We start from the raw sequence: 115,343 nt of genomic DNA on the forward strand, positions 1-115,343 counted from the left end.
GATCCTTCGTCGAACCTGCTCGAAGGCACGTTCGGCAACACGTCGTACAGCAGCGGCGTCACCTATGCCAACGACGAGACCGAATTCGGCTACGGCGCGCTCAACCTGACCTACAAGGCCAGCGACCGGCTGACATTCACCGCCCAGGCCAGCGCCAACAACAGCAGCGCGCTGTCGTACCAGAGCACGCTGTCCGGCCAGATCTTCGGCATCACGTCCACGATCGGCTACGGTGACGATCACGTCTACCCGTCGCTGTCGTCGCCGACCAGCTACACGGACCCGAACAATTTCCAGGGTTTCCAGATCGGCACCGGCTGGACCAAGGAAACGGACAAGGGCCGCCAGGCACGCGCGGCGGCCGAGTGGACCTACGACCTGCCGGCCGGCTGGACCGGCAAGATGAAGACCGGCTTCTCGTTCGTGGAAACCACGAAGGGCATCGACAAGCGCAACGGCACCTCGCTGGCCACCACGCGGCTGAACCAGCTGGGCAACGCCGGCCTGCGCGCCGGCATGACGTCGAACCTGCCGATCGGGAACCTGGACATGGGCGGCGGCTGGCCGGGCGCCTGGGGCACGTTCGACCGGGGCTACACGTATTCCACGTTCAACCCGCTGCAATACAACCCGAACTCCACGTTCACGCCGGCGCAAAGCTTCACGGCGCAGGAAAAGGTCAGCTCGGCCTTCGTGCAGTCCGACTTCAAGGGTGAGGTATTCGGCAGGGAGCTGCGCTTCAACGCCGGCGTGCGCTACTCGGAGACGAAGACCTACATCGACAACTTCAAGCAGACCGGCGCCAACAACGCCTACGCGCCGAACGAGGAAGAGGGCAAGTACAGCAACGTGATGCCGGCCGTGAGCGCCGCCTTCGACGTGACCGACACGCTGATGTGGCGCGCTTCGTGGGGCAAGACGATCTCGCGCGCATCGCTGGGCATCATCGCCGCGCAGACCGTGATCCCGAACCAGTTCGACAACACGGCCACCGCCGGCAACCCGAACCTGAAGCCGCAGCAGTCGAAGAACCTCGATACGAGCCTTGAGTGGTACTTCAAGCCGGGCAGCCTGCTGTCCGCCGGTTACTTCCGCAAGGTGCTGACGGATGCCACGGTATCGTCCACGCAGATCGTCACCTTCGGTTCGCTCGGCCTGCCCGACACCGCGCTGGGCGCCATCTTCCAGGATGCCAGCGGCCGCGTGGACCCGAACCTGGCGATGACGCTGCGCACCTATTCGAACGCCGGCGAGCAGGTGCTCAAGGGCTACGAGCTGGCCTACCAGCAGGCGTTCGACTTCCTGCCCGATCCGTTCAAGGGCTTCGGCGCGCTGGCCAGCTTCACGCACATCGATCCGTTCAACAGCCAGCGCTGGATCACCAACGCCGGCAAGGAAATCGAGGTCAACTCGGTGCCGAAGTTCGCCTACAGCACCACGGGCTACTACGAGCGGGGCCCGCTGGCCGTGCGCCTGTCGTGGAACTACAAGGGCCGCTCGCTGCACGGCGACAATCCGCGCAACAACGGCGACGACCTGATCCGCTGGCGCGCCGCGCGCGGCTACCTGGACGGCAACATCAGCTACAAGATCAGCGACAAGCTGGAACTGCGGCTCGATGCGCTGAACCTGTCGAACACGCTGACCTACGATTACTTCGAGGATGCGAACGGCGTGTACGGCAGCGGCAAGAAGACCCGCATGGACTACGCCAAGTACGACGGCCGCACGATCAAGATCGGCATCCGCGGTTCGCTGTGATGCGCGGAACCATCCGGGGCACGGCACTGGCGGTTGCCTTCGCCCTGGCCGGCTGCGCGCAGCCCGGCCCCGGCATCCCCGGCGGGGCTGTCCGCCTCGTCGACGTGGCGCCGGGCTGGGCGGACAATTCCGTCAACACCGTGGTCTTCCGGCGCCATGCGCTGGTCAGCGACGGCAGCACCCAGTTCATCGCGTTCTACGATGCCGACGGCCGCGTGGTGCTGGGCAAGCGGCAGCTTGGTGCCACGCGCTGGGAGCTGTCGCCCACGCAGTACAAGGGCAACGTGCGCGATGCCCACAACAGCATCAGCATCGGCCTGGATGCCACCGGCGTGCTGCACGTGGCGTTCGACCATCACAACGGCCCGCTGCGCTATGCGCGCGGCACGGCGCCGCATGCGTTGACGCTGGGCGCCGAGGAGCCGATGACGGGGCGCGACGAACGCTCCGTCACGTACCCGGAGTTCCACCCGCTGGCCGGCGGCGGCATGCTGTTCCTGTACCGCGACGGCGGTTCCGGCCGGGGCAACCTGGTGGTAAACAGCTACAGCGCCCCCGCCGGGAAATGGACGCGGCTGCAGGACAACCTGATTTCCGGCGAAGGGCGGCGCAGCGCCTACTGGCAGGCCGCCGTCGACGGGCAGGGCACCATCCACGTGTCGTGGACGTGGCGCGAATCGCCGGACGTGGCCAGCAACCACGATATCGCCTATGCGCGCTCGCGCGATGGCGGTGCCACGTGGCAAGACAGCACCGGCCGCAGGCTGGCGCTGCCGATCACCGAGGCCGGCGCCGAAGTGGCGGCGCGCGTGCCGCAGAACAGCGAGCTGATCAACCAGACGTCGATGACCGTGGACGGCGCGGGCCGGCCCTATATCGCCACGTACTGGCGCAAGGCCGGCGAAACGGTGCCGCAGTACCGCATCGTCCACCTGGGCATTGGCGGCTGGCGCACGCTCGACCTGCCGTTCCGGCGCACGGCGTTCTCGCTGTCCGGCGTGGGCACGAAGGCGATCCCCGTGTCGCGGCCGCAGCTGGTCGTCGACGACGGGGGTGCCAATGCGTTGCTGCTGTTCCGCGATGCGGAGCGGGGCAGCCGGGTGTCGGCCGCGCAGGTCGACCTGCAACGCGGCAGCTGGACATTGCGCGACCTCACCGAGGCGCCGGTGGGCGCGTGGGAACCGAACCTGGACCCGGAGCGCTGGCGGCGGACCGGGGAACTGAACCTGTTCGTGCAGGATGTGCGGCAGGCCGATGGCGAAGGACTGGCACGGGGCGCACCCACGATGGTGCGCGTGCTGGAGTTCAAACCGTAAGGAATGGAAACGATGAATCATCACTCAGTGAAGCACCGGTACCGGATGACGGGCGTGCTGCTGGTCGCGGCATTCGTGCTGGCTGGCTGCGCGGCGCAGAAGGAAGCCGCGCGCGGGGAAGCGCAGCAGGGCAGGGCGGACGTGGTCGCCGCCATCGACAAGGTGAACGGCTACTGGCAAAAGACCACGCCGGCGCAGGAGTGGCCGTTCTGGAACGTGGCCGCCTACCATACGGGCAACCTGGAAGCTTACAAGATCACGAAGAACCCGGCCTACCTGCGCTACACGCAGGACTGGGCGGAGTACAACAAGTGGACGGGCGCCAAGTCGACCGACAGGACGAAGTGGAAGTACACGTACGGCGAGACCGACGAGCACGTGCTGTTCGGCGACTGGCAGACCTGCTTCCAGGTGTATGCGGACCTGTACAAACTGCAGCCCGACCCGGTGAAGATCGCCCGCGCCCGCGAGGTGATGGAATACCAGATGAGCACCCCGAACGACGATTACTGGTGGTGGTCCGACGGGCTGTACATGGGCATGCCGGTGATGACGCGGCTGTACTCGATCACCGGCAACAGGCAGTACCTGGCCAAGATGCACGAGTACTTCGCGCATTCCCGCAAGATCATGTACGACGAGGAGGCCAGGCTGTTCTTCCGCGATGCGCGCTACGTCTACCCGAAGCACAAGAGCGTCAACGGCAGCAAGGATTTCTGGTCGCGTGGCGTGGGCTGGGTGTTCGCGGCGCTGCCGCGCGTGCTGGACGACCTGCCGAAGGACGATCCGCACCGCGCCGAGTACGAGCAGGTGTTCCGCGACATGGCGGCATCGCTGAAGAAGGCGCAGCAGGCGGAAGGCTACTGGACCCGCAGCCTGCTCGACCCGGCGCATGCGCCGGGCCCGGAAACGAGCGGCACCGCGTTCTTCACCTACGGCTACCTGTGGGGCATCAACAACGGGCTGCTGGACAAGGCCGAGTACCTGCCGACCGCGCGCAAGGGCTGGGAGTTCCTGACGAAGACCGCGGTGCAGCCGGACGGCCGCCTGGGCTACGTGCAGCCGATCGGGGACCGCGCGATCCCGGGGCAGGTGGTGGACAGGAACTCGACCGCGCATTTCGGCGTCGGGGCCTTCCTGCTGGCCGGTGCGGAAATGGTACGTCTGATGGACAAGGGAGAATAAATGGAACGTCGCAACTTCATGCGCGGCCTGGCCGCCGCACCGGGTGCCGCCCTGCTGGCTGGAAGCACCGATGCACTGGCCGCCGATGCCACATCGTCGGGCTCGCCCGCCGATGCCCGTGCCTTCCAGCTCGGCCTGATGCAACGGATGGCCGAGCCGGTGCTGGCCAACATGGCGAAGGGGCAGCTGAAGAAGACCTTCCAGCTGGAGGTCAGCCCCACGTGGGACGGGCGCGACAAGGGCGTGACGTACCTGGAATGCTTCGGGCGGCTGATCGCCGGCGTGGCGCCATGGCTGGAGCTGCCGGACGACGGCACGCCGGAAGGCAAGTCCCGCAAGCGGCTGCGCGAGCTGGCCGTGCAGAGCTACGTGCACTCGGTCGATCCGAAGAGCCCGGACTACCTGCTGTGGAAGGGGCCGGGGCAGACGCTCGTCGACTCGGCTTACTTTACCAATGCGCTGATGCGCGCGCCGAAGGCACTGTGGGAACCGCTCGACGCGACGACGAAGCGCCGCATCGTCGCCGAGATCAAGAGCCTGCGCCGCATCGAGCCGCCGTACATCAACTGGCTGCTGTTCGCCGCGATGAACGAGGCATTTTTACTGTCGATCGGCGAGGAACACGACCCGATGCGGATGAACGTGGCGATCCGCAAGATCAACGAGTGGTATATCGGCGACGGCTGGATCAAGGACGGCGAAGCGTTCCACTTCGATTACTACTCGTCGTACGTGATGTACCCGATGCTGGTGGAGATCCTCGAAGTGCTGGCCAGGCACAAGGGACCGTTCTGGAACGGCAAGCCGGACGAGCTGCTGGCGCAGGCGTACCAGCGCATGCAGCGCTATGGCGAACACCTGGAGCGCTTCATCTCGCCGCAGGGCACGTGGCCGCCCGTGGGGCGCTCGCTCACGTACCGCACCGCCGTGTTCCAGCCGCTGGCGCTGCTGGCGTGGCGAAAGAAGCTGCCGAAGTCGCTGCCGGAAGGGCAGGTGCGCGCCGCGCTCGATGCCGCCCATCGCGCGATCTGGACGACGCCTTCGAACTTCACGTCCGACGGCTACCTGACGATCGGCTTCATGGGGCACCAGCCGGAATTGGGCGACTGGTATTCGAACAACGGCAGCATGTACATCGCATCCGCCGGCTTCCTGTCGCTCGGGCTGCCCGCCACGGACAGCTACTGGACGGCGCCGGCGCAGGACTGGACGCAGAAGAGGGCGTATTCGGGGGCGAAGTTCGCGAAGGACTATCCGGTGAATTACTGAGCCGCCGTGGGGCGTGTGGAAGCGCCCCATGGTGCCATTGGGTTTTCCCCGCGATGGCTATTTTTGGCCCAGGTTGCCTCTGGAGGGTTGCTTTTAGCTACTTTTACGGTCCAGCGCGCGCCAGCTTGCGAACCGGATTTTGCCTGCTCGAAGAACTCAATAAACGCGGTTGGCACGAGAACAGCCACTGTCTGCCGGGTTAGCGCTCATTAAAATTTCCTGATGTGGGATTTGGTGAGAATCATGCATTATTTGCAATGCTATCATCGCAATTCCCTGCATTCCACAATCTTATGGAGCCTTGATGAAACACGTTCTTCCAGCTATCGCAGCGGCAGCCTTCCTGCTTTCCTCGTCTGCCGTGCAAGCTGCCGATGTCTGGCAGTTCGACCATCTGGCCTTCACGCTCACCGACCGCTTCTATACGGCAGATCATGTGCCTTCCAGCGTGTCGCTCGTGTCGCAGTCCGAGAGCGCGACCGTGGTCTCGCTGACCGGCCTGGCGACGGCGTCGGGATCGTATCCCGCGCTCGACAACTACGCGACAGGCGCATGGGGAACCGGCATCTCGCGTCAGAATTTCGATGGCGAACGGTATCGCGTCGGCGTCGACGACGGCTATCGGGTGACCGGGGTTACCGTGCAGGTGACCTTCGCGGGCGACCTGCGTCCGGGCGCCGGAGGGGGATCTGCATACAATGAGCTGCGCGTCATTACCGCGCTGGGAGAGCCCGGCGAAAGCGCCGTGTACAGGCAGACTGCCACCAACCTGGACGGCAAGCTGACGAAAGTGCTGGAGATCGACAGCCTGGCGCTCGCTGGAGACTTCGGCTTCCAGGTGGACACGTTCATCGAGACGTATGCCGGCGCCACGAGGAACGGGTGGGGCTCACTGGTGGCGGAATCGTATGCCAACATACAGGCAGAGAACATCCAGTTCACCTTCCACACTTCGCCCGTGCCGGAACCGGAAACCTGCCTGATGCTGGGTGCCGGCTTGGCATTGCTTGGCGGCCTGGCGAGGCGTCGGCAGCGGGAAAGCCGCGAGGGCTAACAAGGGTTTGACCGGGATGAAACGGCGCTGAGGCGCCGTTTTTGCTTCTGCCACCATGTCTCGGTCGGAACGAACTTTTAGAGAAACTCCGACTTATTCGCTAGGGAAGCGCTGATTTATTGCTGGTGGATGAGATTAGTCTTGAAAAACGTGTCCAGCAAGACGCAGATGGCCTGTCATACCGGGGTATGGCAGGCCATTTGCGACGCAGCCGGGCGCTTTCTCTCATGGCCAAGATCGCCGTCATGAATGAATCGGCGGTTCCCTAGGAAGGCGCTGAATTTCTTCGAACGGTTATCACGTGCCCCGATTTGTCGATAATGAATTTGTCGACATCCGAGATTCTGTATCCGAACGCATCGCCTTCTTCGCATTTCAACAGTCGACCCGTAATTGTCGCCGGGTCAAGATAATGGTATTTGCTTCCTGCCGAAGGCGGCACGTTTTCCGTGACTACATCGAGGATTTCGGGGATGTCGATCCTGACCGCGCCTGAACGCTCGTCACGGGCGTCGATGGTGTCGACAAGATAGCCATCCTCCCCGACCAGAACAAAAATCCCTTGCAGCTCCACCTCTTTCCCAAGCAGTCGAGCCACATCCAGCAAGAGTTCGCTTACATTCATTTTCTTCTTCGAAACAGGATCACTGCGGCAGCTTTGCGTCGATCAATGCGCGCACCTTGCCGACGAGCGCGCCGATCTCGAACGGCTTGGTCATGACCGCCATTCCCTGGTCGAGCCGGCCGTTGCCGACGGCTGCCGTGTCGGCATACCCCGTGATGAACAGCACCTTGAGGCCGCCGCGCGATACTCTTGCGGCATCGGCCACCTGGCGGCCATTCAGCCCGCCGGGCAGGCCCACGTCCGTGACCAGCAGGTCCACGCATGTGTCCGAATTCAAGATCCGCAAGCCGGCCGGGCCGTCCTGTGCCGTCAGCACCCGATAGCCGGCATCACGCAGGACCTCTCCGACAATGTCGCGCAGTGCGGTTTCATCCTCGATCAGGAGCACGGTTTCACCGTGGCCCGACGGGATGGACGGCGCCTCGACATACTCCTCGGCATGCGCCGCCCCGGCATACCGCGGCAGGTACAGGCACATGGTCGTGCCGGCCCCCTCCCCGGAGTGCACGCGCACCTGGCCACCGGACTGCCGCACGAAACCGTAGACCATCGACAACCCGAGGCCGGTGCCTTCGCCCAGGGGCTTGGTGGTATAGAACGGATCGAAGATGCGCGCGATGACTTCCGGGGGCATGCCGGCGCCGGTGTCGGACACGGACAGCGCGATGTACTGTCCGGGCCGCAACTCCTGCTGCCTGGCGGTGCGCTCGTCGATCACCTTGTTGGCTGTTGCCAGCATCAGTTTGCCGCCCGTGGGCATCATCGCATCGCGCGCATTGATGCACAGGTTCAGCAGGGCATTCTCGAGCTGGGACGGATCGACCTTTGTCAGCCACAGATCCTGTGCATTGCTCACCTCCAGGTCGACAACGGGTCCGATCGAGTGCCGGATCAGCTCCTCCATTCCGGCAATGAGCTGGTTCACATCGGTGGGCTTGGGATCGAGCGTTTGCCGGCGCGAGAAAGCCAGCAGCCGCTGCGTGAGCGACGCGGCGCGGCGCACGGACGATTCGCCGATGTCGATGTAACGGTCCAGCCCGCTGTACTGCCCGCGTTGCAGTTTGAGCTTGAGCACCTGCAGGCTGCTGCTGATGGCGGCCAGCAGGTTATTGAAGTCGTGCGCCAGGCCGCCGGTAAGCTGGCCCACCGCTTCCATCTTCTGTGCCTGGCGCAAGGCTTGCTGCGCCTGTTCGAGTTCGGCCTCGCGCGCCTTGTTCAGGCTGAGGTCGCGCCCGACGGTGACGAAGTGCTCGCCATCGAGTTCGGGCGTGACAGTCCACTCGATGTGCTTCCAGCCGCCGTCCCGGCTGGCGATGCGGTTCTCGAAACGGGCCGGCTGGTGCGTCCCGGCCATCTGCGCGATCACCCCCAGAGTAGCGGACACGTCCTCCGGATGCATGAAGCTTGAATAAGGACGTGCAAGCAGCTCGGACTCGGTCCAGCCCAGAACCTGCGTCCATGCAGGACTGACGGCCGACATCCTCCCGTCATAGGTTGCCAGGGCGAGCATGTCCTGGGACAGGCTCCAGAGCCGGTCGCGCTCGGCGGTCCGGGTAGCCAGCTCGGCTTCGCGCTTCTTTTCGGCCGTGATATCGCGGCCGGTGGCATAGGTCAGGTCGCCGTCAGGCGCCGCGACCCAGGAGATCCAGCGGATCGAACCGTCCTTGTGCCGGTAGCGGTTTTCGACCGTCGGCAGGCGGCCCGCCGCCGCGCGCTCGTAAGCGTCGACCGTCGTGGCGTGGTCGGCCTGGATCACGAATTCATTGACATGCCGGCCGATCAGCTCGTCGGGAGCGTAGCCGAGCAAGGCCGTCCAGGCCGGGTTGACCCGCCTGAAGTAGCCCTTGAAGTCGATGATGAGCATGAGGTCGGGCGAGGTATCCCACATGCGGTCGCGCTCGGCCGTGCGCTGGACAACCTGGCTCTCCAGCGTCTCGTTCAGCTCCGAAAGCTTTCGCTCTGCCCTTTTGCGGCTGGAAACGTCCTGAAAGACGATCGCCACCTGGCGCCTGGCGGGTGGCTCGATGCGGGAGCACGCCACTTCCAGGTGCCGGTCGGTCGCTTCGAGCTCGCGCTCGAAGCGGACCAGTTCGCCGGTTTCGAGCACGTTCCGGAAGATGGCCACCCAGGCGTCCGCCTCGCTCTCCGTCAGTTCTCCACGGGCTGTCTTGCCGACGATGTCGGGGATGCCGGCATGGCGGATGTAGGCGGGGTTCGCTTCGAGGTGCACATAGTCGGAAAGCGGCCCACGCGGTCCGTCGATGAACTGGATGACGCAGAAGCCCTCGTCGATGTTCTCGAACAGGGTGCGATAGCGCGCCTCTTCTTCGCGCAGCGTCGCCTCGGCCTCGTGTTCCGCCGCAAGCGCCGCGATGCGCGTCAGCACACCGCCGACGGCACTGGACGCATGCTGGAGATGGCGGACATCCCCGTGCGTGAATCGTCTGGCCGTCCTGCCGACGCACAACGCGCCGTGGACCACGGTCTTCGAACCCAGCGGCAGGGCGGCCAGGAAGATGTCGCTGTCCCCATCGTGCGCCGCTGTCGGCGAACCGCGCGTCATTGCGTCTTCCAGCGCGGTCCTGTGTCCCGCCAGGAGGACGTCATCCCCGATGTGCGCCGCGGCCCCCGCCTTGCGGTCCTGCGACCACAGCGTCAAGCCCTGGCTGCAGGGCAGCAAGACTGTACAGGTGTCGTAATCGCATATCCAGTGCAGGCGGGCGAAGACCAGCCTTGCCAGATCCGCCACGTTCTGCAGGCTCACGCACTCGGAGATGAACTCCAGCAGCAATCCCTGACGCGTCAGCTCCTCCTTCAGGTCCATGTCAGATCTGGAAGAACATGTCGTCGGGCGTCACGCCGGTCGCATCCGCAACGATGTTCAGGTATACCGCCAGGCCGATCACCGAAATCAGCTCCATGATGTCTTCGTCGTTCAGGCCATGGCCGTGCAGCGACGCATAGTCCTCCTGCGTCATGCCTTGTGGATTGCGGGCGCACTTCACGCCGAAAAGGATGATGTCGCGCACCTTTTCCGGCGCCAGGTCCTCGACATGCTCGACCAGTGCCTGCAGCGTGGCCGTGTCGATGCCGAGGCTCCTGCAGCACGCCAGATGCGCGGCTTCGCAGTACATGCAGTTGCGGTCGTGCGAGATTGCCGCGACGAGCATTTCCTTAAGGGCACGCGGCAGGTTTCCGCTGAGCATCGCACCCTGCAACAGGCCCCAGGTTCCTTTCGCCGCCGCCAGCGAGTGCCCGTGCATCTTCATGAAGTTGGGGGTCATGGGGAAACCCATGCCACGCTGGAATTCTCCGAAAACCGCCTCCGATTCCTTGGAAAACGCCTGGGGTATTTTTAATGTCGAGAAGGGCATCGTTATCTGGCCATGTGATTGCGATGGATTCTAACAGTTGCCCGGCAGCGAGTGAAAACGCCAGGCAACCGGGCCGGCCGGCTACCCGTCCGCGGATGCATCATGAAAGCCGGATCCCCTTGATGCGGTGACGTTTCGTCGGTCATCGTCGTTCGCAGTTTGATTGAAGGTCGGGCCGCGCACCGCGGCCGATCGGGCACGCCACGGATGCCGCATGTTAAACTCCCCCGACGATCAACTCCGCTTTTCCGCAGTTCTCGCCATGGCAATCAACTCCACGTTCAAAATCACCCCTTCGACCAACCCGCTGTCCGCCGCCGAGCGTGAGCAGAAGCTGCAGGCCATCCAGTTCGGCCGCGTGTTCACCGACCACATGGCGGTCGTCAAGTACAGCAACGGCACCTGGCACGATCCGGAAGTGAAGCCATATGGCCCGCTGTCGCTCGATCCGTCCGCGTCCGTGCTGCACTACGGCCAGGCGATCTTCGAAGGCTTCAAGGCCTACCGCCAGCCGGATGGTTCGGTCAGCCTGTTCCGCCCGGAGCAGAACGGCGAGCGCTTCAACCGCAGCGCCGCGCGCCTGGCGATGCCGGCCATCCCGAAGGAAATCTTCATCGGCGCCGCCGAGGCGCTGGTCGCGGTCGACCAGGCATGGGTGCCGTCCGGCTCCGGCGAGAGCCTGTACCTGCGGCCGTTCATGATCGCCACCGATCCTTACCTGGGCGTGCGGCCGTCGAACGAATACCTGTTCCTGCTGATCGCATCGCCGGCCGGCGAGTACTTCCCGCAGGGCCTGAAGCCGGTCAGCGTGTGGGCCAGCAAGGAATACGTGCGCGCCGCGCCGGGCGGCACGGGCGAGGCGAAGTGCGCCGGCAATTACGCGGCCAGCCTGCTGGCCCAGGCCGAAGCCACCCAGCACGGCTGCGACCAGGTGATCTGGCTCGATGCGATCGAGCGCGAATACATCGAGGAAATGGGCGGCATGAACCTGTTCTTCGTGTACCGCGAGAACGGCGAACCGGTCATCGTCACGCCGGGCCTCACCGGCACGCTGCTGCCCGGCATCACCCGTTCGACGCTGCTGCAACTGGCGGGCGATCTGGGCTACAAGGCCGAGGAACGCCGCCTGGCGCTCACCAACGTGCTGCAGGATATCGCCTCCGGCGCGATCTCCGAGGTGTTCGCCTGCGGCACCGCCGCCGTCATCACGCCGGTGGGCCTGATCAAGGGCCGCGGCTTCGAGCAGGGCATCAACAACAATGAAAACGGCCCGGTCGCGCTGGCCCTGCGCGATGCGCTGCTGGGTATCCAGCGCGGTACCGCGGCCGATACGCATGGCTGGCTGCACCAGGTGGCGCTGGGCTAATTTTTAGCCGGCAAACCGGTGTCGGACACCTTTTCCGGAAAATTCACCCGGAAAAGGTGTCCGATACCGGTATTCACACCAGTGTTCCTGCGCCGGCCCTGCAATGTTCCTTTATGCGCTTTGCGCATGTCCTTGCGACGATCCCTTCGTTCCCAATCGCACTCCCGCTGCCTATATTGATCATCCACGCGAAGCGGTAACCGCGTATCCACGATCCACAGCCGGAGTTGCCTGTCATGTCTTCTGAACTGCTCGAAGTTGCCCTGCCCGATGCACTGGAACAAGCCCGCGAGGAAGCGGTCGCCAATGGCTTGCCGTTTGCGGGCGGCGTGAGCCCGCCGGTGGCGTGGTCGCTCGTCAAAAGCGGCAAGGCGGTGCTGGTGGATGTGCGCAGCCACGAGGAACGGGTATTCGTCGGCTATGTGCCGGGCAGCGTGCACGTGCCGTGGGCTACCGGCACGTCGCTGATCCGCAACCCGCGCTTCGTGCGCGAGCTGGAAGCCAAGCTGGGTGGCAAGGACAAGGGCGCCGTGCTGCTGTGCCGCAGCGGCAACCGATCCGCCCAGGCGGCGGAAGCGGCCGCGAAGGCGGGACTGACGCTGGTCTTCAATGTGACGGAAGGCTTCGAAGGCGAACTGGATGGCAATTCGCAGCGCGGCCGCCTGAACGGCTGGCGCAGCCACGGCCTGCCGTGGGTCCAGGACTGAGGTGCGGCATCCGGATATCGGCGAGCGGAACGCCGCGCCGGGGCCGGCAGGGGACACCCAGCTTGCGCTGGTGCGCAGCTTCGGCAGGGGCATCCGCGAATTGCGTGAAGCGCGCAGCTGGTCCCAGGAACAACTGGCCGACCTGGCGATCCTGAACCGTTCCTATGTCGGCGAGATCGAGCGCGGCGAGGTCACGGCATCGCTGGCGACGATCGCCGAGCTGGCGCGCGCCTTCAAGGTCGCGCCTTCGGCATTGGTGCAACATGGCGAAAATACATTAATAACTTTTCAACATCCTGGAACGGTTTGGTGGCGATAGGCGGTTGAATGCTGCGCTGCAATAAGAGAGACTGGGCTCACCGTGCGCCCGTCGCTGGCGTTCTACAACACGTTCGACGAGATCGATTGCCTGGTGAAGGTGGTGCGCAGCCTGGCCGGCCGGGGGCGGGCGGTGTGATCGGCGGAGCCGGCGGCATGCCGGGCCGCCGGCTCAGCCGACGCAATGGCTCACGATGTGGTAAAAAGTCATACTTGTCACAAAGGAGCCATCATGCCCGGATTCAGTATCAACCTCGAAGAAAAAACCCTGTCGAACGACAACTTCCGCGAAGTGCTGTTCACCACGCCGCAAAGCCAGCTCGTGGTGATGACGCTGCAGGCCGGCGAAGAGATCGGCGCCGAGAAGCACGACGACACCGACCAGTTCATCCGCGTGGAAGCGGGGCAGGGCAAGGCCATCCTCGACGGCGAGGAACATGCGCTGGAAGACGGCGTGGGCGTCGTGATCCCGGCCGGCACGCATCACAACGTGATCAATACCGGCAGCGAACCGCTGAAGCTGTACACGCTGTACACCCCGCCCGAGCACCCGGACGGCACGATCCACAAGGACAAGGCGGAAGCCGACGCCTACGAGGCCGAGCACGGCCACCACTGAGGCCACCTGGTGCGCATTGGAGTGCTGAAACCGCAGCAGGCTTCTGCTGCGGTTTCACCAGCCGGCGGCTGAGCGCCCGCCGTTCATCGCCCGATGCCGGGCTTCGCGCCCTGGCATGAAAGCTGCTCCACAACAGGGGTCCCTTGTTGTGGAGTTTTTATGTCCCTGTATGAAACCGCCGTATGGATCGAGGAATCGGCCATCGGCACGGCGCTGCGCGAGTCGCAGTATGCCTTTCCCCTCGTCGAGGCCGCGCACCTGCTCGGCCTTGCCCTGTCGTTCGGTCTCGTGCTACTGACCGACCTGCGCCTCACCGGCCTGCTGCTGCGCGGCGTGCCGTTGGCGGACCTGCTCCACCAGTTGAGGCCGTGGATCTTTTCCGGCTTCGCGCTCACGTTCGCCACCGGCGGCCTGCTGTTCTGGGCCGAGGCGGCCGCGCTGTACGACAACATCCCGTTCTGGTTCAAGGTCGCCTGCATGGCGATCGCCTGCGCTAACGCGCTGTTCTTCGAGCTGCGCCTGGGCCGCCATGCGGAGCGCTGGGCCGGCGGCCCCGTGCTGCCCGCCGCCGCCAGCCGCGCGGGCTGGATCTCGCTGGTCTTCTGGACCCTGGCCACCATCTTCGGCCGCTCGATTCCCTATTACTGACACGAGCCGACATGACATTCATCGAATTCCTCGGTGCCCTGCAGGGCACCTGGCCCGTCGAGCAGCTGCGCGGCGCCAACCACCTCGTCATCGAGATCACCGAGGTGGTCCACGTGCTGGGGCTCGTCGGGCTGCTGACGGCCGTGCTGCTCCTTAGCCTGCGGCTGCTGGGCGTGGTGCTGCCCGCGCTGCCGTCCGCCACCGTCGCGCGGGCCGCGTCGCCGCTGCTGTGGGGCGGGCTGGCCGCCGCGATGGTGACGGGAACGCTGCTGTTCCTGTCCGGCCCCGTGCGTTACTACGCCAACGCGGCGTTCGGCCCGAAGATGGTGCTGCTGGCGCTGGCCCTGGTCGCCCAGGCGGTGCTGTATCGGCGCGTGGTGCGGGCGCCGGAACCGGGGCCCGCCGTCGCCCGCTCCGGCGCCGCGCTGCTGCTGGCGCTGTGGTTCGGCGTGGGCCTGTGCGGCCGCGCCATCGGCTACATCTGACGGAGGCACGCATGCGACCATTTCACTTTACCGCCGCCGTGCTGGTGCTGGCGGCTTTCAGCGCCGCCGCGTTCGCACCTGCCGCCAAGCCCGTCGCCTCGATCCAGGAACTGATGGCCGGCGTGATCGACCCGGCGGCCGACGCCGTGTGGGAATCGCTCAGCAGCGAAACCGGTCCGAACGGTATCGAGGAACACTTTCCGCGCACGGCGGCCGAATGGGCCGCATTGCGCAAGGGCGCGCTGGACATCGTCGGGGCGGCGAAGCTGCTGCAGGTCGACGGCCGCCCCGTCAGCCACGGCCAGCCGCTCGAGGATGCCGACGTGCCCGGCATCTCCACCGCCCCGCAGATCCGGCAAGCCATCGACGCCGACCGCGCCGCGTTCAATGCCCGCGCCAGGGAACTGCACGCGGCCGGCCGGCAAGTCCTCGCCGCCATCGATGCCCGCTCCCCGCAGCGCCTGCTCGCCGCCGGCGAAAAGCTCGACGCCGCCTGCGAGCGCTGCCACGCCGCCTACTGGTACCCCAACGCCGCGCAGCCGGCGTGGCCGGCACCGTTGACGAAGGCGCCATAAGGGGCGCGGCGTGCCGTGCATCCCGTGCCTTGCATCCCGTGCCGTGCATCCCGGTCCCGCAGGCCAGGGGGTCACGTCGCCAGCCCGCGCGCGGAGAGATGCGCCTGGAGATGGTCCAGGAACGCCCGCACCTTTGGCGTCAGGCCCTGGTGATCGGTCACGCAGGCAAAGAACTGCAGGGGTTCCGGCACGGCACGGGCGTCCGGGCATGCGCCTTCCTCGAACAGGGCGACCAGCTCGCCCTTGTCGAGCAGGGGCTGGGCGACGAAGCTGGCCAGCCGCGTGATGCCGCCGCCGTTGACCGCCATCCGCGCGAGGATGTCGATGTCGTCGCTGATGAACGCGGCATTGACCGGCGCGTCGAAGCGTACCCCGTCGCGGATGAAACCCCATGGCAGGAAGCGTCCATCGGTCGGGTACCGCAGGACCAGGCAGGCGTGGCGCATCAGGTCTTCCGGCGAGGCCGGCCGGCCGGCGGCCTCCAGGTAGGCGGGCGACGCGCAGAGGACGAACGGTACCGAGGCGATCGGCCGCGCGACCAGCCGTTCCTCGAGCTGGGGCGGGATGCGGATGCTGACATGGATGCCTTCCTGCAGGTGGTTGACGCGGCGATCCGTGCTGACCAGCTCGATGGTCAGGGCGCTGTACCGGGCGCGGAATGACGGCAGCATGGCGGCCAGCACATGGCGGCCGAACGCGGCGGTCGTCGCGATGCGCAGGTGATCCTGCAGGTCCGCCTCCTTGCTCACCGCCTGCCTTGCCAGGTCCAGCTCGCGCGGAATGTGGCGCACCTTGTCGTAATACGCCGTGCCCGCCTCGGTCAGCGCCATGTGCCGCGTGGTGCGCGACAGCAGCCGCGTTTCCAGGTGCGCTTCGAGGCGGGCGATATTCTGGCTCACCGCGGCGGCGCTGACGCCCAGTGCGCGGGCCGCGGCGGCAATGCTGCCGCATTCCACCACCCGCACGAAGCTGGTGATCGCTCCAATGATGTTCACATACCCTCCCTCGCCCGATTCGTAAATTTTACTTTATAAAGAACCAAGGCCGTGGGCCTGTCTTTGCCGCCGGCGGGGTGATAGCCTGTGCTGCTTCGAATCGACGATGGAGAACGACGATGCAATATCAACACAGTCGGCGGGGCGCCCTGCGCTTGCCGAAAAGCCTGGGCCCATATGTGTTCGCCCTGTACATGGCAACCATCATGTCATTCCTGATGTGCCTGATCATTACCTGGACCGAGTTCGGGTTCGGCGGAGATTACTTCGGAAAAGTGATGAATGCGTATCGGGTGGCGATGCCGGCCGCCTTCCTGTGCATACTCGTCGTACGGCCGCTGGTGGGACGCCTGGTGACGTGGAGCGTCCGCGTGGAAGGATAGCTGGCCTGGAGTGGCACGGGAGGCGGAGCCCCCCGTGGGGTCAGAGCTTGTAGCTGACGCCGGCGTAGACGAACCGGCCGGAGGCGCCGTTCGGGGCGATGAACGAGAAGGGGTTGATGCCGGACGAGCGGTTGGCGGTGATGTACTTGTCCGGATACCTGTTGAACACGTTCTGCACGACGAGGTCGAGCTTCCACCGTTCGCTCAGCCTGTAGCCGATGCTCGTGTCGAGATAGGTCTCCGGCGAGAACACCTGGTCCGTGTTGCCGTTGGCGGCGACGGAGCCGGCCACGTCGCCCACGTTATAGCGGTACTTGCCGAAGCGGGTGACGGTGCCGTCCACGTTCCAGTCGCCGATCGCGTAGCGGGCGCCGACGAGCAGCTTGTTCTTCGGCGTGCCCCATTCGGCATCGCGCACCTTGGCGTTGCCGACGGCAAGCACCTGGGCGCCGCCGATCGTGACGAAGCGCTGCACATCCGACACCCGCGTGCGCAGGAAGCTGGCCGAAGCGTGCAGGTCGAGCAGGCCGCCGCCGGCCCGCAGCTGGCTCTTGCCGATGATGTCCAGCCCGTCGGTGCGCGAGTTCCAGCCGTTCAGGTAATACGATGCCTGGGTGAATCCGTTCAATCCCGCCCGGTTGAAGGCCGCCGTCACCGTGGCGCCCTGCAGCGTGTCGGTGGCGATGATCACGTCGTCCACCTTCAGCCGGTAGGCGTCGATGGTCAGCGATGCATTGCCGTCGCTGCGCAGCACTGCGCCGAACGAGTACGTTCGCGATTTTTCCGGGTCGAGCGGGCGCGCGCCGAACGGGGCCGCCACCGGATCGGCGGGGCGGAACTGGCGCGTCTGCCCCGGCGTCAGCGCGCCGCTGCCGCTGTTGGACCAGTTGCTGGTGGTGCCCGTGCTCTGGAACCCCAGCGCGGCCAGGCTCGGCGCGTGGAAGCCCGAGCTCACGGTGCCGCGCACGGCGAACGATGGCGTGGCGTCGAACCGGCTGGTGAGCCGGAAGTTGCCGGTGCCGCCGAAGTCCGAGTAATGCTCGTAGCGCGCGGTCGCGCCAACCTGCCAGCGGCGCGTGAGCTGCGCATCGATGCCCGCATGGGCGCCCGCCACGTTGCGTTCGATCTCGCCCGCGTCCTCCGGCTTGATGCCGGACGTGGACGAACCGCTGCCAGGAATGCGCGTCGTATCGGCGGCATAACGCGTGCCCGGATACAGCGAGCCCACGATCTGGCCGGCCAGCGGGCCGCCCGAGTAGCCGGCCGGGTCGCCCAGGTCGCCCGTGCGCCAGCGCTCGTGCCGCCCCGTCAGGCCGGCCGACAACGCGAGCGAGTCGGTCCACGCCGTGGCCAGCTGGCGCACGTAGTCGGCGGTCAGGCTGGTGGTATCGCTCTTCCACGAACCGAGGTAGAAGTGCGTCTTCGTGGCCGCGCCGTACGCGGGATTGCCCGTGTTGTAGGTGTCGCGCGCCGTCTCGTTGTAGCCCAGGCTCACGGCGACATCGAGCTTGCCGAACGAATCGGTTTCGTAGCGCAGGCCGGCGGCCGCGGCGCCATCGCGGGCCCGGTAATCCATCCACGGCTGGTAGCCGTCCGGGTAGATGGCCAGGATGTCGTTCTCGCCGAGCCGGGTGCCGTCCGTCACCGTGGCATTGTTCGTGACGGCTTTCACGACACGTTCCGGGTTGACATGGTTCGAGCTGGATTTGTACGATCCGTTGATCCAGCCATACGCCACCAGGCCGGCCGACAGCGGCACCTCGCCGTTCGCCAGCGCGCTCCAGTTGCTGCGCTCGGCCTGGCCCCAGGTACCGTATTTCCTGTCGAAGCTGTCGTTGCGCGGGTCGCCGTTCGGGAACAGCTGGCGCCAGTCCGCTTCCGAACGGTCCACCTGCGTGTTCTTCAGCCGGTCCAGCGACAGCGTCACGAAGCCATCCCGGCCCAGCCTGAAGCCCTTCCAGGCATTGACGGCCGTCGTGTGCCCGCCGCCGTCGCTGTAGCCGCCACCATGGACGGCAGCCTCGCCGCCGGTGGCGTTCTCGCGCAGCACGATGTTGACGACGCCGGCGATGGCGTCCGAGCCATACTGCGCGGCCGCGCCGTCGCGCAGAACCTCGATGCGGCTGACGGCGGACAATGGAATGGTATTGAGGTCGACGACGGTGGCGGCGGGCCACGGATCGGTGCCGGACAACTGCGCCGCCGTGTGCCGCCGCTTGCCGTTGACGAGTACCAGCGTGTAGGCGGGGCTGACGCCGCGCAGCGACGCCGAGCGCACGCCCTGGCCCTTGACGGCGTTCTGCCCCTGCGGGAAGTTGAACGACGGGTGCAGCTGCGCCAGTGCCTGGTTCAGCGACACGGCGCCGGTTTCCTTCAGCTGCTGTGGCGTGATGACGTCGACCGGCGCCGAGCTCGACAGCACGGTGGCGTCATGCCGCGCCGAGCCCAGCACGACGACGCTGTCGATCTGGCCTTCCGGCGCGATGGGCGCCGGTCCGGCGTTCGGTCCCTGCTGTGCCTGCGCCGTGCCGAATGCGCCCGCCAGCAGGGCGGCCAGCACCGTGAGGCGTGGGTAAGAAGATGTTGACATGATGATGTTTACTTCGTGTTGGTGATGATGATGGTGCCGGCGCAAAGTCGCCTTCCGCTACCGCAGGCGTGCCTGCACCTGCGCCAGGCCGATCTGGGCGCAGGCCTCGTCGTTCTCGCTGCCGCGCGCGCCGCCCACGCCGATGGCGCCGACAAGCTCCTCGCCGGCCAGGATCGGCAGGCCGCCGGCGCGGCTGTTCCAGCCGCTGTTCGCCTTCACCTGCGCATCGAACGCCCCGTCTTCCGATGCCCGCCTGCCCACGGCGCTGGTGGGCAGCCTGAAGGCGAGCGAGGTACGCGCCTTGGCGGTGCTTGAATTGACGCCCCGTTCATGGGCGCCGTCGGCCGCCAGCAGCGCCTTGAGCACGCCGGCCGAGTCGACGACGCTGACGCTGACGTTGAAGCCCTTCGCGCGGCAGGCATCGATGGCCGCCTGCGCTGCCTCGTGGGCCAGTGCGAGCGCGGGGCCGCGGGCCGGCGGCGGCGGTGGGGTGTTGGCCGGCGCGGCGGGGGGCGCGCTGGCTGGTGTCGCCGTCGTCTGCGCCAGCGCCGGCGACAGCAGGAACGCCGGCGCCAGGGCGAGCAGGGTCAACAGGGTTCGCATGAAAGTATCCTCATTTCTTCGCGGGCGTGACGGCCACGTGGCCGAACCCGATGTTGTTCTCGGTGCAGATGCGCTCGTCGCGCTCGATCACGCGCCGGCCCTTGTCGTCGTGGTTCAGCGCCACCTCGTAGTGCCAGCCGTCGATCGCGTCGCCCTCGGTGCGGCGCTTGTTCGGGATGGTGGCGGTCCACTTGCGCGTGTACACCGTGGGATCGTCGAAGGTGGCCACGTAGTTGTAGGCCTTGCCGTCGTTGGCGAATATGTAGCGCTCGGTGATGTGCGCGTTTTCGCTGGCGAATTCTCCGGTGCGGCCGAACAGCGCCTTGCCGTTGCTGTTGGTCACGTCCACCACCAGCGTGTTGCCTTCCCAGCGGCCGCGCGAATCGGCGTTCCACAGCTTGATGTTCGCGGGAAGATGGGGCTTGTTGTCGAGGTGGATGATGCGGGTACCCGAATTGAACAGGAACAGCACGTAGCCCGGATACTGGCGGATCTCGTAGCCGTGCCAGATGAACGACTTGGGCACGCCGGCCGGCGCGCAGCGCGCCAGCGGCTCGATGTAGCGCGGTTCGGTCGGATTGTGGAAGTTCTTCAGGAAGTCTTCCTGCGCGGCCTTCGCCCATGGCTGGAACGGCACCTGGCCGTCGGCTGGATCGGTCACGCGGCTGGGCGCGCGCCCGTCGCGCGGCGGCAGCGCGCGGCGCGGCGGGTTCGGGTCGCCGGGAATGCCGCCCTGCGGGTCGGTCCAGTTGTTGTGGTTGGCCACCGTGTTGGACCAGTGGCCTTCCACGTCCGGCTGGCCGTCCGGCAGGCGCTTGCCGGTCCACTTGCCGGATTTTATCTCTGCATACGCGGGCTCGAACGCGATGCGCTCGGTGGTCTGCAGTGGCTTGTCGTGCGGCTTGTCCTTCGGTTCCGCGGCATCCGCGCGGGGCAGCACGGCGAAGGCCAGCGCCGCGGCGGCGGCGGCAGGCCAGGCGGCCGCCAGGGCGGCTTTCACTTTCCGGTTCATGGTTGTCCTCCTGCCGGCTGCGCGGTCGTCGACCCGCCCGCCGGCGCGGCCCCGGCGGGCGGCTTCGGCGGGTAGTGCTCGTCGTAGTCCAGCGTGAAGCGGTAGTCCTCGATCAGCTGGAAGTTCTTTTCGCGGTGGCGGTGCAGCAGCACGGCGATCGTCCACGGCCGGCTGAAGACCTGCGGGTCCTCCAGCGTGGCGCGGTATTCGATCGTGTTCGGGTCGACGTATTTCCAGCGCTCGACCACGTGCAGTTCCTCGCTGTGGAAGTTGCCGGCGCGGTCCAGCCACGTCTCGTCGTTGAAGTCCTTCACATCCACCACCAGCGTGTCGCCGTCCCAGCGGCCGCGCGAGTCGCCCAGCCAGAACTGGTTGCGGTCGCCGCCCGGGTGCGGCGTGCCGTCGGTATGGATGGTGCGCACCGAGTGGCCGAACTGGTGGACGATCGTGATGTCGCGCCGGCGCTGGAATACCTGGAACGGCTCCGGGTAATACACGCCGCGCGGCACGCCCAGCGTCCAGCCTTTCAGGCGCGGATCGTCCTTCTCGCGGTTGGCGAAGTTCTTCTGCTTTTGCACGAGGGCGGCCGGCAGGTAGGGGATTTGCCCGCCTTCGACGATGCCCGGGCCCGGCGGCGCATCCTTGCGGGCGGCGTGCGGTTCGAGGTCGTGGTCGGCGGCGCCGTGGGCTTCCCAGATGCCGGAGAAGTCGGGCTTGCCGTTGGCGGCGCGGGGAATCGATCCGACCGGCGCGGCGAGCGCCTGGCCGGCGATGGCCAGCGCGCAGGCCAGCACTGTCCATTTCGGCAGGAGGGATTTCGGCAGGAGAGTCTTGATCAACGCATGCTCCTACTGGCGGGCCGTTTCGGCGGTGGCGGCCGTGGGCGCGTCCTGCGCGCCGCCGGTCTGGATGGTGCGGCCGTCGGCCAGCGTGACGAACACGCTGTAGCCGAACGGCTGGCCGTTCTTCGAGCGGTAGCCGCGCACATGCACCTCGTCGCCCACTTTCAGGTCCGACTTCTTCAGGCCCTTGTTGCTCAGCGAGTTCGGCGCGCCGAACTCCACGCCCCAGTTGGTCACCGTGCCGTCCGGTCCCGTCACGTCGAAATACAGCCAGCTGTGCGGGTTCACCCACCTGGCCTTGGTGATCTTGCCTTTCAGGTCGATCGGCTGCTTGGCGTCGAATTCGGCGGCGAAGGCGTGGTGCGCCCGGGCGGCGGGCGGGGAAACCAGCAGGCAGGCTGCCGCGGCGGCGGCCAGCAGCAGCAGTGGCAGGCGGCCCGGCCCGGTGGCGTTATCGTGGTTCATCTCGTTCTCCATGGTTGGTGCGGTGTTGCGGACAGGAGACCCGTTTGCAAGCGGCGTGCCAACGATGAGTCAAACGTCAAGCCGTTGAAAGCAAAGGAAAAAATGCAAGCGGGGAGAAGAACGGGGGAAAGGCGGGGCGGGCGGGGTGCTGCAGCGGCAGCAGGCGGCTGCTGCCGGCGCAGCAGCCTTGGGAACGTCAAGCGTTGACGGTTTCGCCGTCGCTGCTGATGAAGCCGAAGCGTTTCAGCTGGGTGCGCACCACATTGCGCGTGATGCCGAGCGCGCGCGCGGTCTGCACCTGGTTCTGGTCGCACCACGCATACGCGGTGCGCACCAGGCACGCCTCGACCTTTTCGTACAGTTCCAGCTCGCCGCCGTGCATCATGTCCTCGAACAGCGCTTCGAGCCGCTCCAGCGGTGCCCGGGCTGCGCGGCCCTCGTCCGCATGCTGGCGCTTCACGGCGCCGGCCAGGTTCAGGTCCGCGGCGCGGATATGCGGCCCGGCGCTGACGATCAGCGCATAGTGGATCACGTTCTCCAGCTCGCGGATATTGCCCGGCCACGCATAGGCCAGCAAGGCCGCGCACGTGTCCGGCGCCAGGCTCGGGTTCTCGATGCCCATGCCGTGCGCATAGCGCTGCAGGAAGTGCCGCGCCAGCGGCAGGATATCGCCCGGGCGCTGGTGCAGCGGCGGCAGCGTGATCGGCGCCACGCTGAGGCGGTAATACAGGTCGGTGCGGAAGTGGTCCGCCGCGACGGCCTTCTGCAGGTCCACGTTGGTGGCCGCCACGAGGCGCACATCGAGGGCGACCGGCTTGCGCGCGCCCAGGCGTGTCACCTGGCGTTCCTGCAGCACGCGCAACAGCTTTACCTGCAGCGCCTTCGGCAAATCGCCGATCTCGTCGAGGAACAGCGTGCCGCCGTTGGCCGCCTCGAACCAGCCGGCGCGGGCATGGGTGGCGCCCGTGAAGGCGCCGCTTTCATGGCCGAACAGCTCCGCGTCGATCAGCGTTTCGGAAAACGCGCCGCAGTTGACGGCGATGAACGGGCCGCGGCGGCCGCTTTGCGCATGGATGTGGCGCGCCACGAGTTCCTTGCCGGTGCCCGTTTCGCCGATGATCAGCGCGGTGGCATCGCTGCGCGCCACGCGCTCGATATGCGCGAGCAGCGTGGCCGACAGCGGATCGTGGAACAGCAGTGCCTTGGCGCGGATGGACAGCGCGGCGCCCGCGCTGTCCGGCAGGGTCAGGAGTGTGCTCATTGTTGCCTCTCTCTTTCGGGACAATCGAGCCTACTGAAACCTCCCCCTTTTGCGAACGACGGATTTCCGGAATGCTTATGCCATATTTAACAGTTCGGGCAGCGTGCCTTATGGCATAAGGGCATAAGGCCCGTGAGCGTTCCTTCGAGGCTGTAACGATTCTGCAACATTGTCACAGTCTGGCCCGGAACACGAGCGCCAGCGTGCGCCCGTAACCCGGCTGCCTCGTCACCGCCCCGGAGCTGCTGAACGTGCCGGCGCCGGTGGCGTAGTCCTTGTCCAGCAGGTTGCGGGCCGAGACGGCGAGCTCGTAGCGGTTGTCCGCGGTGCCGATCGCGATGCCGCCGTCGACCAGCGAATACGCGCCTTGCCACGTTTGCGGCGACAGGCTGGCGGCCAGGTCCGTGCCCGACCGGAACGAGTCCGTCAGCCACGCATGCGCCTGGAAGCGGCCCAGCGGCAGCGTGTAGTCCACGCCCGCGTTGACGATGGTCTTCGGCGCGCCGTGCAGCTGGCGGCCGGCGTAGTTGACCAGCGTGGTGGACGACGTGTCCGGCGCGGTGGTGGAAAAATCGAGGTAGATCGCCTTGTTGTACGACGCATTCAGGTTCAGCCGCAGGTTGCGGCTGTGCGCGTAGTTCAGTTCGAGCTCCACGCCGCGGGCACGCACGCCGGCGATGTTGCCGAGGTAGGTGCGGGTGCCGCCGGGCTGCGTTTCGTCGGGCACCGTCAGGTTCGACTGGTAGTCGCGCACCTTGATCTGGTACAGGTTCGCGTTCAGCTGCACCGAGCGTTCGGCCAGCAGCGCCTTGATGCCCAGCTCGTAGTCGCGCGCCTTTTCCGGCCGCACGTTCTGCGGGGCGCCCAGCAGCGCGCCGCTGCTGGTGACGAATTCCACGGCGCCCGATTTCTCGCCCTGCGCGGCCGACGCGTACAGCAGCACGTCCGGCGTGAGCCGCCAGCTCGGGCTGACCAGCCACGATACCGAGTTGGCGTCGATCGTGTCGCCATCCTTCCAGTCATAGACCGAGCCGGCGCCGCCGATCGCGTTCAGGTACAGCGCCTTGGCCGCATTCCACGCCGCCAGGTCCGCCGGTTTCGCGAGATCGAGGCCGTACCGGCCGGCCTTGCCGGTGTCGTTGCCGTTGATATCGGTCAGCGCGGCGCCCGCGCGATCGAGCTCGCGGCGGTTGCGGCCGGTCTTGTGTTCCTGCGTGTCCCGCAGGCCGAGCGTCAGCGTGCCGCGTTCGCTGAAGTGCCAGTTGCCCTGGCCGAACGCGGCCACGGACGACGTCTTCGGCTCCAGCACATACGAGCGGTAGACGCCGTCCTGCGCCGCGCGCAGCAGGCCGCGGTACTGCGGGGCGGACAAGGCCGCGTACTGCGCGGCGCTGGCGTTGAACGCGGCGGCATCGGCGCCGTAGTACGAGGGGTCGTCGCTGTAGACGGTGGCGCGCAGGCCGTACAGGCCGGCCTGCCAGTCGATCGCGCCGCCCACGTCGGACGACAGCCGCAGCTCCTGCGAGTACTGGTTGTTCTTCAGCTGCTGGCCGCCGTTGCCGATGTCGAAGCGCGTGACGCCGCCGTTCTTGATGTCGAAGCGCTGGTTGCGGTATGCGCTGATCGAGGTCAGCGTGTAGCCGTCGAAGCGCACGTTGATCTCGGCGGAGAGGCCGCCCTGGCGCGTGCGCTGCGGCCGGGCCTGGGAATCCTCGATCTCGTTGTTGCCGAACACGGGCCGGTACGGCGTGCCGTCCGGGCTGTCGAAATAGCTGCGCGCCAGTCGGCTGGCGAACGTCAGCGTGCGCGCCGGGCCGTCGGCGAAGCTGGCCGGGCCGTTGTTCACCAGCAGCGACTTGTTGCCGTTCTCGGACGACTGGATCTGGTCGAGGATGATGCGGGCATCGAGGCCGGGCCGCGGCTTGACGAGGAACTGCAGGCGCCCGCCGCCGCGGTTCGTTTCATTCCACGTTTCCGGGCCGCTTTGCCACGCGTTCTTCAGCATGCCGTCGCGCTTGTTGTAGAAGAACGAGGCGCGGTAGGCCAGCACGCCGTCGACGATGGGGCCGGTGGCGGAGAACTTGCCTTCCAGCGTGTTGTAGTCGCCGATCCGCGCTTCGTACGTATAGGCCGGCGTGAAGCTCGGCGCCTTCGTGACGATGTTGATCACGCCCAGCGTGGTGTTCTTGCCCAGCAGCGTGCCTTGCGGGCCGCGGATCACCTCGATGCGGTCCACGTCCACCCAGTCGGTCCAGTTCTGGCCCACGTAGGAACTCGTGACACCGTCCACGATGACGCCGACCGAGGGTTCCATCGTGTCGTTCGCGCTGTTATTGCCGATGCCGCGCAGCGAGATGCTGGTCTGGCGCGGGTTGCTGCCGAACAGGCCCAGGTTTGGCACTTTCTGCGTGAGGCCGGCAATGCCGACGATGTCGTCGCGCTCGAGCGTCCTGCCGCCGACGACGGAGATCGGCACCGGCACATCCTGCGCGAGTTCCTCGCGGTTGCGGGCGGTGACATGCACCTGTTCGAGCGGCACGCCGCCGGCCGCCACCGCAATGGCCGATTGCGGGTCGGCGTGGGCGTTCAAGGCGGCGAGGAAGGGGAGTAAGGCGGTCGGCAGATGGCGTGCTGGCTTGTGCATTGTGATGGCGGGTTGGTGGCTGATGCATCGTCCATCTGCAAGCGCCATGCCATCCCGTCGCAGAGGGCGGCGCCGTGCATGCCGCGCTGCGGATGCAGCAGCCGGCCGTTCGTACTGCTGCGGGCGCAGCAGTTGCAGGGGTTCGCCATCGCGCTGTGCCCCTGCAGGCAATGGCATGCAAGTTGCCTGAAGGGGAGGGCCGGCATGAACCGGCCAACCATACGAAAAGGAACCACGATGAAGACTATGCAGATGCTGGCGGCGCTGTCGCTGCTCGCCGCCATGCCCGCGTTCGCCCAGCAGGCCCCCGCGGCCGCCGAGCAGGCATGGAAATACCAGGCCAAGCGCCTGGCCCGTGCCGATGTCGACGCGCTGCTGGCGCAGCCGGACAAGGTGACCGTGCTGGACGTGCGGCGCCCGGACGAGCTGACGGCGAAGGGCGGCTTCCCCGTCTACCTGAACATCCAGGCGAAGGAAGTGGAGAAGAACCTGGCGTACATCCCGCGCGACCGCGTGATCGTCACCGTGTCGAACCACGCCGGCCGCGCCGGCGCGGTCGCCGACCTGCTCGCCGCGCGCGGCTTCCATGTCGCCCGCGCCACCGGCGCGGAAGACTACGCTGCGCAGGGCGGCACCATCACGCGCTGGCAGGCGCCGGCCAAGCCGTAAGCCGGCCAGCATTCCGTCCGGCAAAGCCCGGGACAGACCCCTGTTTCCAAGAAATTTCCTGGAAACAGGGGTCTGTCCCGGATTTTTATGATGTGCAACTAAAATTACAATTTTGGAAATTGATATGCGCTACCAAATGGTTGCGCATATCATATTGGCCTGACCAGTTTATTTCATGCCTGTCATAGGGGGAATTGACGGGTTCGGTAGCGTTGTTGCGCAAATGGTAGCGCTTAACAAGTGATGTTAAAAAATGTTGACTTTGTATCGTGCCAATCCTAAACTCGATTGCGCTGTGCTACTAAAAGGCAACAGAAGCACGGCAGTGCTGATAAAAACAGGAGACAACCATGAATCATCGAACGACCGCCGGCCGGCGCGTCGCGCTGGGCCTGACCATCATGGCGAGCATGATCGCCCAGGCTTACGCCCAGGACACCACCGCACCGAATACCGCTACCGAAGCTGCCAATGCCGCGGCGAATCCCGCGGTCACCGCACCCGCCGCACCTGCCGACACCGCGGCCGCGCCCGAACCCGCCATGGCGACCGTGAAGGTCACCGGCTACCGGAACAGCCTGCTGTCTTCCGCCCGCGACAAGAAAGAATCCGTGGGTTTCCAGGATTCGATCAACGCCGAGGATTTCGGTAAATTCCCGGACAAGAACCTGGCCGAGTCGCTGAGCCGCGTACCCGGCGTGCAGGTGTCGCGCGACGTGACGGGCGAGGGCATGACGATCCAGATTCGCGGCCTCGGTTCCTCGTTCACGAAGATCCTGCTGAACAACGCGCCGATCGCCGTGGCTTCCTCCGGCCCGATCGACGGCGCCAACACGAACCGCGAAGTCGACCTCGACCTGCTGCCGACGGACCTGTTCACCAAGCTCACCGTGAGCAAGAGCGCGGCCGCCAGCCAGATCGAAGGCGGTGCCGCCGGCGTGGTGAACCTGCGCAGCGCGCGGCCGTTCGACAAGGAGGGCAAGCAGCTCTCGATGGGGCTCACGGGCACCAAGCAGCAGATCGCCGACAAGGCCGGCTTCCGCGGCAACGTGCTCGCCTCCAATACGTGGGACGGCAAGTTCGGTATCCTCGGCGGCATTTCCTTCTCGCGCCAGCAGGCCCGCACCACCGGCTTCGAGACCGTGGGCTGGACCAACCCGAACCTGACGGCGGCGCAAAGCAACTCGCCGGGCCGCAACGCCACCGGTGGCGGCAACTGGACGATTCCAGCCACCGTGCCGGTCAACGCCGGCAACGGCCTGGTGCCGGGTACGGCGATCAACCAGGCATTCCTGCTGGCGAACAATCCCGGCCTGACGATCGACCAGATCGACAACGCGATCGTGCCGCGCCTGGGCCGCACGATGGAATACTACGGCACCAAGGAAAAGATCTCGGCCGTGTTTGCCGCCGAGTACCGCCCGACCGATGCGCTGCACTTCTACCTGGACACCATGTACAGCAAGAAGGACGACGACATGCAGCGCAATGCCTACACGTGGGCGGTGCGCAACAACGCGTCGATCCCGCTGAACATGACGGTGGACCGCAGCGACTGCGCCAACGGCTGCGTGGTCACGTCGGGCACGTTCGCCAATGCGCTGAACTTCATCGAGTTCGGCCCGCGCCGCGACAAGGTCGACCTGCTGGGCATCAACCCGGGCGTGGAATGGAAGATCACGCCGAAGCTCACGTTCGATGCGGCCGGCAACTGGAACCGCAGCCGCTTCACGCACGAAGCGCCGACCGTGATGCCGATCACGGCGCCGAACAGCGGCAACACGATCACCTACCAGAACAACGGCGGCGTGCCGTCGATCGTCTCGAACCTGGACCTGAACGATCCGGCCAACTACCAGTGGGTGGGCGGGCGCGTCAACATCCAGAACGAGCTGCGTGAAACGGAAACGAAGGGCTTCCACACCAACATGGCGTGGGGCGACAAGAAGCTGACGATCCGCTCCGGCTTCGCGTGGGACGACATCAACCGCACGATCCGCGCGCAGGACAACTCGGCCGCCTGGCAGGCCGCAGCCTGCGGCAACAACCCGAGCGTGTTCCTGCAGGGTCCGAACGGCGCGCCGCCATGCAACGGCGCCAGCACGCCGGGCGCCAGCGCCGCCGCCCTGTATCCGGGCTACGGCACCGGCTACACCGCCGGCCAGAACGCACCGCTCACGTACGGCGGCTCGCTGATCCCGAACGCAGCGCTGCAGACCTACCTGGTGCCGGGCCCGTACGGCCGCCTGGCGCTGGACTGGGACCGCTTCCGCAACGACTCGAACTACGACTACTACAACAGCACGGCGCCGGACTCGGGCGCCTCGTCGACCGGCGCCAGCGCCGGCTACATCCGCGAGAAGTCGAAGGCGGTCTACGTGGAAGCGAACGGCGAACTGCAGCCGGCCGGCTTCAACCTGCGCTGGAACGCCGGTATCCGCTATGTGCGCACCGAGCAGCAGGTGGGCGCGCTGACCTCGCTCTCCGATCCGCGCAACGCCAACCTGCCGCTGAACGGCAGCAAGTACCCGAACATCAGCGAGTGGGTGTACCAGAACACGGAATACAGCAACACGCTGCCGTCGGCCACGATGGCGCTGGACCTGCGCAAGGACGTGGTGCTGCGCCTCGCCGCCTCGCGCAGCATGACCCGCGTGAACCCGAACGACCTGCGCCCGGGCATCAACTTCTCGTCGGTCTCGGCGGACGTGGGCACGATCGGCAATCCGGGCCTGAACCCATACCTGTCGGACAACATCGACGTGGGCGTGGACTGGTACACGGGCCGCGAAGGCTACCTGTCGGTGACGGGATTCCAGAAGCGCATCAACGGTTTCACCGTGAACGAGAACATCACGCTGCCGTTCTCCAGCCTGGCCCAGTACGGCGTCAACTACGGCACGCTGATCCCGGCGCAGCAGCTGGCGATCGACTCGCGTGGCGGTCCGAACAATGCCACCGTGGTGATGACCCGTCCAAGCAATGCCGACGGCATCCTGCGCATCCGCGGCCTGGAAATCGGCTGGGTGCAGCCGCTCGACAAGCTGCTGCCTTGGCGCGGTTTCGGCTTCAACGAAACGCTCACGCTGATCAACCAGAAGGCCAGCGGCGAAGGCTCTTCCGGTTTCATCGCCCTGGGCGTGCCGAAGAAGACCAACAACTTCGGCGTCTACTACGAGAACCACGGCTACATGGTGCGCTTCATGCACACGTATTCGCAGGGCAGCCAGGTCGCCAACGCCAACCAGAGCGGCATCACGGCGGCGGCGCTGTACGGCAACGACTACAAGCAGCTGGATTTCTCGTCGAGCTTCGAGCTGGACCAGATCTTCGACCGCGACGGCCTGCCGATGCTGACCTTCGACATCGTGAACCTGAACAAGGCCAAGCGCAGCGGCTACTTCCAGTACGGGAACGCCACGATGTCGCAGTACGACCCGGGCCGCACGTTCGCCCTCGGCCTGCGCATGAAGTTCTGATGGCCGGATGAGCGCCTCCGGCAAGGGGGCGTTGCATGGATCGTCATTCGCCGGCCCGTTCCCTTACCGGGAGCGGGCCGGCGCTTGTTTGCGGCGCTGTCCGCGTAAAGTTGGGGAACTCCCGCTCTCAGCCGTTGTCTGACTTCCTGTTGAGATACTTCATGTATATCAGGGAGGCGATCATGGAAATGGCGAGTTTCCACGTAGTGTTCAAGGCGCTGGCACAACTTCAGCTTTCCTCGGAAGAGATCGCCTGTCTGCAGGGCTTTCTTGCCACCGCCGTCGATCCGAAGCAATGCCTGGCCCTGATCGAGGCGGCAGCGGGGAAGCGGGCATGTCCGCATTGCGGCGGCAGTCGCTGTCACCGGTGCGGCGAGGCCAATGGCCTGCAGCGCTATCGCTGCGTTGGCTGCCGGCACAGTTTCAATGCGCTGACCGGAACGCCGCTGGCCCGCTTGCGCCTGCGCGACAAGTGGTTGCCATATTTGCAATGCCTGATCGAGTCGAAAACAGTGCGGGCCGCGGCCGAGCGGGTAGCGGTGGCGAAATCGACCAGCTTCCGGTGGCGCCATCGCTTCATCGCTGCAGTGCGCCAGGAACGTCGACCGCGATTGTCCGGCATCGTCGAGGCCGATGAGACATACCTGCTTGAATCGCAGAAGGGATCGCGCCACCTCGATCGCCCGGCCCGCAAGCGCGGCGGCAAGGCCACGCGCCGTGGCATCAGCCGGGAGCTCGATTGCCTCCTCGTTGCCCGCGATCGCAACCGGCAAACCTGTGATTTCGTGACCGGGCGCGGGCCGGTCACTGCCCGGCAACTGGCATTGCACCTGCTGCCAGTGCTGGCGCATGACGTGCTTCTCGTGAGCGACTCGGCCAGGGCGTATCAGCTCTTTGCAAAGCAGGCCGGCATCACCCACGAAACGGTAAATATCCAGGCCGGCATCCGTGCCCGCGGCGCACTGCACATCCAGGGAGTCAACGGATGGCACAGCCGCTTCAAGACATGGCTGCGGCGCTTCAACGGCGTGGCCAGCCGCTATTTGGCCAACTACACAGGGTGGCAGCGCGTGCTCGATGCGGCTGCACTGACGGCCCCGGCGCACTGGCTGCGCGTCGCCGTCGCACCTGGATAGCAATGGTGCTGTCCGGGCCTGACATCAATCAGCAGACATAGTTCCGTACTCGAAGGAAATGCTCAGCTAACGCAAACAGCGCCTTGTTTGCGACTATCCTTTGCGCCCATCCCCGGCGGCAACCGCCGGGTCACGGACGGTCAAATCCCGACAGCCACCGGCGCGCTGGCGACGCGCCCGCTGCCGTTCGACACCTCGACGGTATAGCGCCCCGGCTCGCGCACGAGCAGCGCGGGGCCATCGCCGGCAACTGGCTTGCCATCCCGATACCAGCGGTAGGCCGGCTCCGGCACGCCGGCGGCGCGCACGGTCAGCGTCGTCCCGCCATCGGCCGCCGCGGCACGCGGCTGGGCCAGGATGACCGGCGCCAGTGCCGGCCGCCATCCGCCCAGCACGAAGGCCGGATCGCGGTACTGCGCGATCAGGGCCGCGTCGCGCGCTGCGTCGAGCTGCCGCGAGCGCGGATGCCGCGCGCCGGTATCGACGGGCTTGCCGTCCGCCGCGCGCGAGTTGAATTCCCAGAATTTCACGTGCGTTGCGCCGTCGCCGATATCCGTCCAGCCGGCCGGCAGGATGCCGTCCAGCGTGGAATCGATCAGCACGGCCTCGGCGTACGGATAATTCTTCCCCTTGTTGTCCGGCAGCCGCGCGATCTCGGCGGGCCCGCCAAGGGCGGTGAACCGGCATCCGACGAACACGTTGCCGTGGTTTTCCCGCGGGTTGCGGATCCACATGAACGCGCCTTTCGAGGCGATGTCGCAATCGCGGAAGAAGGCCGGGCCGCGCCCGAGGATCGTGTCGCCGTCGCCCACCAGCCGGAAGTGGCTGTAGTAGGCGCTGCCGTTGGTCTGCAGCGCATCGCCGGAACCGCGCACCGTCACGTGCGAGACGATGTTGCGCGAGCCGTTCAGCAGCAGGCCCTCTGCCTGGCCTTTCGCGGTGGTCTCGATTGTCAGGTTGACGAGCGCGAGATCGTGCACGTTGTCCGCCATGAAGGCGGCGCGGCGCGACGGGAACGTGCCCGGCAGCTCGTTGGTGGCCACGTTCAGCGGATGGGGGTTGAACACCTCGTTGTTGGCATAGTGGATGCGCACCTTGTCGCGGTCCTCGCCCACGATGGACAGGTCGCGCTTGTTGCGGAAATAGACGATTTCCTCGTAGTCGCCGTTCTTCACGAAGACCGTCGTGCGCCGGGCTGGCCGGTCCGGAACGTGGTCGAGCGCGCCCTGCACGGTCGAAAAGTCGCCATCGCCGTTCGCGCCGACGGTGACCAGCGCCGCATCCTTCGCCGGGCCGTGCGGCTTCGTCGTGAAGCGCCATTGCCGGCCCTGGACGCCGTCGAAGCCGTCGCCGGACAGCACGCCGGGATCGACCTGCACGTAATACGTCTTGCCGTAGTCGAGCAGGTCGTGGTGCGGGGTGACCAGCGCCGTGTTGCCGCGCACGATCACCGGATGAAAATGAAAGCCCTCGGTGAAGCCGCCGATGATCGTCAGCTGGTAGTCGCCGGGCGCGGCCACCGGCGCCGGGTCCACGCCGGCCGTCGGCGTGCCGGGCCTGGTGTCGGCATTGGTGCGGCGCGGGCCGCCGTAGGGATAAGGGTGGACCAGGTAGGGCGCGCGCGGCGCCGTGCGCCGCGTCGTCGGGCCGGCGGGGATCGACAGGTCGAGCGTGTCCACCAGCCTGTCGTCGGCGGCGTCGTAGATGCGGATCCGGCCGCGCGTGCCCACGGTGGGCGAGGTGTCGAACACGAGCCGTAGCGGCGTATCCGGGTTGACGCCGGTGGCGCCGGCGCGCGGCAGCAGCTCGACGGCAAGGGCGGGGAGGGAGGCAAGGGCCGCGGCGGCGGCAAGCACGGAAGCGAGAGGGATGGCCAGCGCCACGGCGGCCGGCGAACGGGTGGATGTCATGGGTCTCCTCGAAGGTTGATCCGATTGTAGAGCGGGATGGCCGCCTGTTGCGCTCAAGCTTCCGATCATCCGTCGTATACTGGGATTCCGATAACTCAAGCCAGCGTATCCATGATCATCAGCCCGGAAATCGCCTTCTGGAACGACGCCATCCAACAACCGACGGAGCGGCGCCACGGCCCCGCGCCGGATCACCTGGTCGAAGCACTGCGCTCGGAACACGCCGGCATCCGGGCCGCCGCGGTTGCGCCTGACGTTGCGGCCGACATTGCGCCCGAAATTGCACCCGCATTCGATGCCGACCTGGGCACGGCGCTGCGCGACCTGCCGCCGGCCGTGCTGGCGCGGCTGCACACCAGCTGGCTGGGCGCCTGGCTGGTCGAAGGATTGGGGCGGGAAGCGCTGACGGACCTGGTGGTGACGGCCGACGGCGAGTTTCTCGGCACCGCGACCCTGCTCGATGCGGGCATGCTGGCAGGCGTTACCGCGAACAGCTGGGCCAGCGCGCGGGCCGGCGCGGCTTCGGCGGTGGCGGTGCGCGTCGAGGAAGACGCCGCCGACACGCGCGTTAACGCGTTGCGGCTGCTGTTGCTGCACGAAGCAGGCAAGGCGCTGGCCGCCGGCCGCCGCTTCATTCCCGACTGGTGGACGGACGACGCGCAGGGCGACTACTCGTTCCTGCCGCTGTCGTGGCAGGTGGATGGCGATGGTGTCGTCGTGCCGGCGAACGACGCGGTGCGGCGCGCCGGCCACGATGCCGCCGCTGCGTACGCGGCGCTGGAAAGTACGGCCCACCTCACGCCGCACGGCGCGCGCAGCCCGCTCGACGATTTCGCCGAAGCATTCGCGCTGTATGCGCACATCGTGCTGTCCGGCCGGCCGTGGAGTGCCCGCGTGACCGGCGGCGACACCGTGCATGCCTATGCGCCGCGCTGGGATGAGCCGCGCCTGGCCGGCAAGCTGGCGCTGCTCAAGCGCTTCGTGCCGGACGTGGTGCACGAAGCCGATCCGCTGGTGGCGGCGGCCGCGTTGCCGTTCGCGCCGCTGGTCGGCACGGCGCCGCTGATGCGCCGCGCCTTCGACAAGCAGGACATGGCGCCGGTGGCCCAGGCGCTGCTCGCCCGCGCCGAAGCCGACCAGCTCGATGCGAACGCCTACCTCGACTTCGCGATCACGCTGCAGCTGACGGGCGACCGCGACGTGGCGATGGACGTGCAGGCCGAGGGCGTGCGCATCCGGCCCCGCTACACGTTGCCGGCGCGGCGCGGCGAAATGCTGCGCCTGCTCGTGATCATGGGGCTGGGCGACCTGATGGCGAACACGCCGATCGAGTTCCTGCTGGAAGATTCGGACGTGACGCTCGAAATGCTGTACGTAACGGCGGAGGCGCCGTGGCCGGAAGTGGTGCCCGAACACGATGTGATGATGGTCTGCATGGGCGAAAACGACGCCAACCAGCCGTTGCTGGCCCGGCTCTCCGAATGGATCGCCGGCTGGCCGCGGCCCGTGGTCAATGCGCCGGAGCGGATCGCCGTGCTGTCGCGCGACGGTGTCTGCAATGCGCTGGCGGGCATCGACGGCGTGGAAATGCCGCAGACCGTGCGGCTGGCGCGCGAACGGGTCGCCGCGCTGGCGGCCGCGCCGGAGATCCTGCGCTCGCTGCTGCCCGATGGCGTGTTCCCGCTGATCGTACGCCCGCTGGGATCGCACGCCGGCCACGACCTGGACAAGATCGATACCCCGGCGGACCTGGCGGCCTACCTGGAACGGGTGCCGGCCGGGCAGTTCTACCTGTCGCGCTTCGTCGACTACCGCGGCGCCAACGGCCTGTTCGGCAAGTACCGCGTGGTGCTGGTCGATGGCCGGCCGTTCCTGGCGCACTTCGCCAGTTCCGAGCACTGGATGGTGCATTACCTGAACGCCGGCATGGGGGAGAGCGAGGCGAAACGCGCGCTGGAAGCGGAAGCGATGGCGCGGTTCGACGACGGGTTCGCGCTCCGGCACCGCGAGGCGCTCGCCGAGATCGACCGCCGCATCGGGCTGCCCTACGTGGGCATGGATTGCGCCGAAACGCCGGACGGCCGCCTGCTGGTGTTCGAGGTCGACAACGCGATGATCGTGCATGCGATGGATGACGAAGCGACGTACCCCTACAAGAAGCCGGCCATGCGGAAGATTTTCACGGCGTTCCGCCAGATGCTCGAAAACGCGCGCAGCCAGCGCTAGCCGACTAGCTGGTGTCGGACACCGGCCTTATGGTGTCGGACACCGGTTTTCGCATGCGTCGGCCTGGCCATCTGGTGCCGGACACCGACTCGTCAGATTGCCAGCCTGCGCGCCGCCAGCATCTCCAGCCCCGCCAGCAGCGCATCGATGTCGCGCCGCTCGCTGCGGTGGTTGACGATCGCCACACGGATCGCCACCTTGCCTTTCAGCGTGGTCAGCGACGGCGCGGCGATGCCCGCTTCCTGCAGGTCGGCCACCAGCGCGGCGTTGAAGTCGTCGACGTCCTGGTCCGATACCCGGCCGGCGACCTTGTGGCGGAAGCACACGATGTTCAGCGCCACGGGGGCCAGCAGCTCGAAGGCGGGGCGCCTGCCCACCTCGCCGGCCAGGTAGCGCGCCAGCGCGCAGGTGCCGGCGATCGCTTCGCCCATGCGGTCTGCGCCATAGGCCTGCAGCGTAAACCATGTCTTCAACGCGCGGAACGAACGCGACAGGTCGGGGCCGAAATCGCACGGCCACGGCGAGCCGCCGGCCATGCCGCGCGGCTCGCGCTTCAGGTAGCGCGGCGCGGCGGCGAACGTCTGGCGATGCAGTTCGCCGTCGCGCACCAGCACGAAGCCGGCGTCGTACGGCACCTGCGCCCACTTGTGGAAATCGAACGCGATCGAGTCGGCCCGGTCGATACCGTCGAGCAGCGGCGCCAGGTCCGGCGACAGCATCGCCATCGCGCCGAACGCGCCGTCGACATGGAACCACAGGCCGTTGGCGTGGGCCACGTCCGCCACGCGCCGCAACGGGTCGATGGCGGCGGTGTCCACGGTGCCGGCGGTGGCGGCCACGAAGAACGGCCGCAGGCCGGCCTGCAGATCCGCGGCGATGGCCTGTTCCAGCGCCGTGGTGTCCATCCGGTACTGGTCGTCGAGCGGAATCAGGCGCAGCGCAGAACGGCCAATGCCGGTCAGGTCCAGCGCCTGCGCGATGCAGTCGTGCGCCGCGGCGGACGTGTAGGCAACCAGTCCGGCCCCCATCCGCGCCAGCCCGGCGTCGCGTACCTCCAGGCCCAGCGTGCGGCGGCGCGCCACCAGCACGGCGATCATGTTGGCCATCGACGTGCCGGTGACAAACAGGCCGCTGGCGCCCGCCGGGAAACGGAACAGCTCCGCCATCCAGCGCGCCACCTGGCGCTCGACTTCGACGGGAATCTGGTCGCGCCCGCCCACGTTCGCGTTCAGGCCCGCCGCCAGCATCTCGGCCAGCATGCCGACCGGCGTGCCGGCGCCGTGCACCCAGCCGAAAAAGGCCGGGTGCGCGTTGCCCACGGCATAGGGCAGCACGTCGTTCATGAAAGCCCGGTGCAGGTCCGCGATGTCGCTGCCTTCGCGCGGCAGCGGTGCCTGGAATTTTGCCCGCACGTCGGCCGGCGCCTGCTGCCACACGGGGCGCTCGCGCAGCTGTTCGAGGTAGTCGAACATGTCGTCGAGCATGCGATGGCCCTGTTCGCGCAGCGCGCTCCAGTCGGCGGGATCGAGGGTGGTGGAGGTTGGCTCGGCCATGGCGGTTCCTTGTCGCGAATGGCGGCACTATACTGCACGGACGCGCCCGGCGGGCGCGCCGCATGCGCCTACCTGGAAACGATGAGTTTCAGGCCCAGCGCGATGAACACGGTGCCGGCCGCGCGGTCGAGCACCACGCCGGCACGCGGTTTCCGGCTCAGCCACTGGCCGATTGCGCCGGCAAAATAGCCGAGCAGGCCGAACAGCAGGGCTGCCTGCAGCGTGAAGGTGACGCCCAGCGCGGCCAGTTGCCAGCCCACGGCGCCATGCGACGCGACCACGAACTGCGGCAGGAACGACAGGAAGAACAGCACCACCTTCGGATTGATCGCGCTGGCGAGACAGCCTTTCCAGAACAGGCGGGCAGGGGATTCCAGCGACGATTCGGTGGTGGCCAGGCTGACCGCGCCGGCGTGACGCCACGCGCCCCAGCCCAGTTTCACCAGGTACAGGCCGCCGGCCACCTTGAGCACCGTGAACGCGGTGGACGAGGCCGCGATCAGCGCGCTGACCCCGACCACCGCCAGCAGGGTATGGCTCAGGCAGCCGAACGCGCATCCCAGCCCGAATGCGACGCCCCGCCTGCGCCCCTTCGCCATGCCCATGCCGAGCACCATCAGGTTGTCGGGGCCCGGCGACATCGTCAGCACGACGGCCGCCAGCAGGAAAGGGAAGAATTGTTCGGGTGTCAGCATCGGCAACTCGCGTCTGGGGAAACGCGAGTATATGCCATGGCCGGCGCCGCAGATGCCGGCCCGATGGCAGAGCGGGTCATGGGGTCTCTCCCGATTGCCTCACCGCCGCCGGCAAGCCCGGGCCGGCGTCACGACGGCAGCCTCAGGGCGCGGCCGAGAACGACTCATGCGATGGGAACTTCGCCATCATCCACTCGGTGCGCAGCTGCAGCGTGGCGACGATGTCGGCCGGCAGCGTGGCGATGATTTCGGGATCGTCGCTCGGCGTGTCGGCCAGCAGGCTGGCCAGGTGGATCACGCCGGCCAGCTGGCAGAACGGCTTGGCGGCCATCGGTTCGGACGAGCATTCCAGCGCGCGCACGATGCGGGGCGGGAAATTCCAGCGGCGGCCCAGCTCGGCCGTGATCTGGCCTTCGGAAAAGCCGAGCAGGCGCTGCTCGCGTTCCCAGCGGCCGCCCGGCAGATGCGGCTGCTCTTCGATTTCCGCGAACTGGGCGGGGGCCACCTGGTAGATCAGCAGCTCGCCCAGCCGCAGCATCATGCCGGCCAGCCAGGCTTCGCCGCCGTCGGCGCCCAGGCCCGTTGCCAGCCATTTCGAATAGCCGGCGCAGGCCATGCTGCTTTTCCAGAATTCCCCGGAGTCCAGGCCCGGCAATTCCGGGAACGATTCGGCGAAGCAGGTGGCCAGCGCCAGCGTGCGGATGTGCGACATGCCGGCCAGGGCCACGGCATCGTCCAGCGAGCTCACGCCGCGGGAGAAACCGAAGCGGGCGCTGTTCGCCAGGCGCATCAGCTTGGCCGTGAGCGCCGGATCGCGGGCGATGATGGCGGCGATGCTTTTCGACGAGGCATCCTCGTTGTCGAGCGTGGCGATCAGGGCGTGCGCCACTTCGGGGATGGTCGGCAGTTTTACGTCGGCGAAGAACTGGGTCAGGCTGGGCATGGATGTCTCTCGGGTGGCACGGCGCTGTATCGCCGCTGGTCGTGCCAGTGTAATCGCGGAGTTCGACGGAATCGTCAAAAAATTGCTTAAGATCAACGCTCAGTGTTGCGGAAACGCAAGCGCAGTTCAGTCGTAGTGTGCGCCGGTGGAAGGCGGGGACCATGCCGGCACCGGCGGCAACGGTGCCTCGGCCACCATCACGCAATCGCGGCCCGCGGCCTTCGCCGCATACAGGACGCCATCGGCACGCTTGATCACCGCGCCGATGTCTTCGTTTTCTCCCCGCGCGGCAATGCCGAACGACGCGGTCACATTCAGCCCCGCCGGCCAGGCGCACTGGCGCAACGCGGCGCGCAGCTTTTCGGCGAGCTGCCGGCCCTGCTCGGCGCCGGTGGCCGGGCACACGATCAGGAATTCCTCGCCGCCCCAGCGCACCAGCCTGTCGTTGGCGCGGATCCCGCCATGGATCGCGGCGGCAAAGTCGCGCAGCACCGCGTCGCCCACATCGTGCCCGTGCCGGTCGTTGATGCGCTTGAAGTGGTCGATATCGGCGAACAGCACCGCCATCGGCCGTGCCAGCAGCGCCGGGCTGTTCATCAGCGCGGCGCGCAGTCCCTGCCGGTTCAGCGCGCCTGTCAGGGGATCGGTGTTCGCCTGCTCGGCGAGTTCGCGCGTTTCGAGCTGCAGGGCCGCGTTGATCTCGCCGAGCAGCGCCAGGCGCCGGCTGCTGTGATCGAGTTCGCGGTGCAGCCGCAACGAGGCCAGCAGCGGCCAGCTGACCGCGCACACGATCCAGGCCGCCATCAGGCCCATGTACAGCTCGCCACTGGTGATCCATTTGCCATGCAACCGCAGCGAGCGCAGTTCGATCACATGATCGCCTCCGGCACTGGCGGCGCCCGTGAGCAGCTCGATGCGGGTGACGTTATCGATCCGCATGTCGGTCGCCTCGAGCGGCACTTTCATGTAATCGATCCACCACGTCGCCGTATGCAACACGTTCAGGGGAACGCGGATCGCCCCGTCGTGCGGCACTTCGAACTCCAGCTCGTTGATCTTCTGCGACATGGGATTGTCCAGGGTCGATGTGCCGGGTTCGAAATTGAGCACCATCAGGCGCAGCGCATGCCGCCCCGGTCCGCGGTAGGCCACGTCGAACGTGACGGCGTCGAATTCCGACAGGTCGATACCCGCCTGCGTGTCGGAAATGACGAACTGGTACTTGCACGCCGGCCAGTCGATCGTGCGCGCCAGCCGGCAGCGCATGGTCAGCGCCCGCCCGTCGTGCGCGAGCGCGACGCGGCTGGTGCCGCCCATCCAGCGGTCGTCCATCGCGCTGCGGCGCACATCGGCGCGCGTGGTCAGGTCGATCACGCGTTCCATTCCGAAATGATGCCAGAGCAGCAAGCCGATGGTGATCGCCGCCAGGGCGGCGATCACACGGTGCATCAGGCGGTAGGCGCGGGAAGGGTCCAAGCGTGAAGGGTCCAGGATGAAATAATGTTCGGAGCAAACCCCGTGACGATACGCTTTTAGTTTCCTTGTGGCAATTTGAATTGTCTGATGTGTTGTGCGCGGCTTACGGTTGGGAACAACATCCCGCCCGCGGCGGGCATCCGGCCGCACGGCATTGACTGCCCGACAAGTCCCATGCAATATTGCATTTTCTTTGTGTCAAGAAAGTCATCGCATGCGTCATCTCTTCTCCGCACTGACCCTCGCCCTGGCCGCATCCGGCGTCTGCGCCCAGGCAGCGACCGATACCCTGGCGGAGCGCATCTCGGCCGATTCGCTGCGCGGCCACCTGTCGTTCCTCGCTTCCGACCTGCTTGAAGGCCGCGGCACGCCATCGCGCGGGCTCGACCTGGCGGGCGAGTACATCGCCGCGCAATTCCGCCGGGCGGGCCTGGAGGCGGCAGGGGATGACGGCTACTTCCAGACGGCCAGCTGGCAGCAGGCCCGGCGCGACGACAACGATTTCGTGCTCATGGTGCAGGCGGCCGGCAAGACGCTCGCCGTGCCGCTGGCTGCCGCCACCGCCAACTTCGTGCAGCCGGTGGCGCTGGGCGCCACGGCGGTCGTCCGGCTGGGCTGGAAGGAAGCGCTCGAGGCGGGCACCGAGGTCGACGGCAAGGTGCTGGTGGTGCCGGCCGCGCCGGTGCCCGGCGCCGCCGAGGTGTTGCGCAACGGCTTGCAGTCGCGGCCGGCGCTGGTGGTGCTGCTCGATACGAAGGGCCAGCACCGCAACCGCGGCGAGGGCTGGCTGATCGATCCGGAACAGGCCGTGCCGGCCGGGGCGACGCCGGTCATCGTGCTGCACGATGCCGCCGCCGCGGCCGCGCTCGAAGGGGCGGGCGCCACGGTGGCCGCCACGGTCGGCGTGCCGCACCTGCGCCCGGTCAGGCTGCGCAACGTCATCGGCGTGCTGCGCGGCACGGATCCGGCGTTGAAGAACACCTATGTGATGCTGACGGCGCATTACGACCACCTGGGCATCCGCGACGGCGTGATCCACAACGGCGCCAACGACGACGGCAGCGGCACCGTATCGGTGATCGAGATCGCCGCCGCGCTGGCGGCGCAGAAAGAGCGCCCGAAGCGCAGCATCGTGTTCATGACGGTGTTCGGCGAGGAACTGGGCCTGCTCGGTTCGCGTTATTACGGCCGCCATCCGGTCTTCCCGCTGAAGGACACCGTGGCGAACCTGAACCTGGAACAGATCGGCCGCACCGACGACAGCGAGGGCGCCCAGGTCGGCACCGCCACGCTGACCGGCTTCGATTATTCGACGGTGACCGATGCGCTGAAGAAGGCGGGGGAGCGCACCGGCGTGCGGCTGTGGAAGCACGCCGTCAACAGCGACCGCTATTTCGCCTTCAGCGACAACCAGGCGCTGGCCGACGTGGGCGTGCCGGCCCACACGCTGGCGGTGGCCTTCGGCTTCCCGGACTACCACGGCAAGGACGACGACTGGGCCAAGCTCGACTACGACAACATGGCGCGCATCAACCGGATGGTGGCGCTGGCGGTGCAGGGCATCGCCAACGATCCGGCGCGGCCGCGGTGGACCACGGCGCCGAAGGCCGCGCCGTATGCGGAAGCGGCCAGGAAGTTGATGGGGCAGTAAAGGCCGGCGGCGCCGAAGCATCTGGTGTCGGACACCAGAAGCACACCGGATGCTTCACGCCACGCCGGCGATCCTAGAACAACGCGCGCTGCCGGCTCGTGAGCCCCACGAAACTGTCGCCCAGGAACGGCAGGATCGCATCGGCGACCGGCTGCAGCTGCCGGTCCAGGTAGTGCGCATAGTCGATCGGCGAGCGCCGCGTTTCCAGCGGCTCGGGGCCCTGCGTCGTCATCAGGTAGCGGATCCAGCCGCGGTTCTGGTATTGCAGCGGGCGGCCCCGGGCGGCGTTGAATTCGTCGGCGATGCGGGCGGCGCGCACATGCGGGGGCACGTTGCGATCGTAGTCGTCGAGCGCGCGGCGCAACCGCTTGCGGTAGACCAGCAGCTCGTCCAGCTCGCCGCGCAGCATGCGCTCGGCGTAGTCGCGCACGTAGTCGCGGTAGGGCTCGCCGCGGAAGATCAGGCCATATAACGCCTGCTGGAATTGCTGGGCCAGCGGAGTCCAGTCGGTGCGCACCGTTTCCAGGCCCTTGAAGACGATGTCCTCGCTGCCGTCGGCGCGCCGCACCAGGCCGGCGTAGCGTTTCTTGCTGCCTTCGTCCGAGTTGCGCACCGTCGGCATCAGGAATCGGCGGTAATGCGTTTCGTACTGCAGCTCCAGGGCGCTCTCCAGCCCGAACCGCTGCCGGAGGTGGACGCTCCACCACGCGTTGACGCGGGCCACGAGCGCTCGGCCGATATCGTCGGCCTCCCGGGCGCCGCAGGCCCTGCCCAGCCACACGAAGGTCGAATCCGTGTCGCCGTAGATCACCTGGTAGCCCTGTTCCTCGATCAGTTCGCGCGTGCGGTGCATGATCTCGTGCCCGCGCATCGTGATCGAGGTGGCCAGCCGCGGGTCGAAGAAGCGGCAGCCCCAGGCGCCCAGCACGCCGTAGAACGAATTCAGGATGATCTTCAGGGCCTGCGACAGCGGCGCGTTGCCGTCCCGCTTGGCCGCTTCGCGCCCTTGCGAAACGCGGGTGACGATCGCCGGCAGGCAATGCGTCGTGCGGGAAAACCGCGCGCCCACGAATCCCGGCACGGTATCCGCCTCGGGCTCGCGCAGCCCTTCGATCAGCCCCACCGGGTCGATCAGGAACGTGCGGATGATCGATGGGTACAGGCTCTTGTAGTCGAGCACCAGCACCGAGTCGTACAGCCCGGAGCGCGAATCCATCACGAAGCCGCCCGGGCTGTCGCCGTTGGGCACGTCGCCCAGGTTCGGCGCCACGAAGCCGGCACGGTGCATCAGCGGCATGTACAGGTGCTCGAAGGCGGCCACCGAGCCGCCGCTGCGGTCGGCCGCCAGGCCGGTCACGCTGGCGCGTTCCAGCAGGAAGTCGAGGATGCCGGTCCTGGCGAAGATGCGGGTGACGAGTTCGCAATCCTTCAGGTTGTAGCGTGCCAGCGCCGGCTTGTCCTCGGCGAACAGGCGGTTGATCTCGTCCATCCGGTCGTAGGGATTGTCGATCGCCTTGCCTTCGCCCAGCAGGGTCTGGGCAACGTGCTCCAGGCTGAACGACGTGAAGCTCCACGTGGCCGAGCGCAGCGCCTCGATGCCGTCGATGATCAGCCGGCCCGGCGCCGCGGCGAAGAAGTGCTGCCCGTTGCTGTGCTCGCGCCATTCCATCCGCGTGCCGCCGCGCCCCAGCAGCAGCGGCACGCCGTAGTGCTCCGCGTGCCTGTGCAGCATGCGCAGGTCGAACTGCACCACGTTCCAGCCGATGATCGCATCGGGATCGTGGCGCGCCATCCATTCGTTCAGGCGCACCAGCAGCGAGGCCCGGTCGGCGCACCACGCGAGCTCGAAATCGAGGCCGGCGGCGTCGCCATTCGGCGGCCCCAGCATGTAGACGTTGCGCGCGCCGCAGCCTTCGATCGCGATCGAATACAGTTCGCCGTGCGCAGTGGTCTCGATGTCGAGCGACGCCAGCCGCAGCCGCGGACGGTAGCCATCCTGCGGCTTGATGCGCGCGTTGCGGATGACGCCGCCCCCCGCCTGTACTTCGTCTACCGCTTCTTCTTCATCCCCTTCGAAGCAGACCGGTGCCGTGATGAACCGCTCCATCAGGTAGCGCTCGGGCGGGCGCACGTCGGCTTCATAGACATCGATGCCGTGCTCGCGCAGCCGTTTTTCCAGCTTCAGCAGCTGCCGGTAGTGGCGGCAATACAGGCCCACGACGGGACGGTGCCGGAAATCGCGCAGCGAGAGCGGACGCAGTTCGCAGCCGCGCTCGGAGCGCAGCACGGCTTGCGCGGTTTCCTGGCATTCGGCGGGGATGAAGGCGACGGGTGTCTGCGGCGGCAGCCGCACGCAGCGCGGGCCGTCGTCCGTCGCCACCCAGAATTCGACCTCGACGCCGGCATCGGTATCGCGCCAGTGGCGGGTCAGCAGGAAGCCCGGCTGCATGGTTCCATCTCCTGTCGGCCGCCGTTACGGCATCACGGCGTGGCGCGCCACACCACCCGGTTGCGGCCGGCCTGCTTGGCACGGTACAGGTGCGCATCGGCGGCGGCGAACAGCGCCGTGGCATCCTCGCCGGGCAGCAGCGTGGCGCCGCCGACGCTGACGGTCAGCACCGGCGCCACCGGCGAACCCACGTGCGGGATCTCCAGGCGGTTCAGCGCGTTGCGCAGCCGCTCCACCACGGCGCGGGCATGCGCGGCGTCGGTGTCCGGCATCAGCAGCACGATTTCCTCGCCGCCGTAGCGTGCCGCGAGGTCGCCGGGGCGCCGTACCGCGGCGGCCGCGGCACGCGCCACGGCGCGCAGCGCGCGGTCGCCGGCCGGGTGGCCGTAGTGATCGTTGTATTGCTTGAAGGCGTCGATGTCGAGCAGCGCGATCGACAGCGCGGTCTCGTGGCGCAGCGCCCGCTGGCACTCCAGCTCGAACACTTCATCGAAGCGGCGGCGATTGGCCAGTTCGGTCAGGCCGTCCACGTGCGCCAGGTGCTCCAGCATGCGGCGCTGGCGCACCATCTGCAGGTGCAGCGCCACGCGTGCCATCACCACGGTGGCGTTGAACGGCTTCAGGATGTAGTCCGAGGCACCCATCTTCAGGCCCTGCGCCTCGTCCTCGGGCTGGCCCAGGCCGGAAACGAAGATCACCGCGATATCCGCCGTGCGCGGGTCGTCGCGCAGGCGGCGCAGCACTTCGAAGCCGTCCATGTCGGGCATCATCACGTCCAGCAGGATCAGATCCGGCACGTGCCGCACGGCGCGGTCGAGCGCCTGCGTGCCGTCCTTGGCGAGCAGCACCGTGTATTCGGGTTTCAGCAGCTCGGCGAGAACTTCGCGGTTGATCGCGTCGTCGTCGGCCACCAGGACTTTTTGCAGGGCATTCATGCAGGATCTTCGAGGGTCGTATCCAGCGCGCGCGCGAGGCGGGCCAGGGGTTGCATTGCCGCATGATACTCGATCTCGGCGACCGCCCTCCCGATCTCGCCCAGCAGCGCCGCATGCGCCGCAACGCCCGGCAGCGCCTGCAGTTCGCGCAACAGGTCTTCGGCGCGGGCATCGTCGGCGCGCAGGCAGGCGGCCAGCTGTTGCAGCAGCGCGCGCATGTCCGTGCCGGCCGCAGGCGAGGCCTGCGCCGCCGCCAGCGGCGCCAGGCCGGCCAGCAGCGTATCGAGGGTGCCGACCAGTTGCGGAACCAGTACCGCGAGCTGCTCATCCCGTCCGGCGCGCAGTTCCCGTTCGACGGCGCCGGCCTGCCGCGCCAGCTCGGTGGCGCCGATGTATACCGCGCTCGATTTCAGGTTATGCGCCAGCATGCCGATCGGCGCATGGCTGCCCGCCGCCAGCGCGTCGCGCAGCGCGGCCGGGGCGGGCGCATACTCCCGCATGAAGCCCTGCAGGCGCTTGTCGAGCCGGCTGCGGCGGCCTTCCACGCCGGCCAGCGCAGCATGCCAGTCGACCCCCGGCAGCGCCGGCAGCGCGGCCGGCATCGGTCCTCCTTCCGGCGCATCGGCCGGCCGATACGATTCGAACGCCGGCGACGGCAGGCGGCCGGCCAGGCGCTCCGGCGCGATCCAGCGCAGCAGCGCGGCAAACAGCAGGTCCGGATCGATCGGCTTGGCGATGTGATCGTTCATGCCGGCCGCCAGGCTCTTCTCGCGGTCGCCGGCCAGCGCATGCGCCGTCATCGCGATGATCGGCAGTGCGGCATGGGCGGGCAGGGCGCGGATGCGGCGCGTGGCGGTCAGCCCGTCCATTTCGTGCATCTGGATATCCATCAGCACCGCGTCGTAGTCGCCACGCTGCACCATCCGTACCGCCTCGATGCCGTTCACCGCCACGTCCACGTGCATGCGGGCGGCCGCCATGTAGTCCAGCGCCACTTCGCGGTTGTTGGCATTGTCGTCCACCAGCAGCACGCGGGCGCCGTCCAGGCGCGCCAGGTCGAGGGTGCGGGGCGGCGCCGCGCCGCCCGGCATGGCCGTCATATCCGGCCGCAGCACCTGCAGCAGGCTGTGATACAGAAGCGCCGGGCCGACCGGCTTGGTCAGGAAGCCCGAGAGAGGCAGCTGGCCGGCCTGCTGCAGCACGGTGTCGCGGGTGCAGACGGTGAGCATCAGGATCGCCGGCGGCGCGGCGAAGCGCTTGTCGTCGCGGATCCGGTGGATCGTCTGCACGCCGTCCAGGTCCGGCATCAGGTAATCCATCAGCACCACCTGGTAGGGCTCGCCGTCGCCTTCCGCCGCGTGCAGCATCGTCAGGCACTGCTCGCCGGAGCCGGCCGTGTCGGCGGCGATGCCGAACCCGCCCAGCATTTCCACGATGGCCTCGCGTGCCGTGGCGCTGTCGTCCACCACCAGCACGCGCGCCTCGTGCAGCAGCGAGGCCGGCACCGGCAGCGCCGCCGCCGGGTCGCCGATGCCCACGTCGACCGTGAACGTGAACGTGCTGCCGGCGCCCGGCCGGCTGCGCACGGTGATCTGCCCGCCCATCAGCTGCACCAGCTGCTGCGAGATGGTCAGGCCCAGGCCGGTGCCGCCGTAGCGGCGCGTCATCGACGCATCGCCCTGGCTGAACGCCCGGAACAGGCCGGCCTGCTGCTGCTCGTTCATGCCGATGCCGGTATCGCTGACGGTGAAGCGCAGCGTCACGTCGTTGCCGCTGCGGGCGGCCACGTCGACGGCCACCACGATTTCGCCGCGTTCGGTGAACTTGACGGCGTTGCCGGTGAGGTTCAGCAGCACCTGGCCGAGCCGCAACGGGTCGCCGGTGAGCACCGCGGGCACGGCGCGGCCCACGCGGAACACGAGCTCCACCTTGCGCGCATCCGATTTCAGCCCGGTCATGCTCGACAGGTGATCGAGCAGCGCGTTGATATCGAACGGCACGTTCTCGATCGTCATCTTGCCGGCCTCGATCTTGGAGAAATCGAGGATGTCGTTGATGATGGCGAGCAGGTGTTCGCCGGCGCCGAGGATCTTGGTCAGGTAGTTGCGCAGCCGCGCATCGGGCCCGGCCATCAGCGCCAGCCGGCTCATGCCGAGGATCGCGTTCATCGGCGTGCGGATTTCATGGCTCATGTTGGCCATGAATTCGGACTTCAGCCGCGCGGCCGCCTCGGCGCGCAGCATCGCCGTCTGCAGGCCCTGCGTGCGCAGGCCGAGAATGCGCATGTACAGCAGCATGTCCACGGTGCTGGCCAGCTGCAGCGCGTGCATGGTCCAGAAGGTGGCCTCCACCCGGCCGCCGAAGACCTGGCCGAGCACCATCGCGCCGGTGAACGAGACCACCCAGCCGATCATGAAATACCAGCCCACCGGGTCGCCGCGGCGCATCTGGCGCAATGCGCCGGGCAGGCCGAACAGCTTGGGCGCGGCGCCGAGCGTGGACACCACGACCAGCAGGCCGTTCATCGTCAGGATGTCGAACGCGTAGGTGACGGCGCACACCGCCATCAGTGCGGCGCCGGCCTTCATCAGGATACTGAAGCGGCGGTCCATGCCGAGCCGTGCCACCACCTGTTCGACGAACAGGTACGAGCCGCACGACGCCAGCATCGCCGTGACGCCGCCCGCGTGCTCGATCATCCACGGACTGCCGGGCCACAGGTATTGCTGGCCGATGCCGAAGAAGTCGATGGCGTACAGCGCCAGCCCGGAAGTGGCCAGCGCGAACTTGCCGAACGTGATGTCGCGCAGCGTCACCCACTGGCCCAGGCTGTAGACGACCAGGCACAGCGCCAGGCCGGCCAGCAGGCCCTGCACCATCTGTTCGAGCAGCTCCATGCGGTGGAACCGGTGCGTGTTTTCCAGCCGCACCGGCAGGATGACCGGGCCGCGCGCCTCGACGCGCAACAGCAGCGTGTGTTCGCCCGGCGGCAGCGCCAGCATGAAGGCGGGCACGCGCGCTCCGAGGTGCGGTTCCGGCGGCGGCAGGCGGTTGCCGGCCGCCATGTGGCGGCCGATGCGGCCATCCGTCACCACCCACGTGTCGACACGGCCCAGCAGCGCGTAGTTCAGCGCCAGCACCCAGCGCCCGTCGGCGTCCGCGGGCACCCTGACGGGAAGGCGCAGCCACAGCACGCGCTGCTCCTTGCCCGTGGTGCCCCGCGCCGTGACGGGCGGCGCGAACCGGTCGCTCGCGGCCAGCGCGGCCGGGGCGTCGAGCCGGCGCTCGGGGTCGGGCAGCATCGTCAGCGCCGACCAGGCATCGACTTCGCGCAGACTGTTGTCCAGTACCAGCGGCGCGGGGGCCGAGGCGACGGCAGTGGCAGTGGCAGTGACAGGGGCGGCCGCGGCGGCGCCGGCAAACCATGCCAGCAACGGCGCCAGCAGCACCCACGCCACGGCGAAGGCGAGCAGTTCGCCCAGGGGGGCTGCCGGCCGCGCTCTTTCCGGACTCGCTTGCGCGCGCTTCATCCCCGGCCCCTGCCGGACAGCCGCGCCTCGAGCCGGTTCATCCAGCGCGGCGCCGCGGAGTCGCACTCCCATTCGCACAGCACGCTGCCCACCTGGTTCAGCAGCGCCTCGGGCAGCCGCAGCGGCCGCGTCTGGTCCATCAGGATCCGCGCGGTGAAGCGGTAGCCGAGCACGCGCGTGAGCATGCGCGAAATCGAGAAGCCAGGCATGGCGAGGCGCACGGTGGCATCGGTGGCGCGCGCGGCGCCGAGGCAGGCCAGGAACAGCAGCCGTGCCGGCCAGGCGGTGCGCCGTGCCAGCCCCAGCGTGCGGGCCGTCTCGCGGCCGCACAGGTAACGCGTCAGCTGGACCGGGAACGTGCGCAGCAGCGGCAACGGTATCTCGCGCTCCATCGCCGTCATCAGGGCGGCGGCCAGCGCCGGGCGCGGATCGGGCTCGCCGGGCCGCGGCGCGCCGCCGGCCTGGAAACGCTCGAACAGCACCGCGGCCTGCGCCATCGTGTCGGCCATCAGCGGCCGTTCGATGCCCAGCACGTGGCCGACCACGTTCCAGGCATGCAGGTAGGCTTCCTCGTCGGCGCGCGGCAGGCCGATGCCAAGGCGTCGCAGCGCGCGCAGGAACACGTAGCCGAAGGTGAGCAGCGTGTAGGCCAGTTCGGCCTGGTTGCAGGGCAGGCCCTGGCGTGCCGGGTCCCAGCCCAGCGCGTGGACCACCTGGTGCATGCCGCCGCCATCGGCCGCCAGCGGCGGCACGTGGCCGCGCGCCAGCGCGCCGTCCGGGCTGCCGCGCAGGATCAGGCGCCGGATCGTGGCATGGATCAGCCGCACCTTGAGCACCTGCGCAACGCCGGCCCCGCCGGGCGTCGCCAGCCCGCCATGCAGCATCACGGGGAAGATCATCGCCGCGGTCGAGCGCACCCGGTAGTCCGTGTGCGCTTCCAGCTGGCCGGCCGCGTGCAGCACGTCCGCCAGGTCCGGCAGCACGTAGCATTCGGGCAGGCTGGCGCAGAACAGCAGCGTGCAGGACAGCATGCCGAAGTCCATGAACAGTTCTTCCGCGCGCGCGATTTGTGCCCGGTCGGCCCACGGCGGCAATAACGATGCCTGGGCCACGTAGGCTTCCAGCGCCCGCGCGATGGGGACCGGAACGTCCGCCGCGGCGCGCCAGCCGGCCAGCATGCCGTTGTCGGTCCATCCGGCGATCTCGCGGTTGACGATGGCGAGCGCGGCGGCCGGCACGCCGTCGCAGCCGGCGGCGGCGAAGACCTGCGCGATCGTGGCATCGGCCAGCGGGTCCGCGCACAGCAGGGGAGAGACCGGCGAGCCGGGAGACGCGACAGGCGCGGGCAGGCGGGAGCCGTCGGGCATGATTTACTCCTGGTGGTGGGTGGATTGCCAGCGGGCCAGCCCGCATGCGGCGACCAGCAGCGGAATGCCGAGCGCGAAGAATGCCACGGTGCGCAGTTCGACGGGATCGCCCACCGCCATCTGGAACACCATGCAGCCGCCGTACAGCGCCAGCGGCACCAGCACGTGGCGGCGCGCGGCGGGCAGCATGGGGCGGATGGGGCCGAAGCGGTGCGTGAGGCGGAAACCCAGCACGATGAAGAACGACACCGTCATCCAGCCGACGAAGCCCTGCAGCGTTTCGCCGAACCACCAGCCATCCTGCTTGTGCATGATCCAGGCCTTCAGCGTGAATACGAAGTAGGGGTCGGCCCCCAGGTCCCAGGCGGTGACGATCAGCGCGGCGAGCAGCGACAGCGCGGCGGACCAGCCCAGGCCCGCGGCGCCATCGACCGGCGCCTGCCACACCGCCAGGTTGGCCATCACGTAGGCGCCGTAGGTGAGCGCGAACCACATCAGCGGGATCACCACCGGCACGTCGCCCAGCCGCGGGCCCAGCACGTCCGTGTAGGTGTAGGCGCCGAACAGCAGGCCGTACGAGGAACCCAGCTGCTCGCCGGCCCACCCGGCGGCGACCGCGATCAGCATGAAGCGCAGCGCGGCCCGTGCGCCCAGCAGGTGCACCGCGCTCGCCGCGCTGGCGCCGAACATCAGCAGCGAGCTGGCGATCAGCAGCGCCGTCGTTTCGCCCTGGCCGCGCAGCAGCAGCGCCGCCAGGAAGGCCGGCAGCAGCAGGGCGGCGATGCGGGGCGCGTGGCGTTGCGGCCCGCCCGCCGCGGGCATCGGGCATGCCTGATCGATGGCGGCGCGGTTCATTGATGTGCGGCTCATTGATACCGGTAGTCGAAGCGCACGCCATAGGTGCGCGGCGCGCCCGGTACCGACATGCCGAAGCTGTCGATGGTGGCCGGCGCGATCCTGTTGCCGAGGTTATGGCCATACGCGGACAGGGTCCACGGCGCGTCGTCCGGATGCCAGGCCAGCGTGGCATCCACGGTGGTCATCGCCGGCACGCGGTACTGCACCAGCTTCGACGGCACGCCGATCATGTAGGCGGCGCTGCGGCGCGCATTGACGCCGCCGCGCACTTCGTGGCCGGCGAAGCGCACGCGGCGCTCGTAGCCGGCCGCCAGCACGTGCGACGGCGCGCGGTCGAGCTTTTTATCGTTCCACGAGTGGATGCCGTCCGGTGTGTACGACACGTAGTGCGCATCGAGCAGCGTCAGGCCGTAGCTGAACCGGTCGTCCGCGGTGGCCTGCACCTTGCCGTCCAGTTCCAGCCCGCGCACGCTGGCCACGCCCGCGTTGGTCGTGATGAAGCGCGGCGCGCCGGCGACGATCGCGTTGCCGGACAGTTGCAGGTTCGTGTAGTCGTACCTGAACGCGGCGGCGTTCAGGCTGGCCCGCCCGTTCCAGAAGCGCGTCTTCGCGCCCACCTCGATCGATTTCAGCGACTCCGGCTGGTAGAACAGGTAGCCGGGCGCCACGGCCGCCGCGGCCGGGCAGGCCACGCCCAGCGTCGTGCCGGCGGCGCAGCCGTCGTTGAAGCCGCCGGCCTTGTAGCCGGTGGCGATCGTGCCGTACACGAACGTCGACGGCGCCAGGTCGTAGTCGAGGCCCAGCCGCCAGGTGCGCTTGTCGGTCTCGATCCGCGCGGCGTTCGGCAACTGGAAGTCGGTGGCCGGGTTGAACACGGGGCCCTGCTGGAAGCTGGTGGCGCCCACGCGCGATTTTTCATCCTGCGTGTAGCGCAGGCCGGCGGTGGCGCGCAGCCGGTCCATGACACGGTACGTCAGCTGGCCGAACGCGGCGCGGCTTTTCGCCACCGTGGGATCGGTGGGGAACGCATAGTATGGCGTCAGGCCGATCGGCACGAGGTCGCGGAACACGTAGTTCGAGTGGGAGCGTTCGTCGAACCAGTACAGGCCGGCCTGCGCCGACAATGCCCCGGTGCCGTTCGTGGCCACGCGCAGCTCGTGCGAATCCTGCCGCTGGCCGCCGGTGAAGTTCTGGCGCACGCCGAGCGTGGCCGTTGGCGCCACGCGGTAGATATAGTTGGTGAGGAAATCCAGGTCGAACTTGCGGTGCGCGCCCAGGTAGGACAGCGTGACCGGCCCCAGGTCCCACGTGAACTCGGCGCTGATGCCCGACGCGCGGTTATGCGCCCAGCCCTGTTCCGGCCTGCCGTTGCGCGGCCTGAAGCCGTTCGTCAGCCGTTCGCCTGCGGGGGCGCCGTACCACACCGGGTTGCCGCGGTCGGCGTTGCGGAAGAAGTTGTTGTCGGAGACGAAACCGTCGGGATTGTAGTCGTTGGTGCTGTGATCGATGCGCAGCAGCAGCGAAGCGGTGTCGCCGAGCGCCGCCCTGGCCGACAGGCGGGCGGTGCGGATATCGGCATCCAGGCCCAGCGTGTGCCCCGTACCCTGGCCATTGCGCAGGTAGGAGTCGTGGCGGCCGGTGGCCACGGCGGCGCGCAGCGCCAGCCAGTCGTTGACCGGCACGTTCAGCATGCCGTTCGCCTTGCGGCTGCGGTAGTTCCCGGCATCCGCGCCGAACGCGGCTTCCAGCTTGCGCGTCGGCGCGTGCGAGATCACGTTGACGACGCCGGCGGTGGTGTTGCGGCCGTACAGCGTGCCCTGCGGGCCGCGCAACACTTCGATGCGGTCGACGTCGAGCAGCAGCCCGTTCTGGTTCTGCGGGCGGGCGATGTAGATCCCGTCGAGCATGAAGGCGGCGGACGGGTCGCCCTTGTCGGTGGCGTCCGAGTTCGACACGCCGCGGATCGTGATCCTCAGGCCGTCGGCGGCACCGTCGAGGTGCACGTTCGGCAGGCGCTTGGCCAGTTCGGCCGGCGTGTCGAAGCCGGCGGAGCGCAGCGCGTCGCCGGATACCACGCTCATCGCCACCGGTGTCTTCGATTCGGGCGACGTGGTGCGCTGCGCGGTGACGAGCACTTCCTGGATCTGCGATGCCGTGGATGGCGCGTCCTGCGCATGCGCGGCATTGCTTGAAAAACTGGAACAGGCAGCGGCCACCAGGCCGGCCAGCAAAACGGGGGCTCCGCGACGATCTCGCATTACTTCTCTCTCAGGTGAATCCGCACCGCGCATGGTCAGATTGTTAATTTTCGTTGCGGTACAGTTAAAACAACCCGCAAGTCTATCAGTTCGCATTGCAGAGTAATAGTGGGTTGCTATCAGGGAAGATACCGACGCATGTTTTTGTCGCCACGCGGCCACGCCGGCGTGCATGCAGGGGCGGCTGTCATGGCGGCGTCATATCCGGTCTTTACCATCCGGCACAGTTTTCATTTGATTAACTTCGTCGTGCCAACCAATTGTCCGAGAAAGACTCCGATGCGCCAGCCTTCGTTCCAACTCCGCCTGAAACCCCTGTGCCTGTCGCTGCTGGCCGCGCTGCCCGCGTTCGCCCATGCGGCCGACCCGGCGCCCGATCCGGCGGGCGCGCCGCCGATGGCGATCGTGGAAGTGACGGGCACGGGGCAGTCGCGGCAGGTGCAGAACATCACCCGCGCCGACCTGCAGCAGGCAACGCCCGGCACCAGCCCTTTGAAGACGCTGGAAAAACTGCCCGGCGTGAGTTTCCAGTCGGCCGACCCGTTCGGCAGCTATGAATGGTCGACGCGCTTTTCGATCCGCGGCTTCAACCAGAACCAGCTCGGCTTCACGCTCGACGATATCCCGCTGGGCGACATGAGCTACGGGAACAACAACGGCCTGCACATCTCGCGGGCGATCTCGTCCGAGAACATCGGCCGTGTCGCCGTGTCGCAGGGGGCCGGCGCGCTCGGCACCGCGTCCACCAGCAACCTGGGCGGCACGGTGCAGTTCGTCACGCTGGGCCCGGCGAGCGAGCAGGGCATCACCGCCGCGCAAACGCTGGGCAGCGACGACACGGCGCGCACCTTCGTGCGGTTCGACAGCGGCGAATTCGCCGGCGGCACGAGGTTCTACATCAGCGGCACGCGCATGCGTTCCGAAAAATGGAAAGGCGCCGGCCCGCAGGACCAGGACCAGTTCAACAGCAAGGTCGAGCGCCGCATCGGCGAGCACACGCTGTCGGCGTTCTTCAATTACTCGGACCGCCGCGAAGTGGACTACCAGGACCTGTCGCTGGAAAGCGCGAACCGCCTGGGCATGGACTGGGACAACTACTACCCGGACTGGCAGCGCGCCGTCAACGCTGCCAAGGGCGTCTACAGCGGCGGGGTCAACAGCCTGGACGACGCCTACTACCTGGGCCAGGGCCTGCGCAAGGACAAGCTGGCCGGCGCCGCGCTCGACCTGCAGCTCACGCCGGCGCTGGCCGCCAAGCTCACCGGCTACCACCACGGCAACGAAGGGCAGGGCCACTGGTACACCCCGTACACGCCCACCTCCGCCGCGGTGCCGATCTCGATCCGCACCACCGAATACACGATCAGCCGCAACGGCCTGCTGGGCGACGGGACATGGGAGCTCGGCATGCACACGCTGAACGCCGGCTTCTGGGCCGAGCGCAGCAAGCACGTGCTGACGCGTAATTTCTATGCGGCGACCGATGGGCGCTACATCGACGACTTCCTGCGCGATCCGATGAGCACGGGCTTCCTGCAGTCGTTCGTCACCGATACCCGCCAGTTCCACCTGCAGGATACGGTTGCGTTGCTGGACGGCCGCCTGAAGCTCAACTTCGGCTTCAAGAGCCCGAAGGTGGAGATCGATGCGCGCACGTTCGTCGGCGACCGGGCCGACGGCTCGATCACGGCCAGGAAATCGTTCCTGCCGCAGGCGGGCGTCACGTACCAGCTGTCGCGCAACGACGAACTGTTCGCCTCTGGCGCGAAGAACATGCGTTCGTACCAGCCGGGCGTGAACGGGCCGTTCTCGCAGACCCGCGCCGGCTACGCGCTGTCGATCGCGAACCTGAAGCCGGAAACGTCGACCACGTTCGACCTGGGCATGCGGTTCAAGCGCAGGATGGGAGAACAGCAACTGGAGGGCTCCGTCGCCCTGTACCACTCGAAATTCGACGACCGCCAGCTGGGCATCGCCACCTGCGCCGGCATCGTCGGCTGCGCCGGCACGATCGTCAACGTGGGCGAGGTCGCCACGCGCGGACTGGAAGCGCTGGCGGTGTGGAAGATCTCGCCGGCGCTGTCGTGGTTCAACACGTTCACGTACAACGATTCCACCTACGAATCGAACTACACGGACAATGGCAGGCTGGTCGCCACCGACGGCAAGCAGGTCGTCGACGCGCCGAAGAAGATGTTCAACACCGAGCTGGCGTACGACGCCAACGGCTTCTTCGCGCGGCTGGGCGCCAAGTACACGGACAAGCGCTACTACACCTACCTGAACGACAATTCGGTACCGTCGTACGTGGTGGCCAACCTGTCCGGCGGCTACCGGCTCGGCTCCGCCGGCATGCTGAAGGACCTGACCCTGCAGGTCAACGTGACCAACCTGTTCGACAAGGACTACTTCGGCACCATCGGTTCGAACGGCTTCTCGGCTTCGGACCCGCAGGGCACGTCGATGACCTTGCTGAACGGCGCGCCGCGGCAGGTGTTCGTTACGCTGTCGGGCAAGCTGTAAGGAACCGCGGGTCATCCCGCTCGCCATTGGTCCTGGAAGACAGTGGCGGCCCGATTCCTGCCGGCGCCCGGCAGCAGTTTCGAAGGTTCATGGCATGAAGCTGGTCACGGCCGTACCTTGCGTGAACGGGCGACGGGTTTGATGTGTTCCTGGACGCTGCCGCCCCGGCTGTCGAGCGCCGCCTTGAAATGCTCGGCAAGGAAGTCGATGAACGCCCGCGCCCGGATCGGCAGGTTGCGGCGTTCCGGATAATAGGCATACAGGTCCGCGGATGGCAGCTTGAAGTCGGGAAGGACGATCCGCAGGCGGCCGCTGTCGAGATACCGGGCCAGGTCCCATTCCGACCGGATCAGGATGCCGTGCCCGTCCAGGGCCCAGCCCAGGACGATATCGCCGTCATTGCTCGACAACATGCCGTGCACCTTCACCACTTCGCTGTGTTCGTGGTGCAGGAAGCGCCAGATACCGTACGCGTCGTCATTCTGGCGATGGATGATGCAGCGGTGACTGGCCAGGTCGGCCAGCGCCCTGGGCGTTCCGTGGCTTTCCAGGTAGGCCGGCGACGCGCACAGGAACCGCCGGTTCGACATGAGCCGGCGGGCATTGAGCCGCTTGTCGGGCAGTTCGCCAAAGCGCACGGCGAGGTCGAATCCGCTCTCGACCAGGTCGACCGGCCTGTCGGTCACTTCGACCAGCACCTCCACTTCCGGATAGCGCTTTGCAAATTCCGAGACCAGCGGCGCAATGGATGTGCGGCCGAAGTTCAGGGTCGCATTCACGCGCAGCAGGCCGCGTGGCAGCGCGCGCCCCTGCGACACGGCATCTTCCATCTCCCTGACGTCGGCCAGGATGCGCGTGGCGTGCTGCAGGTAGGTCTCGCCCTCGCTTGTCAGGCTGAGATTGCGGGTGGTGCGGTTCAGCAGGCGCACGCCCAGGCGGCTTTCCAGCATGGCGAGCCGCTTGGTTGCGGCCGGCGGAGTCAGGTCGATGGCGCGCGCGGCCGCCGACAGGCTGCCCAGCCGCGCGATCAGCACGAAAAGATGCATGTCCGATGTCAGGTCATTCTTCACATGTTTTCACTTGTCAAATAAATCCAGGGAAATTATAGGCCGCCTTTCCGGGATTAATCTACGTTCTCCCAATATCTGTCGCGAGCAAAGCGACGCTTCCAGGAGACTCGCATGAGAATCGTAGAAATCCGTGAACAAACCCTCCCCATCAGCTCGCCGATCCGCAATGCGTACATCGATTTCAGCAAGATGACACTGAGCCTGGTCGCCGTGATCACCGACGTGATCCGCGACGGCAAGCCCGTGATCGGATACGGCTTCAATTCGAACGGGCGCTACGGCCAGGGCAAGCTGATGCGCGAGCGCTTCATCCCGCGCATCATGGAGGCCGACCCGGCTTCGCTGGTCGACGACGCCGGCACCAACCTCGATCCGCACAGGATCTGGAACTGCATGTTCACCAACGAAAAGCCGGGCGGCCATGGCGAGCGGTCGGTGGCGATCGGCACGATCGACATGGCGGTCTGGGATGCGGTGGCCAAGATCGAAGGCAAGCCGCTGTTCCAGCTGCTGGCCGACCGCTACGGCAACGGCACGCCGGACCGCAAGATCTTCGTCTACGCGGCCGGCGGCTACTACTATCCGGGCCAGGACCACCGGAAGCTCAAGGACGAGATGCGCAGCTACATCGACCGTGGCTACACGGTGGTCAAGAAGAAGATCGGCGGCGCCTCGCTGGACGAAGACCTGCGCCGCATCGATTCGATCCTGTCCGTGCTGGGCGATGGCCAGAAGCTGGCGGTCGACGCCAACGGCCGCTTCGACCTCGACACCGCCGTCATGTACGCCAAGGCGCTGTCGCAATACGACCTGTTCTGGTACGAGGAACCGGGCGACCCGCTGGACTTCGAGCTGCAGGCCACGCTGCGCAATTATTACAAGAACCCGATGGCGACCGGCGAAGACCTGTTCTCGATGCAGGACGCGCGCAACCTCATCCGCTATGGCGGCATGCGCGCCGACCGCGACTGGCTGCAGTTCGATTGCGCCCTGTCCTACGGCCTGGTGGAATACCTGCGCACGCTCGACATGCTGCGCGAGCATGGCTGGTCGCCGAAGCGCTGCATTCCGCACGGCGGCCACCAGATGTCGCTCAATATCGCGGCCGGCCTGGGCCTGGGCGGCAACGAATCCTACCCCGACCTGTTCCAGCCGTTCGGCGGCTTCCCGGACGGCGTGGCCGTCGACAACGGCTACATCACCATGCCGGACCTGCCGGGCATCGGCTTCGAAGGCAAGGCGGACCTGTTCGCGGAAATGCAAAAACTGTCGGCCTGAGCGCCTCGCGGCCCCGACGCCTACCCAGAAGAGGCGTGGCCGCAAGCAACCCCATCGAAAGGACCGTGACCATCCGGGCGGCGCCGCCAGGCGCCCCGCCACGGTCGCGCCTGTCCATCGGCAGTCCGCAGTACGAAACGCAGTACAAACGATTCGCAACAGGAGACAGCCATGCGATCCACCTTCCTCGGAAAGTCCCTTTCCAAACTCTATGTCCAGGTCCTGATTGCCATTGTCCTAGGCATCACGCTCGGCCACTTCATGCCGGACCTGGGGGCCCAGCTCAAGCCCCTCGGCGATCTTTTCATCAAGCTGATCAAGATGCTGCTGGCGCCGATCATCTTCGCCTCCATCGTCGTCGGCATCGCCCGCATGAACAATGTCCATGAAGCGGGCCGCGTGGGCATCAAGGCAGTGCTGTATTTCGAGGTTGCTTCCACCCTCGCGCTGGCCATCGGGCTCATCGTCGTCAACGTGTTCCAGCCCGGCGTCGGCATGAACATCGATCCCGCGCATATCGACGGCTCTTCGGTAGCCACCTATGCCAAGCGGGCGGAGCAGCAGGGCGGCGCGTTCGACTTCGTCCTGAACATGGTGCCCAACAGCGTCGTCGGCGCCTTTGCCGCAGGCGAAATGCTGCCGATTATCTTCTTTTCCCTGCTGTTCGCCATCGCGCTGGCCCGCGCCGGCAAGCAGGTCGAACCCTTCGTCGACATGCTCGACCAGTTCCTGCAAGGGATGTTCGGCGTCGTGCGCATCGCCATGTATGTCGCGCCGCTGGGCGCCTTCGGGGGCATGGCCTTCACGGTCGGGAAATACGGCATCGGCACGCTGGCATCGTTCGGCCAGCTGATTCTCTGCCTGTACCTGACATCCGCCGTCTTCATTGTCCTCGTCCTGGGCATTGTCATGCGTACGTGCGGCCTCTCGCTGTTCAAGTTCATGCGCTATATCAAGGACGAACTGCTGGTGACGCTCGGTACCGCATCGACGGAGGCGGTATTGCCGCAAATGCTCGTCAAGCTGGAAATGCTGGGCATCCCGAAACCGGTCGTTGGCCTGGTGCTGCCGACCGGCTATGCCTTCAATGCCGATGGCACGGCGATCTACCTGACGATGGCATCCATCTTCATCGCCCAGGCCATGAACATCGACCTGACGTTGTGGGACCAGCTGGTGCTGCTGGGCGTGTTGCTGTTCACCTCGAAAGGGTCGGCCGGCGTGGCCGGCGCCGGCTTCGTGGCGCTGGCCGCCACGCTGGCATCGATGCACAAGATTCCCGTCGAAGGGCTGGTGCTGCTGCTCGGTGTCGACCGTTTCCTCAACGAAGCCCGCGCCGTGACGAACCTGGTGGGCAATGGCGTGGCCACGGTGGTGGTGGCGCGCTGGGAGGGCGCCATCGACATGAAACAGGCCAGGGCCGTTCTCGATCGCGGCGCGGCATTCGGCGACGGGCAGTCCGGTGCCGTACCGGAGTCGATTGCTCCGGTAGCGCGCATGCCGAATTGATGCCGGCCGTTCGCGGCTGCCTCATCCACGACCTGAAACAAGGCTGGACATGACCTCCGAAACATCCACGACATCTCCTGCAACCTGTTGAAGGTGGCGGCCGGGAACAATATCGCCATCGGTCCGATCCTGCCCGGTGCGGCACGGCCGGTGCCTGACCTGGCGCCGTCGGCGACGGTACGCCGGATCGTCGACATGACGGCGCTGCTGGTGGCCGCCATCGGCGTGGGCAGGGACGACGGCAGGCACCGACCCGGCCGACCGGCTGGCCAGGAAGACCACTGCCGATGCGATTTCGTGGCCGACCCGTCATGGACCTGCCTTGCCGGCACCTGCTGGCTGGCAAGGCCACTCCGTTCAGGCCGACGGCCCGGCCACCTCCACCTTGCCGAAGAAGCCATATTGCAGGCTGGCCGCGATGCGCTTCGCCACCACCAGCAGCTCGTCCGCCACGGGCGCCTCGAACAGGCGGCGCGCGGTGGCGTCGAACAGGTCGAGCCAGCGCTGGAAGTGTTGTGGCGTCACGCCTTCCAGCGTCATGTGCTTGCCGTAAACATTGCCCTGGAAGGGCGGGGCACCGGCGGCGCGGCCCAGCATGACGTCGCTCCAGAACGCCACCATCCGCACCAGGTGCGCGTCCCAGTCGTCGCCGATCCGGGGGCCGAACACGGCGGCCAGCAGCGGATCGCGCCGCACGTCGGCATAGAATTCGTGGACCAGGCGGGTGAGCGACGCGTGATCGGGGGAGGGATTCAGGGCGGGTTCCATGACAGGGCGGAGAAATCGGTGGAAACCGCCATTGTAGTGCGCCCGAACCACGTACAATGGCGGATTCCCTGCGCCCGCCATGTCCCTTCCTCCCAGCACCCCCCGACCCCATATCTTCACGCTTGCCTGGCCCCTGCTCGTCGAACTCGTGCTGGCGGTCGCCATCGGCATTGCCGGCACGTCGCTGGCATCGCACCTGTCCGACACGTCCGGCGCCGCGTTCGCGATCGCGCACAACATCTCCGTCACGCTGTTCCTGCTGTTCCGCATCGTCGGTTCCGGCGTGGGCGTCGTCATCACGCAGGGGCTCGGAGCGGGGCAGCGCGAGCGGGCGGACCGGGTGGCGCTGGCATCGGTCGGTGCAAGCACGTGGATCGGCGCCGTCACCGCGCTGGTGGCGCTTCTCGGCGCCGGACCGTTATTGAAACTGTTGCAGACGCCGGCCGACGTGTTCCCGCTGGCCGTGCCGTTCCTGATGGCGCTGGCGCCGGCGCTGCTGTTCGACGCGTGGAATGCGTCGATGGCGGCGGTGATGCGGGCCCACCTGCGCACCCGCGACACACTGCTGGTGCTGGTGGCGATGCACGCCACGCACGTGATGCTGGCGGTGCCGCTGATGCATGGCTGGGGCCCCATCCCGGCGCTGGGCCTGCCCGGTTTCGCCGTGGCATTGACGGTCAGCCGCGCGCTCGGCCTCTTCCTGCACCTGCTGCTGTGGCGGCAGCACCTGGGCCTCGTCACGCGGGCGCCGGACTGGTGGCGGCTGCCGCGCGACGAGCTGGCCGAAGTGCTGCATATCGGGATTCCCGCGGCCGCCGAGAACATCGCCTGGCGGCTGTCGTTCATGGCGGCGATGGCGGCGGCCGGCACGATGGGTGCGCAGGCGCTCGCCACGCATGCCTACGTGCAGCAGATCGGCAGCATGGTGATCGTGTTCAGCCTGGCCACCGCGTTCGCCGTGGAGATCATGGTCGGCCACATGGTGGGCGCCGGCGAATTCGGCGACGCGCACCGGCTGGTGCGCAGCGCGCTGGGGCGGGGCCTGGTCATCAGCGGCGTGGTGTCGGCCGCGGTCGCGCTGGCCGGGCCCTGGCTGCTGGGCGCCTTCACCAGCGACCCGGCGATCATCGCCGAAGGCCGCCTGCTGCTGTGGCTCGGCGTGCTGGTGGAACTGGGCCGCACGTTCAACCTGGTGGTCATCAATGCGCTGCGCGCGACCGGCGACGTGCGCTTCCCGGTCGCCGCCGGCGCCGCGTCGATGGCGCTGGTGCTGGCCGGCGGCAGCTGGGTGCTCGGCATCCACCTGGGCTTCGGCCTGGCCGGACTGTACATCGCCTTCGCCGCGGACGAATGGATCCGCGGCCTGATCATGTGGCGGCGCTGGGCCGTGCAGGCGTGGGTGCCGCATGCGCGGGCGGCGCGCCGCAAGCTGCGCGCGCGGTGACTACAGCCAGATCGCAACCGCCGAGTACACCGTCAATGCCACCATCACGGCGCAGAACACCTTGCGCCACAACGGCTGTGAAAGATAGCGCCGCAGCAGTGCCCCGGCGCCGGTCCACACGGAGATGCACGGCAGGTTGACCGCGCAAAAGACCAGGCAGTAGATCGCGATCGCGAGCGGCGCCGGCATGCCTTGCGGCAGGAAAGCCGCACCGCCGGTGATCGCCATGACCCAGGCCTTCGGATTGCAGAACTGGAATACCGCTGCCGCCACGAAACCCATGGGCTGCCGCGCCTGGCCGGCCTGCCGGTCGAAATCCATGCTGCGCAGTTGCCAGGCCAGATACAGCAGGTAGCCGGAGCCCGCCGCCCTGAGCGCGAACTGCGCCGCCGGCGCCGCCATCACCAGGGCGCCGATGCCGGTCGCGCAAACGGCCAGCAGCACGCCGAAGCCGATGGTAATGCCCAGCATGTGCGGGATCGAGCGGCGAAAGCCGAACCAGATGCCCGATGAGGTCAGCATGATGTTGTTCGGACCGGGCGTGATCGAGGACACGAAGGCGAACATGATCAGCGGCAGGTAGGGGATCAGGATGCGCATGGGCTGGCTCCGCAGGTGAGAAACCCATGCTAGCGCAAGTGGACGGTACGGTACCGATACACTTTCCCCGATACTCTCCGCCGCAGTGACGGCCCTTGTACCAGTACAGTTCGGCGCTGTCCGCAGGCCGACGGCGCCTGCAGTCCACGCAAGCTTACATTGCTGTCATCTTCGCCAGCTCATTGTCTTTCATCACCGCCCGCTGGTAGGCATCGCGCGCCGTCAATTTCCCGGCGTAAGCCAGGAATGCATCGCGTGCCGGCAGAGTCTGGAGGCCCAGGCCCCAGCCGATGTGCGAACCGACGTAGACGTCGGCGGCGGTGAATCGATCGCCCGCGATATACGGGTGAGCCTGTACTGCCCGCTCCAGCTGGTCGACCGTCCGCGCATAGCTGCCATGGCCGAAAAAGAACTCCTGCTCCGGCAGCGGTTCGAAGCCGGCGCGATGGTTCGTGACGGCCTGCTCGACAGGTCCGGCTGCGAAAAACATCCAGCGGTAGTAATCGGCGAGTTCCGCCGCCGTGGGGCCGAGGCCGGCAGCGGGAAATGCTTCCGCGAGATAGGCGCAGATTGCCGCGGTCTCCGTGACGATTCGCCCCTCGTGCTCGATCGCGGGAATTTTACCGATCGGATTGATTTGGTCGAAAAAGCGCGTGCGGACGGTATCCGCATCGCCGCTGCCGGGCCGGGCCAGCGCGGCGCCGCCCCATCGATCGGCTTTGCTTGACGATTCATAGTCCAGGACGATGGTCTCGTACGGGCAGCCGATCTCTTCGAGCATCCAGCGGACCATCCGGCCTCGGGAATTGGGGTTGGTGTAGAACTTCAATGTCATAATTGTCTCTGGCGGTAGTGAAGGAATCGGACCGGCAGATAGTAGCGGCCGGGTACGGCTGCCGTCGCTGCAAAACACGCCAGCGCCCCTGCGAATCACGCCAATCGTCCGATCCGGAATCCGGCGGCCGGCAGTGGCCGGCAAAATCACTCGCCCCGTCGCATCGCCATGCGTATTCCATGAGGCCGCAGGATCGTGTCAACGCAGGGATTTTCAATGACCGTTCCTGGCCGGGCCGGATCGCCGAACAGGACAGAAAGATGACAATTACGAAAATGCCGGCGGACCGCTGCAAGCTGCCGGCAGCATTCTGGCAATCGATTGAACGGCTCGGGCTGCAGCCCCCGGCAGTGCTGCGGCAGGCTTCGCTGCCGGCGACATTGCATCTCGACGAAGCCGCCTTCATCAGCACGCCACAACTCTTTGCCGTGTGGCAGGCCATCGAGTCGCTGTCCGGGGACCCCGGTTTCGGCATCCGGATGGTGTGCGACACAAGCAGCGCCAGGCACATGATGGCGTTCGTGTCCGCTTTGTATGCAGCGGATTTTCGCGACGGTCTCGAGCGGATCGTCCGCTACAAGCGCCTGTGCAGCCCGGACCGGCTGCTGATGGATGAAAAAAACGGGGAAATAGCCGTGACGAGCGAGTGGCCAGGCGGTACGGGACCCGAGCCGTATATATCGGTGGAGGCCAGCTTCGCCCTGCTGATCGAGCTCGGCCGCAGAGGGACCGGGCAGCGAATTTCGCCGTTGAGGATGACGCTGCGCCGCCGTGCCCCCGGTACCGGCCCGCATGCGGCGTTTTTCGGATGTCCGGTACGATTCGGCGCGGACGAGGATCGCATGGTGCTGGATGCGTCGAGCCTGGCCTTGCCGTTTCTCGACCACAATCCTGAAATGCTCCGGATGGTCGGCCCCGCCCTGGCGGCAGCCTTGCATGAATTCGAGGCGCAAGCGAACTTCGTGGACCAGGTCAAGGCGGCCTTGCGGCGCGCGTTCGCCGCCGGCCGTTCCGATATCGCGATCGTCGCCCGCGAACTGGGCCTCAGCGAGCGCACCATGCAGCGGCGGATCACCGCCGAGGGCAAGACCTTCAGGATGTTGCTCAACGAAACCAGGCGGGAACTCGGCCGCCAGCTCCTGTCCGACGGTTCGGTCGAAGTCGGGGAAGTGGCTTTCCTGCTCGGCTACCAGGATGCCAATTCGTTCTATCGCGCGTTCCGGGAGTGGGAACACGTGTCGCCCAGCCAGTGGCGGCTGCTGAATGCCCCCCGATCCGATGCAATGCCCGGCAAGCCTGAACACGCGGTGCACTGAACGCCGCGGTCGCCGACCCGGACGGGACCGCTGATCCGGCCGGCAGCACCGGCCCTTGCGATTCGCTTGCGGCTGTGCGGCCGGTCAGTCCTGCGCGGCCAGCGGTAGCGTCACGGCAAATGCGGCCCCCTTGCCCGGACCGTCGCTCGATACCTTGATCGTGCCACCGTGCGCGCTGACCAGGCTGCGCGCCAGCGCCAGGCCCAGCCCGAGGCCGCCCTGCGAGCGGGCGATGCTCTGGTCCGCCTGGGCGAACACGTCGAACGCGCGATCGAGAAACGCCGGGCTCATGCCCACGCCGTTGTCGCGCACCGTCACCACCGCCGTGCCGCCGGCCAGTGCCAGCGTGACGTCGATGCGGCCGGCGTCGGGCGTGTACTTGACCGCGTTGTTGAGCAGGTTCGCCACCACCTGCACCAGGCGCTTTTCGTCGCCATCGACGATGGCCGCCGCGTCCGGCAGGCCGACCGCGAGGCGATGGTGGCGGCCGTCGGCCAGCGGGCGCACTTGCTCGATCGCGGCGGCGATCACTGCCGCCATGTCGCAGGGGCGTTTTTCCAGCCGCACCAGGCCGCGCTTCACGCGCGACACGTCGAGCAAGTCATCCACCAGGCCCGCCATGTGGCGCACCTGCCGGCCGATCACGGCGCCGGCCATCGTGGCCTTGGCCTGGTCGCAGCCCGCGATCGTCAGGACCTGGGCGGCGGCGCCGATCGGCGCCAGCGGGTTGCGCAGCTCGTGGGCCAGCATGGCCAGGAACTCGTCCTTGCGCGCATCGGCCTCGCGCAGCGCCTGTTCGGAACGTTTATGCGCCGTGATGTCGTAGACGATGCCGAGCAGGCGCCAGCCGGCCGCCCCGTCATCGCTGTAGCGGTTGCCATGCACGGCAACCCAGCGCTCGTTGCCGTCCGCGCCGACGAGCCGGCACTCGTCGCGCCACGGCCGGTCCGATGCCATGGCGGCGCGGTAGCTTGCGGTCAGCCGGGGCCGGTCGTCCGGGTGGACGCGGGCCGCCACCATGTCCACGTCCCACCCGCTGTCGCCGGCGTCGCATCCCAGCAGGCGGGCCAGCCGCGCCGAACCGGCGATGCGGCGGCGGCCGGGGTCGTATACCCAGTCGGCGATCTGCGCCGAGTCGAGGGTGAACTGCAGCCGCGCACTGGCCACCCGCAGCGCTTCCTGGGTGGTGCGCATGTCCGTCACGTCCAGGCAGTTGCCGACCCATTCGACGGCCGCGCTGCCGGCGTGCACGGCGGCGCCGCGCGAGAGCATGTGGCGGTATTCGCCATCGTGCCGGCGCAGCCGGAAACTGGCCATGTAGGGATGGCCGTGCGTGGCCGCCGATTGCCACGCGGCGGCCGTCGCGGCGCGGTCCTCCGGATGCAGCGCATCCATCCAGCCCGCGCCCGCGTACTCGTCCGGCAACTGCCCGGTAAAGGCCGACCAGCTGGGATTCTCGCCGGGCGTCATGCGGTCGTCCCGCATGTGCCAGACCACGGCGGACATCGTCTCGACCAGCGTGCGGTAGCGTGCTTCTTCCGCCTGCAGCGTGCGGGCGATGCGGCCCCGCTCGATCGACTCCCGGCAGCGCTCGGCCACCGCCATGAGCAGCGACACCTCGTCGGTGCGCCAGCGCCGCGGCGTGACCTGGTGCACCGCCATGCCGCCCACGAGTCGCCCGTTCTTGCGCACCGGCACGCAGATGACGGCACCGATGCCCATCAGCCGGTAGCTGGACAGTGCCTCGCCGGCACGCGCATCCGCTTCGGCATTCTCGACCACGAACGGTTCGCCCCGCCGCATCGAAGCCAGGCAGGCCGCGCCGAACTGGGCGAAGCGGTACCGGCCGACAGCGCTCGGCACGCCCGCGTTGTAGTCGCCGACGAGGTTGAACGTGTCCTCGTCCTCTTCCACGTCGGCGAACGCGCAGCGGTTGACGCGCAGGTGCCGGCCCAGCAGGCTGGCGGCGGCCAGCGCGACGTCGCGCGGATCGTTCAACTGGCGGAACGTGTCGTCGATCTGCTGCAGCAGGCGATAACCCGCGTTGCGCCGCGCCCGCACGCGCGTGCCGTTCAGCGTGGCCAGGATGCGGGCGGCGAACGCCTCGGCCGTGCTCGCGGCCAGGTCGATCACGTCGTCGAACTCCACCCGGCCGTCGTCGCAGGCGGGCGACAGCGCCACCAGCGCGCAATCCTGCAGGGCGGGGCGCACGCGCAGGGCGGCCAGCATGCCGGGATCGATGGTGGGCGCGCAGAGGATCAGGCGCACGCCATGCGACGGGAGTTCGGCGACAAGGCTGGCCTCGGTTGCCGGGCGCACGGGGAACGGCAGCGCGCGCAGCCATTCGCGCGCCTGGGGCGCATGGCCGAGGATCAGGATGTCGGTATCGGTAGGTTCTGTCATGTTGCCGGTCGGTTGCAACCCCGCGGGCCAGGTGAGCCGCCGGGGCACGCCTAGTATCGGCCGACCCATCGGGCGCTTCCGTACGGCCACGCACCCTGGCGGTGCACCGTCCTCCCTGTTCATTGCCGTGCATGGCACGATCGGCTGCAATGTCGGCCGCATGCTGCGCGTCGATATCCGCCGCGGTGCGCACTGCCACCTGCCGCTTGCGCCTACAATGGCACTGTCGCCATTCACTTCCACGGTTTTCGCATCCCACAATGAACGCACCCCTGCACCTGTTCGCGCTGGCTGGCAGCGCACCGTTCGGCCAGCGCGTGGCCCGGCACCTGGGCGTGCCGCTGGCCGCCCACGAGGAAGAGCAGTTCGACGACGGCGAATTTGCCGTGCGCGCCCCGGCCGCCGTGCGCGGCGGGCATGCCTGCGTGATCCACGCGCTGGCGGCCACGCCGGAGCAGGGCAGCGGCGAGCGGCTGTGCCGGCTGCTGTTCTTCATCGGCGCGCTGCGCGACGCGGGAGCCGCCCGCGTGACGGCCGTGCTGCCCTACGTGGCGTTCGCACGGCAGGATACCCGGCAGCAGGCCGGCGATCCGCTGACGCTGCGCTACGTCGCCACGCTCCTCGAGGCGGCCGGCGCGGACACGGTGCTGACCCTGGACGTGCACAACCTGTCGGCATTCCAGAACGCCTTCCGCTGCCGCACCGAGCACCTGGACGGCAGCGCGCTGTTTGCAGCCCATTTCGCGGCCGTGGCCGGCACGCAGGAAGTGTGCGTGGTGGCGCCGGACGGCGGCGGCATCCGCCGTGCCGAGGGTTTCCGCCAGGCGCTGGCCCGGGCGCTGGACCGTCCGGTGGCGCTGGCATTCGTCGAAAAGCACCGCCATGGCGGCGAACTGACGGGCGACCTGATGGCCGGCGACGTGGCCGGCAGGCTGGCCATCGTGTTCGACGACATCATCGGCACCGGCGGCACGATGGCGCGCGCGGTGCGGTCCTGCCGGGAGCGGGGCGCGGCCCGCGTGATGGCGGCGGCCACGCATGCGATCTTCGCCGGCGACGCGGCGGGCACGCTGGCACGCGCCGGGCTCTATGGCGGCGCGGTGGCCGACACGGTGCACGACGGCAGCCGCGCCGGGGCGCTGTTCGCGGTGCTGGACAGCAGCGTGCTGTTCGCCCAGGCGATCCGCTGCCTGCACGCGGGCGTGCCCTTCACGCCGCCCTCCGGCATGATAGGATGACCACAAGAACAACAACAGGAGTTCGACGTGTCCATTCGTCCCTTTGTGCCCCCTGAGCGATTCGATGACCCTGCCGCCGCGCTGGCGCGCGTGCGCGAAATCTACGACGGCAGCATCGCCCATCTGCGCGAGCACCTGCACCGCTTCGTGGAAGGCGAGACGCTGTCCCATGTGCGTGCCTGCTACCCGTTCGTGCGCGTGCAGACGGAAACCTTCGCGCGCGCCGATTCGCGGCTGTCCTATGGTTTCGTCGAAGGCCCGGGCACCTATGAAACCACGCTCACGCGCCCCGACCTGTTCGCGCGCTACTACCACGAGCAGTTCCGGCTGCTGCTGAAGAACCACGGCCAGCAGAACGTCCAGCTGGAAGTCGGCATGTCCTCGCAGCCGATCCCGATCCATTTTTCGTTCGCCGAGCACGACCATATCGAGGGCAGCATGAGCCCCGAGCGGCGCGCGATGATGCGCGACGTGTTCGACCTGCCGAACCTGGCGGCGATGGACGACGGCATCGCCAACGGCACCTGCGAGCCGGCGCCGGGCGAGGCGCTGCCGCTGTCGCTGTTTACCGGGCCACGCGTCGACTATTCGCTGCAGCGGCTGCGCCATTACACGGGCACGTCGCCGGAACATTTCCAGAAGTTCGTGCTGTTCACGAACTACCAGTTCTACATCGACGAATTCGTGCGCCTCGGCCACGCGATCATGAGCCGCGAGCCGGCCAGCGCGGAAGACGGCTACATCGCCTTCGTCGAACCGGGCAACCTCGTCACGCGCCGCGCCGGCCAGGAAAGCATGCCGGGCGACGCGATGGGCGTGCCGCCGGTGCGGCTGCCGCAGATGCCGGGCTACCACCTGGTGCGCGCCGACGGCAGCGGCATCAGCATGGTCAATATCGGCGTGGGCCCGGCCAACGCCAAGACCATCACCGACCACGTGGCCGTGCTGCGCCCCCATGCCTGGCTGATGCTGGGCCACTGCGCCGGCCTGCGCAACACGCAGCAGCTGGGCGACTACGTGCTGGCGCACGGCTACGTGCGCGAAGACCATGTGCTGGACGAAGACCTGCCGCTGTGGGTGCCGATCCCCGCGCTGGCCGAGGTGCAGGTGGCGATCGAAGGCGCCGTGGCCGAGGTCACGCAGCTCACGGGCCACGACCTGAAGCGCGTGCTGCGCACCGGCACGGTGGCCAGCACCGACAACCGCAACTGGGAACTGCTGCCGCAGCGCACCCCCGAACGGCGCTTCTCGCAAAGCCGCGCGGTGGCGCTGGACATGGAAAGCGCCACCATCGCCGCCAACGGCTTCCGCTTTCGGGTTCCCTACGGCACGCTGCTGTGCGTCAGCGACAAGCCGCTGCACGGCGAGATCAAGCTGCCCGGCATGGCGAACCAGTTCTACCGCGACCGCGTCGACCAGCATCTGCGCATCGGCATCCGCGCGCTGGAACTGCTGCGGGCGCTGGGCGTGGACCGGCTGCACAGCCGCAAGCTGCGCAGTTTTGCCGAGGTGGCGTTCCAGTAATGCGGTGAAGGAGGGGCCTGGCCGGCGAGTCGCTTAACTGTGGCTTAATCCGGCCGGCATCCCTCCGAACGAGCCAACGCGTTCATTGCAGGGCGGGCAAACGGCTGGTATCTTCATGACTCGGCGGCATGGTGCCGCCAACCGGTCCGGAGAGAAAAGATGATCCTTGAAGTGATGGCCCAGGCATGCGGCGAGATCGCCTTGACCGCCGCGCTCCGCAAACGCAAGGCGTTGCGGCGTGCCGTATACGGAGCGAGCCTGCTGGCCGTGGCGATCGTTCTCGGCATCGGTTTCCACTTTTCGTGAGCGCGCCGCCGCCTGGCGCGCCCGGGCATTGGCCTCAATCCATCCCCGGCTCGCCCGTTTCCCGCCGCTGCAGCCGCAGCTGCGCCAGGATCTCCTCCACGGCATCGATGCGGTAGGGCTTGTAGAGCAGCCGCGCGCCCGGCGGCAGTTCGTCGCCCAGCGCGCGTCCCGTCACCACCACCACCGGCAGCTCCGGGTTGTCGGCCAGCCGCCAGGCCAGCTCCAGGCCGCTCATGCCGGGCAGCTGCACGTCCGTGAACACGGCGCCGATGCCGCCGGCCGCCAGCGATTCGAGCGCCGCCTCGGCGCTGCCGGCACCGGTGGCCTGCCAGCCCAGCGCTGCGATCATCTCGCAGGTCAGCTCGCGCAGGTCGTCGTTGTCTTCCACGACCAGCACGCGCAGCGGGGCGGGCGGCGCCGCTTCCGGGACGGGGCATTCGTCCATCCGCTCGTCCAGCACGGTGCGCACCTTACGCGCCAGCTCGTCGCGGCGGTACGGCTTCGAGAGCAGGTGCGTGCCCGGTTCCAGCCGGCCGTCGCGCTGCACCGCCTCCTGCGTGTAGCCGGATGTGTACAGCACGGCGATGCCCGGGTGCAGGTGGCGCGCCACGCGGGCCAGCTCCGCCACGGGCAGCGCACCGGGCATGACGACATCGGTGAACAGCAGGTCCACGGGGGCGCCGCACTTCAGCGCGCGGATCGCTTCGTCCGCGTCGCCGGCTTCGATCACCTCGTATTGCAGATCGCGCAGCATCGCGGTCACCGTCTCGCGCACGGCGGCATCGTCTTCCACCACCAGGATCGTCTCGCTGCCGCCGGCGGCCGGCAGCGGCTGTTCCGGCGGCAATGCCGTTTCCGGCGCGCCGGTGCGCGGGAAGTACAGCCGCATCGTGGTGCCCACGCCCACCTCGCTGTAGAGGCGGATATGGCCGCCGGTCTGCCGCACGAAGCCATACGCCATCGACAGGCCGAGGCCGGTGCCTTCGCCTTCCGGCTTGGTGGTGAAGAACGGTTCGAACACGCGTTCCTGCACGTCCGGCGGCATGCCGCTGCCATTGTCGGATACCGCCAGCAGCACGTAGTCGCCGGGCACCGCGTCGGGCACCACCGCGGCATGGAGCTCGTCGAGCACTACGTTCGACAGCTCGACCGTCAGGCGCCCGCGCCCCTTCATGGCGTCGCGCGCGTTGATCGCCAGGTTCAGCACCACGTTTTCCAGCTGGTTCGGATCGACCAGCGTGTTCCACAGCCCCGGCTCGACGCTCGTCGCCAGCTCGATGCCGTCGCCCAGCGCGCGGCGCAGCAGGTCGTCCACGTTGCGCAGCAGGCGCGCCAGGTTGATCACCACGGGTTCGAGCGGCTGGCGGCGGGCAAACGCCAGCAACTGGCGCGACAGGTTCGCGCCCCGCTCCACGGCGGCCAGCGCGCCGGCGAGCCGGCGTGGCGCGTCCGGTGCGCGCGGCGCCGTGGCCACCGCCTGCACGTTGCCATAGATGACTTGCAGCACGTTGTTGAAATCGTGGGCGACGCCGCCCGTCAGCTTGCCGACGGCTTCGAGTTTTTGCGCCCGGTTCAGGGCATGCTGTGCCTGTTGCAGGTCGCGCTGGCGTGCCGCCTCGCGGGCGGCGGCGGCCTTCTTTGCGGACAGGTCCCGGATGAAGCCGTGCAGCGCCTGCTCGCCCCCGCTGTCGACGAGCGAGCAGGACAGCTCGACCGGTACCGGCAAGCCTTCGCGGGTGGCGGCCTGCAATTCCAGCCGCCGGCCGAGTCCCTCCGCGAACGCGGCGGCGTCGAATGCCAGCAGCCGGTCCAGCTCGGGCTGGGGGCCGGGAAACAGCAGGCGCAGGGGCCGGCCGCGGGCCTCGTCCACGCTCCAGCCGAAGATGCGCTCGGCCTGCGCGTTCCAGTAGGTGATGTTGCCGGCCGCATCCACGGCCACGAACGCGTCGTTGGCGTTTTCCAGGATGCTGATCAGGCGGCTGCGCTCGTGCCGCAGCGTGCCGTAGGAGCGCTGCAGGTCGTCGGTGATGCGCCGGGCCAGCAGGCGGGCACGGTCGCGGCCCTGCGCCAGCAGCCATACCAGGGTGGCCGACAGGACACTGACGATGATGCCGACCACGCCGGCCCAGGCGGCCTGCTGCGAAGCCATGCGCTGCTCGAATGCGGGGGTGCTGCGCACCCGCACGATCCACGGCCGGCCGGCGACATCGAGCGTGCGCATCGTGTCGAGCCGCGCATCGGTGCCGGCCTGGGCGCAGCCCACCATGCAGTTCGCCGGCGCGGGGGTGGCATCGTACACCGCCACGTGCAGGTCGGCCTCGCGCTCGCCCTTCAGTCCCGCCATGAAATCGTGCATGCGGAACGCGCCGTAGACCCAGCCATGCAGCGTGCCCGGTATCGCTCCGGCCTGCGCCGCCGTATCCGCCGGCGCGCCGCGGGACAGGTACAGCGGCAGGTACATCAGGAAGCCGGGCTGGCCGGCGCCGGCGCCTTCCTGCACCAGGCGCACCTGGCCGGTCAGCGCCGCGCCGCCGGTGGCGGCGGCGCGCGTCATGGCGGCGCGGCGGACCGGCTCGGCCAACATGTCATAGCCGAGGGCGCGCCGGTTCATCGCGTCGAGCGGCTCGATCATCACGACGGCACTGCGTTCGTGGCCGGCCGGCGTGCCTGCCGGCCGCTCGAGCACGGCGATTCCCAGGCCCTGGATGCCGGGATAGTGCCGGCGCAGCGCCAGCGTGCCGACATAGGTGCGGAATCCCGCGGCGTCGGGCGTCGCCGGCGTTGCCAGCGCATAGGCCTGCGCGCCGCGCAGCACCTGTTCATACGTGTCCATGCGGCGGCCGATGCGCGCTTGCAGTTCGCGCACGCGGTACTCGAACTCGGCGCGCAGCCGCGCATCGTGGCTGGCGCGCAGGCCGTTCCATACAAGCGCGGTTGCTGCCAGTCCCGTGCACAACGTGCCGAGCGCCAGGGCGAGGGACAGCATGTGCGCGGCACGGCCGGCCCTGGAAGGCCCGGAAAGAGGAGGCGTGGGCATCTGCATCCCGCCATCGTACTCCGCCGGGCGGCTCGTCAGCGTCCGTTTCTTTGTGGAATTATTTCCAGCGGCTATCGGAATGCTGCCGGCGGCGCGGCCCGGCGGAAAAACTCAGGGTTCGAGGATGCCGCGCCGGATCGCGATCGTGACGGCATGCGTGCGGTCGCGGGCACCGAGCTTGCCGAGCACGGTGCTCATGTGGGCTTTCACGGTTTCCTCGGCAATGCCCAGTGCCTGGGCCACGCGCTTGTTGGAATTGCCGTCGGCGACCAGGCCCAGCACTTCCGTCTCGCGGGCGGACAGCGCATCGGCATCGATATGGGCCGCCAGTTCGATGGCGATCTCCGGCGGGATATGGCGCTGGCCCGCGTGCACGCGCGTGATGGCGTCGGCCAGTTCGGTGCGCAGCATGCTTTTCAACAGGTAGCCCATCGCGCCGGATTTCAGCGCGCGCAGCACCTGCACATCGCCCTTGTAGGTGGTCAGCACGATGATGCGCGCCCGTGGCGCGATCTCGCGGATCGCCACGATCGCTTCCAGCCCGCTCATCACGGGCATCTGCAGGTCCATCAGGACCACATCCGGCTGGTGGCGCACGTATTGCGCCAGCGCTTCGCGGCCGTCGCCGGCTTCGGCCACCAGCTCGAACGATCCGCCGATCGACAGCACGGCGGCGATGCCCTCGCGCAGCAGCGGATGATCGTCCACCACCATCACGCGCACCGGCGCGCCGTTTGCGCCGCCGGCGCCGCCTGTCATATCCCGCATGCCGCCGCTCCTGCCCGTGCTGTAGTTCATTGTCGTGCTGCCTGGTGAAACGGCCATCTTACACGGGCCTGCGGCGGCGGCACTGCCCCGATCGGGGGATGGGACCGGCGCCATATGGGGGCAGTCGCGACAGCCTCGATGTGGGCTATGCCCTTGCTGCACTGCAACGTATCCTCGGTGCATGGACAGATACAACAGCAGCGAAGGCGGCGCGATCGCATTCGGCCGCCATACCTTCGACATCGACCGTTACGAACTGCGCACTGCCGGCGGGCCGCCCGTGCCGCTGGGGCAGCGTGCCGGCCGCCTGCTGCAGGCGCTGGTCGAGGCCGGGGGCAGGGTGCTGAGCCGGGACGACCTGGTGCGGCGCGCATGGCCCGGCAGGGAGATCGACGACGGCAACCTGCGCGTGCAGATCGCCGCGCTGCGCCGTGCGCTGGCGGACGACGACCGCACGCTGATCGGCACGGTGGCCGGGCGCGGCTACCTGTTCGCGGGCAGGGCGGTGCGGCGCCCGATCCGGGCTTCCCTGCCGGGACTGCCCGCCGCGTTCGTGGGGCGCGACGCGCTCGTCGACAAGGTGGTGGCGCGCTGCGCGGCAACGCGCTTCGTCACGCTGGCAGGCCCGGCCGGCATCGGCAAGACGGCGCTGGCCCTGGCCGCCGCGCACCGGCACGGCGGCGTGGCCTGGGCCGGGCTCGATGCCGCCGGGTCGGAAGAGGGCATGCTCGCGGCCGTGGCCGAGGCGCTCGGGCTGGCGCCGCGGCAGTACTGGCGTTCGCCCGCCACCCTGGCGGCGCAGTTGACGCGGGATGGGCCGCCCCCATCGTCGCCGCCGGTGGCCCTGCTGGTGCTGGATAATTGCGAGCACCTGGCCGACGCCTGCAGCCGGCTGGCGGAGGCGCTGCTGGTCCGGTGCCCGTGGCTGGGCGTGCTGGCGACAAGCCGGCAGCCGTTGCTGGCCAGCGGCGAAACGGTGTTGCGCGTGCCGGCGCTGGCGCTGCCGGCGCCGGACGACACGGATGCCGCCAGCCTGGCCGCGAACAGTGCCGTGGCGCTGTTCGCGGCGCGCGCCACCGCCGCCGGTGCAGCCTTCGCGCCGGGTGCCGGCGGCCTCGCGCTGGCCGCGGCGATCTGCCGCCGCCTCGACGGCCTGCCGCTGGCGATCGAACTGGCCGCCGCCCAGGTCCCGCGCCTGGGCCTGCACCGGGTGGTCGACGGTCTGGACGACATGCTGGGCCTGCTGCGGCAGGACGCGTCCGCCAGCGCATCCGCCACGGGCACGCCGCGTCACCGCACGTTGCGCGCGGCCCTGGACTGGAGCTATGTGCTGCTGCCCGCGGCCGCGCAGGGGGCGCTGCGCCGGCTGGCCGCGCTGCCGTCCTGGTTTACGCTGGACGACGCCGGCGCATTGTTGCAGCCGGAGCAATCGCCGTACGACACGATCGACAGCCTTGCCGTGCTGGCGGCGCACTCGCTGATCGTCGTCGCCCACGGCCGGGAAACCCGCTTCCGTCTCCTCGCGACAACACGTGCTTATGCATTGTCGTTAAGTAATACCTGAGTGCATCGCATCAAAAGCCCGCATCAAAAGCCCGCATCAAAAGCCCGCATCAAAAGCTGACCACCGCGCGTAAAATGATCAAAAAAATGAGCGTTTTGCTCAGTGCTTGAGTATCCGATATCAAAATTGATATTGAGAACCGGTAAAATTTGATTGGATCGTTTTCGGCGGGCCGCCTAAGATCGGTCCAGGCCAGCACTTCATCCTGCCGGCCATCCGTGCAATAACGACAAGAAGCACCATAACAAGCAAAGAGACGTCGGAGACCCATGAAGCACATCTCCCCAGGCATCGCCATGCCCGGTTCCACTTCTTCCATCCCGAACGTCCGTCGCATCGTTGCCAGTGGTGCCACAGGCACGGTCCGCCCATTGGTCCGCGCAGCCGGCCGGTGACCCGTTCACCGGCCGGCTGCAATGGTTGCCCAGCAGTCGTTGTGCTGTAGTTGTAAGCAGATCGTACCGATGTCGCAGGCTGACATCTCCGGGCCGCGCGGGCCATCCGTTCCGCGGCCCGGCAATTGAAGAGGAAGACATGCAGACTCAAAAATTATCCACGCTGGAGAAGGTGGGCTTCGGTGCCGGCGACATGGCCCTGAACGTCGTGATCTCGTCGATGATGCTGATCATTACCTTCTTTTATACCGACATCTATGGCCTGCATGTCGAAGACCTGGCGATGCTGCTGCTGGCCGTGAAGTTCATCGGCGCGATTTCCGACCTGGCGATGGGCCAGATCACCGACCGCTACACGAACAAGTGGGGCCGCTACCGCCCCTGGTTCCTGTTCCTGGCCGTGCCCTACGGGATCTCGGTGTTCTTCGTGTTCGTGACGCCCGATTTCGGCTATGACGCCAAGCTGCTGTGGGCCTATTCGACCTACATCCTGATGACGGTGATGACATCCGGCGTGGGTGTTTCGTACATCTCCCTGCCGAGCGCGCTGACCGCCGATCCGCAGGAGCGCCTGTCCGCCAACGGCTATCGCCTGTTCTTCGCCAAGATCGGCGCGTTCATGGTGACGATCATCGTGCCGATCCTGGCCGAGCGCTGGGGCAACGGCAATCCGGCCGCCGGCTACCAGGCGGCCATGGCCGTGATGGCGCTGATGGGCGTGCTGCTGTTCCTGTTCTGCTTCTTCACCACCACCGAGCGCGTGCGCCACGTGGTGGAGCGCCAGTCGCTGGCGGCGCAGCTGAAAGTGCTGCTGAAGAACGACCAGTGGCTGCTGCTGTGCGGCGCCTGCGTGACCGGCACGATCGGCTACGTGATCCGCGGCTCGGTGGCGATCTACTACGCGAAATACTACCTGGGCGGCGACGCGGCCGTGGTGTCGGCCTTCCTGTCCACCGGCGTGGCGGCGGCGATCATCTCGATGGTGGCATCCACCTGGATCACCAAGTCCTACTGCAAGGTGAAACTGTTCCGCAATTCACAGGTGCTGGTGGCGCTGATCAGCGTGGCGATCTACGTGCTGGTAAAGCCCGGCGACATGGTGCTGGCGTTCGTCCTGTACTTCCTGCTGTCGTTCATCGTCGACCTGCATGCGCCGGTGTTCTGGTCCGCCATCGCCGAAACCATCGACTACGGGCACGTGAAGACCGGCAAGCGCGTTTCCGGCTTCGCGTTCGGCGGCATCTCGGTGTGCCAGAAAGCCGGCATGGGCATCGCCGGCGCGCTGGTGGGCGGCCTGTTCACCTATTTCCATTACGTGCCGAACGCCACGCAGTCGGCCCACGCGCTGAACGGCATCGCGCTGATGCTGACCGTGATTCCCGGCTTCTTCCACCTGCTGATGGGTATCTTCATGTTCAAGTACCGCATCAGCGATTCCTATTACGTCGAGCTCAAGGCCGACATGAACAAGCTCGGCTACGTGGCCGGCTGACCATCGAACGATCCAAGGTAACAGACATGACCATTGAAAACGCTGAATCCAAGGCTGAAAACGCCGCTGTCGAAAAACTCGCTCCGCTGATCCTGCAGCGCGCCGACCCGCACATCTACAGGCACAGCGACGGCTTCTATTACTTCACCGCGTCGGTGCCGCAATACGACCGTATCGAAATCCGCCGCGCCACGACGATCGCCGGCCTGGCCGATGCCGCGCCGAAGGATGTGTGGACCAAGCCCGAGAGCGGCCCGTACAGCGAACTGCTGTGGGCCCCGGAACTGCACTTCAACGAAGGCGCCTGGTACGTGTATTTCGCCGCCGCGCCGAGCCGGGAGATCAAGGACGACCTGTTCCAGCACCGCATGTACTGCGTGCGCAACCAGAACGCCAATCCTCTCGAAGGGGAGTGGGAGTTCATGGGGCAGATCGACACGGGCATCGACAGCTTCTGCCTGGACGCCACCACCTTCACCCACAAGGGCCAGCTGTATTACCTGTGGGCGCAGAAGGACAGGGAAATCCGCGGCAACTCGAACCTGTACATCGCGCCGATGCGCAATCCGTGGACGATCGAGGGCACGCCGGTCATGCTGAGCAAGCCCGAGTACGACTGGGAAATCGAGCGCTTCTGGGTCAACGAAGGCCCGTCGGTGGTCAAGCGCAACGGCCGGATCTTCATCAGCTATTCGGCCAGCGGCACCGGCATCGAATATGCCATGGGCCTGCTGTGGGCCGACGAGGAAGCCGATCTGCTCGATCCGGCTTCGTGGACGAAATCGAAGGAGCCGGTGCTGCAAAGCTGCCTGGAACACGGCATCTACGGCCCCGGCCACAATTCGTTCACGGTGTCCGAGGACGGCGAGGGCGTGATGCTGGTCTACCACGCGCGCACCTATACCGAGATCATCGGCGATCCGCTGTGGAATCCGGACCGCCATACCTTCGTCAAGCCGCTGCGCTGGGATGAGCAGGGCATGCCGGTATTCGGCCGGCCGTCCCTCGCCTGAGCGACGGCGGCGGTTCGGCATGGCACCGGCACCGGCCGGCGCCATGCCATGTGGGGAACAACATGCGGAGGCGCTTCATGTGGCAGGCAGAATTCCTGGAAATGGAGAACGATGTGGAAGAACTACTGGAACCGCTGATCGAGCAGCGCGCCGATCCGTACATCCATCGCCATACGGACGGCTACTACTACTTCACCGCCTCGGTGCCGCAGTACGACCGCATCGAACTGCGCCGCGCGAAAACCATCGAAGGCCTGGCCTCGGCGCAAACGCGCACCGTGTGGCGCAAGCCGGACAGCGGCCCGTGCTCGGAGCTGATCTGGGCGCCGGAAATCCACCATAACCACGGCGCCTGGTATGTGTACTTCGCGGCCGCGCCGTCGCGCGAGATCAAGTCGAAGCTGTTCCAGCACCGCATGTATGCGCTCCGCAACACCAACGCCAACCCGCTGGAAGGCGAGTGGGAGTTCATGGGGCAGGTCGACACCGGCATCGACACGTTCTGCCTCGACGCAACCACCTTTACCCACAAGGGCCAGCTGTACTACCTGTGGGCGCAGAAGCACGACGATATCGAGGGCAACTCGAACCTGTACATCGCGCCGATGAAGACGCCGTGGCAGATCGAGGGCGCGCCGATGCTGCTGAGCAGGCCCGAGTTCGAATGGGAATGCCGCGGCTTCCGGGTCAACGAGGGCCCGTCGGTGCTGAAGAAGAACGGCAGGATCTTCATCAGCTACTCGGCCAGCGCCACCGACGAGAACTACGCGATGGGCCTGCTGTGGGCCGATGAGAACGCGAACCTGCTGGACCCGGCGTCGTGGACGAAATCGCCCGAGCCGGTGCTGCGGACCTGCTTCGAGCACAAGATCTATGGCCCCGGCCATAACAGCTTCACCGTGGCGGAGGATGGCGCAACCGTGCTCCTCGTGTACCATGCCCGGACTTATACTGAAATCGAGGGCGATCCGCTGTGGAATCCGGATCGCCATACCTTCGTCAAACCCTTGCGCTGGCGCGACGACGGCACGCCGGATTTCGGTCGGCCCTCCCTGGGCTGACTGCCGGGCTGATTGCCGGCACGATTCCCTCGCAGGAGTCGCGCTCTCGCACGCAACGCTTTTTTGAACGGATACGGATGGAATTGAGCATTGAGCAGGAACCGTTCGGCACCGCGCCGGACGGCCAGTCGCTGAGCCTGTACACGCTGCGCAACCGCAGCGGCATGGTCGTCAAGATCACCAACTACGGCGGCGTCATCACGCAGCTGCACGTTCCCGACAGGCAGGGCAATGTGGCGGACGTCACGTTCGGCTTCGACGAAGCCGCGCCGTATTTCACCGACGCGGTGCCGTATTTCGGCGCGCTGATCGGCCGCTACGGCAACCGCATCGCCGGCGGCCGCTTCGAGCTGGACGGGCAAAGCGTGCAGCTGGAAGTGAACAACGGCCCGAACCACCTGCACGGCGGCAGCAAGGGCTTCCACAAGCAGGTGTGGCACGCGGAACCGCTGGCGACGGACCTCACGGTCGGCCTGACGCTGACGTACACCAGCCCGGACGGCGACCACGGCTACCCGGGCAACCTGGACGTGACGGTGATTTACGAGCTCAACGATGCGAACGAGCTGCTGGTCAAGTACCACGCGACGACCGACAAGGCGACGCCTGTCAACCTCACGCAGCACGCCTACTTCAACCTGGCCGGCCGCGGCTCGATCCTGGATCACGAACTGACGATCAATGCCGACCGCTACACGCCGATCGATGCGAACTCGATCCCGCTGGGGCCGCTGGCGCCGGTGGCGGGCACGCCGTTCGACTTCCGCACGCCGCGCCCCGTGGGCGAGGGGATCGGTCGGGACGATGAGCAGTTGAAGAACGGCCTCGGCTACGATCACAATTTCGTGCTGAACAAGCCGGAAGCCGGGGCGCTGAGCCTGGCCGCCACGGTGTGCGACCCGGCATCGGGTCGCGTGCTGGAACTGTTGACGGATGAGCCGGGCGTGCAGTTCTACAGCGGCAACTTCTTGGACGGCTCGCTGTCCGGCAAGGGCTGGCGCTTTGGCCACCGCGAAGCGCTGTGCCTCGAACCGCAGCACTACCCGGATTCGCCGAACCGGCCGGAGTACCCGTCCACGATCCTGCGGCCTGGGGAAGTTTATTCGACGCAATCGCTGTACCGGTTTTCAGTTCGGCCGTAAATACAGCTTCAATAAATGGGGACGGACCCTGTTTTCCAGGAAATTTCCTGAAAAACAGGGTCCGTCCCTATTTTTTTGGTCACTTTTTCTGTCGCGATATCTTTTTTCATATCGCTGGGCGTTTTTTATTCATTGGAATAGAATCGTTCCGTTCTTTAACATTCCAGAATCACCAGCTCGACGAGGACTGCCAGTTCGCCGGGCGCAGAACAACCGGAGGAATCGAATGTCTGAGACGAAAAAGAACGTAAAACTGCGGTCTGCCGAATGGTTCGGTACCCAGGACAAGAACGGCTTCATGTACCGCAGCTGGATGAAGAACCAGGGCATCCCGGATCATGAATTCCAGGGCAAGCCGATCATTGGCATCTGCAACACCTGGTCCGAGCTGACCCCCTGCAACGCCCACTTCCGCAAGATCGCCGAGCACGTCAAGAAGGGCATCATCGAGGCCGGCGGCTGGCCGGTCGAGTTCCCCGTGTTCTCCAGCGGCGAATCGAACCTGCGCCCCACCGCGATGCTGACCCGTAACCTGGCGTCGATGGACGTCGAGGAATCGATCCGCGGCAATCCGATGGATGCCGTCGTGCTGCTGGTCGGCTGCGACAAGACCACCCCGGCGCTGCTGATGGGCGCCGCCTCGTGCGACATCCCGGCGATCGTCGTCACCGGCGGCCCGATGCTGAACGGCAAGCTGAACGGCAAGAGCATCGGTTCCGGCACCGCCGTCTGGCAGCTGCACGAACAGGTGAAGGCCGGCGAGATCTCGATGCACGATTTCCTCGCCGCCGAAGCGGGCCACTCGCGCTCCGCCGGTACCTGCAACACGATGGGCACCGCCTCCACGATGGCCTGCATGGCCGAGGCGCTGGGCACGTCGCTGCCGCACAACGCCGCGATCCCCGCCGTCGACGCGCGCCGCTACGTGCTGGCCCACATGTCCGGCATGCGCATCGTCGACATGGTGTGGGAAGACCTGCGCCTGTCGAAGATCCTGACCAAGGAAGCATTCGAGAACGCGATCCGCGTGAACGCCGCCATCGGCGGTTCGACCAACGCCGTGATCCACCTGAAAGCCATTGCCGGCCGCATCGGCGTGGACCTCGAGCTGGAAGACTGGACCAGGATCGGCCGCGGCACGCCCACCGTCGTCGACCTGCTGCCGTCGGGCCGCTTCCTGATGGAAGAGTTCTACTACGCCGGCGGCCTGCCGGGCGTGCTGCGCCGCCTGGGCGAGAACGGCCTGCTGCCGAACCCCGACGCGCTGACCGCCAACGGCAAGACGATCTGGGAAAACAACAAGGAAGCGCCGATCTACGACGAGGAAGTGATCCGCGCGATCGACAACCCGCTGATCAAGGATGGCGGCATCTGCATCCTGCGCGGCAACCTGGCGCCGCGCGGCGCCGTGCTGAAGCCTTCCGCCGCATCGCCGCACCTGATGCAGCACCGCGGCCGCGCTGTCGTGTTCGAGGACTTCGACCACTACAAGACCCGCATTCTCGACCCGGACCTGGATGTCGACGAGAACTGCGTGCTGGTGATGAAGAACTGCGGCCCGAAAGGCTATCCCGGCATGGCCGAAGTGGGCAACATGGGCCTGCCGCCGAAGCTGCTGGCCAAGGGCATCAAGGACATGGTGCGCATCTCCGACGCGCGCATGAGCGGCACCGCCTACGGTACCGTCGTGCTGCACGTGGCGCCGGAAGCGATGGCCGGCGGCCCGCTGGGCATCGTCCGCGACGGCGACATCGTCTCGCTGGACTGCGCCGGCGGCCGCCTCGACCTGGAAATCTCGGACGAAGAGATGGCCCAGCGCCTGGCGGCACGCGCCGAAGAGGCGAAGAACGACCTGCCGAAATCCGGTTACGCCCAGCTGTACGTGGACCACGTGCTGCAGGCCGACCAGGGTTGCGACTTCGACTTCCTCGTCGGCATGCGCGGTTCCAAGGTGCCCAAGCACTCGCACTAAGCGTTGCCTGCACCAGGCTTCACCAGGCTTTCTCCGCCGGCGCCGCTGCCCACTCCCCCTCGTGGCGGCGCCGGCACCCCATTCTAAACAAGCCGTTCGCGATGAATGTTCCGGGGACGGCTTCAGGAGATATCAACATGCTGCTCGTACAATTCAAGAACAATGACGGCGCCCGCCAAGTGGGCATCCTGGAAAACGACACGCTGCGCGTGATCGACGGCTACACCACCACCTATGCGCTGGCGCAAGCCGCGATCCGCTCGGGCCAGGGCCTGGCCGCGCTGGCCGAAGCCTCCGCCGGCACCAACACCGTGGCCTATGCCGACGTGACGCCGCTGGCCCCGCTCGACCATGAAGACGCTGCCCACACCTACGTGACCGGCACCGGCCTGACCCACCTTGGCTCGGCCGATGCGCGCGACGCGATGCACAAGAAGATCGGCGGCGACGTCGAAACACTGTCCGATTCGATGAAGATGTTCCGCATGGGCGTCGAGGGCGGCAAGCCTGCGGCCGGCGCGGCGGGCGTGCAGCCTGAATGGTTCTACAAGGGCGATGGCACAATCGTGGCCGCGACGGGCGAAGCGCTGGCGATGCCCGACTTCGCGCTCGATGGCGGCGAGGAGCCGGAAATCGCCGGCCTGTACGTGATCGGCGACGACGGCCAGCCATACCGCCTGGGCTACGCGATCGGCAACGAATTTTCCGACCACGTGACCGAACGCCAGAACTACCTGTACCTGGCGCACTCGAAGCTGCGCGTGTGCGGCGTGGGCCCGGCGTTGCTGGTCGGCGAACTGCCGGCGCACATCGACGGCGTGTCGCGCGTGCTCGATACCGACGGCAAGGTGCGCTGGGAAAAGGCGTTCGTCTCCGGCGAGAACAACATGTCGCACACCATCGCCAACCTGGAACACCACCACTTCAAGTACCAGCTGTTCAAGCGCCCGGGCGACGTGCACGTGCACTTCTTCGGCACCGCCACGCTGAGCTTCGCGGACAACATCTCCGTGCAGCCGGGCGAAACGTTCGAGGTGGAGTCCAGCGCCTTCGGCCCGGCCCTGCGCAACAAGCTGACCGTGGTCGAAACCCAAGTGGCGCAGGTCAAGGCACTATGAGCGTGATCACCGGCGAAGCACTGATCGGTGGCATCGCGGTCAGGGGCAATGGCAGCGACTTCAAGGCCTGGAACCCGAGCCTGAACGCGCACATCGAGCCGTCGTTCCACACGGTCGACGACGACCAGATCGACCAGGCCTGCCGCCTGGCCGGCGCGGCGTTCGACACGTTCCGCGCCACCACCGACGAGCAGCGCGCGGCGTTCCTGGAAACGGTCGCCGCGCAGATCCTGGCGATAGGCGATGCGCTGATCGAACGCGCGATGGCGGAAACTGGCCTGCCACGCGTCCGCCTGGAAGGCGAGCGCGGCCGCACGGTCAACCAGCTCAAGCTGTTCGCCGACCTGCTGCGCGAAGGCTCGTACCGCGACGTGCGCATCGACTCGGCGCTGCCCGAACGCGCGCCGCCGCGCCCGGACCTGCGCTATCGCCTGATCGGCGTGGGCCCGGTGGCCGTGTTCGCGGCATCGAATTTCCCGCTGGCGTTTTCCGTTGCCGGCGGCGATACTGCTTCCGCGTTCGCGGCCGGCTGCCCGGTCGTGCTGAAGGCGCATCCGGCGCACCCGGGCACGTCGGAGCTGGTGGCGCGTGCGGTGGCGAAGGCGGTCGAATTGTCCGGCCTGCCGGCGGGCGTGTTCGCGCTGCTGACCGGCGTGGGCAACGCGTTCGGCCAGGCCGTCGTCGCGCATCCGGAAATCCAGGCGGTCGGTTTCACCGGCTCGCGCGGGGGCGGACTGGCGTTGATGGGCGTGGCGGCGGCGCGTGCGCAGCCGATTCCGGTGTACGCCGAGATGAGCAGCATCAATCCGCTGTTCCTGCTGCCGGGCGCGCTGCAGGCGCGCGGCTTTGATATCGCCCAGCAGTTCGCCGGCTCGCTCACGCTCGGCGTGGGTCAGTTCTGCACAAACCCGGGCCTGGTGCTCGGCATCGCCGGCGCCGACTTCGACGCCTTCGCCCATGCCGCGGCTGCCGCGCTGGGTGGCGTGGCCGCGGGTCCGATGCTGAGCGCCGGTATCGCCGGCGCCTACCAGAAGGGCGTGGCCGGGCTGGCCGGACAGCCCGGCGTGAAGACGCTGGCGCTGGCCGCACAGGAAGAAGGCAAGGGCGGCGCGGCGCTGTTCGTCACGTCGGCCGACGCCTTCCTGGCCGACAAGGCGCTGCATGGCGAAGTGTTCGGCCCCGCGTCGCTGCTGGTGGCCTGCCGCGATGTCGAAGAAATGCGCCATGTGACCGGTCACCTGGAAGGCCAGCTGACCGCCACGCTGCAGCTGGAGGAAAGCGACCATGCCGCGGCCGAAACGCTGCTGCCGGCGCTGGAGCGCAAGGTCGGCCGCATTCTTGCCAACGGCTTCCCGACCGGCGTGGAAGTGTCGACGGCGATGGTGCACGGCGGACCTTTCCCGGCCACGTCGGACGGCCGCAGCACGTCGGTGGGTACCGGTGCCATCCTGCGCTTCCTGCGCCCGGTGTGCTACCAGAACCTGCCGCAGCCGCTGCTGCCCGACGCGCTGCGCGACGGGAACCCGCTGGGGATCTGGCGCCGCCGCGATGGCGTGCTGGGCAAGGAATGACGGCAGCACCGCAACGGCGGCCGGAACGGATGTTGGAACAAGTTGAAACAAGAACGGGAGACAGAGCATGACTGAGTTGGCCAAGTTCGGCAGTTTGCGCGGCAAGCGCGTTTTCGTCACCGGTGGCGGCACCGGCATCGGTGAAGCGATCGTGGCTTCCTACGCGGAGCAGGGCGCGATCGTCGCGTTCGTCGACATCGCGAAGGAACCCAGCCTGGCGCTGGTCGAGCGCATCAAGGCCGCCGGCCATCCGGCGCCGCTGTACCGCTATTGCGACATCACCGACATCCCGGCGCTGCAGAACACCATCGCCGAACTGGCGGCGGAAATCGGCGACTTCGACGTGCTCGTCAACAACGCCGCCAACGACCAGCGCCACGCGCCGGAAGACGTGACGCTCGAATACTGGAACGAACGCATCGCGATCAACCAGCGGCCGATGTTCTTCACCTGCCAGTCCGTGCTCGAGGGCATGAAGAAGAAGGGTGGCGGCTCGATCATCAACATCAGCTCCATGTCGTGGCATGCCAAGAACGGCGGCTATCCCGTCTACGGCACCACGAAGGCCGCCGTGATCGGCCTGACACGCTGCCTGGCCCGCGACTTCGGCCCGCACAACATCCGCGTCAACACCGTCACCCCGGGCTGGGTGATGACGCAACGGCAGATCGACCTGTGGGTCGACGACGCCGCCGAGCTGGAAATCAAGAAGGCGCAGTGCCTGCCGGGCAAGCTGATGCCCGAGCACGTGGCCGCGATGATCCTGTTCCTGGGCGCCGACGACAGCGTGATGTGCACGGGGCAGGAATTCATCGTCGACGCGGGCTGGGTTTAAGCGGCTAGGGTCGAGCCCGAGTCACTTTGGTGCCAGGCACCCATGTGACACAGGCCCGGCCATGTTCGGCTCCCAGCTGCGCGGCAAAGCTCGACTTTGATGAGCTCGTGTCACCATGGTGCCTGGCACCAGGGTGACACGAGCTCAAGCGTAGCTGGTTTGTTGTATCCATCGCTGCATTCATTGTTGACGACCATGAAACCTGCCCTGTACCGGATACTGGCGGTATCGGCTTTCGCCGCGCCCGCCGCATTTGCCCAGACTCTCTCCAGCCCCGACGGCCAGCTCGCCGTCACCGTCGCCCAGTCGAAGGACGGCGGCGTCACGTATCAGATCGCACGCGCCGGCAAGCCCGTGCTGCGCGAGTCCGCACTGGGCCTGTCGTTCGACGGCGTCGACTTCACGAAGAAGCTGACCGCCCTGGACGTGTCGCCCCCGCAGCCGGTCGACGAGCAGTACGAGCTGGCCGCCGGCAAGCGCCGTCACGTCACCTACGCGGCCAACGAGCGCACCTGGCGCTACGTCAATGCCAGCCAGCAGCCGCTCGAGATCACGTTCCGCGTGTCGAACGACGGCGTGGCGTTCCGCTACACGGCCCGTGCGCCCCGGCTGACATTCCGGGAAGAGGCGACGAGCTTCGCGTTCGCGCCCCAGGCCCGCGCGTGGCTGCAGCCGATGTCCGTCGCCAAGACGGGCTTTGCGCGCACCAACCCGTCATACGAGGAGCTGTACCAGGTCGATATCCCGGTCGGCACGCCGTCGCCGCTGGCGGCCGGCTGGGTGTTCCCGGCGCTGTTCCGCACCGGCGACACCTGGGTGGCGCTGACCGAGGCGAACATGGACGGCAGTTTCCACGCCTCGCGCCTGCAGGCGCAGTCGAAGGGCGGCGTCTACCGCATCGGGGCGCCCATGCCGGCCGAAACGTTCACCGGCGGCGCATTGCTCCCGGATGCCACCGGCCAGATCACCACGCCGTGGCGCGTGCTGGCGATCGGCAGCCTGGCCACCGTGGTCGATTCCACGCTTGGCACCGACCTGGCCGCGCCGGCACGGAACGCAATTCCCGACTGGGTCAAAGCGGGCCACGCGTCGTGGAGCTGGGCGATCCTGAAGGATGACTTCACCACGTTCGGCACGCAGAAGCAGTTCATCGACTACGCGGCCGACATGGGCTGGGATTACACGCTGATCGATGCCTACTGGGACCAGAAGATCGGCTACGACAAGGTGAGGGAGCTGGCCGCCTACGGCAAGGAAAAAGGCGTCGGTGTGCTGGTCTGGTACAACTCGGCCGGCGCCTGGAACGATACCGACATGACCCCGCACGGCAAGCTGCTCACGTCAAGCGACCGCCGCGCCGAGTTCGCCAAACTGCGCGACATGGGCGTCAAGGGCATCAAGGTCGACTTCTTCGGCGGCGACGGCCAGTCGATGATCGACTACCACGTGGGCATCCTGCGCGACGCTTACGAGGCCAGGCTGCTGGTCAATTTCCATGGCACCACCCTGCCGCGCGGCTGGTCCCGCACGTGGCCGAACCTGGTGACGGCGGAAGCCGTGCGCGGCTTCGAGTTCGGCACGTTCGAGCAGAAGAACCACGATCCGGTCGCCGGGCATGCGGCAATGCTGCCGTTCGCGCGCAACCTGTTCGATCCGATGGACTTCACGCCGATGGTGTTCGGCGATATTCCGAACATCAGGCGCGTCACCCGCAACGGTTTCGAACTGGCCGAGTCGGTGCTGTTCGTTTCCGGCATCCAGCATTTCGCCGAAGTCCCGCAGGGCATGGCCACCGTGCCCGATTACGTCAAGGAATTCCTGCGCACGCTGCCGGCGCGCTGGGACGACAGCCGGTTCCTGGCGGGCGATCCAGGCCGGTATGCCGTCATCGCGCGCCAGGCCGGCGGCAAATGGTACGTGGCCGGCTTCAACGGCACGCAGAAGGACCGCACGGTAACGCTCGACCTGGCTTTCGCCGACGGCAAGGCCGGCAGGATCATCACCGACGGCGCCGGCGAACGCGCGTTCGCGCAGGCCGATATCACCGCAACGAAGAAGACCCGCATCAAAGTAAAAGCATGTGGCGGCTTTGTCGCCGTATTCGAATAAAAACCACTTCAGGAGACCCCTCATGATCAAGCGTACCATTCTCGCCTTTAGTGTCAGCAGCGCGCTGGCCCTCTGCGGCACCGCCTTCGCGCAAGTCAGCGTGACGATCGACACGGCCAAGCCGGGCCCCGTCATCGACAAGAACGTGTATGGCCAGTTCGCCGAACACCTCGGCACCGGCATCTACGAAGGCATGTGGGTGGGCCCGGAATCGAAGATCCCCAACACGAAGGGCTGGCGCAACGACGTGGTCGGTGCGCTGAAGGACCTGCACGTGCCGCTGGTGCGCTGGCCGGGCGGCTGCTTCGCCGACGAATATCACTGGAAGGACGGCATCGGCCCGCGCGGCAAGCGCCCGGTGAAGGTCAACACCAACTGGGGCAACGTCACCGAGAACAACGCCGTCGGCACGCACGAATTCTTCGACCTGGCCGAGCTGCTGGGTTCCCAGGTCTACATCAACGGCAACCTGGGCACCGGCTCGGTGCAGGAGATGAGCGAGTGGGTGGAGTACATGACGTCGCCGAGCAAGTCCACGCTGGCCGAGCTGCGCCGCAAGAACGGCCGCGACAAGCCGTGGAAAGTGGACTTCTTCGCCGTCGGTAACGAGATGTGGGGCTGTGGCGGCAACATGAACGTCGAGCATTACACGAACCTGTACAAGAACGCCACCACGTTCCTGCGCGCGCCGAAGGAGTACAAGCCGCAGTTCATCGCCAGCGGCAGCCACACGGACGACGTGAAGTGGTCCGACGTGCTGACGCGCGAGGTCAAGAACGACATGGCAGGCGTGAGCTTCCACTATTACACGATCCCGACCGGCAAGTGGGAAGTGAAGGGCGCCGCCACCGGCTTCCCGGAAAGCCAGTGGTTCAGCACGATGCAGAACACACTGAAGATGGACAAGTTCATCCGCGACAACAAGGTGGCGATGGACAAGAACGACCCGCAGAAGAAGGTGGGCCTGTTTGTCGACGAATGGGGCACCTGGTATGACGTGGAACCGGGCACCAACGCCGGTTTCCTGTACCAGCAGAACAGCATGCGCGACGCCGTGGTGGCCGCGCTGAACTTCAACATCTTCCACGACCATGCGGACCGCGTGCGCATGACGAACATCGCGCAGATGGTCAACGTGCTGCAGGCGATGATCCTGACCGACAAGACCCGCATGGTGCTCACGCCGACGTACCACGCTTACAAGATGTACGTGCCGTTCCAGGATGCGACCTCGCTGCCGGTGGCGCTGCAGAACAACACCGCGTACAGCTTCGGCAGCGAAGCGGTACCGCAGGTGAGCGCTTCGGCCGCGCGCGGCAAGGATGGCAAGGTGTACCTGGCGCTGGTCAACACCGATCCGAACAAGGCGACCGAGGTGACCGTCAACGTCGGCGGCGCCGGCGCGGCGAAGCTGACGGGCCAGGTGCTGACGTCCGCCGCAATGGATGCGCACAACACGTTCGAGGCGCCCAACGCGGTGAAGCCCGCCGCCTACAGCGCGCAGGCCGCCGGCGGCAAGCTGACCATCCAGCTGCCGGCCAAGTCGGTGATCGTCGGCGCAGTGGAGTAAGTCCATGAAACCAGGAACGCTTGCGGCCGCGCTGGCCGCGGCGGGCCTGCTGACCCTCGCCGCCTGTGGCGGCGGGGGCGGCAGTGACACGCCCGTCGCAACGGCGCCTTCGACGCCCGCCACCCCCACCACCCCGGCCACGCCAGCCACGCCGGCCACGCCGGCGGTGCCTGCCGCGCCGGCACAGGCGCCGGTCACGTTCGCCAACGTCTCCGTGCACGATCCGTCGGTGGTGCGCGTGGATGGCACGTTCTATGTCTTCGGATCGCACCTCGCCGCGGCGAAATCGACCGACCTGGTGAACTGGACGAAGATCGCCGACGGCGCCACCGCCACCAATCCGCTGTTCGCGGACGTGACGAAGCAGCTCGCGGAAACCTTCGCCTGGGCACAGTCCAGCACCCTGTGGGCGCCGGACGTCATCAAGCTCGATGACGGCAGATACTATTTTTACTATAACGCCTGCAAGGGCGACTCGCCGCGCTCGGCGCTCGGCGTGGCCGTGGCCGACAGGATCGAAGGCCCGTATGTCAACAAGCAGGTGATCCTGAAATCTGGCATGTGGGGCGAGGCGGGCGCGGACGGTACGATCTACGACGCCGTCAAGCACCCGAACGTGGTCGACCCGCAGGTATTCCGGGACAAGGAAAACAGGCTGTGGATGATCTACGGCTCGTATTCGGGCGGCATCTTCATCCTGCAGATGGACCCGGCCACCGGCCTGCCGCTGGCGGGGCAGGGCTACGGCAGGCACCTGCTGGGCGGCAACCACGCGCGCATCGAAGGCGCCTACGTGCAATACAGCCCGGAAAGCGGCTACTACTACCTGTTCACGTCGTTCGGCGGGCTCGACGCGAACGGCGCCTACAACGTGCGCGTGGCGCGCTCGCGAACGCCGGACGGCCCCTACGTGGATGCGAAGGGTACCGACATGGCGACGGTAAAGTCCGACCCGGCGAAGCCGCTGTTCGACGATGCCAGCATCGCGCCGCATGGCCAGAAACTGATGGGCAACCACCAGTTCGCACTGGCGGCGGGTGAAACCGGCACGGCTCCCGGCTACGTTTCGCCGGGCCACAACAGCACGTACTACGATCCGGCGACGAAGCAGTACTTCATCATCTTCCATACCCGCTTCCCGGGGCAGGGCGAGCTGCATGAGGTGCGGGTGCACGAGATGTTCATCAACGAGGATGGCTGGCCGGTGGCCGCGCCGTTCCGCTACGTGCCGTTGAGCCGCGCCGCCGGCACGCCGTCGCCGGTCGTGGCGGCGGCCGATGTGGCCGGCTCGTACAAGCTGGTCAACCACGGCAAGGACATTTCGGCAACCATCAAGCCGTCGCAGGCGATTACCCTGGCGGCGGACGGCAGGGTGGCCGGCGCGGTCACCGGCACGTGGACGCACAAGGGTGCCAACCGCATCGCGCTGGCCGTCGACGGCACGGCCGCGGTATACAACGGCGTTCTGTCGCGGCAGTACAACACGAACGCCAATGCGTTCACGGTGACGTTCTCGGCGCAGAATGCCGACGGCGTGTCGCTGTGGGGCGCGAGGGTGGGTAACTGAGCAGGCAATCGAAGGAGTATCGGAGGATGTTGCAGATGAGGTTCCAAACGAGGTTTCAACATGTTGCACTGGCGGCGGCGCTGCTCGCCGGCGCGGCCGGCGCCCAGGCGGGCCAGGTCGGCGTGCACGACCCGGTGATGGCGAAGGACGGCAACACGTACTACGTGTTTTCGACCGGTCCTGGCATCACGTTCTACAGCTCGAAAGACATGAAAACCTGGCGTCCGGAAGGCCGGGTGTTCGCCGGCGATCCGGCGTGGGCGAAAAAGGCGGCGCCGTCGTTCGACGGCCACATTTGGGCGCCGGACATCGTCCAGCGCAACGGCAAGTTCTATCTGTACTATTCCGTGTCCGGCTTCGGCAAGAACACGTCGGGCATGGGGGTCACCATCAACAAGACGCTGGACCCGCGCTCGCCAGACTACAAGTGGGTCGACCAGGGCATGGTGATCCAGTCCGTGCCGGGGCGCGACCTGTGGAACGCGATCGATCCGGCCGTCATCGCCGACGAGCAGGGCAACGGCTGGATGTCGTTCGGTTCGTTCTGGACGGGCCTGAAGCTGTTCAAGCTGAACGCCGACTGGACCAGACCGGCCGAGCCGCAGGAATGGCACACCATCGCGCGCCGCGAGCGGCCCGCGTTCGAGCCCGACGAATCGGCCGCGCCGGCGGAAATCGAGGCGCCGTTCCTCTTCCGGAAGAACGGCTACTATTATCTGTTCGCTTCCTGGGGCCTGTGCTGCAAGAAGGAGGGGAGCACGTACCACGTCGTCGTCGGCCGCTCGAAGACGGTCACCGGCCCCTACCTGGACAAGGACGGCAAGGACATGGCGAAGGGCGGCGGCTCGCTCGTCATCAAGGGCAACCGCGACTGGGTCGGCCTGGGCCACAACAGCGCCTACACCTTCGACGGCCGCGACGTGCTCGTGCTGCACGCGTATGAAACCGCCGACGACTACCGGCAGAAGCTGAAGGTACTGGACATCAAGTGGGACGGCGGCTGGCCCGTCGTCGATCCCGCGCAGCTGAACAGCTACCAGAGCGTGCTGCTGCCGGCTGGCGCAAAGTAACCATCCTCGGTCACGAGCGATTACTGTCGAGCTTGTGTCACCCTGGTGCCAGGCACCAGGGTGACACGGCCTCAGCCATGAAAATTAGCTGTCGAGCTCGTGTCACTTCGGTGCCTGGCACCAGAGTGACACGGACTGAACTGTAGGAAAACATCCATGTCGACTCTCCGCCGCCTTGCCCTTGCCGCCGCGCTGTGCTGCGCCGGTTCCGCCCACGCCGCCGACCTGTTCCAGCTGCGCGATGTGCGCCTGGCCGCGAGCCCGTTCCTGGAGGCCCAGCAGACGGACCTGCGCTACCTGATGGCGCTCGATCCGGACCGGCTGCTGGCGCCGTTCCGCCGCGAGGCGGGGTTGCCGGCGGTGAAGCAGTCGTACGGCAACTGGGAGTCCAGCGGCCTCGATGGCCACATGGGCGGGCACTACCTGTCGGCGCTGGCGCTGATGCACGCGGCGACCGGCGACCCGCAGGTCAAGGAGCGCCTCGACTACTTCGTGCGCGAGCTGAAGCGCTGCCAGGACGCCAGCGGCGACGGCTATCTCGGCGGGGTGCCCGGCGGCAAGGAAGCGCTGGCGAAGATCGCGCAAGGCGACCTGCAGGCCGACAATTTCTCCGTCAACGGCAAGTGGGTGCCGTGGTACAACCTGCACAAGACGTTCGCCGGCCTGCGCGATGCCTACAGGATCGGCGGCAACGCCGATGCCAGGGCGATGCTGGTCGCCTATTCGGACTGGGCGCTGGGCCTGACGTCGAAGCTGTCCGACGCGCAGATGCAGGCGATGCTGCGCGCCGAGCATGGCGGCATGAACGAAGTGCTGGCCGATGTGGCCGAGATCACGGGCGATCGCAAGTACCTGGCGCTGGCGCAGCGCTTCTCGCACCGCGCCGTGCTCGACCCGCTGGAAGCGGGCAAGGACCAGCTGACGGGCCTGCACGCCAACACGCAGATCCCGAAAGTGATCGGCTTCGAACGCGTGGGCACGCTGGCGAACGATCCGAAGATGCGCGAGGCGGCCCGGTTCTTCTGGCAGACGGTGGTGAACAACCGCAGCGTGGCGATCGGCGGCAACAGCGTCAAGGAGCACTTCCACGACCATGCCAATTTCGGCCCGATGATCGACGAGGTGGAAGGCCCCGAGACCTGCAATACCTACAACATGCTCAAGCTCACCGAGCTGCTGTTCGCCGACAGGCCGCAGTCGCGCTACGGCGACTACTACGAGCGCGCGCTGTACAACCACATCCTGTCGTCCCAGCGCCCGGAAACCGGCGGCTTCGTCTATTTCACGCCGATGCGCCCGAACCACTACCGCGTGTATTCGCAGGTGGATCAGGGCATGTGGTGCTGCGTGGGCTCCGGCATCGAGAGCCACGCGAAGTACGGGCAGTTCATCTACGCCCGCGAGAAGGATACGCTGTTCGTCAACCTGTTCATCCCGTCCGAGCTGACGTGGGCCGACAAGAACGTGCGCATCACGCAGGCCACCGCCTTCCCGGACGAGGACACCACCCGCGTCACCGTCCATGGCGGCGGCAGGTTCTCGATCAAGCTGCGCTACCCGGCCTGGGTGGCCAAGGGCGCGCTGGCGGTGAAGGTGAACGGCAAGGCAGTCCAGGCCACGGCCGGCGCCGACGGCTACGTGAACATCGACCGGCAATGGCGCGACGGCGACACGGTGGACCTGAAACTGCCGATGAAGACGCACCTGGAACAGATGCCGGACAAGTCGAACTGGTACGCGGTGCTGCACGGCCCAATCGTGCTGGCCGCGAAGACCGCGCCGTTCCGGGACGAGAAGCTCAACGTGTTCGCCGACGATTCGCGCATGGGCCACATCGCCCAGGGCCAGGTCTGCCCCCTGGAGGCGGCGCCGATGTTCGTCGCCGATGCGAAGGATTTCACCAATCGCATCAAGCCCGTCAAGGGCCAGCCGCTGACATTTACCGCGCCGGGCCTGATCAGGGGCGGTCCGGATGCCGGCAACCTGCGCCTGATCCCGTTCTTCCGCCTGCATGATGCGCGCTACACGATGTACTGGCAGCGCTCGACGCCGGCCGGCCATGCGGCGCTGAAGGAACGGACCGCGCAGGATGAAAAGGAACGCCTGGAACTGAACGGGCGCACGATCGACCAGGTGGCGCCCGGCGAACAGCAGCCGGAGTCCGACCACGCCTTCAAGGGCGACGGCGCCGATTCCGGCATCAACGCCGGGCGCCACTGGCGCCATGCCACGGGCTGGTTCAGCTACGTGCTGAACAACCCGAAAGGCGAGGCGAAGACGCTGCGGCTCACGTTCGCGTCCGGCGACGCGGGCCGCCGGTTCGACATCCTGGTCGACGGCAAGGTTCTGGACTCGGTCGAGCTGGAGAAGGAGGATGAGGCGTTCTACAGCCGCGATATCGCGCTGCCGGCGGATGTCGGCGCGAAGATCGAGGTCAAGTTCGTTGCCCGGCCCGGCTCGATCGCCGGCGGCCTGTATGGCTTGAGGCTGTTGCGATAACAAAAAAGGTATGGCAGCCTGTAAAAAATATATTGGTTCGACATGGCCATTTCTTCTACCATAGCCGCAAAAGAAGAATTGCTACATTTTAGCTACTGCATTTGCAACCGCATCTGCAACGACCGACAAGCACGGAGACACGCATGACTGTACAGCGCAGGACGTTCATCGCCGCAGGTTCCCTTACACTTGCACTGGCCCTGGCCGGCATTTCCTTCCCCGCCATGGCGGCCAAGCCGCTCGTGATCGGCTTTTCGCAGGTGGGTGCCGAATCCGAATGGCGCACCGCCAACACCGTGTCGATCAAGGACGCCGCCAAGAAGGCCGGCGTGAACCTCAAGTTCGCCGACGCGCAGCAGCGCCAGGAAAACCAGGTCAAGGCGATCCGTTCGTTCATCGCCCAGAAGGTCGACGTGATCGCCTTCTCGCCGGTGGTGGAATCGGGATGGGACACGGTGCTGCGCGAAGCGAAGGCGGCCAACATTCCCGTGATCCTGACGGACCGCGACGTGAACGTGGCCGACAAGTCGCTGTACGTCACGCTGATCGGTTCCGATTTCGTCGAGGAAGGCCGCCGCGCCGGCCGCTGGCTCAACGAGTACGTGAAGAAACAGCCGGGCAAGACGTTCAACGTCGTCGAGCTGCAGGGTACCGTGGGTTCGGCGCCGGCGATCGACCGCAAGGCCGGTTTCGAGGAAGTCACCAAGGGCAACACGCAACTGAAGGTACTGCGCACGCAGACCGCCGAATTCACCCGCGCCAAGGGCAAGGAAGTGATGGAGGCGTTCCTGAAGGCGCACGGCAAGAATATCAACGTGCTGTACGCGCACAACGACGACATGGCCATCGGCGCCATCCAGGCGATCGAGGAAGCGGGCCTGAAACCGGGCAAGGACATCATCATCGTGTCCGTCGACGCGGTGCGCGGCGCATTCGAAGCCATGATCCAGGGCAAGCTGAACGTCACGGTGGAATGCAATCCGCTGCTCGGGCCGCAGCTGATGCAGGCCGCCAGGGATGTCAAGGCCGGCAAGCAGCTGCCGAAGCGCCTGGTCGTCGAGGAGCGCGTGTTCCCGGCCGAAGTGGCGCTGAAAGAATTCCCGAACCGTAAGTACTGATGTCGGCGGCAGGCATGGCAACCGACCGCACGCCGGTACTGGAGCTGACCGGCATCCATAAAAGCTTCCCCGGCGTGAAGGCGTTGCTTGACGCGGGCCTGCGCCTGTATCCGGGCGAAGTGCACACGCTGATGGGCCAGAATGGCGCGGGCAAGTCCACGCTGATCAAGGTGCTGACCGGCGTGTACACGCCGGATGCCGGCCGCATCCTGCTCGACGGGCAGGCGGTACAGCCGAACTCCACGCTGGAAGCCCAGCAGCTGGGCATTTCGACCGTGTACCAGGAAGTCAACCTGTGCCCGAATCTGTCGGTGGCCGAGAACATCTTCATCGGCCGCTACCCGCGCACCTGGTTCGGCGTGGACTGGAAGGCCATGCGCGAGCAGGCCACGGTCCTGCTGCGCCAGCTGGAGGTGGACATCGACGTCACGCAGCCGCTGGCCCGCTATTCGCTGGCGATCCAGCAGATGGTGGCGATCTCGCGCGCGCTGAACACCTCGGCGAAAGTGCTGATCCTCGACGAACCGACGTCCAGCCTGGACGAAGCCGAAGTGCAGCTGCTGTTCCGCGTGCTGCGCCGTCTGCGCGGGGAAGGCATGGCGATCCTGTTCGTCACCCACTTCCTCGACCAGACCTACGCCATTTCGGACCGCATCACGGTGATGCGCAACGGCGAGCGCGAAGGCGAGTATCCGGCCAGCGAACTGTCCCGCCTGGCGCTGATCAACAAGATGATCGGCGCGCCGGCCCAGCAAAGCGACGAAGCCGCGCCGGCCGTGAAGACCGCAAGCCACGCGGGCGGCACGCTGATGACGATCGAGGGACTGGGCCGCCGCGGCGCCCTGAAGCCGGTCGACGCCGAAGTGAAGCAGGGCGAAGTGCTGGGCCTGGTGGGCCTGCTGGGTTCGGGCCGCACCGAGCTGGCCCGGCTGCTGTTCGGCGCCGACAAGGCCGATACCGGCAGCATCACCATCGGCGGCAGGACGCGCACGTTCGACACGCCGCGCGACGCGATCGCGGCCGGCATCGGCTTCTGCTCGGAAGACCGCAAGCACGAAGGCGCGATCCTGTCGCTGTCGGTACGCGAGAACCTCGTGCTGGCGCTGCAGGCGCAGACCGGCGTGATGCGCGCCATTCCGATGAAGCTGCAGCAGGAGCTGGCGGAAAACTACGTGAAATGGCTGGGCATCAAGACGGCCAGCATCGAAACGCCGATCGGCACGCTGTCGGGCGGCAACCAGCAAAAGGTGCTGCTGGCGCGCTGGCTGTGTACCGATCCGAAGCTGATGATCCTGGACGAGCCCACGCGAGGCATCGACGTGCGCGCCAAGCAGGAAATCATGGATTACGTCACCACGCTGTGCAAGACGGGCATGTCGATCCTGTTCATCTCGTCCGAGCTGCCGGAAGTGCTGCGCTGCAGCGACCGGATGGTGGTGCTGCGCGACCGCGAGAAATGCGGCGAATACGTGCGCGGCGAGTTGAACGACGAAACCGTGCTGCAGGTGATCGCCGGCGAATTTACACGGGAAACCGCAGGGGAACAGGCATGACGCAAGTGAACATGGCCGCGCCGGCGGCGGCCAGGACCGCACCGGCGAAGGCGTCGCTGCTGTCGCACCCGCTGGCCAAGCCGGTCCTCGCGCTGGCGGCGCTGCTGGTGCTGGACATTATCTTTATTCCCGGCTTCCTGAGCCTGGAAATCAAGGACGGCCACCTGTATGGCCCGCTGATCGACATCCTGAACCGCGCAGCGCCCTTGATGCTGGCGGCGCTGGGCATGACGCTGGTGATCGCCACGCGCGGCATCGATATTTCGGTGGGCGCGGTGGTAGCGCTCTCCGGCACCGTGGCCGCGATGCTGATCGGCGGCACGATGGTCATCAACAACGGCCAGCCGGAATACGTGGCGAACACGCCGATGCCGGTGGCGCTGGCCGCCGCGCTGGGCGTCGCGATCCTGTGCGGCGCATGGAACGGCGTGCTCGTCGCCGGCCTGAAGCTGCAGCCGATCGTGGCCACGCTGATCCTGATGGTGGCCGGCCGCGGCCTGGCGCAGCTGTTCACCGACGGCCAGATCGTCACCGTGTACTACGAGCCGTACTTCTTCCTGGGCAGCGGTTACCTGCTGGGCTTGCCGTTCTCGCTGTGGGTGGTGGCGGCCGTGCTGGCGGTGGTGGGCCTGCTGTTGAAGAAAACGGCGCTGGGCCTGTTCATCCAGTCGGTCGGCATCAACCCGGTGGCCGCGCGCCTGGCCGGCATCCGCACCGCCACGCTGATCTTCTTCGTCTACGTGTTCTGCTCCACCTGCGCCGGCGTCGCCGGCCTGATGATCAGCTCGAACATCAAGAGCGCCGACGCGAACAACGCCGGCATGCTGCTGGAACTCGATGCGATCCTGGCCGTCACGCTGGGCGGCACGTCGCTGGCCGGCGGCAAGTTCAGCCTGGTGGGCAGCATGATCGGCGCGCTGATCATCCAGACGCTGACGTGGACGATCTATTCGCTGGGCGTGCCGCCGGAAGTGAACATGGTCGTCAAGGCGATCGTCGTATTCATCGTTTGCCTGTCGCAGTCGACGGGCTTCCAGAAGCTGTGGAAGGGCCGTAAATGAATGTAGCTGCCGCAACCCTGGGCGCCGCGCGCCCGAACATCATGAGCGCGCCGTGGTTCACGTCGCTGGTGACCGTGCTGCTGCTGGCCGTGTTGCTGGCCGCCGGCGGCGCCGCCTACGACGGCTTCCTGTCCGGACAGGTGATGTTGAACCTGCTGATCGACAATGCGCACCTGCTGGTGATCGCGGTCGGCATGGGCTATGTGATCCTGGCCGGCGGCATCGACCTGTCGGTCGGCTCCGTGCTGGCGCTGACGACGATGATCGCCGCCTGGCTGCTGAACGCCGGCTGGCATCCGCTGGTGGTGATCGCCATCGTGCTGTCGTTCGGCGCGCTGTTCGGCGCGCTGCAGGGCGCGCTGATCCACTTCTTCGAGCTGCAGCCGTTCATCGTCACGCTGGCCGGCATGTTCCTGGCGCGCGGCCTGTGCTACCTGATCAGCATCGAGTCGATCACGATCGAGGACCCGCTGTTCGTGGCCGCGTCGCAGTCGCAGATTCCGTTCCTCGGGGGCTTCCTGTCGCCGAGCGCCGCGATCGCCGTCGTCATGCTGGTCGTCGCCGTCTGGGCGTCGCGCCGCACCGCGTTCGGTCGCGCCGTGTACGCCATCGGCGGCAACGAGCAGTCGGCGCTGATGATGGGCCTGGCCGTGGGCCGCACCAAGATCAGCGTGTACGCGTTTTCCGGCTTCTGCGCCGCGCTGGGCGGCGTGCTGTTCGCGTTCTACATGTTGTCCGGCTACGGCCAGCATGCGCAGGGCACCGAGCTCGATGCGATCGCCGCGGTCGTCATCGGCGGCACGCTGCTGACGGGCGGCTACGGCTACGTGGCCGGCGCCCTGTCCGGCGTGCTGGTGCTGGGCACGATCCAGACGCTGATCGCCTTCGACGGCACGCTCAGTTCCTGGTGGACCAAGATCGTCATCGGCGGGCTGCTTTTCCTGTTCTGCGTGGTGCAACGGCTGCTGTCCGTCCGCTCGCAACATTCCTGAGGAGATCCAATGAAACTGCAACACCTCGGCGCCCTGGCGCTCGCGGTGGCGGCCGCCTGCGCCGCCGCTCCGGCAAGCGCCGCCAATCCGCTGTTTTCCGACAAGTTCACGGCCGATCCGGCCGTGCTGGTCGACGGGGGCCGCGTCTACCTGTATGCCGGCCACGACGAGGCGCCGCCGAAGCCCGAGGGCAAGGACTTCGTGATGAACGAATGGCTGGTCTATTCGACCTGCGACATGAAGAACTGGACCGCGCACGGCACCGCGCTGCGCTACGACGTGTTCAAGTGGGCCGGCGGCTCGGCCTGGGCCAGCGACATCACGCGCGTCGGCAAGAAGTATTATTTCTATGCGACCCTGCATGACAACGGCACCAATGCCAAGGGCATCGGCGTGGCGGTGGCGGACAGCCCGACAGGGCCGTTCCGCGACGCCATCGGCAAGGCGCTGGTCACCAACGACATGACGAAGGAAACGGATATCGCCTGGGACGACATCGACCCCGGCATCTTCGTCGACGACGACGGCACCCCGTGGCTGTTCTGGGGCAACCAGACGCTCAAGTTCGTCAAGCTGAAGAAGAACATGATCGAGATGGACGGCCCGATCCAGACCACCAGCCTGCCGCATTACACCGAGGCGCCGTATGTGCACAAGCGCAACGGCACGTACTACCTGTCGTACTCGCGCGAATTCCCCGAGCACACGGTGTACGCGACGGCGAAGAAGGTGACGGGCCCGTGGCACTACCGCGGCAAGATCATGGACCAGAACAAGAACACGCCGACGATCCACCAGGCGTTCGTGGACTTCAACGGCAAGTCCTACATCGTCTACCACAACGCCGAATTGCCGAACGGCGGCGAGTTCCGCCGCTCGGTGGCCGTGGAAGAGTTCAGGTACAACGCGGACGGCACGATCCCGTTCATCCCGCAGACCCCCGAAGGCCCGGCGGCCAATCCGACCGCGGCCTGCAAGAAATAAGAAGAAGTGCGCCGCCCCCGTTCGCGGGGGCTTTTTACATCCGCAACGATATTCCCGGACTGGAGACTCCCGTGTTCAAGCGTTCCAACTTCAAGCGTGCCCTCGTCACCGTCGCGGCCGTGCTGTGCACCGCCCCGGCGCTGGCCGGCAACCCCCTCGTCAAGGACAAGTTCACCGCCGACCCGGCCGTGCTGGCCGACGGTGGCCGCGCCTACGTGTACGTGGGGCGCGACGAATCGCCGGACGACAAGGGCTACGTGATGAACGAGTGGCTGGTGCTGTCGAGCTGCGACATGAAGAACTGGAAGGAGCACGGCACCGCGCTGCGCTACGACACGTTCAAGTGGGCCAAGGATTCCGCATGGGCCAGCGACATCGTCAAGCACGACGGCAAGTACTGGTTCTTCGCCACGGTGAGCGAGCGCGCCGCCAATGCGAAGGCGATCGGCGTCGCCGTGGCGGACAGCCCGACCGGCCCGTTCCGCGACGCCATCGGCAAGCCCCTGATCACCAGCGCGATGACCCTGCAGACCGATATCGGCTGGGACGACATCGATCCGACGATCTTCATCGACGACGACGGCACGCCGTACCTGTACTGGGGCAACCAGGTGCTCAAGTACGCAAGGCTCAAGCGCAACATGACGGAACTGGACGGGCCGATCGTGACCGAGGGCCTGCCGCAGTTCACCGAGGCGCCGTACCTGCACAAGCGGCAGGGCACCTATTACCTTTCCTACTCGCGCGACTGGCCGGAATACACGGTGTACGCGACGAGCGACAAGGCGACCGGACCGTGGCGCTACCGCGGCAAGATCATGGACGCGAACAGGAAGACGAAGACGGTGCACCACGCGTTCCTGGAGTTCAACGGCAAGTCGTACGTGGTGTACCACAACGCCGAACTGCCCGCCGGCGGCGAGCACCGGCGCTCGGTGGCCGTGGAGGAATTCCGCTACAACGCGGACGGTACCATTCCGTTCATTGCGCAAACCGAAGCGGGGCCTGCCGCCAACCCGAGCGCAAGCTGCAAGTAAAGAACTTTTTTGTAAGGACAGCCGGGACCCGCGCAATCGGGTTTCGGCGAGCCCTTCGTGGCTCAGCCGATGCCGGATTGAAACTCGGCAATGATATGATTCGCCGATGGACACACTCAATCCCAACTGGTTCCTGCGCGCCCGCCTCAAGACGCGCCAGCTGCTGCTGCTGATCGCGCTGGACGAACAACGCAATATCCACCGCGCCGCCGAGACGCTGCACATGACGCAGCCGGCGGCGTCGAAACAGATCAAGGACCTCGAGGAGATGCTGGATGTAAAGCTCTTCGAGCGCCTGCCGCGTGGCATGGAGCCAACGCTGTTCGGCGAAACGATGATCCGCCACGCGCGCATGGCGCTGACCAGTCTGTCGCTGGCGCACGACGACGTGCTGGCCCTGAAATCGGGGCTGGTGGGGCAGGTCGAGATCGGCGTCATCATGACGCCGGCGATGTCGCTGCTGCCGAAGGCGATCGCCAAGGTCAAGCTGCAGGCGCCGCTGCTGCGCATCGGCGTGCACCTGGAACCGTCGAACACGCTGCTCAACATGCTGGAACGGGGCACGCTCGATTTCATGATCGGCCGCATCCTCGAGCACGACACCAATTCGCGGCTCACCTACGAGGAACTCACCGAGGAGCCGGCATGCGCGGTGGCGCGCATCGGCCATCCGCTGGCGGGCGCGGCCAACCTCACGCTGAAGGATATCGCCAGCCACCCGTGGATCCTGCCGCCGCAGGGCAGCATCCTGCGCCACCGGGTTGACATGATGTTCCGCCGCGCCAGCCTGGAGCCGCCGGCGAACACCGTCGACACCACCGCGCTGCTGCTGATCACCGCGCTGCTGCAGCAGACCGACACGCTGCACGTAATGCCGGTCGACGTGGCGCGCTACTACCAGTCGCTCAACGTGCTGACGATCCTGCCGATCGAGCTGCCCGTCAAGATGGATGCGTTCGGCATCATCCGCCAGCAGGACCACATCATGTCGCCGGGCGCGAACCTGCTCTTGACCGCCGTGCGCAACGCCGCCAAGGAGGTGTACTGATGACGTTCGTCTTTTCGAGCCTGAACCACCCGCAACGGGTGCCGCTCGCCGCGGAACTGCATTCGCGGCCGTTCCTCAAGCTGCGCGCGCCGGAACTGGTGTCGCACATCGCCGTGTTCGGCCATGGCCGCAACAACAATGCGCAGGCGCAGCATGACCTGCTGACGGCGCTGTGCACGCACTTCGGCGTTTCCGCGCCGGCACGCGACGCCGGTTACTTCTACCACGACTTCGGCCGCTTCCGGCTGAAGTGGGAGCTGCATTCCGAGTTCGCCACGTACACGTTCGCCGAGCGCAGCGAGTCCGCCGCGGATTTCGCGCGCATGCCGATCGAGAACGTGCCGCAGGACTGGCTGCTGGCGCTGAAGGGCCGCGTGCTGGTGGCCGCCCATGTCATCCTGCGCAAGGGCGGCGCCGCCGAGCACGGGCCGGTGCATGAGCTGTTCGAAGGCGTGTCGCTGGCCGCCAGCAGCGTGATGCAGGGCGGCGAAGTCTGTTCCGACTTCGCGATCCAGGCCGACGGCTTCTCGCGCTTCGTCATCAACGACGTGCGCATGCGCGAACAGCAGGCCGGGCGCCTGGTGCAGCGCGTGCTGGAAATCGAAACCTACCGGATGATGGCGCTGTACGCCTTGCCCGCCGCGCAGCGCGCCGTGCCCGAGCTGAACGCCGTCGAGAAGGAACTGGCCGAAGCCACGCAGGCGCTGCTCGAATCGGACGGCACGACCGAGCAGGCGCTGCTGCAGAAGATCACGCACCTGGCGGCCCGCATCGAGAAGCTGTCGCTCGACAACAGCTACCGCTTCGCGGCGTCGAAAGCTTACTTCAAGCTCGTCAACACGCGCATCGACGAACTGCGCGAAACGCGGATCGAAGGCGTGCCCACCGTCGCCGAATTCATGGAGCGGCGGCTCGCGCCGGCGATGAGCACCTGCGAGGCGGTCGCCGCCCGGCAGGAAGCGCTGGCGCGCCGCATCGCCAACAGCAACGACCTGCTGCGCACCCGCGTGGGCATCGTGCAGGAAACGCAGAACCGCCAGATCCTGCAATCGCTCAATGCCCGCGCCGCCCAGCAGCTGCGGCTGCAGCAGTCGGTCGAGGGCCTGTCGGTGGCGGCGATCTCGTACTACGTGGTCGGCCTGCTCGGCTATTCGGTCAAGGGCGCCAAGATCTTCGGCCTGGTGCCGAACGCCGATGTGGTGATCGGCCTGGCCGTCCCGCTGGTCGCCGCCGGCGTCTGGCTCACGCTGCGCAACATGCACAAGCGGCTGCACCGCGGGCACCACGCCTAGAATGAGAAGTCTGATCGGGGCGGTGGCGGTGTGCCTGGCGGGGTGCGCGCCGGTGCCGTATGCCGGGCAGGGCGCGCAGGGTATCGCGGCGCTGCGTTTCATCGGCGAGCAGCGCATTGCGCTCAAGGCGCAATTCCAGGGCACGACGGTGGGCGGCCTGTCCGTCATCGATTACGATGCGGCCGCCGGCGACTGGATCCTGGTCAGCGACGACCGCTCGGCCATCGATCCGGCGCGCTACTATCGCGCAAGGCTGCGTTTCACGCCGACCTCGTTCGATGCCGTCACGCTGACCGGCGTGCATTTCTTTCGCCAGGGCGACGGTTCCACCTACCCGGACGTGCAGCGCCATGCCGGGTCGGGCGGCGTGGTCGCCGATATCGAATCGGCCCGCGTCGATCCGCGCGACGGCACGCTGTGGCATGCCAGCGAGGGCGACCGCCGCCTCGGCCTCGATCCATTCGTGCGCCAGGCCGGCAGCGACGGCACGCTGCGCGCCGAACTGCCGCTCCCGGCCATGTTCAGGGCCTGGCCCGATCGCGAACGGGGCGTGCGCAACAACCTCGGTTTCGAGGGCCTGTCCTTCGCGCCGGACGGCGCCAGCCTGTGGCTGGCGCTGGAAGCGCCGCTGTACGAGGACGGCGAGCCGCCCACGCCGGAACACGGCGCCATGGCCCGCATCACGCAGCTGGACAGGGCTGGCCGCGTGCTGGGCCAGTATGCCTACCCGGTCGATGCGATTCCCGCCGCGCCGGGCGAAGGCATGCGGGCCGACAACGGCATTTCCGAGATCGTCGCCACCGGTGCGCAGACGCTGCTGGTGCTGGAGCGCGCGGCCGTGCAGGGCGCGGACGGCCGCTATCGCAACCATATCCGCCTGTACGAGGCCGATTTCCGGGGCGCCACCGATACCGGCGCGCTGCCCGCGCTGGCCGGCGCGGCGTTCCGGCCCGGCACGAAGCGCCTGGTACTCGACTTCGCGGCTCCCGGCCTGCCGGTGCCCGACAACCTGGAAGGTTTCGCCTTCGGCCCGCGGCTGCCGAACGGCCATGCCACGCTGGTCTTCGTTTCCGACGACAACTTCGGCAAGACCCAGGTGACCCAGCTGCTGCTGTTCGAAGTCCTGCCATGACCGGCGCCGCCGTGAGCCGTGCTCGGTACTTTCCCGAAAGTGCGTAAGCTTGGCCTGAAATCTCAGCCGCAGGCAATTCGCAGCAACAACATGAACGACACTGATTTTGGCAAGCTGATCTTGGACGAGACGCCGGATGCGGTGATCGTCACCGCCACGGACGGGGCCGTGCTGTACTGGACACGGGGCGCCGAATCGGTGTTCGGCTACACCGCGGCCGAAGCGATCGGACGCACCCTCGGCGAGCTGATCGTGCCGCCGGAAATGCGCGACAGCGAGCGCGCCATCATGTTCGACACGCTGGCCAACGGTTCGGCCAACTACGAGACGATGCGCCGCGCCCGGAACGGCTCGCTGATCTATATCGACAGCTCGAGCAAGGCGGTGCGCGGCAGCGGCGGCCGGCCCGACTGCATCCTGTGGACCAAGAAGGACGTGACGCCGCTGCGCGTGATGCGCGATGCGGCGCTGGTCGGCGCCCGGTTCGGCACGCTGCTGGCGTCGATGCCCGATGCGATCATCATGGCCAACGCGGCCGGGCGCATCGTGCTGGCGAACCGCCAGGCCGACGACCTGTTCGGCTACCCGCACGGCGCATTGCGCGGCCAGCTGCTGGAAGTGCTGATCCCGGAGCGCTACCGCGCCGCGCACGTGGACCAGCGCGTGGCCTATGCGCTGGCGCCCACGCAGCGGCCGATGGGCGTGGGCCGCGCGTTGTACGGCCTGCGCCAGAACGGCACCGAGTTCCCGATCGAGATCAGCCTTTCGCCGCTGGCCACGGAAGAGGGCACCCTCGTGATGAGCGCGATCCGCGATATCAGCGAGCGCAAGCGCATCGAGCACGCGCTGCAGGAAAAGAACGCCGAACTGGCCGATGCCAGCCTGGCGAAAGACCGCTTCCTGTCGAGCATGTCGCACGAGCTGCGCACGCCGCTCAACGCGATCATCGGCTTTACCGGCACGCTGCTGATGCAGCTGCCCGGCCCGGTGAACGTGGAGCAGGAGCGCCAGCTGCGCACGATCCAGTCGAGCGCGCGCCACCTGCTGTCGCTGATCAACGATATCCTCGACATCACCAAGATCGTTTCCGGCAAGGTGGAGCTGAAGCAGGAACCGTTCGATTGCCGCCGGCTGGTGCAGGACGTGGCGGCGATGTTCGCGCCGCTGGCACATGCCAAGGGGCTGGCGCTGCGCGTGACGCAGGTCGAACGCGACGTTACCGTGTGCACCGACCGCCGCGCCGTGCAGCAGATCCTGATCAACCTGCTGAACAATGCGATCAAGTTCACCGAGCACGGCGAGGTGCGGGTGGATGTCGATATCGATATCGACGAAGGCGGCGGGGACGGCGGGCAGGCCGTGCGGATCGACGTGGCCGACACCGGCATCGGCATCGAGCGCGACAAGCTGGGCCTGCTGTTCAAGCCGTTCACGCAGATCGACCAGGGCAGCACGCGGCAGTTCGAGGGCACCGGCCTGGGGCTGCACCTTTCGGAGCGGCTGGCGGGCCTGATCGGCGCCCGCATCGCCGTGCGCAGCCGGTTCGGCGAAGGCAGCGTGTTCACGCTGCGGCTGCCGTATGCGCCCGGCCAGCGCGCGCTGCCCGGCGCGGCGGCGCGCTGACGGGCGCACGGGCGGCCGGACGGCACGGCCGCTTCATTACACTTTTTTGCTCCCGTTTCCATTGGATTTCTGGCAAGATGCGCCGCAGAGCAACTTCGCGGAGACGACGCATGGCAGGAGAACGCAGGGGGCGCTGGCTCCGGCGCATCGGGTGGGGCGTGCTGGCCCTGGCGGTCGTGGTGGTGATGACAGTGTGGTTCTTCCTGCGCGGCAGCCTAGCCCAGCTCGACGGCAAGCATACCGTGCCGGGCCTGCGCGGCCCCGTCACGGTGCATCGCGATGCGCTGGGCATGCCGTCGATTTCCGGCGGCGACCGGCTCGAAGTGGCCTACGCGACCGGTTTCGTGCACGCGCAGGACCGCTACTTCCAGATGGATCTGCTGCGCCGGGTGGCGGCCGGCGAGCTGGCCGAACTGTTCGGCCCGAAAGCGCTGCCGACCGACCGCGAACACCGGCTGCACCGCTTCCGCGCGCGCGCGGCCGATGCCTACGCACTGCTCCCCGAACCCGACAGGCAACTGCTGGAGCGCTACGCGGCCGGCGTCAACGAAGGCCTGAATGCGCTGGGCACGCGGCCGTTCGAATATGGCCTGCTGGCGCAGGCACCCCGCTCCTGGTCGGCGCACGACACGCTGCTGGTGATCTGGGCGATGTATTTCGACCTGCAGGGCACCACGGCGCGGCGCGAGCTGTCGCGCGGCTGGCTGCGCGACAATTCGACGCCGGAGCAGCTGGCGTTCCTGCTGCCGCCGGCGTCGCGCTGGGATGCGCCGCTGGACGGGAACGATATCCCGGCACCGCAGGCGCCGATCTCCGCCACGGCGCCGTCGTGGTGGGGGCAGCCCGGCCCGCGCGATGCCGCGCTGCTGGCGCTGGCCGCATCCCCGGCGGCATCCCCAGCCAACACCCGGGCCGAAAACCTCGATACGATGGAAGCCAATATCGGCAGCAACAACTGGGCGGTGTCCGGCGCGCGCAGCGCCACCGGCGGCGCCATCGTCTCCGACGACATGCACCTGGGGATCAAGTTGCCGAACACGTGGTACCGCACGCTGCTCCAGGTTCCGGACAGCAACGGCAGCACGCGCCGCATCGTCGGCGTCACGCTGCCGGGCACCCCCTTCGTCGTGGCCGGCAGCAACGGCCACGTGGCCTGGGGATTCACGAACAGCTACGGCGATTTCCTCGACCTGGTGCCGGCCGCGCGCGACGCCGCCCGGCCCGGCCAGGTGCGGCTGGGCGGCAAGTGGGAGACGCCGGTAGCGCACCAGGAAACCATCCTGGTGAAAGGCGCGCCGGCCGAGACGATGACGGTGCGCGCCACCTCGCGCGGCCCGTTGTTCGATACCGCCGGGCGCACCTATGCGCTGCACTGGATCGCCCACGAAGCCGCGCTGCTGAACGTGAACCTGCGGCGCCTGGAAGCCGTCAATACCGTCGACGAAGCGCTGGCGGTGGCGAACGGTGCCGGCATGCCGGCGCAGAATTTCGTGGCCGGCGACGCCGCCGGCAACATCGGCTGGACCATTGCCGGCCCGCTGCCGCGCCGCACGCACGGCGGCGCACCGGGCACCGACGCCAGCTACCCGCTGGCCGACGGCACGGCGGGCTGGCAGGGCTGGCTGCGGCCCGGGGAATACCCGCGCGTGGTGAATCCGGCCGGCGGCCAGCTCGTCACGGCGAACAGCCGGCAGCTGGCGGGGCGGGGCGCGGAACTGCTGGGCGACGGCGGCTATGACCTCGGCGCGCGCACACGCCAGGCGAGCGACGCGCTGGCGGCGCTGGGCCCGAAAACGGACGAGAAGGGCGTCTACGGCGTGATGCTCGACGACCGTGCGCTGTTCCTGGCGCCATGGCGCGACCGCGCGGTGGCCTTGCTGGACGCTGCCGCCGTCAAGGCCGACCCGAAGCGCGCCGAGGCGCTGCAGGCGCTGCGCTCGGGCTGGACCGGCCGCGCCAGCGTGGATTCGACCGGCTACCGCGTCGCGCGCGGCTACATGTGGAACCTGTATGAGCTGCTGTATGGCGGCGCCAACATGCAGCTCAAGGAATGGGGCGGCAATGCGGCGCTGGCCGGCAAGCGCTGGCCGGAAATCCTGGCGCGCCTGCTCGACGAGCAGCCGGCCGGCTGGCTGCCACGCCAGTACGCCACCTGGCGAGACCTGCAACTGGCCGCGCTCGACCGCACGATCGGCGACCTGGCGGCGGATGGCACGCCGCTCAGGCAGGCCACCTGGGGCGCCTTCAACACGGCCGGCATCGCGCACCCGATCGCCGGCGCCGTGCCGGCCCTGCGCAAATGGCTGAGCGTGCCGGCCGACCAGCTGGCGGGCGATACCAACATGCCGCGCGTGGCCGGCCCGGCGTTCGGCCAGTCCGAACGCTTCACGGTGTCGCCGGGCAAGGAGGAGGCGGGCATCTTCAACATGCCGGGCGGGCAGAGCGGGCATCCGCTGTCGCCGTATTTCCTGGCCGGCCACTCGGACTGGGTGCGTGCCCGCGCCACGCCGCTGCTGCCGGGGCCGGTGCAGCACACATTAGCCCTCGTGCCGTGATCCGGCGCGCCTTTCGGTGCATAATGTGCCGGAGCAATCAACACCAGAAGAGGCGTGCATGATTAACGATTTCGCTGCGGCGGCCCAGGCCACGATGGCCTATCTGCGCCGCCGGCTTGGCTTGCAGTTGTGGATGGTGACGCGATCCGAAGGAGACGACTGGATCGTGCTGTATGCCGACGAAGCCGCGTCGGCCGGCAACGCCGCCTATGGCATCGCGCCGGGGCAGTCGTTCCGCTGGACCGATACCTTCTGCTCGCGGATGGTGCTGGGCCATGGCCCGGGCATCGCGCCGTCGACGCGGCAGGTGCCGGCCTATGCGAACGCGCCGCTGGCCGCCCACCTGCCTACGGGCGCCTACGTGGGCGTACCGCTGCGGCGTTCCGACGGCTCGCTGTTCGGCACCCTGTGCGGCATCGACCCGCGGCCGCAACCCGACACGATCTGCGACGAACTCGATACCGTGACGCTGATGGGCGACCTGCTGGGCCGTATCCTCGCCACCGAGCTCGATGCCGGCTCGGCATCGCGGCGCGCGGACCGTGCCGAGGTCGATTCCACGCGCGACCCGCTGACCGGCGTCGTCAACCGCCGCGGCTGGGACATGCTGGTGCGGCGCGAGGAGGAACGCTGCAGCCGCTACGGCCACTCGGCCTGCGTGGTGTCGCTCGACCTGGACGACCTGCGCTTCACCAACGATACGCTGGGCAGGGCGGCCGGCGACAGCCTGCTGATCCGCACCGCGCGGGCGCTGGAGGGCGTCACGCGCGGCACCGACACGGTGGCCCGCGTGGGCGACGACGAGTTCGCGATGCTGATGGTCGAATGCGACTACTTCGACGCGCAGGCGCTGCTGGTTCGCGTGCAGGAGGCGCTGGCCGGGGCGGACGTGCGGGCCTCGCTGGGCATGGCGCTGCGCAAGCCGGGCTACGACCTGGAAGAAGCGTACGCGATGGCCGACGCGGAGATGGACCGGGCGAGGCGCAGCCGCAAGGTGCTCAACTGACCACGCGGCTGTCCGCCTGGCCGGGCGGCTGAGCGGCCGTTGCAGGCATGGCGGCGGCGCGCATCTTCAGGCCGAACAGCGGCCGCAGCGGCGGCACGCGGCGCACGATCTCGAAGATCCCGAAGCTGGCCGCGACCGTCATCGCGACCAGCACGATGCCCTCCATGAGCGGCGGCAGCGCCGCGGGACGCAGCAGCTGCGTGAAGCACACGATCAGCGTCTGGTGCAGGATGTAGACCGGGAACACGGCCTGCGCCAGGTATTGCCGGGCCGGTCCGTCATGAGACAGGTGGCGCCGCGCGAAGCCGCACGCCGCCGCCACCGCGCACCACTGGCAGGTGGTCCAAACCACGCGCGCCGGCGTGAGCCATGCCTGGATGGCTTCAGGGTTGCGGTGGCAGGCCACCAGCACCACCCAGCACGCGAGTGCCGTGCCGAGCGCGGCGAAGCGCAGCCGTTCCAGCTCGCGCCAGAACGCCGCCTGGCCCGACAAGGCCGCGCCGGCCAGGAACAGGGGCAGGTAGGTGGCATGGTTGAACCAGTCGTCGACCAGCGCGTGGGTTTCCTCGAAATGGGGTTTCAGCGCGATGCGGATCACGGCCAGCAGGGCCGCCGGCAGCACCAGCGCCTTCCAGCCGCCCAGCAGCCGGGCCAGCGCCGCGCCGGCCCGCTCGATGCGTTCCCGGCCGAGCATGGCGGCCAGCGCCGCCAGCAGCAGCGTATAAGTCCATACGTAGGGCAGGTACCACAGGTGGTTCCAGGTGGGCAGGGTCAGGCATTCGCCTTCCTTGCAGAAGCCGCCATAAGCGTGCAGGTACAGCTTCATGAAATCGGTATAGCTGCCCGCATAGCCGAGCTTTCCGGCGACCTCGAAATACGGCTGCGGCGGCACGATCACCAGCATGCCGAACAGCAGCGGCACCAGCAGCCGCGCGCTGCGTTCGCGGATGAACGTCACGGTCGCCAGTTTTCGCAGCAGGAAGGCCGACGCGACGCCGGAGACGAGGAACAGCAGCGACATCCGCCACGGCGACGTCAGCAGCATCAGCGGCTCGATCGCGCTGCTCGCGTGCGGGCTTTTCACGTGCCAGTCCCAGGTCACGTAGTACATGCCGGTGTGGTACAGGATCAGCAGGAAGAAGGCGAGGATGCGGAGCCAGTCGAGGAAGTACAGGCGGTGGTTGTCGGGCATGGCGTGGTCCGGGTCGATGGGGATGACCACAGGTTAGTCGGGCGCGCGCGGTGTCGCGAGGCTTTTGGGGCGACGCGGAGATCGGCGGGGCGGGGCGGGGCCGCCGCACCGAAGCCTGCGTTTGTAACGAGGCCACGTTCTAATGTTCACGCCAATAATCGACTGGAATAGACTCTTCTAGTTTGAATTGGACCGATTTAGGTAACCTGATGTGCGTTACTTCGGGATGACAGCTTGCAGAGAACGCATTGGCTTTTTTTCACCCTGCTACGTACTTCTTTTTCCGCCCTAGAGCTGATATTCGCACCTGACCGTCGCAAGTTGAATTTGCGCTGAAGAGCGACTCGGTACCTGGCCAGTCGCCGTCGTACGTATAGCACTCGAGGCGACCGCTTTCGCCCCCAGTGCAGACATCGGATAAAGCTACAGCAGTGCCTACCTTGATAAATCTTGCTCTAGATCCATCGTATCCAGATCCGTGTCGTTAGCGAGTGGGGTCCCCATCACCTTCAGCCACAAGAAGCCGCATATGCCTGCACCCAACGAAGCTGCGAGAATTGCCATCTTTGATGCATTGATTACTTCTGGCTCCCCTTCAAATGCGAGATTGGTGATGAAGATCGACATGGTGAAGCCTATACCGCCAAGCAGCCCTGCACCCAGCACGTGGCGCCAAGCCAAGTCTAGTGGCAGGCGGCACAGGCCAACAGACACCGCTGCAAAGGTGAACAGGAAGATGCCGACCGGCTTGCCCACGACTAAACCGAGGATGATGCCTAGGCTGTTCGCATCCAGCAGGGTGGACATCCATCCGGCGCCGATCACGATGCCGGTATTAGCCAGCGCAAAGATGGGCAGGATCAGGAACGTTACGGGGGTGTGCAGGGCATGTTCAAGTCGGTGCGATGGCGACTGCGCATCGTCCTGACGTGCAGAATACGGAATGGCGAACGCCAGTAGCACGCCGGCAATAGTGGCGTGCACGCCGGACTTGAGCATCAGGAACCACATCAGCGCTCCACCGAGCAGGTAGGGCAGCATGGACATCACGCGTAGGGCCCGATTCATAACCAGCAGGGCGCCGAATACTACCAGCGCGCCAAGCAGGTACGCGAACGACACCTCGGCGGTATAGAACAGCGCGATGATGACGATCGCTCCGAGATCGTCCATCACCGCCAGGGCGGTGAGAAAAATCTTCAGCGATGCCGGCACGCGATTGCCTAGCAGAGCAAGCACGCCCAGCGCGAAAGCGATGTCGGTCGCCATGGGAATCCCGACACCGGCCTGCGCCGGCGTGCCGCTATTGAAACCGAAGTGGATCAGCGCGGGTACCACGATGCCCCCGGCGGCCGCTAGCATCGGCAGCAGCGCGTTCCGGAGGTCGGAAAGCTCGCCGTTATACAGTTCGCGCTCGAGCTCGAGGCCGATCAGCAGGAAGAAAATCGCCATCAGTGCGTCGTTTACCCAGTGCTCGATGCTCAGTCCTGCCACATGGAGGTGCCAGAAGTCGAGATAGGCCGTGCCTGACGGGGAGTTGGCGATCGCCAGCGACGCGAGCGTGCACAGGATTAGTACGATGCCGCCTGCCTTGCTTGACGAAGCGAAGGCCTTGAAGGTGTCGGACAGACGCTGCTCGATGCGCATCACGCGGCCCCCAAGGTTCCGGAGCAAGGAGAGGGGGAGAGAAACGGGTAAGGAAAAAGAGGAGTCATAGGTGGTCGCGAAAAAACCGCGTGGCGGCCCGACCATCGCGCGTCCTGTCGTACCCGTACAGTACGAACACCCAGCAATCATTATAGCTCGACATCTTTGCAGATCATGTTGGCGGCAGCCTCAGTAAAGCTTGTCCAGCCTGATGCGAACGGACTATGCCCGCTTTTGGCCGAACTCGGCCGTTCGGTTCAGGATCGCACGTGTTCAGGTAAAAAATCACGGACGATCACGACCGGCAGCAATTTCTGATACCGCGTGGCTCGATGGAGGCTGCGATGTATCGATGCCCAGCGTTGGCGCACCCTGCGGTTGTTTGAGTGGATGCTCAAGGAGCGATGATTTGGCTCGCTGTCAGTTCTTGTCCAGTCCGACGTTCACGTTCAGGCCCGTGACATCGAATCCGCCATTGAAGTTGACGTTCAGGAGTTCGTGCGAATTTTTCCAGGTCTTGCGGTCATGGCTAGCCCAGTATTTGTACACGTAAACCTCCTGGTTGAACATGATATTGCCCAGCACCGCCTGTTGCTCCTTGAGCAGAGATCCATGCGCATTCAGATTGACGCGGATCGGCGAATGGGCTGGGATGTAAAGCACATACTCGGCGCTGGCGGGCGGCGTGTCGCCCATCTTCACCAGGGGCAGGGCATCGATTTGCGCGACCGGGGCCGGCAACATTGATGCGCAGCCGGCCAGAATGACAGCGGACAGGGCGCAAAAGAGTTTTTTCATCGTTTCCCCAACTGGGCAGGAAGTTATAAAGCGTCATGGCGACCATCATTGCCACCCACGCGAATGGCGATAATGAAAAGCGAATTATTGGCAGGCGAGCCGCGTGACAATCATCAAATTGCCTGGGGAATCACTGGTTTAAGTTCGATTGGAGGGCGATGATTTGCGGCGCAGCATGGCACTGTTTCTCGGAGCCAGGCCCCCTCCAACGATAAATCAGTGGTTCCATAGTTGGTCCTTGCGGATGCAGGTCAGCGCAGCTGCGCCAGTGCGGCTAGTACGCCAGGCCGGTACTGCCGGCTCAGCGGCACCGTACCACCGTCGGTGAGCAAAATTTCGCCGTCGCCCTTGTCGTTGGCGACGATGCGTTCGATCCACGGCAGGTGCACGGCGGCGCGGCGGTGGCAGCGCACGAACGCCGGGCCGATGGTGTCGAGCAGTCCGGCCAGCGTCTGGCGCATCAGCGGGGCGGCCGTGCCGTCGTGCAGGGCCACGTAGTTGTCGGCTGTTTCGATCCAGCGGATGTCGGCGATGCGCACGATGCGCGTCACGCCGCGCTCGGTGACGAGCAGCTGGCGCAGCGGCAGGCCGGCGGCAGGCGCGGGCCGGTCATGATCGCCCGCACGCGCATGCGGCCGCCGGTCCAGCCGCTCCTGAAGCCGCGCCAGCGCGCGGGCCAGCCGGGCCGGGTCGCACGGCTTGAGCAGGTAGTCGATCGCGTTGGCGTCGAAGGCGCGCAGCGCGTAGTCGTCGAACGCGGTCACGAAGACCACCAGCGGCGCCGGATCGGGCAGCGAAGCCGCCAGTTCCAGCCCGCTGATGCCGGGCATCTGGATATCGAGCAGCAGCGCGTCGGGCCGGAACGTGTCGATCTTCGCCAGCGCCTCGAACCCGTCGCGCGCCTCGTCCACGGCGGTCACGCCATCGTGTCCTGCCAGCAGCCGGCGCAGCCTGTCCCGCGCGGGCCGCTCATCGTCGACGATCAGGATGCGCATGCCGCCTCCACGCAAGGCAGCGACAGTTCGGCGCGCACTCCGGCCGGTGCCAGCGGGCGCAGGGAAAGCGCGGCGCTGTCGCCGTGCAGCGCGGACAGCCGCGTGCGCAGGTTCGCCAGCGCGCTGCCGGTGCCGCGGCCGGCAGGCTGCGCGAGACTGCCGGCATCGTCCTCGACGGCAAGCAGCAGGCGATCGCCGTGGCGCCGCGCCGTGACGGTCACACGGACACACACCGTACTCTGCTCGACCGTATGCCGGAACACGTTCTCCAGCAGTGGCTGCAGGCTCATCGCCGGGACCAGGCAGTGCTCCAGGCCCGCATCGATGCGCCAGGCGATCGTTACCCGGTCGGCGAAACGCTCGGCCATCAGTTCGGCGTAACCGCGCAGCAGCCGCAGCTCGGCCGCCAGCGGCACCTGCTGGGCGTTGTCGCCCAGCGCGGCGCGCAACAATTCCGCCAGCCGCACCAGCAGCGCATCGG

General features: G+C 67.1%; 87 protein-coding genes and 2 pseudogenes (2 of these 89 running past the window's edge). 54 read left to right on the forward strand and 35 right to left on the reverse strand.

Annotation, left to right across the window (positions count from 1 at the left end):
- From GJV26_RS23855 to GJV26_RS23875, 5 genes are all read left to right on the forward strand, one after another.
- Positions 1-1,761: the 3' portion of a TonB-dependent receptor gene (locus tag GJV26_RS23855; RefSeq protein ID WP_155711161.1), read on the forward strand. Its footprint begins 1,176 nt before the window's first position; 1,761 of the gene's 2,937 nt are visible here — the last part of the coding sequence; its start codon lies beyond the left edge, outside the window; the stop codon is at positions 1,759-1,761.
- Complete coding sequence (locus GJV26_RS23860; protein ID WP_155711162.1) at positions 1,761-3,077, forward strand: BNR repeat-containing protein; 1,317 nt, start codon at positions 1,761-1,763, stop codon at positions 3,075-3,077. Before GJV26_RS23855 ends, GJV26_RS23860 begins: the two co-directional genes overlap by 1 nt.
- Before the next feature lie 12 nt (positions 3,078-3,089).
- Complete coding sequence (locus tag GJV26_RS23865; RefSeq protein WP_229419414.1) at positions 3,090-4,262, forward strand: glycoside hydrolase family 88/105 protein; 1,173 nt, start codon at positions 3,090-3,092, stop codon at positions 4,260-4,262.
- Positions 4,263-5,531 carry a DUF2264 domain-containing protein gene (locus GJV26_RS23870; RefSeq protein WP_155711163.1) on the forward strand — a complete coding sequence of 423 codons (1,269 nt, stop codon included), beginning with the start codon at positions 4,263-4,265 and terminating at the stop codon, positions 5,529-5,531.
- A gap of 304 nt (positions 5,532-5,835) precedes the next feature.
- On the forward strand, positions 5,836-6,585 hold the full coding sequence (locus GJV26_RS23875; RefSeq protein ID WP_155711164.1) for a PEP-CTERM sorting domain-containing protein: 750 nt from the start codon (positions 5,836-5,838) through the stop codon (positions 6,583-6,585).
- A gap of 265 nt (positions 6,586-6,850) precedes the next feature.
- On the opposite strand, the gene GJV26_RS23880 is transcribed toward GJV26_RS23875, so the two are convergent.
- The 3 genes from GJV26_RS23880 to GJV26_RS23890 are packed head-to-tail and all read right to left on the reverse strand — an operon-like array spanning position 6,851 to position 10,584.
- On the reverse strand, positions 6,851-7,210 hold the full coding sequence (locus GJV26_RS23880; RefSeq protein WP_155711165.1) for a hypothetical protein: 360 nt from the start codon (positions 7,208-7,210) through the stop codon (positions 6,851-6,853).
- A gap of 19 nt (positions 7,211-7,229) precedes the next feature.
- The gene (locus GJV26_RS23885) at positions 7,230-10,034 is read right to left on the reverse strand and encodes a PAS domain S-box protein (RefSeq protein ID WP_155711166.1); all 2,805 of its coding nucleotides are present in this window, start codon (positions 10,032-10,034) and stop codon (positions 7,230-7,232) included.
- 1 nt (position 10,035) lies between these two features.
- Positions 10,036-10,584: a carboxymuconolactone decarboxylase family protein gene (locus GJV26_RS23890; protein ID WP_155711167.1), complete on the reverse strand. Its 549-nt coding sequence runs from the start codon at positions 10,582-10,584 to the stop codon at positions 10,036-10,038.
- A 262-nt stretch (positions 10,585-10,846) separates the two neighbouring features.
- Between GJV26_RS23890 and GJV26_RS23895 the strand changes: the two genes are divergently transcribed.
- The 8 genes and pseudogenes from GJV26_RS23895 to GJV26_RS23925 all read left to right on the forward strand — a co-directional run bounded on the left by GJV26_RS23895 (position 10,847) and on the right by GJV26_RS23925 (position 15,302).
- A complete protein-coding gene (locus tag GJV26_RS23895) occupies positions 10,847-11,950 on the forward strand; it encodes a branched-chain amino acid aminotransferase (RefSeq protein ID WP_155711168.1) in 1,104 nt (367 codons plus the stop codon).
- 236 nt (positions 11,951-12,186) lie between these two features.
- On the forward strand, positions 12,187-12,657 hold the full coding sequence (locus tag GJV26_RS23900) for a rhodanese-like domain-containing protein (RefSeq protein WP_155711169.1): 471 nt from the start codon (positions 12,187-12,189) through the stop codon (positions 12,655-12,657).
- A 16-nt stretch (positions 12,658-12,673) separates the two neighbouring features.
- Positions 12,674-12,976 carry a helix-turn-helix domain-containing protein gene (locus tag GJV26_RS23905; RefSeq protein WP_189441694.1) on the forward strand — a complete coding sequence of 101 codons (303 nt, stop codon included), beginning with the start codon at positions 12,674-12,676 and terminating at the stop codon, positions 12,974-12,976.
- Positions 12,977-13,015: 39 nt separating this feature from the next.
- A pseudogene (locus GJV26_RS30780) lies at positions 13,016-13,114 on the forward strand (aminotransferase class V-fold PLP-dependent enzyme); the annotation flags it as partial.
- A 93-nt stretch (positions 13,115-13,207) separates the two neighbouring features.
- Positions 13,208-13,594: a cupin domain-containing protein gene (locus GJV26_RS23910; protein ID WP_155711170.1), complete on the forward strand. Its 387-nt coding sequence runs from the start codon at positions 13,208-13,210 to the stop codon at positions 13,592-13,594.
- 159 nt (positions 13,595-13,753) lie between these two features.
- The gene (locus GJV26_RS23915) at positions 13,754-14,242 is read left to right on the forward strand and encodes a DUF6644 family protein (protein ID WP_155711171.1); all 489 of its coding nucleotides are present in this window, start codon (positions 13,754-13,756) and stop codon (positions 14,240-14,242) included.
- 11 nt (positions 14,243-14,253) lie between these two features.
- Positions 14,254-14,727: a DUF6644 family protein gene (locus GJV26_RS23920; RefSeq protein ID WP_155711172.1), complete on the forward strand. Its 474-nt coding sequence runs from the start codon at positions 14,254-14,256 to the stop codon at positions 14,725-14,727.
- Positions 14,728-14,738: 11 nt separating this feature from the next.
- The gene (locus tag GJV26_RS23925; protein ID WP_155711173.1) at positions 14,739-15,302 is read left to right on the forward strand and encodes a cytochrome c; all 564 of its coding nucleotides are present in this window, start codon (positions 14,739-14,741) and stop codon (positions 15,300-15,302) included.
- 71 nt (positions 15,303-15,373) lie between these two features.
- On the opposite strand, the gene GJV26_RS23930 is transcribed toward GJV26_RS23925, so the two are convergent.
- A complete protein-coding gene (locus tag GJV26_RS23930; RefSeq protein WP_189441673.1) occupies positions 15,374-16,297 on the reverse strand; it encodes a LysR family transcriptional regulator in 924 nt (307 codons plus the stop codon).
- A 119-nt stretch (positions 16,298-16,416) separates the two neighbouring features.
- Here GJV26_RS23930 and GJV26_RS23935 point away from each other — a divergent pair, with 119 nt between their 5' ends.
- The gene (locus tag GJV26_RS23935; RefSeq protein ID WP_155711174.1) at positions 16,417-16,680 is read left to right on the forward strand and encodes a DUF2798 domain-containing protein; all 264 of its coding nucleotides are present in this window, start codon (positions 16,417-16,419) and stop codon (positions 16,678-16,680) included.
- 40 nt (positions 16,681-16,720) lie between these two features.
- Here GJV26_RS23935 and GJV26_RS23940 read toward each other — a convergent pair whose 3' ends face one another.
- The 7 genes from GJV26_RS23940 to GJV26_RS23970 form a co-directional block, all read right to left on the reverse strand.
- Positions 16,721-19,270, reverse strand: coding sequence for a TonB-dependent receptor plug domain-containing protein (locus GJV26_RS23940; RefSeq protein ID WP_155711175.1), 2,550 nt, complete (start codon positions 19,268-19,270; stop codon positions 16,721-16,723).
- A gap of 57 nt (positions 19,271-19,327) precedes the next feature.
- On the reverse strand, positions 19,328-19,873 hold the full coding sequence (locus GJV26_RS23945; protein ID WP_155711176.1) for a GlcG/HbpS family heme-binding protein: 546 nt from the start codon (positions 19,871-19,873) through the stop codon (positions 19,328-19,330).
- Between the two features lie 10 nt (positions 19,874-19,883).
- Positions 19,884-20,885 carry a hypothetical protein gene (locus GJV26_RS23950; protein WP_189441671.1) on the reverse strand — a complete coding sequence of 334 codons (1,002 nt, stop codon included), beginning with the start codon at positions 20,883-20,885 and terminating at the stop codon, positions 19,884-19,886.
- Entirely contained in the window at positions 20,882-21,724 is an 843-nt protein-coding gene (locus tag GJV26_RS23955) for a hypothetical protein (RefSeq protein ID WP_216643158.1), read from the reverse strand. Before GJV26_RS23955 ends, GJV26_RS23950 begins: the two co-directional genes overlap by 4 nt.
- A 9-nt stretch (positions 21,725-21,733) precedes the next feature.
- On the reverse strand, positions 21,734-22,192 hold the full coding sequence (locus GJV26_RS23960) for a DUF6152 family protein (protein ID WP_229419415.1): 459 nt from the start codon (positions 22,190-22,192) through the stop codon (positions 21,734-21,736).
- A gap of 196 nt (positions 22,193-22,388) precedes the next feature.
- Complete coding sequence (locus GJV26_RS23965) at positions 22,389-23,453, reverse strand: sigma-54 interaction domain-containing protein (protein ID WP_155711177.1); 1,065 nt, start codon at positions 23,451-23,453, stop codon at positions 22,389-22,391.
- Positions 23,454-23,625: 172 nt separating this feature from the next.
- Complete coding sequence (locus tag GJV26_RS23970) at positions 23,626-26,043, reverse strand: TonB-dependent receptor (protein WP_173346260.1); 2,418 nt, start codon at positions 26,041-26,043, stop codon at positions 23,626-23,628.
- Positions 26,044-26,334: 291 nt separating this feature from the next.
- Between GJV26_RS23970 and GJV26_RS23975 the strand changes: the two genes are divergently transcribed.
- The 3 genes from GJV26_RS23975 to GJV26_RS23985 all read left to right on the forward strand — a co-directional run bounded on the left by GJV26_RS23975 (position 26,335) and on the right by GJV26_RS23985 (position 31,381).
- Positions 26,335-26,766, forward strand: a complete 432-nt coding sequence (locus tag GJV26_RS23975; protein WP_155711179.1) for a rhodanese-like domain-containing protein — start codon at positions 26,335-26,337, stop codon at positions 26,764-26,766.
- Positions 26,767-27,116: 350 nt separating this feature from the next.
- Complete coding sequence (locus GJV26_RS23980; RefSeq protein WP_155711180.1) at positions 27,117-30,245, forward strand: TonB-dependent receptor; 3,129 nt, start codon at positions 27,117-27,119, stop codon at positions 30,243-30,245.
- A 182-nt stretch (positions 30,246-30,427) separates the two neighbouring features.
- The gene (locus GJV26_RS23985; RefSeq protein ID WP_443094239.1) at positions 30,428-31,381 is read left to right on the forward strand and encodes an IS1595 family transposase; all 954 of its coding nucleotides are present in this window, start codon (positions 30,428-30,430) and stop codon (positions 31,379-31,381) included.
- A 140-nt stretch (positions 31,382-31,521) separates the two neighbouring features.
- On the opposite strand, the gene GJV26_RS23990 is transcribed toward GJV26_RS23985, so the two are convergent.
- On the reverse strand, positions 31,522-33,291 hold the full coding sequence (locus GJV26_RS23990; protein WP_155711181.1) for a pectinesterase family protein: 1,770 nt from the start codon (positions 33,289-33,291) through the stop codon (positions 31,522-31,524).
- Between the two features lie 111 nt (positions 33,292-33,402).
- Here GJV26_RS23990 and GJV26_RS30345 point away from each other — a divergent pair, with 111 nt between their 5' ends.
- Positions 33,403-35,517 carry an ATP-grasp domain-containing protein gene (locus GJV26_RS30345; RefSeq protein ID WP_229419417.1) on the forward strand — a complete coding sequence of 705 codons (2,115 nt, stop codon included), beginning with the start codon at positions 33,403-33,405 and terminating at the stop codon, positions 35,515-35,517.
- A 92-nt stretch (positions 35,518-35,609) separates the two neighbouring features.
- Here the strand turns inward: GJV26_RS30345 and GJV26_RS24000 are convergent, their stop codons facing one another.
- The 4 genes from GJV26_RS24000 to GJV26_RS24015 all read right to left on the reverse strand — a co-directional run bounded on the left by GJV26_RS24000 (position 35,610) and on the right by GJV26_RS24015 (position 40,184).
- Positions 35,610-37,070 carry a pyridoxal phosphate-dependent decarboxylase family protein gene (locus GJV26_RS24000; RefSeq protein WP_155711182.1) on the reverse strand — a complete coding sequence of 487 codons (1,461 nt, stop codon included), beginning with the start codon at positions 37,068-37,070 and terminating at the stop codon, positions 35,610-35,612.
- Positions 37,071-37,138: 68 nt separating this feature from the next.
- On the reverse strand, positions 37,139-37,765 hold the full coding sequence (locus GJV26_RS24005) for a LysE family translocator (protein ID WP_155711183.1): 627 nt from the start codon (positions 37,763-37,765) through the stop codon (positions 37,139-37,141).
- Between the two features lie 142 nt (positions 37,766-37,907).
- The gene (locus GJV26_RS24010; protein WP_155711184.1) at positions 37,908-38,708 is read right to left on the reverse strand and encodes an HDOD domain-containing protein; all 801 of its coding nucleotides are present in this window, start codon (positions 38,706-38,708) and stop codon (positions 37,908-37,910) included.
- Positions 38,709-38,834: 126 nt separating this feature from the next.
- Positions 38,835-40,184, reverse strand: a complete 1,350-nt coding sequence (locus GJV26_RS24015) for a GGDEF domain-containing protein (protein ID WP_155711185.1) — start codon at positions 40,182-40,184, stop codon at positions 38,835-38,837.
- Positions 40,185-40,398: 214 nt separating this feature from the next.
- Here GJV26_RS24015 and GJV26_RS24020 point away from each other — a divergent pair, with 214 nt between their 5' ends.
- Entirely contained in the window at positions 40,399-41,835 is a 1,437-nt protein-coding gene (locus GJV26_RS24020; protein ID WP_155711186.1) for a M28 family peptidase, read from the forward strand.
- A 73-nt stretch (positions 41,836-41,908) separates the two neighbouring features.
- Here GJV26_RS24020 and GJV26_RS24025 read toward each other — a convergent pair whose 3' ends face one another.
- The 6 genes from GJV26_RS24025 to GJV26_RS24050 are packed head-to-tail and all read right to left on the reverse strand — an operon-like array spanning position 41,909 to position 53,232.
- The gene (locus GJV26_RS24025) at positions 41,909-44,284 is read right to left on the reverse strand and encodes a DNA polymerase II (RefSeq protein ID WP_155711187.1); all 2,376 of its coding nucleotides are present in this window, start codon (positions 44,282-44,284) and stop codon (positions 41,909-41,911) included.
- Between the two features lie 32 nt (positions 44,285-44,316).
- A complete protein-coding gene (locus GJV26_RS24030; RefSeq protein ID WP_155711188.1) occupies positions 44,317-45,219 on the reverse strand; it encodes a diguanylate cyclase in 903 nt (300 codons plus the stop codon).
- Entirely contained in the window at positions 45,216-48,749 is a 3,534-nt protein-coding gene (locus GJV26_RS24035; protein WP_155711189.1) for a hybrid sensor histidine kinase/response regulator family protein, read from the reverse strand. Before GJV26_RS24035 ends, GJV26_RS24030 begins: the two co-directional genes overlap by 4 nt.
- Positions 48,746-50,116: an oxygenase MpaB family protein gene (locus GJV26_RS24040; RefSeq protein WP_155711190.1), complete on the reverse strand. Its 1,371-nt coding sequence runs from the start codon at positions 50,114-50,116 to the stop codon at positions 48,746-48,748. The genes GJV26_RS24035 and GJV26_RS24040 overlap by 4 nt, the downstream gene beginning before the upstream one ends.
- A gap of 3 nt (positions 50,117-50,119) precedes the next feature.
- Complete coding sequence (locus GJV26_RS24045; protein WP_229419418.1) at positions 50,120-50,971, reverse strand: carotenoid biosynthesis protein; 852 nt, start codon at positions 50,969-50,971, stop codon at positions 50,120-50,122.
- Between the two features lie 11 nt (positions 50,972-50,982).
- Complete coding sequence (locus GJV26_RS24050; RefSeq protein WP_155711191.1) at positions 50,983-53,232, reverse strand: TonB-dependent receptor; 2,250 nt, start codon at positions 53,230-53,232, stop codon at positions 50,983-50,985.
- Between the two features lie 279 nt (positions 53,233-53,511).
- Between GJV26_RS24050 and GJV26_RS24055 the strand changes: the two genes are divergently transcribed.
- Positions 53,512-55,755, forward strand: coding sequence for a TonB-dependent receptor (locus tag GJV26_RS24055; RefSeq protein ID WP_155711192.1), 2,244 nt, complete (start codon positions 53,512-53,514; stop codon positions 55,753-55,755).
- Between the two features lie 104 nt (positions 55,756-55,859).
- On the opposite strand, the gene GJV26_RS24060 is transcribed toward GJV26_RS24055, so the two are convergent.
- Positions 55,860-56,801 carry a LysR family transcriptional regulator gene (locus GJV26_RS24060; protein ID WP_155711193.1) on the reverse strand — a complete coding sequence of 314 codons (942 nt, stop codon included), beginning with the start codon at positions 56,799-56,801 and terminating at the stop codon, positions 55,860-55,862.
- Positions 56,802-56,936: 135 nt separating this feature from the next.
- Here GJV26_RS24060 and GJV26_RS24065 point away from each other — a divergent pair, with 135 nt between their 5' ends.
- The 3 genes and pseudogenes from GJV26_RS24065 to GJV26_RS24075 all read left to right on the forward strand — a co-directional run.
- Positions 56,937-58,103 (forward strand): mandelate racemase/muconate lactonizing enzyme family protein, encoded by a 1,167-nt coding sequence (locus tag GJV26_RS24065; protein WP_155711194.1) that lies wholly within the window; start codon positions 56,937-56,939, stop codon positions 58,101-58,103.
- Between the two features lie 171 nt (positions 58,104-58,274).
- A complete protein-coding gene (dctA, locus tag GJV26_RS24070) occupies positions 58,275-59,612 on the forward strand; it encodes a C4-dicarboxylate transporter DctA (protein WP_155711195.1) in 1,338 nt (445 codons plus the stop codon).
- A 69-nt stretch (positions 59,613-59,681) separates the two neighbouring features.
- A pseudogene (locus tag GJV26_RS24075) lies at positions 59,682-59,846 on the forward strand (phosphate acyltransferase); the annotation flags it as partial.
- Between the two features lie 123 nt (positions 59,847-59,969).
- Here GJV26_RS24075 and GJV26_RS24080 read toward each other — a convergent pair.
- Entirely contained in the window at positions 59,970-60,380 is a 411-nt protein-coding gene (locus GJV26_RS24080; RefSeq protein ID WP_155711196.1) for a group III truncated hemoglobin, read from the reverse strand.
- A gap of 79 nt (positions 60,381-60,459) precedes the next feature.
- Here GJV26_RS24080 and GJV26_RS24085 point away from each other — a divergent pair, with 79 nt between their 5' ends.
- Positions 60,460-61,824: an MATE family efflux transporter gene (locus tag GJV26_RS24085; protein ID WP_155711197.1), complete on the forward strand. Its 1,365-nt coding sequence runs from the start codon at positions 60,460-60,462 to the stop codon at positions 61,822-61,824.
- On the opposite strand, the gene GJV26_RS24090 is transcribed toward GJV26_RS24085, so the two are convergent.
- Positions 61,825-62,424, reverse strand: coding sequence for a LysE family translocator (locus tag GJV26_RS24090; RefSeq protein ID WP_155711198.1), 600 nt, complete (start codon positions 62,422-62,424; stop codon positions 61,825-61,827).
- Between the two features lie 154 nt (positions 62,425-62,578).
- Positions 62,579-63,259 (reverse strand): glutathione S-transferase family protein, encoded by a 681-nt coding sequence (locus tag GJV26_RS24095; RefSeq protein ID WP_216643159.1) that lies wholly within the window; start codon positions 63,257-63,259, stop codon positions 62,579-62,581.
- Positions 63,260-63,438: 179 nt separating this feature from the next.
- Here GJV26_RS24095 and GJV26_RS24100 point away from each other — a divergent pair, with 179 nt between their 5' ends.
- Entirely contained in the window at positions 63,439-64,575 is a 1,137-nt protein-coding gene (locus tag GJV26_RS24100; protein WP_229419419.1) for an AraC family transcriptional regulator, read from the forward strand.
- Positions 64,576-64,659: 84 nt separating this feature from the next.
- On the opposite strand, the gene GJV26_RS24105 is transcribed toward GJV26_RS24100, so the two are convergent.
- Entirely contained in the window at positions 64,660-66,978 is a 2,319-nt protein-coding gene (locus tag GJV26_RS24105; RefSeq protein WP_155711199.1) for a sensor histidine kinase, read from the reverse strand.
- Positions 66,979-67,238: 260 nt separating this feature from the next.
- On the opposite strand from GJV26_RS24105, the gene GJV26_RS24110 reads away from it, so the two are divergent.
- The 3 genes from GJV26_RS24110 (at position 67,239) to GJV26_RS24120 (ending at position 70,046) form a co-directional block, all read left to right on the forward strand.
- Complete coding sequence (locus GJV26_RS24110; protein ID WP_155711200.1) at positions 67,239-68,216, forward strand: ribose-phosphate diphosphokinase; 978 nt, start codon at positions 67,239-67,241, stop codon at positions 68,214-68,216.
- Between the two features lie 27 nt (positions 68,217-68,243).
- Positions 68,244-69,740 (forward strand): AMP nucleosidase, encoded by a 1,497-nt coding sequence (locus GJV26_RS24115; protein WP_189441953.1) that lies wholly within the window; start codon positions 68,244-68,246, stop codon positions 69,738-69,740.
- A 159-nt stretch (positions 69,741-69,899) separates the two neighbouring features.
- The gene (locus GJV26_RS24120) at positions 69,900-70,046 is read left to right on the forward strand and encodes a hypothetical protein (RefSeq protein WP_155711201.1); all 147 of its coding nucleotides are present in this window, start codon (positions 69,900-69,902) and stop codon (positions 70,044-70,046) included.
- 34 nt (positions 70,047-70,080) lie between these two features.
- On the opposite strand, the gene GJV26_RS24125 is transcribed toward GJV26_RS24120, so the two are convergent.
- Both GJV26_RS24125 and GJV26_RS24130 read right to left on the reverse strand, forming a co-directional pair.
- Complete coding sequence (locus tag GJV26_RS24125) at positions 70,081-73,032, reverse strand: CHASE domain-containing protein (protein WP_173346261.1); 2,952 nt, start codon at positions 73,030-73,032, stop codon at positions 70,081-70,083.
- A 162-nt stretch (positions 73,033-73,194) separates the two neighbouring features.
- Positions 73,195-73,851 (reverse strand): response regulator, encoded by a 657-nt coding sequence (locus tag GJV26_RS24130; RefSeq protein WP_229419420.1) that lies wholly within the window; start codon positions 73,849-73,851, stop codon positions 73,195-73,197.
- A 181-nt stretch (positions 73,852-74,032) separates the two neighbouring features.
- Between GJV26_RS24130 and GJV26_RS24135 the strand changes: the two genes are divergently transcribed.
- Entirely contained in the window at positions 74,033-75,415 is a 1,383-nt protein-coding gene (locus GJV26_RS24135) for an ATP-binding protein (RefSeq protein WP_155711203.1), read from the forward strand.
- Between the two features lie 49 nt (positions 75,416-75,464).
- On the opposite strand, the gene GJV26_RS24140 is transcribed toward GJV26_RS24135, so the two are convergent.
- The gene (locus GJV26_RS24140; RefSeq protein ID WP_155711204.1) at positions 75,465-75,734 is read right to left on the reverse strand and encodes a hypothetical protein; all 270 of its coding nucleotides are present in this window, start codon (positions 75,732-75,734) and stop codon (positions 75,465-75,467) included.
- Positions 75,735-75,949: 215 nt separating this feature from the next.
- On the opposite strand from GJV26_RS24140, the gene GJV26_RS24145 reads away from it, so the two are divergent.
- The 25 genes from GJV26_RS24145 to GJV26_RS24265 all read left to right on the forward strand — a co-directional run bounded on the left by GJV26_RS24145 (position 75,950) and on the right by GJV26_RS24265 (position 110,230).
- Positions 75,950-77,302, forward strand: a complete 1,353-nt coding sequence (locus GJV26_RS24145; protein WP_155711205.1) for an MFS transporter — start codon at positions 75,950-75,952, stop codon at positions 77,300-77,302.
- Positions 77,303-77,328: 26 nt separating this feature from the next.
- Positions 77,329-78,315 (forward strand): glycoside hydrolase family 43 protein, encoded by a 987-nt coding sequence (locus tag GJV26_RS24150; protein WP_155711206.1) that lies wholly within the window; start codon positions 77,329-77,331, stop codon positions 78,313-78,315.
- A 77-nt stretch (positions 78,316-78,392) separates the two neighbouring features.
- On the forward strand, positions 78,393-79,376 hold the full coding sequence (locus tag GJV26_RS24155) for a glycoside hydrolase family 43 protein (protein ID WP_229419421.1): 984 nt from the start codon (positions 78,393-78,395) through the stop codon (positions 79,374-79,376).
- 77 nt (positions 79,377-79,453) lie between these two features.
- Positions 79,454-80,518 (forward strand): aldose epimerase family protein, encoded by a 1,065-nt coding sequence (locus GJV26_RS24160; RefSeq protein ID WP_155711207.1) that lies wholly within the window; start codon positions 79,454-79,456, stop codon positions 80,516-80,518.
- Between the two features lie 226 nt (positions 80,519-80,744).
- Positions 80,745-82,490, forward strand: coding sequence for an IlvD/Edd family dehydratase (locus GJV26_RS24165; RefSeq protein ID WP_155711208.1), 1,746 nt, complete (start codon positions 80,745-80,747; stop codon positions 82,488-82,490).
- Between the two features lie 137 nt (positions 82,491-82,627).
- Entirely contained in the window at positions 82,628-83,608 is a 981-nt protein-coding gene (gene araD1 / locus GJV26_RS24170) for an AraD1 family protein (protein WP_155711209.1), read from the forward strand.
- Positions 83,605-85,179, forward strand: coding sequence for an aldehyde dehydrogenase (NADP(+)) (locus tag GJV26_RS24175; RefSeq protein ID WP_155711210.1), 1,575 nt, complete (start codon positions 83,605-83,607; stop codon positions 85,177-85,179). Before araD1 ends, GJV26_RS24175 begins: the two co-directional genes overlap by 4 nt.
- Before the next feature lie 67 nt (positions 85,180-85,246).
- Positions 85,247-86,014: an SDR family NAD(P)-dependent oxidoreductase gene (locus tag GJV26_RS24180; RefSeq protein WP_155711211.1), complete on the forward strand. Its 768-nt coding sequence runs from the start codon at positions 85,247-85,249 to the stop codon at positions 86,012-86,014.
- 195 nt (positions 86,015-86,209) lie between these two features.
- Positions 86,210-88,123 (forward strand): glycoside hydrolase family 97 protein, encoded by a 1,914-nt coding sequence (locus tag GJV26_RS24185; protein WP_155711212.1) that lies wholly within the window; start codon positions 86,210-86,212, stop codon positions 88,121-88,123.
- Positions 88,124-88,145: 22 nt separating this feature from the next.
- Entirely contained in the window at positions 88,146-89,693 is a 1,548-nt protein-coding gene (locus GJV26_RS24190; RefSeq protein ID WP_155711213.1) for an alpha-N-arabinofuranosidase, read from the forward strand.
- Positions 89,694-89,697: 4 nt separating this feature from the next.
- On the forward strand, positions 89,698-91,260 hold the full coding sequence (locus GJV26_RS24195; RefSeq protein WP_155711214.1) for a glycoside hydrolase family 43 protein: 1,563 nt from the start codon (positions 89,698-89,700) through the stop codon (positions 91,258-91,260).
- A gap of 35 nt (positions 91,261-91,295) precedes the next feature.
- Positions 91,296-92,330 (forward strand): arabinan endo-1,5-alpha-L-arabinosidase, encoded by a 1,035-nt coding sequence (locus tag GJV26_RS24200; RefSeq protein ID WP_155711215.1) that lies wholly within the window; start codon positions 91,296-91,298, stop codon positions 92,328-92,330.
- A gap of 156 nt (positions 92,331-92,486) precedes the next feature.
- Positions 92,487-94,829 carry a glycoside hydrolase family 127 protein gene (locus tag GJV26_RS24205; RefSeq protein WP_155711216.1) on the forward strand — a complete coding sequence of 781 codons (2,343 nt, stop codon included), beginning with the start codon at positions 92,487-92,489 and terminating at the stop codon, positions 94,827-94,829.
- 143 nt (positions 94,830-94,972) lie between these two features.
- Positions 94,973-95,947: an ABC transporter substrate-binding protein gene (locus tag GJV26_RS24210; protein WP_155711217.1), complete on the forward strand. Its 975-nt coding sequence runs from the start codon at positions 94,973-94,975 to the stop codon at positions 95,945-95,947.
- A gap of 14 nt (positions 95,948-95,961) precedes the next feature.
- Positions 95,962-97,500: a sugar ABC transporter ATP-binding protein gene (locus GJV26_RS24215; protein ID WP_155711218.1), complete on the forward strand. Its 1,539-nt coding sequence runs from the start codon at positions 95,962-95,964 to the stop codon at positions 97,498-97,500.
- Positions 97,501-97,511: 11 nt separating this feature from the next.
- Positions 97,512-98,561: an ABC transporter permease gene (locus tag GJV26_RS24220; protein WP_229419670.1), complete on the forward strand. Its 1,050-nt coding sequence runs from the start codon at positions 97,512-97,514 to the stop codon at positions 98,559-98,561.
- Positions 98,558-99,553, forward strand: a complete 996-nt coding sequence (yjfF, locus tag GJV26_RS24225; RefSeq protein ID WP_229419422.1) for a galactofuranose ABC transporter, permease protein YjfF — start codon at positions 98,558-98,560, stop codon at positions 99,551-99,553. Before GJV26_RS24220 ends, yjfF begins: the two co-directional genes overlap by 4 nt.
- A 9-nt stretch (positions 99,554-99,562) precedes the next feature.
- Complete coding sequence (locus GJV26_RS24230; protein ID WP_155711220.1) at positions 99,563-100,537, forward strand: glycoside hydrolase family 43 protein; 975 nt, start codon at positions 99,563-99,565, stop codon at positions 100,535-100,537.
- A gap of 71 nt (positions 100,538-100,608) precedes the next feature.
- Positions 100,609-101,574 (forward strand): glycoside hydrolase family 43 protein, encoded by a 966-nt coding sequence (locus tag GJV26_RS24235; RefSeq protein WP_189441957.1) that lies wholly within the window; start codon positions 100,609-100,611, stop codon positions 101,572-101,574.
- Between the two features lie 106 nt (positions 101,575-101,680).
- Complete coding sequence (locus tag GJV26_RS24240) at positions 101,681-102,622, forward strand: LysR family transcriptional regulator (RefSeq protein ID WP_155711221.1); 942 nt, start codon at positions 101,681-101,683, stop codon at positions 102,620-102,622.
- Positions 102,622-103,914, forward strand: a complete 1,293-nt coding sequence (locus GJV26_RS24245; RefSeq protein WP_155711222.1) for a DUF3422 family protein — start codon at positions 102,622-102,624, stop codon at positions 103,912-103,914. Before GJV26_RS24240 ends, GJV26_RS24245 begins: the two co-directional genes overlap by 1 nt.
- Before the next feature lies 1 nt (position 103,915).
- On the forward strand, positions 103,916-105,046 hold the full coding sequence (locus tag GJV26_RS24250) for an esterase-like activity of phytase family protein (RefSeq protein WP_155711223.1): 1,131 nt from the start codon (positions 103,916-103,918) through the stop codon (positions 105,044-105,046).
- A 90-nt stretch (positions 105,047-105,136) separates the two neighbouring features.
- The gene (locus GJV26_RS24255; protein WP_155711224.1) at positions 105,137-106,669 is read left to right on the forward strand and encodes a PAS domain-containing sensor histidine kinase; all 1,533 of its coding nucleotides are present in this window, start codon (positions 105,137-105,139) and stop codon (positions 106,667-106,669) included.
- 110 nt (positions 106,670-106,779) lie between these two features.
- A complete protein-coding gene (locus tag GJV26_RS24260) occupies positions 106,780-109,224 on the forward strand; it encodes a penicillin acylase family protein (RefSeq protein WP_155711225.1) in 2,445 nt (814 codons plus the stop codon).
- A gap of 58 nt (positions 109,225-109,282) precedes the next feature.
- On the forward strand, positions 109,283-110,230 hold the full coding sequence (locus tag GJV26_RS24265) for a sensor domain-containing diguanylate cyclase (RefSeq protein ID WP_155711226.1): 948 nt from the start codon (positions 109,283-109,285) through the stop codon (positions 110,228-110,230).
- On the opposite strand, the gene GJV26_RS24270 is transcribed toward GJV26_RS24265, so the two are convergent.
- From GJV26_RS24270 to GJV26_RS24290, 5 genes are all read right to left on the reverse strand, one after another.
- Positions 110,223-111,422: an acyltransferase family protein gene (locus GJV26_RS24270; RefSeq protein ID WP_155711227.1), complete on the reverse strand. Its 1,200-nt coding sequence runs from the start codon at positions 111,420-111,422 to the stop codon at positions 110,223-110,225. The genes GJV26_RS24265 and GJV26_RS24270 overlap by 8 nt on opposite strands.
- Positions 111,423-111,857: 435 nt before the next feature.
- Positions 111,858-113,069 (reverse strand): Na+/H+ antiporter NhaA, encoded by a 1,212-nt coding sequence (nhaA, locus tag GJV26_RS24275; protein ID WP_155712692.1) that lies wholly within the window; start codon positions 113,067-113,069, stop codon positions 111,858-111,860.
- A gap of 420 nt (positions 113,070-113,489) precedes the next feature.
- The gene (locus GJV26_RS24280; RefSeq protein ID WP_155711228.1) at positions 113,490-113,867 is read right to left on the reverse strand and encodes a hypothetical protein; all 378 of its coding nucleotides are present in this window, start codon (positions 113,865-113,867) and stop codon (positions 113,490-113,492) included.
- A gap of 251 nt (positions 113,868-114,118) precedes the next feature.
- A complete protein-coding gene (locus tag GJV26_RS24285) occupies positions 114,119-114,862 on the reverse strand; it encodes a LytR/AlgR family response regulator transcription factor (protein WP_155711229.1) in 744 nt (247 codons plus the stop codon).
- Positions 114,850-115,343, reverse strand: partial view of a sensor histidine kinase gene (locus GJV26_RS24290; protein WP_155711230.1) — the 3' portion only. It continues 592 nt past the right edge of the window; 494 of the gene's 1,086 nt are visible here — the last part of the coding sequence; the start codon falls outside the window, past its right edge; its stop codon occupies positions 114,850-114,852. The genes GJV26_RS24285 and GJV26_RS24290 overlap by 13 nt, the downstream gene beginning before the upstream one ends.

The sequence above is a fragment of the Pseudoduganella dura genome (assembly GCF_009727155.1).
Classification (GTDB): Bacteria; Pseudomonadota; Gammaproteobacteria; order Burkholderiales; family Burkholderiaceae_D; genus Rugamonas; species Rugamonas dura.

What these genes read in the sequence shown, in the direction of transcription:
- GJV26_RS24155 (WP_229419421.1), top strand. Translation starts at nt 78,393, where the DNA reads ATGTGGCAGGCAGAATTCCTGGAAATGGAGAACGATGTGGAAGAACTA.
- GJV26_RS23940 (WP_155711175.1), bottom strand. Translation starts at nt 19,270, where the DNA reads ATGTCAACATCTTCTTACCCACGCCTCACGGTGCTGGCCGCCCTGCTG.
- GJV26_RS24145 (WP_155711205.1), top strand. Translation starts at nt 75,950, where the DNA reads ATGCAGACTCAAAAATTATCCACGCTGGAGAAGGTGGGCTTCGGTGCC.
- GJV26_RS24240 (WP_155711221.1), top strand. Translation starts at nt 101,681, where the DNA reads ATGGACACACTCAATCCCAACTGGTTCCTGCGCGCCCGCCTCAAGACG.
- GJV26_RS24210 (WP_155711217.1), top strand. Translation starts at nt 94,973, where the DNA reads ATGACTGTACAGCGCAGGACGTTCATCGCCGCAGGTTCCCTTACACTT.
- GJV26_RS23990 (WP_155711181.1), bottom strand. Translation starts at nt 33,291, where the DNA reads ATGACATCCACCCGTTCGCCGGCCGCCGTGGCGCTGGCCATCCCTCTC.
- GJV26_RS24040 (WP_155711190.1), bottom strand. Translation starts at nt 50,116, where the DNA reads ATGCCCGACGGCTCCCGCCTGCCCGCGCCTGTCGCGTCTCCCGGCTCG.
- GJV26_RS24260 (WP_155711225.1), top strand. Translation starts at nt 106,780, where the DNA reads ATGGCAGGAGAACGCAGGGGGCGCTGGCTCCGGCGCATCGGGTGGGGC.
- GJV26_RS23945 (WP_155711176.1), bottom strand. Translation starts at nt 19,873, where the DNA reads ATGCGAACCCTGTTGACCCTGCTCGCCCTGGCGCCGGCGTTCCTGCTG.
- GJV26_RS23890 (WP_155711167.1), bottom strand. Translation starts at nt 10,584, where the DNA reads ATGCCCTTCTCGACATTAAAAATACCCCAGGCGTTTTCCAAGGAATCG.
- GJV26_RS24095 (WP_216643159.1), bottom strand. Translation starts at nt 63,259, where the DNA reads ATGACATTGAAGTTCTACACCAACCCCAATTCCCGAGGCCGGATGGTC.
- GJV26_RS24125 (WP_173346261.1), bottom strand. Translation starts at nt 73,032, where the DNA reads ATGCTGTCCCTCGCCCTGGCGCTCGGCACGTTGTGCACGGGACTGGCA.
- GJV26_RS24060 (WP_155711193.1), bottom strand. Translation starts at nt 56,801, where the DNA reads ATGCATCTTTTCGTGCTGATCGCGCGGCTGGGCAGCCTGTCGGCGGCC.
- GJV26_RS24000 (WP_155711182.1), bottom strand. Translation starts at nt 37,070, where the DNA reads ATGGCCGAGCCAACCTCCACCACCCTCGATCCCGCCGACTGGAGCGCG.
- GJV26_RS23865 (WP_229419414.1), top strand. Translation starts at nt 3,090, where the DNA reads ATGAATCATCACTCAGTGAAGCACCGGTACCGGATGACGGGCGTGCTG.
- GJV26_RS24055 (WP_155711192.1), top strand. Translation starts at nt 53,512, where the DNA reads ATGCGCCAGCCTTCGTTCCAACTCCGCCTGAAACCCCTGTGCCTGTCG.
- yjfF (WP_229419422.1), top strand. Translation starts at nt 98,558, where the DNA reads ATGAATGTAGCTGCCGCAACCCTGGGCGCCGCGCGCCCGAACATCATG.
- GJV26_RS24190 (WP_155711213.1), top strand. Translation starts at nt 88,146, where the DNA reads ATGATCAAGCGTACCATTCTCGCCTTTAGTGTCAGCAGCGCGCTGGCC.
- GJV26_RS23960 (WP_229419415.1), bottom strand. Translation starts at nt 22,192, where the DNA reads ATGAACCACGATAACGCCACCGGGCCGGGCCGCCTGCCACTGCTGCTG.
- GJV26_RS24120 (WP_155711201.1), top strand. Translation starts at nt 69,900, where the DNA reads ATGATCCTTGAAGTGATGGCCCAGGCATGCGGCGAGATCGCCTTGACC.
- araD1 (WP_155711209.1), top strand. Translation starts at nt 82,628, where the DNA reads ATGCTGCTCGTACAATTCAAGAACAATGACGGCGCCCGCCAAGTGGGC.
- GJV26_RS23900 (WP_155711169.1), top strand. Translation starts at nt 12,187, where the DNA reads ATGTCTTCTGAACTGCTCGAAGTTGCCCTGCCCGATGCACTGGAACAA.
- GJV26_RS24160 (WP_155711207.1), top strand. Translation starts at nt 79,454, where the DNA reads ATGGAATTGAGCATTGAGCAGGAACCGTTCGGCACCGCGCCGGACGGC.
- GJV26_RS23920 (WP_155711172.1), top strand. Translation starts at nt 14,254, where the DNA reads ATGACATTCATCGAATTCCTCGGTGCCCTGCAGGGCACCTGGCCCGTC.
- GJV26_RS24065 (WP_155711194.1), top strand. Translation starts at nt 56,937, where the DNA reads ATGAGAATCGTAGAAATCCGTGAACAAACCCTCCCCATCAGCTCGCCG.
- GJV26_RS24050 (WP_155711191.1), bottom strand. Translation starts at nt 53,232, where the DNA reads ATGCGAGATCGTCGCGGAGCCCCCGTTTTGCTGGCCGGCCTGGTGGCC.
- GJV26_RS23925 (WP_155711173.1), top strand. Translation starts at nt 14,739, where the DNA reads ATGCGACCATTTCACTTTACCGCCGCCGTGCTGGTGCTGGCGGCTTTC.
- GJV26_RS24230 (WP_155711220.1), top strand. Translation starts at nt 99,563, where the DNA reads ATGAAACTGCAACACCTCGGCGCCCTGGCGCTCGCGGTGGCGGCCGCC.
- dctA (WP_155711195.1), top strand. Translation starts at nt 58,275, where the DNA reads ATGCGATCCACCTTCCTCGGAAAGTCCCTTTCCAAACTCTATGTCCAG.
- GJV26_RS24150 (WP_155711206.1), top strand. Translation starts at nt 77,329, where the DNA reads ATGACCATTGAAAACGCTGAATCCAAGGCTGAAAACGCCGCTGTCGAA.
- GJV26_RS24185 (WP_155711212.1), top strand. Translation starts at nt 86,210, where the DNA reads ATGAAACCTGCCCTGTACCGGATACTGGCGGTATCGGCTTTCGCCGCG.
- GJV26_RS24205 (WP_155711216.1), top strand. Translation starts at nt 92,487, where the DNA reads ATGTCGACTCTCCGCCGCCTTGCCCTTGCCGCCGCGCTGTGCTGCGCC.
- GJV26_RS23985 (WP_443094239.1), top strand. Translation starts at nt 30,428, where the DNA reads ATGGAAATGGCGAGTTTCCACGTAGTGTTCAAGGCGCTGGCACAACTT.
- GJV26_RS24180 (WP_155711211.1), top strand. Translation starts at nt 85,247, where the DNA reads ATGACTGAGTTGGCCAAGTTCGGCAGTTTGCGCGGCAAGCGCGTTTTC.
- GJV26_RS24165 (WP_155711208.1), top strand. Translation starts at nt 80,745, where the DNA reads ATGTCTGAGACGAAAAAGAACGTAAAACTGCGGTCTGCCGAATGGTTC.
- GJV26_RS23860 (WP_155711162.1), top strand. Translation starts at nt 1,761, where the DNA reads ATGCGCGGAACCATCCGGGGCACGGCACTGGCGGTTGCCTTCGCCCTG.
- GJV26_RS23880 (WP_155711165.1), bottom strand. Translation starts at nt 7,210, where the DNA reads ATGAATGTAAGCGAACTCTTGCTGGATGTGGCTCGACTGCTTGGGAAA.
- GJV26_RS24135 (WP_155711203.1), top strand. Translation starts at nt 74,033, where the DNA reads ATGGACAGATACAACAGCAGCGAAGGCGGCGCGATCGCATTCGGCCGC.
- GJV26_RS23870 (WP_155711163.1), top strand. Translation starts at nt 4,263, where the DNA reads ATGGAACGTCGCAACTTCATGCGCGGCCTGGCCGCCGCACCGGGTGCC.
- GJV26_RS23950 (WP_189441671.1), bottom strand. Translation starts at nt 20,885, where the DNA reads ATGAACCGGAAAGTGAAAGCCGCCCTGGCGGCCGCCTGGCCTGCCGCC.
- GJV26_RS24220 (WP_229419670.1), top strand. Translation starts at nt 97,512, where the DNA reads ATGGCCGCGCCGGCGGCGGCCAGGACCGCACCGGCGAAGGCGTCGCTG.
- GJV26_RS24105 (WP_155711199.1), bottom strand. Translation starts at nt 66,978, where the DNA reads ATGACAGAACCTACCGATACCGACATCCTGATCCTCGGCCATGCGCCC.
- GJV26_RS24100 (WP_229419419.1), top strand. Translation starts at nt 63,439, where the DNA reads ATGAGGCCGCAGGATCGTGTCAACGCAGGGATTTTCAATGACCGTTCC.
- GJV26_RS23975 (WP_155711179.1), top strand. Translation starts at nt 26,335, where the DNA reads ATGAAGACTATGCAGATGCTGGCGGCGCTGTCGCTGCTCGCCGCCATG.
- GJV26_RS24285 (WP_155711229.1), bottom strand. Translation starts at nt 114,862, where the DNA reads ATGCGCATCCTGATCGTCGACGATGAGCGGCCCGCGCGGGACAGGCTG.
- GJV26_RS24200 (WP_155711215.1), top strand. Translation starts at nt 91,296, where the DNA reads ATGAGGTTCCAAACGAGGTTTCAACATGTTGCACTGGCGGCGGCGCTG.
- GJV26_RS24030 (WP_155711188.1), bottom strand. Translation starts at nt 45,219, where the DNA reads ATGAATGCCCTGCAAAAAGTCCTGGTGGCCGACGACGACGCGATCAAC.
- GJV26_RS24130 (WP_229419420.1), bottom strand. Translation starts at nt 73,851, where the DNA reads ATGCGGGATATGACAGGCGGCGCCGGCGGCGCAAACGGCGCGCCGGTG.
- GJV26_RS24255 (WP_155711224.1), top strand. Translation starts at nt 105,137, where the DNA reads ATGAACGACACTGATTTTGGCAAGCTGATCTTGGACGAGACGCCGGAT.
- GJV26_RS24175 (WP_155711210.1), top strand. Translation starts at nt 83,605, where the DNA reads ATGAGCGTGATCACCGGCGAAGCACTGATCGGTGGCATCGCGGTCAGG.
- GJV26_RS23895 (WP_155711168.1), top strand. Translation starts at nt 10,847, where the DNA reads ATGGCAATCAACTCCACGTTCAAAATCACCCCTTCGACCAACCCGCTG.
- GJV26_RS23980 (WP_155711180.1), top strand. Translation starts at nt 27,117, where the DNA reads ATGAATCATCGAACGACCGCCGGCCGGCGCGTCGCGCTGGGCCTGACC.
- GJV26_RS24020 (WP_155711186.1), top strand. Translation starts at nt 40,399, where the DNA reads ATGCGTCATCTCTTCTCCGCACTGACCCTCGCCCTGGCCGCATCCGGC.
- GJV26_RS24195 (WP_155711214.1), top strand. Translation starts at nt 89,698, where the DNA reads ATGAAACCAGGAACGCTTGCGGCCGCGCTGGCCGCGGCGGGCCTGCTG.
- GJV26_RS23875 (WP_155711164.1), top strand. Translation starts at nt 5,836, where the DNA reads ATGAAACACGTTCTTCCAGCTATCGCAGCGGCAGCCTTCCTGCTTTCC.
- GJV26_RS23915 (WP_155711171.1), top strand. Translation starts at nt 13,754, where the DNA reads ATGTCCCTGTATGAAACCGCCGTATGGATCGAGGAATCGGCCATCGGC.
- GJV26_RS24265 (WP_155711226.1), top strand. Translation starts at nt 109,283, where the DNA reads ATGATTAACGATTTCGCTGCGGCGGCCCAGGCCACGATGGCCTATCTG.
- GJV26_RS30345 (WP_229419417.1), top strand. Translation starts at nt 33,403, where the DNA reads ATGATCATCAGCCCGGAAATCGCCTTCTGGAACGACGCCATCCAACAA.
- GJV26_RS24080 (WP_155711196.1), bottom strand. Translation starts at nt 60,380, where the DNA reads ATGGAACCCGCCCTGAATCCCTCCCCCGATCACGCGTCGCTCACCCGC.
- GJV26_RS24250 (WP_155711223.1), top strand. Translation starts at nt 103,916, where the DNA reads ATGAGAAGTCTGATCGGGGCGGTGGCGGTGTGCCTGGCGGGGTGCGCG.
- GJV26_RS24045 (WP_229419418.1), bottom strand. Translation starts at nt 50,971, where the DNA reads ATGAACCGCGCCGCCATCGATCAGGCATGCCCGATGCCCGCGGCGGGC.
- GJV26_RS24025 (WP_155711187.1), bottom strand. Translation starts at nt 44,284, where the DNA reads ATGCAGCCGGGCTTCCTGCTGACCCGCCACTGGCGCGATACCGATGCC.
- GJV26_RS24110 (WP_155711200.1), top strand. Translation starts at nt 67,239, where the DNA reads ATGAACGCACCCCTGCACCTGTTCGCGCTGGCTGGCAGCGCACCGTTC.
- GJV26_RS24215 (WP_155711218.1), top strand. Translation starts at nt 95,962, where the DNA reads ATGGCAACCGACCGCACGCCGGTACTGGAGCTGACCGGCATCCATAAA.
- GJV26_RS23910 (WP_155711170.1), top strand. Translation starts at nt 13,208, where the DNA reads ATGCCCGGATTCAGTATCAACCTCGAAGAAAAAACCCTGTCGAACGAC.
- GJV26_RS24280 (WP_155711228.1), bottom strand. Translation starts at nt 113,867, where the DNA reads ATGAAAAAACTCTTTTGCGCCCTGTCCGCTGTCATTCTGGCCGGCTGC.
- GJV26_RS24010 (WP_155711184.1), bottom strand. Translation starts at nt 38,708, where the DNA reads ATGCCCAGCCTGACCCAGTTCTTCGCCGACGTAAAACTGCCGACCATC.
- nhaA (WP_155712692.1), bottom strand. Translation starts at nt 113,069, where the DNA reads ATGCGCATCGAGCAGCGTCTGTCCGACACCTTCAAGGCCTTCGCTTCG.
- GJV26_RS24085 (WP_155711197.1), top strand. Translation starts at nt 60,460, where the DNA reads ATGTCCCTTCCTCCCAGCACCCCCCGACCCCATATCTTCACGCTTGCC.
- GJV26_RS24090 (WP_155711198.1), bottom strand. Translation starts at nt 62,424, where the DNA reads ATGCGCATCCTGATCCCCTACCTGCCGCTGATCATGTTCGCCTTCGTG.
- GJV26_RS24005 (WP_155711183.1), bottom strand. Translation starts at nt 37,765, where the DNA reads ATGCTGACACCCGAACAATTCTTCCCTTTCCTGCTGGCGGCCGTCGTG.
- GJV26_RS23935 (WP_155711174.1), top strand. Translation starts at nt 16,417, where the DNA reads ATGCAATATCAACACAGTCGGCGGGGCGCCCTGCGCTTGCCGAAAAGC.
- GJV26_RS24245 (WP_155711222.1), top strand. Translation starts at nt 102,622, where the DNA reads ATGACGTTCGTCTTTTCGAGCCTGAACCACCCGCAACGGGTGCCGCTC.
- GJV26_RS24270 (WP_155711227.1), bottom strand. Translation starts at nt 111,422, where the DNA reads ATGCCCGACAACCACCGCCTGTACTTCCTCGACTGGCTCCGCATCCTC.
- GJV26_RS24140 (WP_155711204.1), bottom strand. Translation starts at nt 75,734, where the DNA reads ATGGAAGAAGTGGAACCGGGCATGGCGATGCCTGGGGAGATGTGCTTC.
- GJV26_RS23885 (WP_155711166.1), bottom strand. Translation starts at nt 10,034, where the DNA reads ATGGACCTGAAGGAGGAGCTGACGCGTCAGGGATTGCTGCTGGAGTTC.
- GJV26_RS23965 (WP_155711177.1), bottom strand. Translation starts at nt 23,453, where the DNA reads ATGAGCACACTCCTGACCCTGCCGGACAGCGCGGGCGCCGCGCTGTCC.
- GJV26_RS24035 (WP_155711189.1), bottom strand. Translation starts at nt 48,749, where the DNA reads ATGAAGCGCGCGCAAGCGAGTCCGGAAAGAGCGCGGCCGGCAGCCCCC.